This window comes from Aquabacterium sp. T101 (assembly GCF_057219775.1).
On record NZ_JBXVVZ010000002.1, the window covers coordinates 1 to 111,184 of the forward strand.

Here is a 111,184-nt window from a genome sequence, read left to right on the forward strand (position 1 = left end):
CGCAACAACATCTTCCGCCGCAACTCCGTCAACGCCGCCACCGGCCGCTGCGACGGCGGCAACCTCACCATCCACGGCCAGCACGAGGCCCTCACCATCGAGGGCAACCTCATCGAGCAGGCCAGTGCCGACAACACCTGCTTCGGCATCAGCATGACCGCCGGCTACTCCAGCGGCGAGTGGTTCCGCAACGCCATCATCCGCGACAACACCATCGTCAACCTGGGCAACTGCGCCGTCTGCGTCTCGGCCGCCCCGGGCGTGCTGATCGAGAACAACCGGGTCTACAACACCCAGTCGTCCTACCACCTCGGCGTGCAGGTCCCGGCCATCACCCCGGGCGCCGGCGATGCCCAGGACGGCGGCGCCATCATCCGCAACAACCTCGTGTGCCACACCGCACCCCTGGCCGGCAGCGCCGTGGTCCAGGCCCCCAGCGCCAGCGTCATCTCCGGCAACACCTACGTGACGGGGGCTGCGGCCACCACCGGCGCCTGCGCCCGCTGACGCGCGTGCTCCTGCCAGGCGCCCCGGGCGGGGCTCGCGGCCGGTCGATGGATCAGGCGGCGGTCGCCCGGGTGAGGACCCAGCCGACCGCTGCGCCGGCGAGCACCGCCGGGGGCAGCACCGCATCGTCGAGCACGCGGTAGATGCGGTGCTTGAAGCGGAACCAGATCGCTACGGGCCAATGGGCAAACTGGCTCAGGACCACGGCGGCCAGCGCGCCGTCGAGCTTGTAGAGCGAATAGCCCAGCGGCACGCCGATCACGATACACAGGGCGCGCGGCAGCACCGCCAGCGCCAGCAGCGAGGTCTGCCCCATCGCCAGGTAGATCTGCTCGACCACGACGAAGCGGATGCCGATCGAGCCGACGGCCAGCACCGCCAGGATGTGCCCCACGCCCTGGTAGCGCGTGTCGTAGAGCACCGAGACGATCACGTCGCTGGCCATGAAGACGAATCCCGCGAGCAGCCCGACGCACAGGTCGACCGAGAGCTGGAGCTTCTGGTAGGTGCGCGGCAGCTCGTCGGGCCGGTTGCGCACGACCTCGCTGAACACCGGGAACACGACACGCCCCAGCAGCGACGACATCGCCGTGGAGGCGATGCTGGCCAGGCCGAGCGCGATCGAGTACAGGCCCAGCGTCGTGCTGTCGACCAGGCCGCCGAGCAGCAGCTTGTCGCCGCTCATGGCCACGACGCCCAGGGCCGACGACACGACAACCCACTTGCCCTTGTTCAGCAGTTCGCGCAGGGCCTCCGAATCGAGGCGGAAGCGAGCCGGCGGGCCCTTGATGAGCACGTGGCTCAGCACACACTTGGCCGCCGCCGTGAGCAGGTTGCCCCCCACCAGCACCCAGACCGATCCGGTCAGGTAGGCGGCCACCGCCATCGCCAGGATGCCCAGCAGCCCGACGCCCACCTCGATGATCGAGACCAACGCGAAGTCCAGGTTGCGCTCGGCCAGCTTGATGTTGACCGAGGTCAGGCCGTAGAACACCGACACCAGCGCCGACACGACGATGAGCAACGGCAGCCGGGGGTCGTCGTACACCGTGCCGGGAATGAAGTAGCCCGCGCGCTGGGCCAGCACGAGCCCGATCGCGATCAGCACCGCCACGATCCAGAGCCCGAAGCCGCGAATCACTTGCAGGGTCCAGGCGGTCTGCAGGAAGTTGCGGTCGGCGCCGCGCTGGCTCTGAACAATGACCGTGCCGCTGCCGATGTCGGAGAACAGCATCAGCAGCATCAGCAGCGTCGTGATCACCGCCATCAGGCCGAAGGCCTCCGGCAGCAGGAAGCGCGTGAGCAGCAGGTTGCTGGCCAGGCGCAGCACCTGGTTGATGACCTGGCTGCCGACCACCCATGCGCCCGCCCGCAGTCCCCGCTGACGCAATGAGAGCATGGGGCTCAGCCAGTATGCGGAGCGGACGACGCGCGCAAGGCCGTCACGCCGGCCGGCGCAGCACGTAGAGCAGGTCGGCGTGCTTGGCCGACAGCGAGCCCAGCGTCAGCAGACCCGAGATGCGCGTGACGACGTCCATCAGCACACGGCGCAGCGGCCCCGGCGGGCCGTCGGTGCGGAACGCGTACTCGGCCTCGATCTTCAGGCCGTGGCGGCGGCAGAAGTCGGCCACGCCCTGGCGCGACACGACCGGGTCGTAGAGGGTGCGGTAGGGCCCGTGCCCGGGCTGGCCGGCGTCCTTCTTGCCGAGGATGTAGCGGTAGTAGAAGACGTGGAACCAGTGAGGCGTGATCTTGGTGACCCGGCCCTTGACCGTGTCGGGATCAGGGATCTCGATGATCACGATGCCGCCGGGCTTGAGCCAGCCGACCATGCGCTCGAGCACCTCCTCGGCGCCCGCGATGTGCTCGAGCACGAACGCGCTGTAGACCACGTCGAAGCGACGGTCGCCGAACGAGATCGTCCGCAGGTCGCCGTGGATCGCCTCGTGCAGGTCCTTCTGGACGTTCTTGCGCACCTCGAGCGCGTCCTTGTCCAGATCCACACCCGTAAGGTGGTAGCGCTTGCCGTCGAGCTTGAGCAACCAGCGGCGGCCGCAGCCGGCTTCGAGGATGTCGATCGCGGCGCCCTCGCCGCCCTGGCGGCGCACCATGTCGCTGAGGAACGGCACCTTGCCGGGTGAGTCCATGATCACGGGTTGCTGCATGCCGGTTTCCCTCGGAGATTCGCGTTGTGTGTTGCTGTTTGACTGCCTCGCGCATGCTACAGGCTGACCCGGTCGGCGCGCACCCTTGAACTCGAGGGACAGGCTCGAACAAAGCGCCCCCGACGTGCAATCTGACTGATCCGCGACCCCCTAGCTTCGGGGCGGCCTCGCAGCCGAGGCCCAGGACCGGGGCGGCGGGCGCATCGGGCGCGCAGCGGGCTGCACCTTCGGGCCGGCAGCCGGCTCGCCGCGCGCGACGAGCCGGCCGAAACCGACGGCCATGCCGACGAGGCAGTAGAAGAACAGGTAGACGTTGAAGATCGGGCTGACCGTGAAGATGATGAACAGCACCCCCACCAGGGTGGCGAGCAGCGACCGCCCGATGGCGTGACGCTCGTCGGCGCGGTCGCGGATGCGGGCCAGTGCCGCGCCCAACGCCCACAACCCTGCCACGGCGAAGCCCACGAACAGCGACAGCGACGTGAGCCCGCCCCTCAGGGCGATGATGAGGTAGGTGTTGACGATGTCGATGATTCCCGATCCATCGCGCAGCACTTCCAGAGCCGGCAGGGTGCCGAAGTCGAAGCGGCCGAAAAGGGGGTACTGCCAGATCACCTGCAGCGCGACCTCCAGCAGGTGCTCGCGCCCGGCCACCGTGCTGGCGTCCACGGTGCCGACCCAGGGCAGGAAGTCGATCACGTTGTCCGCCGCCCCGCTGACCGCCAGCACGAGGATGCCCAGCAGGGCCACGCCGGCCAGCTTGAGCAGGTTGGCCCCGGGCGTCGGGCCCAGCATCAGGAACACCACCACCATCAGGCCGGTGCCCAGCCAGGGGGCGCGCGCCAGCGCTGCCACGAGGCCCAGCGCCAGGATGCCTCCGAGGACGCAGCGCCATGCCAGGCTGCGGATGCGCCCCGCCAGGTAGAGGTACATGCCGATGGCGATGGCGCAGGTCAGGCCCGCGATGATCGACTGCCCGGCCGAGCCCTCGGCGCGCAGCAGGCCCGCGCGCCGCAGGTAGATGCCGCCCGAGTGAAGCGCCGCACCGAGCGCGTCGTCGACCGACCGGTAGAGCAGCCAGTTGCGCCCCGACTCGAACACCAGGATCGCGCAGAACACGAGGCCCCCAGCCACGAACGCCGCCATCGCGCCGCGGAAGGCGGCCGTCGACCGCAGCGACCGGCTGGCCACGTAATAGACGAGGAACACGTCGGTGAACTTGTAGATGACGCTGTCGCGCACCACGCTGGTCACGGTGCGCTCGGGCAGGGTCAGCACCACCTCCAGCGCGATCGCCCCGATCAGCAGCTTGTCGCACAGCAGCGACCCGAACGGATCGACGCCCGGCTGGCGCCGCAACGACAGCCACATCGGCAGCAGCATCACGATCGCCATCAGGCGCATCGGTGTCAGCGTGAACAGCTCGTTGATGATGCCCAGCCCGGGCAGCGACCGGCCCATCCACGGCAGGGCCAGCATCACCGCCATGAACAGCGCAAAGCGATTGGGTTCGGTGCGCTGGGTCCAGACCAGCATCGCCACCGCCACCAGGGTGAAGAGCCAGTAGTTGTGCGCCAGGAACGCGGCCAGCGTGAGGCCGTACCACAGGTTGCGCCAGCGCTTGAAGTCCTCGGCCGGACAGAGGTAGGTCGTGTACGGCACCCGGGCGATCGCCCAGACCATCGTGGCGATGCCCAGGATGACCACGAGGGCTCGAATGTGTTCGGGCAAGCGGCTTCCCCTGCGGTTCGGTGCGGCGGGCTCGGGCGGCCGGCGGCGCTACGCGGCGGGTGCGGGTGGACGCCGGAACAAGCGCAGCACGGCAGCGACGACGGCGTCCAGCGTGAACAGCATCACCAGGGCCACCAGGAACAACAGCATCCCTGCGGCGCCATGCAGGAAGCCCTGCCCGGCCTCGTCGCCGAACTTGTAGGTCACGAGCACCAGGCAGGCCACGCGCACGATGTTGGCCATGAAGGCGATCGGCAGGATCGACGCCAGCATGATCGCGTTGTGCAGCCAACCCGGCCGCCGCATCACGTACATGAACAGCGCGCCGATGGCAGCCAGGCCGAACATCGAGTTCAGGCCGGAGCAGGCGTCGGCCACCAGCAGCTGATAGGGCCCGATCGAGATGGTCACGCCGGACCGTGCGATCGGCAGGCCGGTCAGGTGCAGAGCGTCGACGACGATCACCGAGATCCAGTGCTTCAGCGGCCCGGTCACCGTGTTGACGATCGAGGCCGGCAGCGGAATCAGGAAGGCCATGTAGGCCACCGGGAACCAGACGGCACGCAGTGCGCCAGCGCCGTGCAGCAGCAGCAGCCCCCCGGTGACGACGAACAGCTGCGACGCGAACTCGAGGCTGCCGATCACGAACACGCGGGCGAGCAGGTACAGGGCCACGCCGATGCCGAACAGGGCCCATCCCGCCAGGGGCCGGGGCGACGGCACGGCACGGGCGAAGGCCTGCCTCGACTGCCATAGTGCCCAGATCACCACGGCCGCGACGATCGGCCCATGCGCCATCTCGTCGGTCTGCCACAGCCCCTGGGCCGCGTCCCAGTAGACGGGCAGGTACATCGCGGCGAACCCGGCCAGCGCCAGGACCCAGGGCAGCCGGCCGGCGCCGGCTGCCGCGGGGCCCTGCAACACCGCCGACACGTCAGGCCTCCGCGGTGGCGGCGGGCTTCTTGCGTGCCGGCACGTCCACCAGCACCGAGCCGACGACGTAGATGCCGGCCGTGTTCATCGCTTCCACCGCCTCATTGAACGCCGCCGTGCGCGTCATGTTCGTGCGGGCCACCATCAGCGAAGCCCCGGCCGCCTTGGCCAGCATCATCGCGTCGGTGCCCATGGAGATCGCCGGCGTGTCGACGATCACCACGTCGAACGTCGACATGCTCTGGTGCAGGATCCGCTGCAGCACGGGCCGGCTGAGCAGTTCGCCAGGGTTGGGCGGCGTCGGCCCGGCCGGCAGCACCGCCAGGCCCGGAATGCCACTGATGAAGGTGACCACCTGATCCTGCATGCGCCCGGCCAGCAGGTTCGACAGGCCCATCTGGTTCTCGATCTTGAACAGCTTGTGCTGGCGGGGGGTGCGCAGGTTGCCGTCGATCAGCAGCGTGCGCTCGCCGAGCTGGGCGAAGGTGACCGCCAGATTGGCCGCCATGTAGGAGCGGCCCTCGCCGGGCGCGGTGCCGACCAGCGCCAGACTGCTGTGCGTGCCACGCTCGTCGAACCAGCGCAGCTGAAGCTGGCTGCGCAGGGCGCGCAGGCCCTCGCCTTCCGGGCTGAAGGGACGGTAGGCCGCCACCACCTCGGGACTGATCGGCTGCTCGGGGCCGGACTGCAGGTAGGGATAGTTGAACTGAAGCGACAGCGCGTAGAGCACGTCGGACTCGTTGATGAGCCCGAGCTCGATGCCGGCTTCGCCGAAGCGCAGCGAAGACTGGCGCTGGAAATTGATGATGCGCTCGGCATCCTCCACGCGAAGACGGCCCGCGTCGATGAGGATCGCCCCGATCGACCGGTCCGCGTTGCGGACCTTGGTCGACACCATCGACGCTGCGGTCATTGGGGGCCCCTGTCGAGCGTGAGTTGGGGCGGCATCGCCTGCGGCCCCCGGCGGCCGAAGGCCAGCCGCGGCGTGAAGGCGGCCTTGCCGGAGCGCGTGGACATCACGCCCAGCACCGGGATGCCGTCGGCATTGGCCAGGTCGTCGGCGCTGCGGACACGGCGGTCCACGGTCTCGAGCATGAAGGCCACTGCCACTCCGAGCACCAGACCGGCGATCAGCGCTGCGGCCATGTTCTTGCCCATGTTCGGCTTCGAGAACGTGAGCGGCTCGGTGGCCGGGCTCAGCACGCGGGCGGCGGCCTGCTCGGCCTGGCTCTCGTTGGCCAGTTGGGCGCGTCGCTGGGCCACGGCGTCGAACGCGCGCTGCGCGGTGTCGACTTCGCGCAGCAGCACGCCGGCCTCATCGCGCTGGGCCCGCAGGTTCAGCACCGCACGCTTCTGCGCGTCCACCAGGTTGCGAAGCTCGGCGATTTTCTGGTTGGAGATGCGGCTGATCGTCGCGGTGGTGCCCGACACGCGGCGCATCTCGGCGGCGATCTGCTGCTTGAACTCCGCAATGCGGGTCTCGAGTTCGATGCGCACCGGGTGGTTGGACCCGTAAGTGGCGCTGACCTCGACCAGTCGCGTCTCGGCCCGCGCGAGTTCGGCGCGCAGGTTCTGGATCGCCGTGCTCTGCGACACGTCGACCGAGGTCTCGGTGCCGGCATTGCGCTGACGGCTGGTGGTGTCGGCAGACTCGGCAATGGCTGCGGCCAGGGCCGATTCCAGGGCGTTCAGGCGCGCCGTCTCCTGGTCGACCCGCTCGTTCGACACGACGATGCCACGGCGCTGCTGGAAGGCTGACAGTCGCCCCTGGGCCGCGTCGAGCTCCTCGCGCAGCGACTTCAGGCGCTCGTCGAAGAAGCCGGCGTTCTCGCGCGCCGGCGCCGCCCGCAACTCGACGGTCAGGTCGATGTAGGACCGGGCGAAGGTGTTGGCCGCCGCCGCGGCGAACTTCGGATCGTTGCCGGTGAACGTGACGCTCATGACGGCCCCCGTGCGGCCCGGCTCGACCACCAGGCCGCCTTCGAGGATCTTGCCGTAGTAGGTCTCGATGGGGATCCGTCCCTGGGTCGCGGTACGCCACTGCTCGACGGCCGCGGGCTCCTTGGCCAGGCCGAGGCGTTCGACCACCCGGGCCGACACCCGGTCGCTGCGCAGGATCTCGGCCTGCGTGGCGATGAACGCCGGCGTGGTCAGGTTGGGCATCAGTGTCGCCAGCAGCGGGTCGGAGCGCACGTCCAGCAGCAACACGGTCTCTGCCGTGTACTGCTTGGGCATGGCCCGGGTGACGGCGTAGGTCAGCCCCATGATGAGACCGAACACGATCAGGACGACCCACCAGCGCAACCGCAGGACCAGCAGGGCCTGGCGAAGATTCATGTTCATGGCTAGAACACCGACTCTCTGACGAACACCACGTCGTCCGGGCGAAGCGTATCGGACATGGCCGGCTCGACCTCGCGCACGACGCCGTTGGCGTCCTTGCGCGACACCCGCAGGCCGCGTGCCGTGCCGCGTGCCGTCAGGCCGCCGGCGCTGGCCAGGGCCTGCATCACCGTCATGTTGCGTTCGAGGCGCAGCGCGCCGGGGCGCTGCACTTCGCCGTACAGGTAGATCTGGGGCACGCGCTCGACCCAGATGACGTCGTTGTTCTGCAGCACCACGTCAGCACCACGGCGGCCGTTCGCGCTGAACACGGCCGGCAGGTCGACCTCGGCCCGGTAGGGCTGCCCGTTGCGGGTGCCCATCACCACCACGACATCGCTGCCGCCCGGCGCGATGCCGCCGGCCGTGGCCAGCATGTCGGTCAGGCGGACTTCGCCGGTTTCCAGGGGATAGCGCCCGGGGCGTCCGACCTGCCCGAGCACGGAGACCTGGTTGCCGCGCGCCTGCGTCAGGGTGATCGACACCTGCGGCTGGCGCACGAAGTTGCCATCGCGCAGGCCGCGCGCGATGCGCTGCTCGGCCTCGGTGACGGTCAGGCCGGCCAGGCTCACGCTGCCCAGCAGCGGATACGAGATCGCGCCCGCCTCGTTGATGCGCGTCTCGAGCGACAGGTCGGGCACCTGGAACACGGTGACCCGGATCGTGTCGCCGAGCGCGAGCCGGTACTGGGTGCTGGAGGCCGGCGTGTTGGGCGCGGCAGCGCCTGTCTGGGCCAGGGCGACCGGCCCGAAGACCGCGGCCAGAAGGCCGAACGCGGTCAGCACCGCACGGTGAAACAGTCGGGACAGGCCAATGCTCATTTGAATCCGAGTCCTTTGCGAATGGCGGCCGATTCGGCCTCGGTGGCGCCTGGCCTTGCACTCGCTGCCGCAGCGGCGGCAGCGGGCGCGGTCTCGCCCGGCTGACGCGGCTCCAGCGCCGCGGCCGCCGATGCCGCGGCGTCGGCCACGCTGGGTGCCGCGGCAGCCTCCGCCGGCGGCGCCGACCCTGCGTACTTGCCCACGTATTCGATCTTGGCCGCGTTGCGCAAAGCCTTCAAGTCCTGAGTCACCAGTTTGCGCTTGCGGTCGTTGAGCAGGAACTGCTCGATGGCCGGCGCGGCCCGGGCCTCGTCGATCGGCTGGGCCCGCGATGCCATCAGCTGCACGACGCTCGCGCCGCCGGGCACCGGCGTCACCAGGAGCTGGCCCTCCTTGAGCTGGGCCAGCTGCGGCAGGCGGTCCAGCGGCACCTGCTCGGCCGCCCGGACAGACTGGGCCGCCGAGAACTTCAGGTTGTCGGCGCGCAGGACCTGCGCCACGTCGACCGGCGCCTTGCCCGCCAGCAGCCGGTCGCGCAGCGCACCCACCTGCTCGGCGCTCGCCTGCACGTTGAACTCCTGGAACTGGTAGATGCGGCGTTCACGGAACAGCGCGGGGTTCTCGTCGTAGTACTTCTTCACCTCGGCCGCCGAGGGCCGGGAGACCGACTCGCCGATCTTCTCCACATAGGCGCGGGCGATGATCTCCCGCCGCATGGCCTCGATGGCCTGCACGACGCGCGGGTCCCGGTCCAGCCGCATCTCGGCGGCCTTCTGTACCGCCAGCTCCTGATCGATCAGCCCTTCGAGCACGCGGCGCGCAGCCTCTTCGGCCTGTCCGGGCGGCACGGCCCGGTCCTGCCGGGCCAGCACGGCGTTGATCTGGTGGACCGTGAGCTCTTCCTTGTTGACCTTGGCGGCGGCCTGGGTCGGCTGGGCGTCCTTCTTGTCACCGCAGCCGGCCAGCAGCGAAGCCCCCACCAGGGCAACAGCCAGCCATCGGGACGGTGACGCGGCAGAGGGCGAAATGACGCTGGCGAGCATGTTCAGGAGTCTCCTGCCCCGAGGGGCCAGACAAGATGCAGGGCGGCCCGTCGGCCTGTCAGGAAAAGGGGTCCGCGGCAGCCACGAGACCATCGAAGCAGTGTAGCGACTGGACCCCTGCGGCAACGCACCCCGGATGTGGGACTGCACCTGCCGTCAGGGGGTGGTTGCGTGACTTCCGCACGGCCGGTGTGTCACCGACCCCGGCGGCACGGACGGGTTCCGCCGGTCCCCCGCGCTCGGGGGGAGGCTCAGCAGCGCACGCCGACGTGCAGCGCCACCACGCCGGCGGCCAGGTCATGCACATCGACGTGGCCGAAACCGGCCGTCTTCATCATGGCCTTGAGCGTGGCCTGGTCGGGATGCATCCGGATCGACTCGGCCAGGTAGCGGTAGCTGGCGGCGTCGCCGGCGATCCACTGGCCCAGCCGCGGCAGCACGTTGAACGAGTACCAGTCGTAGGCCGGCGCCAGCGGCGCGGCCACCTTGGAGAACTCCAGCACCAGCAGCCGCCCGCCCGGCTTCAGCACGCGGGCCATCTCGGCCAGGGCCGCGGCCTTGTCGGTCATGTTGCGCAGGCCGAAGGCCACGCTGACGATGTCCATGCAGGCGTCGGGCAGCGGGAGCGCCTGGGCGTCGGCCAGCACCGACGGCACCAGCACGCCCTCGTCGAGCAGCCGGTCGCGGCCCTGGCGCAGCATCGCCTCGTTGATGTCGGTGTGCAGCACCAGGCCGCGCGGCCCGACACGCCGGGCGAACGCGCGCGTCAGGTCGCCGGTGCCGGCGGCGATGTCGAGCACCCGGTCGCCGTCGCGCACCTGCGACACGGTCACTGCATAGGCCTTCCAGGCGCGATGCAGGCCCATCGACATCAGGTCGTTCATCAGGTCGTACTTGCCGGCCACCGCGTCGAAGACGCCGCGCACCCGCTTCGCCTTCTCGGAAGGCTCGACCTGCTCGAACCCGAAGTGCGTCTTGCCCGCGTCGTCTGCCATGCCGGCGCCCGGTTCAGTGGTGGTGGCCGCAGGCGTGGCCGCCCGCCTCGGGCATCGGCGCGTCGCGCGACACGCCCGCCGCCGCCAGCCGGGCCTCGTAGTCGGCCCACAGGCGCTCCTGCTGGGAGCCGAGGAAGTGCAGGTACTCCCAGGAGAAGATGCCGCTGGAGTGGCCGTCGCTGAACGTCGGCTGCACGGCGTAGCGGCCCACCGGCTCGAGCGCGTCGATGCCGACCTCGCGCTTGCCGGTCTGCAGCACTTCCTGGCCCGGCCCGTGCCCCTGCACCTCGGCCGACGGCGAATACACCCGCATCAGCTCGAACGCGATGCGGTAGGTGGCGCCGTCGTCGAAGCTGATCTCGAGCTCGCGCGAAGCCTGGTGCACCGTCAGTGCGGTGGGGGTGGGGGTGGCGGCCATGGGACGAGTGTAGCGAGCCGCCAGTCGCGGAACTGGAGGGCCGGGTTCGTGAAGTCCTGTCGCAGTTGGGCCGCGACGAAGGGGGGGCATCCCCCCAGGACGCCCCGGGCCGAGAAGAATCGGCCGGCTGCCCATGAACCCCGAACTCGTGCTGAACGCTGCGTCGTGGAGCCTGCCCCTGGCGCTGATCGTCGGCGTGGGCATGCTCTGGCTGAGCGCGGCCGTGTCGGACGAAAGCGGGTCCCTGGGCTCGTCGCGCAGTGCCCAGGTCGGGGTGCTGGCCACGGGCATCGGCCTGGCCGCCCTGTGGTGGATCGGCTGGCAGGCGGTGGCCGGCCACGGGGGCACCGACGCCCCCAAGGTGCTGGCGGTGGCCATGTGCTTCGCCGCCCTGGCGCTGCACCTGTGCCGCCTGCCGGGACGGGCGCCCTGGCGCGACCGGCGCCACCTGCCGAGCCTGGCCGGGACGCTCCTGGCGGCACTCGCGCTGGCCTCGACGCTCCAGGCGCTGCCGGGCCAGGGGGTCAACCTGAGCACGGGCGGCGTGCTGCTGGCGGGCCTGGGGCTGACGCTGAGCCTGAAGGCGCTGTACCTGCCGCTGACGCGCACGACGCTGTCGCTGCTGCGGCGTGGCGGTGCCGCGCTGCTGGTGGCCGGCGGGGTGCTGGCCCTGGTGTGGCGCGACACGGTGCCGGGGACGCCGCCTGCGCTGGGCGGCTGGCCACCGATGCTGATGCTGGCCGCCTTCGGGAGTTATCTCGTGATGGCGCTGCGCCAGCTGCGGCGCCAGCGCCAGGAAATGCACGGCCTGGGCGGCACGCGCCAGACGGTGGACGCGCTGACCGGGCTGCCCAACCGGGCCGCCCTCGAGGCCCGGCTGACCAAGGAGCTGGCGGCCAGCACGGTGGACCGCCAGGGCTTCGCGGTGGTCACCGTCAACCTCGACGGCTTCAAGCCGGTGAACGTGAGCTTCGGCCACGCCATGGGCGACCAGTTGCTCAAGCAGGTAGCCGCCCGGCTGCGCCCGCTGGTGCCCGACAGCGGCCTGCTCGCACGCCAGAGCGCCGACGAGTTCGTGATCGTGCTGCCCGAGCAGCCAGCCCTGCTGGCGCTGGAGAAGCTCGCCCGCTCGGTGATCGACACGATCGGCCAGCCGTTCCGGTTCGGCACGCGCGAGATCGTGCTGACCTGCTCGGTCGGCGTGGCGCGGTACCCGCAGGACGGCGACGGCGAGCGCCTGGCCGCCCGCAGCGACCTGGCGATGCAGGCCGCCAAGCGCGGCGGCGGCGCCCGCTTCGCCTTCTACGACGCGGCAATGGAAGGCGACCTGGCCGAGGACATGGAGCTGCTGCGCGACTTCCGCCATGCGCTCGAGCACGACGAGCTGGTGCTGGTGTTCCAGCCCAAGATCGAGGCGGCCAGCGGCCAGATCACGGCCGCCGAGGCGCTGCTGCGCTGGCGCCACCCGGTGCGCGGCGAAGTGCCGCCGGCGGTGTTCGTGTCCCTGGCCGAGCGCTTCGGCCTGGTGGCGCGGCTGGGCGACTGGGTCATCGAGCATGCCTGCCGCCAGGCGCGCGTGTGGGCCGACCGCGGCCTGAACATGCGCGTGGCGATCAACCTGTCGGCGCAGCACATGCGGCAGCCCGACCTGGCCCGGCGCATCCGCGCCGTGCTGGAACGCTACCGCATCGACCCGGCGCGGCTGACCTGCGAGATCACTGAGACGCTGGCGATGGAGAACACCCAGGCCACGCAGGCCACGTTCGCCCAGCTCGGCGAGGTCGGCGTGCACATCTCGATCGACGACTTCGGCACCGGCTACTCGAGCCTGGCCTACCTGCGCAGCCTGCCGGCCAGCGAGGTGAAGATCGACCGCAGCTTCGTGATGGACCTCGAGCGCAGTGCCGACGCGCGCGCCGTGGTCGACGCCGTGGTCAAGCTGGCCCATGCGCTGGGCAAGCGCGTCGTGGCCGAAGGCGTGGAGACGCTGCGCCAGCGCCGCATCCTGACCGAGATGCGCTGCGACGAGCTGCAGGGCTACCTGTTCGCGCAGCCGATGACGGCCGCCGACCTGCTGGACTGGGCGCTGGAAGCCCGCAACCGCGACGAGGACGCGTTCCGGGCGTCGCTGTACGTGGGCTCCGACGCCGACGAGCGCCGGCCCGAGCGCCGGGCCGTCAAGCCCGCGCCGGCCGCGCTGCACTGACGCCCCGGCGGCGCCCCCTGTGGCACCGGCGCGAAACCGGCGTCAGGTTCCTGCGGCCTGGCCGATCACCTGAAGGCGGTCGCGCGGGGTCATGGCCGACAGCAGGTCGTTGACGAAGCGCTCCTGCTCCCGGTAGGCCGACTGGGCGTCGCCGTCGATCGACGACACGCGGAACAGCAGGCCGTGCGGCACCTTGCCCTCGAAACCCAGCCTCAGTTCGGTGAGCCGCTGCTCGAAGCGGCCGCTGACGACCTGGTCGCCGAAGGCGAACCAGTAGGTGACGGGTTCAAGCCGGCTGCCCAGCTGGGTGTCGAGCCGGCGCACCGGCACGCGGCCGAAGGTCGTCGCCAGCTCGCCGGCCTCGTTGCGGCGCAGGTTGAAGCCCTGCGCCGGGTAGCAGACCTCCGGCTTGTGCGCCTGAAGCCCGCCGCGCTGGTCGTCGCCATAGGCCAGCGACAGCATCACGCGGTAGCCGCTGTCGTTGACGTAGGTGCGTGTCAGCGTCTGGCTGTAGAGCCTGTCGAGCGCGGCCTGCAGCTGCGGGTTGACCACCTGCACCGCACGCGACGGCTCCTCGCGCCAGCCGGGAAACGCCTTCGGGATGGCGGCGTCGAGCAGGATCGCGGGTTCCGTGGCGACCGTGCGCGCCGTCGGACGGGCGACCACGGCGGCCACCGACGCCGTGCACATGAGCACCGCCATCGTGATCGCAAGCTTGAGTGTCATGCCCGTGCCGCCCCATCCCGCACAGGCGGGTCGCGCGGATTATCGGGGCGGCCGCCGCCGCGGGAGAGGCCCTGCGCGCCGACCGTGAACTGCCTCACGGCCGCGAGCCCCGTGCCTGCGGGGGTCAGACCAGCACGCGCTCGATGCCGCCGGCGTTGGCGCGCGCCACGTACTGCGGCAGCCAGTCCGGGCCGAGGATGTTGCGGGCCATCTCGACCACGATGTAGTCGGCCTCGAGCAGGCCGTTGGCAAGATCGTCGCCGTAGCGCTGCAGGCCCTGCAGGCAGCTCGGGCACGAAGTCAGGATCTTCACGTCGCCCTGGGGCGCCACCGCCCCCGACGCGCGCAGCGCGGCCTCGCCGCGGCGCAGTTCCTCTTCCTTGCGGAAGCGCACCTGGGTGCTGATGTCGGGCCGCGTCACGCCCAGCGTGCCGCTCTCGCCGCAGCAGCGCTCGCTCTTGACCACCTGCGGCCCCACCAGCGCCTTGACCGTCTTCATCGGGTCCTGCAGCTTCATCGGGCTGTGGCAGGGATCGTGGTACAGGTAGGCGCCCGCGCCACCGCCGAGCGTGATGCCCTTTTCCAGCAGGTACTCGTGGATGTCCACGATGCGGCAGCCGGGGAAGATGTCCTCGAAGCGGTAGCCCTGGAGCTGGTCGTAGCAGGTGCCGCAGGACACCACCACGGTGCGGATGTCGAGGTAGTTCAGCGTGTTGGCCACGCGGTGGAACAGCACCCGGTTGTCGGTGATCATCTGCTCGGCGCGGTCGAACTGGCCGCTGCCGCGCTGCGGGTAGCCGCAGCACAGGTAGCCCGGCGGCAGCACCGTCTGCACGCCGGCATGCCACAGCATGGCCTGCGTAGCCAGCCCGACCTGGCTGAACAGGCGCTCGGAGCCGCAGCCGGGGAAATAGAACACCGCCTCCGTCTCGGCCGTCGTGACGGCCGGGTCGCGGATGATCGGCACGTAGTCCGCGTCCTCGATGTCCAGCAGTGCGCGCGCCGTGCGCTTGGGCAGCCCGCCGGGCATCTTCTTGTTGATGAAGTGGATCACCTGCTCGCGCACCGGCGCGCGGCCGACGGTGGCCGGCGGCGCGGCGGTCTGGCGCCGTGCCGCCAGGGCCAGCATGCGGTTGGCAAAGCGCTGCACCTTGAAGCCGACGCCCACCATCGCCGAGCGCATCGCCTTGATCGTCTGCGGGTTCGTCGCGTTGAGGAACAGCATCGCCGCGGCATTGCCGGGGCGCCAGGTCTTGTGGCCCATCTTGCGCAGCAGGTTGCGCATGTTCATCGACACGTCGCCGAAGTCGATCTTCACCGGGCACGGCGACTCGCACTTGTGGCACACGGTGCAGTGGTCGGCGACGTCCTCGAACTCCTCCCAGTGGCGGATGCTGATGCCGCGCCGCGTCTGCTCCTCGTACAGGAAGGCCTCGATCAGCAGCGAGGTGGCGAGGATCTTGTTGCGCGGGCTGTACAGCAGGTTGGCGCGCGGCACGTGGGTCGCGCACACCGGCTTGCACTTGCCGCAACGCAGGCAGTCCTTGATCGAGTCGCTGATGGCGCCGATGTCGCTGCGCTGCATGATCAGCGACTCGTGCCCCATCAGCCCGAAGCTCGGCGTGTAGGCCGCCGACAGGTCGGACGCGAAGGTGGCCGCGTCGCCCGTAGCGCCGCGCAGCAGCTTGCCCTTGTTGAAGCGGCCCTCGGGATCGACGCGCCGCTTGTAGTCGGCGAAGCCGGACAGCTCGGCGTCGGACAGGAACTCCAGCTTGGTGATGCCGATGCCGTGCTCGCCGGAGATCACGCCGCCCAGGCTGCGCGCCAGCGCCATGATCCGGCCCACCGCGTCGTGGGCCCGCTGCAGCATCGCGTAGTTGTCGCTGTTGACCGGGATGTTGGTGTGCACGTTGCCGTCGCCGGCATGCATGTGCAGCGCCACCCAGACCCTGCCGCGCAGCACTTCCTGGTGGATGCGGCGGCATTCGCCCAGCAGCAGCTCGAAGGCGGCGCCGGCGAACACCTGCTGCAGCGGCTTGAGGATCTGCGTCTTCCAGGACGCGCGCAGGCGGTCGTCCTGCAGCAGCGCGAAGAAGGTGTCGCCGCCCTGCCCGGGCTGCGCCTGGTCCAGCCCGGCGAGCCAGCCGCTCCACAGCGCGCGCACGTCGGACAGCAGGGCCAGCGCCTGCTGCACGCGGTCTTCCAGCAGCTCGGCGCTGGGGATGTCGCCGGCATCGTCGCTGCGCCCGAGCGGCAGCGCGCCGCGGCGGAAGAAGTCCTCCAGCGCGTCCACCAGCTCGAGCTTGTTGCGCAGGCTCAGCTCGACGTTGATGCGCTCGATGCCGTTGGTGTACTCGCCCATGCGCTCGAGCGGGATCACCACGTCCTCGTTGATCTTGAAGGCGTTGGTGTGGCGCGCGATCGCGGCGGTGCGCTTGCGGTCGAGCCAGAACTTCTTGCGCGCGTCGGCGCTGACCGCGACGAAGCCCTCGCCGTGGCGGGTGTTGGCCAGGCGCACCACCTCGCTGGTGGCGCGCGCCACGGCCGCCTCGTCGTCGCCGACGATGTCGCCCACCAGCACCATCTTGGGCAGGCGGCCGCGCTTGCTCTTGGTGGCGTAGCCCACGGCCTTGAGATAGCGGTCGTCCAGGTGCTCCAGGCCGGCCAGGATCGCGCCGCCGGGCTGGCGCGCCTGCTCGAACATGTAGTCCTTGATGTCGACGATGGAGGGCACGGCGTCCTTGGCGTTGCCGAAGAACTCCAGGCACACCGTGCGCACGTGCGCCGGCATGCGGTGCACCACCCAGCGCGCGCTGGTGATGATGCCGTCGCAGCCTTCCTTCTGCACGCCGGGCAGGCCGGCGAGGAACTTGTCGGTGACGTCCTTGCCCAGGCCCTCCTTGCGGAAGGTGCTGCCGGGGATGTCCAGGCGCTCGGTGCGCTCCAGCCGCTTGCCCGAGGCGTCGAAGTAGCGCAGCTCGAACGACGCCGTCGGCGCGTCGTGGATCTTGCCCAGGTTGTGGCCCAGGCGCACCACCTCGAGCCACTTCGCGTCAGGCGTGACCATGCGCCAGGAGGCGAGGTTGTCCAGTGCCGTGCCCCACAGCACGGCCTTCTTGCCGCCGGCGTTCATCGCGATGTTGCCGCCGATGCAGCTGGCCTCGGCGCTGGTCGGGTCCACGGCGAACACGTGGCCGGCGCGCTCGGCCGCGTCGGCCACGCGCTGGGTCACCACGCCGGCCTCGCTGAACACGGTGGCCACCGGCCGGTCCACGCCGGGCAGCTGCACCATCTCCACCTCGCTCATCGCCTCGAGCTTCTCGGTGTTGATGACGGCGCTCTTCCAGGTCAGCGGCACGGCACCGCCGGTGTAGCCGGTGCCGCCGCCGCGCGGGATGATCGTCAGCCCGAGCTCGACGCAACCGGCCACCAGGCCGGCCATCTCGGCCTCGCTGTCGGGCGTGAGCACCACGAAGGGCATCTCGACGCGCCAGTCGGTGGCGTCGGTCACGTGCGACACGCGCGACAGGCCGTCGAACTTGATGTTGTCGCGCGCGGTGGCGCGACCGAGCACGCGGCGCGCGGCCTTGCGCAGGTCCCACACCTCGCGGAAATGGGCGGCGAACTGCTCGACCGCGGCCCGCGCAGCGACCAGCAGCTCGCCCACCAGCGCGTCGCGCTCGGCGGACTCGCCGTCCGCCGCGGTGCTGCGGCGCTTCTCGATCTCGCGCAGGCGGTGGTGCAGCGCGTCGATCAGCGCGGCGCGCCGGCGCGGGTTGTCGAGCAGGTCGTCCTCGAGGTAGGGATTGCGCTGCACTACCCAGATGTCGCCCAGCACCTCGTAGAGCATGCGCGCCGAGCGGCCCGTACGTCGCTCGCCGCGCAGCCTGTCCAGGATGTCCCAGGCCCGCGCGCCCAGCAGCCGGATGACGATCTCGCGGTCGGAGAACGACGTGTAGTTGTACGGGATCTCGCGCAGGCGCGGGGCCGTGGCCTCGGCCTCTGCGAGTGCTTCGCTCGCAGGCAAGATCAGCGGTGCATTCATGATCGGTGGCGCTTGCTGTCGTGCGGCATCGCGCACGGCAGAACAACAAAGGGTTTATCCTAACCGCAGGGCACCGGCCGCTAGGCGTTGACCCTACGCGGGTGCTATCCCGGATTGCCAGCGTGGCCGCATCGCGGCGCCAATGCGACTGTCACACAATGGCCGGATACTAACGGCCAGCTCCAACCTGAGTACAAGGGGACACGCACCATGAAGATCCAGACCACGCTCGCGGCCGCCGCTCTGGCCTGCGCCGCACTGCCCGCCGTTGCGCAGCAGCGCACCGAGATCCAGATGTGGATGGGCCTGACCGAACGCAACGGCGAGTTGCTGGCGCGCTTCGGCGACGACTTCAACAAGAGCCAGAACGACTACCGCGTCGTCGTCTCGTTCAAGGGTCAGTACCCGGAGCAGCGTGCCGCCGCGGTGGCTGCGTTCCGCGCCGGCAACCCGCCGCACATCATGCAGATGTTCGACGCCGGTTCGGGCGACATGGTCGCGGCCAAGAACGCCATCGTGCCGGTGTCCGAGGTGTTCAAGCGCGCCGGCATGCAGTTCAACCCGGCCGACTTCATCGCCCCGGCCCGCGGCTACTACGGCCTGAAGGACGGCAGCCTTCTGTCGATGCCGTTCAACGTGTCGACGACGGTGCTGTTCTACAACAAGGACGCCTTCAAGAAGGCCGGCCTCGACCCCGAGAAGCCGCCTCAGACCTGGCCGCAGCTGATCGAAGCGGCCAAGAAGATCCGCTCGACCAATTCCGCCGCCTGCGGCTACACCACCACCTGGCTGGCCTGGGTGCAGCTGGAGCAGATGGCGTCTCGCCACAACATCGCGTTCGGCACCAACGGCAATGGCCGCGGCGGCCTGGACGCGTCGCTGAACGTGGCGAACAACCCGGTGCTGGTCCGTCAGGTGCAGACCCTGGTCGACATGCAGAAGGACAAGAGCTTCGACTACGGCGGCCGCAGCAACGACGCCGCGGTGAAGTTCATCTCTGGCGAGTGCGCGATGCTGACCCAGAGCTCCGGCGGCCTGGGCGCGATCGCGCAGGGCGCGAAGTTCCAGTTCGGCGTGGCCCAGCTGCCGTACTGGCCCGACGTGAAGGGCGCGCCTTACGCCAGCACGATCGGCGGCGCTTCGCTCTGGGTGTTCAACAGCCCCAACCGCACTGACGCCGAGTTCCGTGCCGTCGCCGCGTTCCTGAACTACCTCCGCAGCGACAAGGTGATGACCGAGTGGGCCAAGACGACCGGCTTCCTGCCTGCGACGAACTCTTCGTTCAAGGCGATGAAGGACGAGGGCTTCTTCGCCAAGAACCCGGGCCGCGACGTGCCGATCCTGTCGCTGATCGAAGGCAACAAGGGCGAGAACACCAACGGCTACCGCTTCGGCCGCTGGACCGAGATCCGCGACGTCTACCACGAGGAAGTCGAGAAGGCGCTGCAGGGCAAGCAGTCCGCTGGCGATGCCATGCGCAACTTCGAGCGGCGCGGCAACGCGCTGCTGCGCGCGTTCGAGCGCAGCACGCTGTGACCCGTCCCGAGTGACGAGCACGCGGCGGCCCTGCGGCCGCCGCGTCGTTTTCGCGCCGCCATGGAACGCAAAGTCGTCTTCTCGCAGAAGGGCCTGCCCTACCTGCTGCTCGCGCCGCAGATCGCGATCACGCTGGTGTTCTTCTTCTGGCCGGGCGGGCAGGCGCTCTACATGTCGTTCCTGCAACAGGACCCGTTCGGCCAGTCCGTGCGCTTCGTAGGGTTCGACAACTACCGCCAGATCCTCGAGGACCCGGACTACCTGAGCGCCGTCTGGCGCACGTTCTACTTCTCGCTGGCGGTCACCTTGCTGGCAATGCTGCCGGCGCTCCTGCTGGCCGTGATGGCCGACCGGGTGATCAAGGGCTCCACCGCCTACACCACGGCGATGCTGGTGCCCTACGCGGTGGCCCCGGCGGTGGCCGGCGTGCTGTGGCTGTTCATGTTCAATCCCTCGATCGGCGTGCTGTCGTGGGCGCTGAAGCAGCTGGGTATCGCCTGGAACCCGGTGCTCGATGGCGGCCACGCGATGGCGCTCGTGATCCTGGCCTCCGCGTGGAAGCAGGTGGCCTACAACTTCCTCTTCTTCCTCGCCGGGCTGCAGGCGATCCCGAAGAGCCTGCTCGAGGCGGCGGCGATCGACGGCGCCCGGCCGATGCGCCGCTTCTGGACCATCGTCTTCCCGCTGCTGTCGCCCACCACCTTCTTCCTGCTCGTGGTGGGTCTGGTCTACGCCTTCTTCGACACCTTCGGCGTCATCAGCGCCGTCACCCAGGGCGGCCCGGCCAACGCCACCGAAACCCTGGTCTACAAGGTCTACAAGGACGGCATCCAGAACCTGGATCTCGGCGGCTCGGCCGCGCAGTCGGCGGTGCTGATGGCCATCGTGATCGCGCTGACCATGATCCAGTTCCGCTTCGTCGAGAAGCGCGTGCACTACAACTGAGCCGCGATGACCGCCAGCAACCCAGCCCGATCGCCGAGCGCCGCCACCGACTGGCTGCCCCACCTGGTGCTGTGGGTGGGCATCGCGATCACGGCCTTCCCGCTCTACATCGCCTTCGTCGCTTCCACGCTGTCGTCGCAGGACGTGCTGCAGTCGCCGATGCCGCTGATCCCCGGCACCGAGGCGCTGAACAACTACGCCCATGTCCTGATCCAGGGCGCCACCGGCACCCACCTGTCGCCGCCGGTGTGGCAGCTGATGTGGAACAGCTTCCTGATGGCGATCATCATCACCGCGGGCAAGATCGCGGTGTCGATCATCTCGGCCTACGCGGTCGTGTTCTTCCGCTTCCCCGGGCGCATGTTCTTCTTCTGGATGATCTTCATCACCCTGATGCTGCCGGTGGAAGTGCGCATCCTGCCGACCTACGAGGTGGTGAGCGACCTGGGCCTGATCAACACGATGACCGGGCTGACGCTGCCGCTGATCGCCAGTGCGACGGGCACCCTGCTCTTCCGCCAGTTCTTCCTGACGATTCCCGACGAGCTGGTGGAGGCCGCGCGCATCGACGGCGCCGGCCCCTTGCGATTCTTCAAGGACGTGGTGCTGCCGCTGTCGGCCACCAACATCGCGGCGCTCGCGGTGATCCTGTTCATCTACGGCTGGAACCAGTACCTCTGGCCGCTGCTGATCACCACAGAGAACCGTCTGGACACGATCGTCGTGGGCATCACGAAGATGATCTCGACCGACTCGGGCATCACCAACTGGAACCATGTCATGGCCACCACCCTGCTCGCGGTGCTGCCGCCTGCGCTGGTGGTGGTGCTGATGCGGCGCTGGTTCGTCAAGGGCCTGGTCGACAGCGAGAAATAGAAGGACAAGAACATGGGTGCGATATCGCTGCGCAACGTCGAGAAGACCTATGGAGCCGGCCCGAAGGCCAACAAGGTGATCCATGGCGTCACGGCCGAGATCAACGACGGCGAGTTCGTCGTCATCGTCGGCCCCTCGGGCTGCGGCAAGAGCACGCTGCTGCGCATGGTGGCGGGCCTGGAAGACATCAGCGGCGGCGAGATCGCCATCGGCGGGCGCGTCGTCAACCAGGTCGACGCGTCCGAGCGCGACATCGCGATGGTGTTCCAGAACTACGCGCTCTACCCGCACTTCGACGTCTTCAGCAACATGGCCTACGGCCTGCGCATCCGCAAGGTGCCCGAGGCCGAGGTGCGCGCTCGCGTCGAGAAGGCCGCCAAGACGCTCGAGCTCTCGCACCTGCTGGACCGCAAGCCGCGCCAGCTCTCCGGTGGCCAGCGCCAGCGCGTGGCGATGGGCCGCGCGATCGTGCGTCAGCCGGCGGTGTTCCTGTTCGACGAACCGCTGTCCAACCTCGATGCCAAGCTGCGCGCGCAGACGCGCCTGGAGATCCAGAAGCTGCACGGCGAGATGGGCGTCACGTCGCTGTTTGTGACCCACGACCAGGTCGAGGCGATGACGCTGGCCCAGCGCATGCTCGTGATGAACGCGGGCCGCATGGAGCAGATCGGCACACCGGAGGAGGTCTACTACCGCCCGGCCACCACCTTCGTCGCCGGCTTCATCGGCAGCCCGCCGATGAATCTGCTCGAAGGCGAGGCCGACGGCATGAGCTTTCGCGTCGGCGGGGCCACGCTGGCCCTGCCCGCGCCGGCGCCGCGCAACGGCAGGCTGCTGCTGGGCGTGCGACCGGAGCACGCCGAGCCGGCGGCCAGCGGCTGGGACCTGAAGGTCGAGGTGGTCGAGATGCTCGGCGCCGAGCGCCTCATCTACAGCAGGCTCGGCGATGCGGCCTTCGTCGTGCGACTGGACGCGACGCTGCCGGCGCCTGCCGCGGGCAGCGTGTTGAACGTCGTCACCGGCGCGGCGCACCTGCACTGGTTCGATCCGCAAACGCAGCAGCGCGTGGCCTGACGATGAAGTCCTCGCCCTGGCCCCTGTGGATCGCCCACCGCGGCGCGGGAAAGCTGGCGCCGGAGAACACGCTGGCGGCGTTCCGGCTCGGCGCGAACCACGGCTACACGATGTTCGAGTGCGACGTGAAGCTCGCGGCCGACGGCGTGCCCTTCCTGCTGCACGACGCGACGCTCGAGCGCACGACCAATGGCCGCGGCACCGCGGGCGACCTGCCCTGGTCCGCGCTGTCGCAACTGGACGCCGGCTCGTGGCACAGCCGGGCCTATGCGGGCGAGCCGATCCCGAGCTTCGACAACATCGCTGCCTACTGCCTCGCCAACGGCTTCGCGCTGGACATCGAGATCAAGCCGACGCCGGGCACCGAGCATGCCACCGGCCTGGCCGTGGCGCGGGCTGCGGCCCGGCTGTGGGGCGGCCGCGGCGTAGTGCCGCCGCTGCTCACGTCCTTCCAGGTCGCGGCGTTGCAAGGCGCTCGCGAGTCAGCCCCCGAACTGCCGCGGGGTCTGCTGATCGACACGCTGTTCGACGGCTGGTTCGAGGCCGCGCAGTCGCTCGGCGCGGTGGCGGTGGTCGCCAACTACCGGCTGTACGACGCCGCGATGATCGAGCGCCTGCACGCCGCAGGGCTGTGGGCCATGGCCTACACGGTCAACGACGAGGCTGCCGCGCGCAACCTGCTCGCCTGGGGCCTGGACGGCGTGTGCACCGACGCGGTGGATCGCTTCGCGCCGGCCTTGTGCAGCGCGGGCTGAGGCCGCCCGGAGCCTAGCGCGCGGCGCCGGCCTCGGGCAGGGCGCGCGGTCCCACGTCCGCCTCGGCACCCAGCTGCGACTCCGTTTCCTCCGGCGCCGGCAATACCCTCACCTCGCGCAGCATCGTCAGACGCCAGGCCAGCAGCGACAGCAGCAGCGCACCGCTGCCCGCGAAGACCAGCGACGCGCGCAGGCTGACGTGCTCGCCGAGCCAACCGCCGATGATCGCGCCCGGGCCGGCCGGCAGCAGGATCAGCCACCGCATCGTGCTCGTCATCCGGCCTAGCAGCGGCGCCGGCGTTACCGACTGCCGCAGCGACAGGAAGTTGATGAAGATCAGCACGGCGCCGACGCCGAACAGCAGCAGCATCAGCGCGAACATCGCGCGCCCGAGCGCATTGGCCGGCGCTGCGGCCAGCAGCAGCCAGCCCAGGCCGCAGATGCCCATGCCCAGCGTCAGACAGGGCCCGGGCCCGATGCGGGCCGACACGCGATGGCCCAGCGTGCTGGCCAGCACCGTGCCCGCCCCCAGGCCGACGAAGGACAGGCCGATCTGCGACTCCGACAGCCCCAGCGTGCGCGTGGCGAACAGGATCTGCACCACGATCGCCGCGTGGTGGCACAACTGCCACAGCCCCACCGAGATGGCCATGGTCACCAGCAGCCGCGTGCCGCGCACGAAGCGCAGCCCCGCCCTGAGGTCGCGCCAGAAGTGCGTGTCCCGCCGCGCCACGAGCGACTCCTGCACGCGCACGCCGCGCAGGATCCACACCGAGCCGATCAGCATCAGGGCGTCCAGCAGCAGGGCGATCGGCGCACCGGCGGCCTTGATCAGCGCCCCGGCGAACCCCGGGCCGGCCACCTCCGCCCCCGAACTGGCCAGCGCGTTGCGGGCATGCGCCTCCACCAGGCGCTCGCGCGGCACCACCTGCGTGAGCACGATCTGCGCCGCGGAGCCGGCCACCACATAGACACAGCCCATCACGAAGGCCACCACGTACATCCAGGGCATCGCCAGCCAGCCCATCCACCAGGCCAGAGGCACGCTGCAGACGATGAGCGCGAGGCTGGCCTCGCCGACGATGTAGACGGGCAGCTTGCGCACGCGGTCCAGCCACACCCCGGCGGGCAGCGACAGCAGCACGAAGGGGGCGATCTCCATCGCCACCAGCACGCCCATCTGCGTCGGCGTGGCCTGCAGCAGCACCGCTGCCGTCAGCGGCAGCGCCAGCATCGTCACCTGACCGCCGAGCGAGGAGATCAGGATCGAGATCCACAGCCGACGGTAGGCCGCGTCGCGCAGCAGGTCGTCGGCCGGCAGCGACAGCCGGCCGCGGAGCAGTCCGCGCCATCGGCTGGCTTGGGAGACGAGGGAAGCAAGACTCATGTTCGTGTCGAGACGGGCGGGCACTGCGGCGGGTCGGAAAGCCGGCCCAGAAACGACTCGGGCCTGCCGCCGATGGCTCGGCGCAGGCCCGGTGGGGCGACGAGCGAAGGGCTAGAGGGCGATGGGGGCCGGGCATTCCAGCCGGTCGGCGCGCCATTCGGCCGTGACCTGGCTGGTGTCGTCCGACAGTTGCAGCCCGACAGCAGCCAGCAGGCCGACGGCGACGGACGCGCCCACCACGAATGCGGTACGTCGGCGTGGGGAAGGAACGTCGTGGGTGGTCATGGCGTCGGCTCGGCGGAGGGGATGCGACGGCCAGATGCTAGCAGCGCCGGCCGCGCCTTGCCAATCGGGACGCGTCCGTCAGGACGCCGCAGGCCGCGTGCCGAGCCCCAGGCGGGCCAGCATCTCGGCACAGCGGTCCACGAACCAGGCCGGCTCCAGGCTGGCCAGCAGCGCCTGACGCGCATTGGCGGCGATGCGCTCGCGCTCGGCATCGTCAGCCAGGTAGGCCGCGCAGACGTCTTCCAGGTCGGCGTAGTCCCAGCGCACCGGCACGTAGGTCTGCCCGGGAACGAACAGGTCGGGCATGGTCCGGACATGGCCCATGTCGGGCTTGACCAGCAGGCAGCCGCACAGGATCGCCTCGAAGTCGCGCCAGCAGATCTCGCCGAAGCCGAACGGGCTGACGCAGATGCGGCTGCGAAGCATCTCCTCGTAGTACTTCTCCTGCGACACGCGGTCCCGCGGGGCGAGCACCGCGCGGCGCGGCGCCATCGCCTCCATCCGCTCGACGACCCCGTTGCGCAGCGCGTGCGTCCAGATCTCCGGCTTGACCCAGGCGCGGCACGACATGTCGATGTCGCGCGCCGGGTGCGGCATCGCGTCCACGGCGGCGGCCAGGGCGACGATCTTGTCGTCGAGCGCGATGTTCCAGCCCAGGTGCATCCTGGACAGCGCCTGCGCCGGCAGGCCGCCCGACGTCGGGATGATGTCCTGGGCAAACGAGACCCCATGCTCGCGGGCCACGTAGTCGGTCAGGTTGCTCTTGCCGATGTAGGGCCTTCCGTAGGCGGCCGGGTCCGCGAACACATGCTTCTTCACGTACAGGTCCACGGCAGCCATCACACCGTGCCACTGCACGTTCGGATCGTCGTCGCCATCGAAGTACACCAGTCGCGTGGCCCGGCCGGCAAGCGCCTCTTTCAGACGGGCGAGCACCGACTCGGCGTCGACCTGAGGCCGCTGGAAGTGCAGCTTGACGCCGACGATGTCGAATCCCGCCAGGAAGGACGGCGACGCGGCCAGCACCTCGTCGATGCGGCGAAGCTGCACCACGAGCCCGAGCCGCTGGCGCAGCAGCCGCGCGTGGCGCCGCAGCGGTGCGAACTGCTGTTCGCTGGTGTAGCCCTTGCCGTCGCTGGCCAGCAGCATGCGCACCGGCCGCGGCCCGCCGACCACCCCCGACAGCGAGGCCATCGTGGAGCGCAGCGGATACGACGCGGGGTGGAAGTTCCAGGCGCGCTGAACTCGTTCGAGCATGTGGGGGAGCAGGCGCCGGTGCAGGATCGAGGCCGATCGACGCGCGCTGCAGTCGGGAAGATGCGAGAAATTATAGGCACCTGCCCCCTGCCAGCGACCCATTGAACGCGGGGGATGACCCCTCGCAGCGCACCGCGCTGACTACACTGACCCAGGCAATTTCCAGGGGGCTCGATGAAGACGATGGACATCGGAATGGCGGGGGCGGGGCTGTCGTGCGCCGTGATCGCGCGCGACCTCGCCGAGCGCGGTCGACGCATCGACATCTTCGAAAAGCGTGCACATGTCGCAGGCAACTGCCACACCGAGCGCGATCCGGGCAGCGGCGTCATGCTGCACGCGTACGGGCCGCACATCTTCCATACCGACGACGACGAGGTGTGGGCCTACGTCAACCGGTTCATGGAGTTCAAGCCCTACGTCAATCGCGTCAAGGCCACGACGCAGGGCCGGGTGTACTCGCTGCCGATCAACCTGCACACCATCAACCAGTTCTTCGGCAGGACCCTGTCGCCCGCCGAGGCTCAGGCCTTCATCGAGCAGCAGGCCGACACATCGATCGTCAACCCGACGAGCTTCGAGGAGCAGGCGCTGCGCTTCGTCGGGCGCGACCTGTACGAGGCCTTCTTCAAGGGCTACACGCTCAAGCAGTGGGGCGTGCACCCGAGCCAGCTTCCGGCCAGCATCCTCAAGCGCCTGCCGGTTCGCTTCAACTACAACGACAACTACTTCGCGCACCGGCACCAGGGCATGCCGGCCGAGGGCTACACGGCGATGGTGGAGCACATCCTCGACCATCCGAACATCACGGTCCACCTCGGGCAGGGCCTGTCGCGCGACATGATCGGCCAGTTCGAGCACGTCTTCTACTCGGGTCCCGTGGACGGCTTCTATGCCTACGACCTGGGCCGCCTGCCCTACCGCACGCTCGACTTCGAGCGCTTCGAGGCCGAGGGCGACTTCCAGGGCTGCGCCGTCATGAACTACTGCGAGGAGCAGGTGCCGTTCACGCGGATCACGGAACACAAGCACTTCTCGCCCTGGGAAGAACACCACCGTACCGTGTGCTACCGCGAGTTCAGCCGCGCCTGCGGGCCGGACGACATCCCCTACTACCCGGTGCACCTGGTGCAGGGCGACTCGATGCTGGACCGCTACATGGAGCGCGCTCGCGCCGAGCCGGGCGTCACCTTCGTCGGCCGCCTGGGCACCTACCGCTACATGGACATGGACGTCACCATCCGCGCCGCGCTGGACACGGTGCGCGCCTGGAAGGGCACGCGCTAGCTGCGGTAGTCGGCGTTGATGCTGACGTAGTCGTGCGACAGGTCGCAGGTCCAGACGGTGGCGTGGGCCGGGCCGCGATGCAGGTCCACGCGCACGGTGATCTCGCTGCGCTTCATGACGCGCTGCCCGTCGGCCTCCTGGTAGTCCGGATGGCGGCCGCCGCGCACGACCACGTGCACGTCGTCGAGGAACAGGTCGATCAGGCCCTGGTCCAGGTCGTCGATGCCGGCATAGCCCACGGCCGCCAGGATGCGGCCCAGGTTCGGGTCGCTCGCGAAGAAGGCCGTCTTCACGAGCGGCGAGTGCGCGATGGCGTAGGCCGCGAGCCGGCACTCCTGCTTGGTGCGGCCGCCGTCCACACGCACGGTGATGAACTTCGTGGCGCCCTCGCCGTCGCGGACGATGGCCTGGGCCAGTTCGCGCGCGACGCCGAATACGGCCTCGCGCAGCGCCGCGCCCTCGGCCGATTCCAGCTGCGTGATCGGCGCGTGACCGGCCTGGCGCGTGGCCACCAGGACGAAGCTGTCGTTCGTGCTGGTGTCGCCGTCGATCGTGATGCGGTTGAAGCTCTGGTCGGCCGCCTCGCGCACCAGGGCCGGCAGCAGGCCCGGCTCGACGACCGCGTCGGTGGCAACGAAGCCGAGCATGGTGGCCATGTTCGGCCGGATCATGCCGGCACCCTTGGCGATGCCGGTCACGGTGACGGTGCGCCCGCCGATCGCCACCTGGCGCGATGCCGCCTTGGGCAGGGTGTCGGTGGTCATGATGCCCTGGGCCGCCTCGTGCCACGCGTCGGGGGCCAGGGCCGCCACGGCCGCGGGCAGACCCGCCGCGATGCGCTCCACCGGCAGCGTCTCCATGATCACGCCGGTGGAAAACGGCAGCACCTGGCGCGGGTCCAGCTGCAAGATCGACGCCAGGTCGTCGCAGGTGCGCCGCGCGCGGGCGAGCCCGTCGGCGCCGGTGCCCGCATTGGCATTGCCGGTGTTGACCACCAGCGCTCGGATGCTGCTGCCGGCCGCGAGATGCTCGCGGCAGACCTGCACCGGCGCGGCACAGAAGCGGTTCTGCGTGAACACACCGGCCACGGCCGAACCCTCGTCGAGCGCGACGACGACAAGGTCCTTGCGGTTGGCCTTGCGCACGCCGGCCATGGTCACGCCGATGCGCACCCCCGGCACGGGATGCAGGCTGCCGGGTGCGGGTGCGACGAGATTGACGGGCATGGGACGATCGGGGCTGCGTGGGGTTTTTCGATTGTAGGTTCGCCCCTGCGTGGCAGACTTGTGCGGCCATGCGCCTCATCCTCGCCATCACCCTCCTGGTTGCCTCCTTGACCGCCGACGCCCAGAGCCCCGCCGACCGCCCGACGCGGGTGTTCGTGTCCGGCCACAGCCTGACCGACCTGCCGATGCCGGCCTACCTGGAGCGCATCGCGGGCAGCCTCGGCACACCGCTGGACTGGAACCGCCAGTACATGGTCGGCTCGGCCATCAAGCACCGCGCGCGCGGCCGCGGCAACGAGACCGGCTGGGCCGGCTACTCGATGGGCGACAACAAGACGGGCCAGGGCCTGGACGTGGTGCGGGAGCTGCGCACCAACCCCTACGACATGCTGCTGATCACCGAGCAGCATGGCGTGATCGACTCGCTGCTGTCGCACGATGCGGTGCGTCACCTGCGCCACTACCACGACCGCTTCATCGACGGCAACGCGCGCGGCCGCACCTTCTTCTACGAGCCCTGGCTCGGCATCCCCGGTCGCAGCGAGCTTCGGCGCTGGATCGACTACGAGCGCACGTCGGCACCGCTGTGGCAATGCATCGTCACCCGCGTCAACCGCTCGCTCGAGGCCGAAGGCCGCAGCGACCGCATCGTGTCGCTGCCCGTGGGGCTGGCCCTGGCCGAACTGATGGAGTCCGCCGCGCGCGGGGCCGTCGAGGGCGTGTCGGGCACCACGCAGGACGATGCCATCAAGCGCATCTTCCACGACAACGTCCATCTGACGCCGCTGGGCGCCTACTACGTGTCGCTGGTCACCTATGCGGGCCTGTTCGAGCGCTCGCCGGTGGGCGCCTGGGCACCCGAGGGCGTGTCGGCCGTCCAGGCAGCGTCGCTGCAGCGGGTGGCCGGTGCCGCGATGGCGCGGCTGCGCGCCGAGCGCAAGCCGCTGTCGCCCGAGGCCTGCTCGGCCCTGCTGCGCGGCCCCTTCGTGGGCACCTACCTCGCCCACTTCCGCGACGACTACTGGACGCAGCAGCAGGGCAATGCGCTGCGCCTGACGTGGCGGCGCTGGAAGGGCGAGATCCGCACCCGCTGGACGCTGTGGCGCCAGGACCCGCTGGCCTGGGACCGGACGGACCGCGGCTACTGGTTCCCGGCGCCCTGAAGCCGGCGCCGTCGCGGCGCGCTAGGCCAGCGCGCCGTGGCAGTGCTTGTACTTCTTGCCGCTGCCGCAGGGGCAGGGGTCGTTGCGGCCCACGCGAGGCACCTCGGCCGCCACCGTGGCCGGGTCCGCCTCCTGCGTCACGCTGCCGTCCTCGTTGGGGTGGGTGTAGGTCACGTTGCTCAGATGGCCCGCCTTTTCCTCCAGCGCCTCGGCGGCCTGGGCCACCTGCTCCTGCGTCTGGATGCGCACGGTCATCAGCACGCGCGTGACCTCCATCTTCACCATCGTCAGCAGCTGAGAGAACAGCTCGAAGGCCTCGCGCTTGTACTCCTGCTTCGGGTTCTTCTGCGCGTAACCACGCAGGTGGATGCCCTGGCGCAGGTAGTCCAGCGCGGCCAGGTGCTCGCGCCAGTGGGTGTCGATCGACTGCAGCATCACCATCCGCGTGAAGGGGGTGAACTGCTCCTCGCCCACGACGGACAGCTTGTCCGCGAAGGTCTTGTCGGCGGCCGCCTGCACCTTCTCGACGATCTCCTCGTCGGTGATGGCCTCGCTCTTCTCGACCTCGGCCTTGAGCGGCAGGTCGAGCTGCCACTCGTCGCGCAGCACCTTCTCCAGGCCGTCGAGATCCCACTGCTCCTCCAGGCTCTCGGCGGGCACGTAGGTGCGGACCACGTCCTCCATCGTGGAGCGGCGCAGGTTGGTGGTGATCTCCGCCAGCGACGCCGCCTCGAGGATGTCGTTGCGCTGCTGGTAGATCACCTTGCGCTGGTCGTTGGCGACGTCGTCGTACTCGAGCAGCTGCTTGCGCATGTCGAAGTTGCGCGCCTCGACCTTGCGCTGCGCGCCCTCGATGCTGCGGGTGACGATGCCCGCCTCGATGGCCTCGCCCTCGGGCATCTTCAGGCGATCCATGATGGACCGCACGCGGTCGCCCGCGAAGATGCGCATCAGCGGGTCGTCCAGCGACAGGTAGAAGCGGCTCGCGCCCGGGTCGCCCTGGCGGCCCGAGCGGCCGCGCAGCTGGTTGTCGATGCGGCGGCTCTCGTGGCGCTCGGTGGCGATGATGCGCAGGCCGCCCTCGGCCTTGACCTTCTCGTGCAGGCCCTGCCATTCCGCGTGCAGCTGGGCGATGCGGCGCGCCTTCTCGTCGGCAGGGATCGACTCGTCGATCTCCAGGAAGTGCACCTGCTTCTCGACGTTGCCGCCGAGCACGATGTCGGTACCGCGGCCGGCCATGTTGGTGGCGATGGTGATCACGCCGGGGCGCCCGGCCTGGGCCACGATCTCGGCCTCCTTGGCGTGCTGCTTGGCATTGAGCACCTGGTGCGGCAGGTTCTCCTTCTGCAGCAGGCCCGAGATCAGCTCGGAGTTCTCGATCGACGTGGTACCCACCAGCACCGGCTGGCCCCGCTCGTGGCAGTTGCGGATGTCCTTGATGACGGCGTCGTACTTCTCCTTGGCCGTCTTGTAGACGAGGTCGAGCTCGTCCTTGCGGATGGTGGGCTTGTTGGGCGGGATCACCACGGTCTCGAGGCCGTAGATCTCCTGGAACTCGTAGGCCTCGGTGTCGGCCGTGCCGGTCATGCCCGACAGCTTGCCGTACATGCGGAAGTAGTTCTGGAACGTGATCGAGGCCAGCGTCTGGTTCTCGCTCTGGATCGCGACGCCTTCCTTGGCCTCGACGGCCTGGTGCAGGCCGTCGCTCCAGCGCCGGCCGGTCATCAGGCGGCCGGTGAACTCGTCGACGATGACGACCTCGCCGTTCTGCACCACGTAGTGCTGGTCGCGGTGGAACAGGTGCTGCGCGCGCAGCGCGGCATACACGTGGTGCATCAGCGTGATGTTGGCCGGGTCGTACAGGCTGGCGCCTTCGGCCAGCAGGCCCGCGGTGGCCAGGATGCGCTCGGCGTTCTCGTGGCCCTGCTCGGTCAGGAAGACCTGGCGGCCCTTCTCGTCGAGCGTGAAGTCGCCCGGGGTGATGACGCCCTCGCCGGTGCGCGGGTCGGCCTCGCCGATCTGCCGGCGCAGCTGCGGCACCACCGCGTTGATGCGCACGTACAGCTCGGTGTGGTCCTCGGCCTGGCCGCTGATGATCAGCGGCGTGCGGGCCTCGTCGATCAGGATCGAGTCGACCTCGTCGACGATCGCGTAGGTGAGCGTGCGCTGCGTGCGGTCGGCCAGGTCCTGCACCATGTTGTCGCGCAGGTAGTCGAAGCCGAACTCGTTGTTGGTGCCGTAGGTGACGTCGGCCGCATAGGCCGCCTGCTTCTCCTCGCGCGACATGCCGGGCACGTTGACGCCCACGGTGAGACCGAGGAAGTTGTAGATCTGCCCCATCCACTCGGCGTCGCGCCGGGCGAGGTAGTCGTTGACCGTCACCACGTGGACGCCCTTGGACGCCAGCGCGTTCAGGTACACCGGCAGCGTGGCCATCAGGGTCTTGCCCTCGCCGGTGCGCATCTCGGCGATCTTGCCCTGGTGCAGGGTCATGCCGCCGATGAGCTGCACGTCGAAGTGGCGCATGCGCAGCGTGCGCTTGCCGGCCTCGCGCACGGCCGCGAACGCCTCGGGCAGCAGGTCGTCCAGCGTGGAACCCTGGTCGAGGCGTTGCCGGAACTCGGCCGTCTTCGCGCGCAGGGCGTCGTCGTCGAGGGCCTCGAACTGCGGCTCGAGCGCATTGATCTTCGCTACCACGGCGCGGTACTGCTTGAGCAGGCGGTCGTTGCGGCTGCCGAAGAGCGAGGTCAGGAGTTTGGGCAACATGCGCGGGTCTGGTTGTGGCCGGGGCGGGGGCCCGGGCCGGTGCTGGAGTCGTCAGGCAGGGATCGCGCGCAGTTGGGGCGGTTCGGCCGCCTTGCAAGCGCTGGCCTGCATCGTGCGCACAAAGGCGCGGATTTTATCCGCCGGCGTCGCCGGGCGCGCTGGCGGCAGGGCGGTTGCGACGGGGCCGGGTTTCGGTGGCCTGGGCCGCCTGCGCGGCTGGTGGGCCGACCTTGCCGGCCAGGAACCGGGCCGGGTTCTGCGGAACCCCGTCGACCAGCACCTCGAAGTGCAGGTGCGGCCCGGTCGAGCGGCCTGTGTTGCCCACCTGCGCCACCACCTGGCCGCGCTTGACCAGGTCACCCTCCTTGACCAGCACCTTCGACGCATGGGCGTAGCGGGTCACGAGGCCGTTGCCGTGGTCGATATCGACGAGGTTGCCGTAGCCGGGATGGACCTCGACGTTGACCACCACGCCGCCCGCCGCGGCGGAAATCGGCGTGCCGATGTCGGCCGGGAAGTCCAGGCCCGTGTGCAGCGCGCCCCGGCCGGTGAAGGGGTCGGTGCGGAAACCGAAGCCCGAGCCGACCGGCCCGATCACCGGCGCCGTGCTGGGCACGAGCAGCTGGGCCAGCCGGCCTTCCAGCAGGCGCGACTCGACCAGCGTGAACAGGTCGATCGTCTGGTCGGTCCGCACGTCGAGCGTGGTCATGTCCACGTTCAGGGCCTCCATCGAGACCCGCTCGTTCATGTTGAGGCCGGGCACGAACGGCCCGCCCTGCCCGCCCCGGGCCGCGCCGGAGGCCGATGGCGCCGAGGGCCTCGGACCCAGCAACGGCTTGAACTCCTCCGGCTTGACGCCGGCCAGGCCGGACACCCGGTCGCTCATCGCCTCGAGCTTCAACAGCTTGGCCTGCATCTCGCCAACCCGCGTGGCCATGGCATCGAGGTTCTCGCGCAGGAAACGGTCGCGCTGGGCCGTTTCGTCGCGCACCAGCAGGCCGGCCGCCTGCGACACCACGGGCCAGCCTTCCCGAACCGCCTTGACCAGCACGAAGTGGTAGATGACGGCCGACAGCGCCATGAGCAACACCGCGCCCGCGACGAGCAGCGCGCCGACCTGCACCGGGCTGAGTTGCAGCACGCGGGTCTGCGCCAGGCTGCCGTGGGTGATCATGATCTGCATGGGCCTACACTCCTTCGCATGGGGACCCGCCAAGTCGCTTCGCCTGCGGTGCCGCTGCCTCAGCCGGTGGCCGGCGCGCTGGCGCGCAACGAAACCCTGGCCGGCATCGCTGCCCGCATGGCCGAGTCACAGAACCGGCTCGCCACCATCGCCGGCGGCTTGCCGCCCGGCCTGGCTCGAGAGCTCCGCAGCGGGCCGATCGACGACGAGGGCTGGACGTTGCTGGTCTCCAATGCGGCCGTCGCCGCGAAACTGCGCCACCTTCTGCCTCATCTGCAAGAGGCCCTGCGTTCGGCTGGCTGGCGCGACCTACCGATTCGCGTGCATGTGCGCGCTCGCTGACCTACCGCACATGGTGCCGGCTATCCGAATCGAACGGATGACCTACCGCTTACAAGGCGGTTGCTCTACCAGCTGAGCTAAGCCGGCGCTCGCCCGGGCAAGCACACCCGGCCGATTCTAGGGGGCCCCCGCCGGGGGTACGTTACTTGATGCGCTTGAGCGCCGGCTTCGGACCGCCGGCCGGCGGCGGCGACTCGGGCGGGTCGGCGGTGTTCGAGCCGGGCGCGTCCACCGCCGTCAGGCGCGGCGTGCCGCGGGCGCCACCTTCCACCGGGGGCAGCACCGTGGGGCCCGCCGTGGCCGGCGCGCTGGGCACCGGAAACGCCATGCCCTGGCCGTTCTCGCGCGCATAGATGGCCACGACATGGTCCACCGGCACCAGGATCTCGCGCGCCTGGCCGCCGAACCGGGCCTTGAACTCGATGAACTCGTTGCCCAGCTTCAGGCCCGAGGTGGCCTCGAAGCCGACATTGAGCACGATCTCGTTGTTCTTCACGTACTCCATCGGCACCTGAACCGACGCATCCACGTGCACCGCGATGTAGGGCGTGAAGCCGTTGTCGGTGCACCAGTCGTGCAGGGCGCGGATCAGGTAGGGCCGGGTCGACGTGCCCTGGCCTTCGCCGATGGGAGGGGTGGATGCCATCTGGGACCCGACGCCCTTGCGCCTACTTGCGCATCACCTTCTCGGACGGCGTCAGCGCCTCGATGTAGGCCGGGCGCGAGAAGATGCGTTCAGCGTACTTGAGCAGCGGCAGCGCGTTCTTCGACAGGTCGATGCCGTAGTAGTCCAGGCGCCACAGCAGCGGCGCGATCGCCACGTCGAGCATGCTGAAGTCGTCGCCCAGCATGTACTTGTTCTTCAGGAAGATCGGCGCCAGCTGCGTGAGCCGGTCGCGGATCTGGCCGCGCGCCTTCTCGAGCTGCTTGTCGTTGGCCTTGACGCCGCCACGCCCCTCGAGGATGTTGACGTTGGCGAACAGTTCCTTCTCGAAGTTGAAGAGGAACAGGCGCACGCGGGCGCGCGCCACCGGGTCGCCCGGCATCAGCTGCGGGTGCGGGAAGCGCTCGTCGATGTACTCGTTGATGATGTGCGACTCGTACAGGATGAGGTCCCGCTCCACGAGGATGGGCACCTCGTTGTACGGGTTCATCAGCGCGATGTCCTCGGGCTTGGCGAAGACGTCGACGTCGCGGATCTCGAAGTCCATGCCCTTCTCGAACAGCACGAAGCGGCAGCGATGCGAGTAGGGGTCGGTGGTTCCGGAGTAAAGCACCATCATGGTGTCGGGCTCCCTCGGCGCTCAGGCCTTCAGGTGGTCTCAAAACACGAGGCGCAGCGGATGCATCGCAGCCGCTGCGCCTGGAGGTCGAAGCGAACTACTTGATGTCTTTCCAGTAGGCGCGGTTCAGGAACCAGGCGATCACGGTGAACAGGCCCAGGAACAGCAGCACCCACACGCCGATCTGCACGCGGGTCTTCTGGCTGGGCTCGCCCATCCACTGCATGAACGCCACGAGGTCGGCCACATTGGAGTCGTACGCGCGGGCGTCGAGCGTGCCGGCCTTGGTCACTTCCCAGCGGCCGGTGAACACCTCCACCTCCTTGCCATGCTCGGTGCGCTTCTCGAACACGGGGCGACGCTCGCCCTGCAGTTCCCACAGCACATGCGGCATGCCCACGCTCGGGAAAGCGAGGTTGTTCCAGCCGGTGGGCTTGGTCTCGTCGCGGTAGTAGGTGCGCAGGTAGGTGTACAGGTAGTCGGCCCCCGAGCCCTGACCCGCGGCCGAGCGCGAACGCGCGATCACAGTCAGGTCGGGCGGCGTGGCGCCGAACCAGTCCTTGGCCTGGCGCGGGTCCATCGCCACCTTCATCGTCTCGCCCACCTTGTCGGTGGTGAACAGCAGGTTGCCCTTGATCTCCTCGGGCGTCAGGCCGATGTCCTGCATGCGGTTGAACCGCATGAAGGCCGCGCTGTGGCAGTTCAGGCAGTAGTTGACGAACAGCTTGGCGCCGTTCTGCAGGGCGGCACGGTCGCCGAGCTTCTCGGTCGGGAACTTGTCCCAGGCCAGGCCGCCGCCCGCGGCCTGCGCGCCACCGGCACACAACGCCAGGGCCACCGCGGCCGACTGGAGGATTCGCTTGATCATCAGGATGCTCATCGTGGTCTTCCCGTCGTCAATGCGCGTTGAACACCACGCGCTCGGGCACGGGCTTGAATTCGCCGAGACGGCTCCACCAGGGCATCAGCAGGAAGAAGCCGAAGTAGTACAGCGTGCCGATCTGGGCCAGCAGCGTCTTGCCGTCCGACGGTGGCTCGATGCCAAGCCAGCCCAGGATCAGGAAGAACACCACGAACACGCCATAGACGTACTTGTGCCAGCCCGGACGGTAGCGGATCGACTTCACCGGACTCTGGTCGAGCCAGGGCAGGAAGAACAGGATCACGACCGCGGCGCCCATGACGACCACGCCCCAGAACTTGGCGTCGAAGGTCTTGAGCAGGGCGATCGCCACCAGGGCGCCGACCGCCATCGCGATCTTGGCCTTGCCGGACATCGTGCCCTTGACGAAGGCCAGCACCGCGCCCAGCGCGAAGATGACGCACAGCACGTTGACCATGATGTCGGTGGTGGCGCGCAGCATCGAGTAGTACGGCGTGAAGTACCACACCGGGGCGATGTGCGCCGGGGTCTTCAGCGGGTCGGCGGGGATGAAGTTGTTGAACTCCAGGAAGTAGCCGCCCATCTCCGGCGCGAAGAACACGATCGCGCTGAAGATCATCAGGAACACCGACACGCCCAGGATGTCGTGCACCGTGTAGTACGGGTGGAACGGGATGCCGTCCAGCGGCTTGCCCGAGGCGTCCTTCTTGGCCTTGATCTCGACGCCGTCCGGGTTGTTCGAGCCCACGTCGTGCAGCGCCAGCAGGTGGGCCACCACCAGGCCGATCAGCACCAGCGGGATCGCGATCACGTGGAAGGCGAAGAAGCGGTTCAGCGTGGCGTCGCCGACGACGTAGTCGCCGCGGATCAGCAGCGCCAGGTCCGGGCCGACGAAGGGGATGGCGGCGAACAGGTTGATGATCACCTGGGCGCCCCAGTAGCTCATCTGGCCCCAGGGCAGCAGGTAGCCCATGAAGGCTTCGCCCATCAGGCACAGGAAGATCGCCACGCCGAAGATCCAGACCAGCTCGCGCGGCTTGCGGTAGCTGCCGTAGATGAGGCCGCGGTACATGTGCAGGTACACGACCACGAAGAACGCCGAGGCGCCGGTGGAGTGCATGTAGCGGATGATCCAGCCGCCAGGCACGTCGCGCATGATGTACTCGACCGAGGCGAAGGCCAGGTTCGCGTCGGGCTTGTAGTGCATCACCAGGAAGATGCCGGTGACGATCTGGATCGCCAGGACCAGGATCGCCAGCGAGCCGAAGAAGTACCAGAAGTTGAAGTTCTTCGGCGCGTAGTACTCCGACAGGTGCTTCTTGTACTCAGCGAAGGCGGTCGGGAACCGGTTCTCGAACCAGACCGTCGTCTTGGCGGCCAGCGAAGCGTCCGCCGGGGCTTCCTTGAATTCAGCCATCTCGTGCTTGCCTTGGTTTGTTGCGCGTCAGGCCTTCTTGTCCTCGCCGATCAGCAGCTTGCTGTCCGACAGGTACATGTGCGGCGGGATTTCGAGGTTGTCGGGCGCCGGCACGTTCTTGTAGACGCGACCGGCCAGGTCGAAGGTGGAACCGTGGCAGGGGCAGAAGAAGCCGCCCTGCCAGTCGTCGGGCAGGCTGGGCTGGGCGCCGGCCTGCAGCTTGGCGGTCGGCGAGCAGCCCAGGTGGGAGCAGATGCCCACGGCGACCAGCACTTCCGGCTTGCGGGAGCGGTACTGGTTGCGGGCGTACTCCGGGGTCAGCTCGTCGGGCTTGCGCTTGCTTTCCGGGTCGGCCACCTTGGCGTCGGTCTTCTTCAGCGATTCCACCTGCTCGGGCGTGCGCTTGAGGATCCACACCGGCTTGCCGCGCCATTCCACCGTGGCCATCTCGCCCGCCTTGAGCGTGCTGATGTCCACCTCGACGGCCGCACCGGCAGCCTTGGCGCGTTCGGAAGGGGCGAAGCTCGCCACGAAGGGCACCGCGGTGGCCACGCCACCCACGGCCGTGGCACCGCACGCGATACCGACCCAGGCTCGTCGGCTGGGGTCGATGGCATCCTGGCTCATTGATTTCCTCTTGTCGCGGCAAGCAGGGCTGGGCCTGCGGAACAGCCCGAGATTCTAGCGGACGCCACCATCCCTATCGGCCGGGCTTGACGGCGCGGCGGGCTGGGCAATACTGCGCCGGCCCGGCTCGCCCCGACGCCGGGCCCAAAACAACCCCAAAACACCCCAGGCAAGGAGTCACCCAGATGAGCTTCACGAGCGAGTTCAAAGAGTTCGCGATGAAAGGCAACGTCGTCGACCTCGCGGTCGGCGTGATCATCGGCGCGGCGTTCGGCAAGATCGTCGACTCGGTGGTCAAGGACCTGATCATGCCGGTGGTGGGCCGCATCTTCGGGGGGCTGGACTTCTCGAACTACTTCATCCAGCTCGGCACGACGCCCGCCGACTTCAAGGGCCCGATGACCTACGAGGCGCTGACCAAGGCCGGCGTGCCGCTGTTCGCCTACGGCAATTTCCTCACCGTGGCGATCAACTTCATCATCCTGGCGTTCATCATCTTCATGATGGTCAAGCAGATCAACCGCCTGAAGAAGGACGCGCCCCCGGCGCCGCCGGCCGCCCCTCCGGAAGACGTGGTGCTGCTGCGCGAGATCCGCGACGCGTTGAAGAAGTGACGGCGGGCGGGCCGGATTTGGCCCCATACTAAATGCCGCGCGCCGACCGGCGCGCGGCCTCGCCTGTCCCGGCGGCGCCGCGACGCGTCGGCAACCCCATGCCATGAGTTCCGTCGCCCCGTTCCAGCCGCAATCGCTCGTCAAGGCGGTCCAGCGCGTCAAGGTTGCCGCCCGAGACGCGGCTCAGCGCTGCGTCGACGCGCTCGGCGTGGCGGCACTGTCGAGCACCCGCGTCTCCGAGCGCGAGGACCTGCTGGCCGCGCAGTTCGAGCTCAGCCGCAAGCAGTCCGCGTTCTCGATGACCTTCAACGAGAAGCTCGACGAGAGCGTCAATAGCGACCTGCGCCGGCTCGAGGGCCATTCCAGGACCAACTCCCGCCTCGGGTCGAACTGGCAGAGCCTGTCGCTGGTGGACGACCGCGAGGTCGAGGTGCAGGTCAGCGCCGAGCGCCTTGCATTGACGCTGCAGCACGAATGCGAGTGGGAATTGCGCGAGCTCGACACGCTGATGATGGGCTTGCTGCACACCGCCCACCGGCCCGACGCCGAGGCGCGCAATCCGCTGCGGGCCGAGGCGATCGGCAAGGCGCTGGTGATGGCCTGCGACACCGTCACCGACCGCCCCGAGGTCCGGCGCCTGCTGGCCGAGCAGATCGCCCGCGCCCTGGCCGGCAGCATGGCCGCCGTCTACGCCGACATCGCCAACGACTTGAAGGCCGCCGGGGTGCGGCCGCCCGAGGTGCAGACCCGGACCACCCAGGGCCCCGGCAACGAGCTGGGGCAGTTCCAGCAGACCGGCTACGACACGCTGGGCCGCCCGGTCGGCCTGGACAGCGTCTCGGGAGGCGACAGCGGCGCCGGGCGCCTGGGCGGCAATGCCTCGTCCGCCGGCCGGCTCGGCCTGGGCGGCGCCGCCAGCGGCTCGGGCTACGGCCATGGCGCCACCATCGGCCAGGTCGACGCCGAGGTCATGACCCTGATCCGGCGCCTGGCCATGCTCGGCAACATCGCCGCCGACACGCAGTACGAGGCCGGCGCCGCCCAGGCGGGCGGCGTGCCCAGCGGCAGCGGCGGCGGCCTCGGCGGCGCCATCGGGCCGGGGGCGCTGTCCAACCTGGCGGGGCTGCCGAACCTGATCCTGGCCAACCGCGAGGAACTGCGCCGCACCGCCACGGGCGCCCTCGATCACATGGTGATCGACGTCGTCGGCAGCCTGTTCGACCAGATCCTCGCCGATCCGAAGATCCCGCCGCAGATGGCGCGCCACATCGCGCGGCTGCAGCTGCCGGTGCTGCGTGCCGCCCTCGGCGACCCGACCTTCTTCTCGTCGCGCCGCCACCCGGTGCGCAAGCTGGTCAACCGCATCGCTTCGCTGGCGGTGGCGTTCGAGGACTTCTCCGACGGACCCGGCCAGCATTTCCTCGACCTGGTGCGGCAGCTGGTCGACGAGATCGTCGGCGGCGACTTCGACCAGATGCTCGTCTACGAGCAGACGCTGGACAAGCTCGAGGCCTACGTCGCCGACCAGGCCAAGAAGGACGTCGAGTCGCAGAGCAAGGCCACCACCCTGCTGGACAGCCGCGAGACGGAGCTGCTGCTGCAGCAGCGGTTCACGCAGCAGCTGCAGGCCGCCCTGGCGCCGGTGACGCTGGACGACTTCCTGCGCCAGTTCCTGACCCAGGTCTGGAGCCAGGCCCTGATGAAGGCGGCCCATCAGCACGGCGCCGACAGCGACCTCGTCAGGCGCTTCCGCATCGCCGGCCGCGAGCTGGTGATGAGCGTGCAACCCAAGGGCGCGCCGCCCGACCGCAAGGCCTTCCTGCAGCGCCTGCCGCAGCTGATGAAGGACCTCAACGAGGGCATCGCGCTGATCGGCTGGCCCGAGGCCGCCAAGAAGGACTTCTTCGCCAAGCTGCTGCCCGCCCATGCCGCCGCCCTGAAGGCCGGCGAGTCGATGCGCACGCTGGACTACAACCTGCTGTCGCGCCAGCTCGACGCCATCATGGGCACCTCGCTGCCCCGGCCCGAGGACGCCGTGCGTGGCGCGAGCGCGATCCCGGTGCTCGAGGACGTCGTCTCCGAGCCCTTCACCGCCGAGGAGGCGCGGCGCATCGGCCTGGTCGAGGAAAGCGCGATCGACTGGGACGGACAGGTCGACATCGACCTGTCCGCCGAGGAGGCCGAGCCCGAGGTGTCGGACCTCGACATCAACATCGACGGCCTGCCGCACCCCGAGCCGGTGGAACCCACCAAGGGCGCCTCGCTGGCCGACCACGTGCAGATCGGCTTCTCGTACCGCATGCACTTCGAGGGCCAGTGGCACAAGGTGCGCCTGTCGCACATCAGCCCGGGGCGCACCTTCTTCGTGTTCACGCGCGGCAAGCTGCACCAGCACGCCATCTCGATGACGGCGCGCATGCTCTACCGCCTGTGCGAAACGGGCCGCCTGCGCGCCTTCGAGAACGCCTACCTGATCGAGCGCGCCACGGCGCGGGCGCGCAAGCAGCTCGCCGCGCTGCGCACCGGCGGCCTCAGCACCACCGCCGCCCCGCTCACGCGGTTCTGAGCGCGCGCCGGGCCCAGGCGATCGCCGCCTGCAGGCTCGACGGGTCGGCCACGCCGCGCCCGGCAATGTCGAACGCCGTGCCGTGGTCGGGGCTGGTGCGCACGAAGGGCAGGCCCAGCGTGACGTTCACGCCGTGCTCCACGCCGAGGTACTTCACGGGGATCAGCCCGTGGTCGTGCGTCATCGCCACCACCACGTCGAACTCGCCGCGCCGCGCGCGCATGAACACCGTGTCGGGGGCGAACGGCCCGTGAGCGTCGATGCCTTCGGCGCGTGCTGCGGCAATGGCCGGCGCGATGAGGCGCTGCTCCTCGTCGCCGAACAGGCCATCCTCGCCGGCATGCGGGTTGAGCCCGGCCACCGCGATGTGCCGCCCGGCGCCGCTGCGCTGCGTGATGCGCAGGGTGTCGAGCACGGCGTCGAAGGTGACGGCGTCGATGGCGCTGCGCAGCGACTGGTGGATGGTGACCAACACCACGCGCAGCTCGTCGTTGGCCAGCATCATGCGCACCGGCACGCCGCCGGCCACCGCCTGCAGCATCTCGGTATGGCCCGGGAAGTTCACGCCCGCGGCGGCCAGCGCCGCCTTGTGCACCGGCGCGGTCACGAGGCCGGACGCCCTGCCCTGCAGCACGGCATGCGCCGCCGCATCGATGCAGGCCGCCGCCGCCGCGCCGGCGCGGGCGTCGACCTGCCCCCAGGGCAGCATCGCCAGTGCGGCGTCGTCGAGCCCGGGCGGCTGCCACACCGGCAGACAGCGCGGCGGGCAGCGGGCGGCATCGGCCGGCGCCTCCAGGCGCGCCACCGGCCAGGGCTGCGGCAGCAGGGACATCGCCCGGCGCATCGTGTCCACATGCCCGGCCACCGCGCAGCCGGCCGCGGCGTCGTTGCAGAACGCCCGCGCCACGATCTCGGGCCCGATCCCCACGGGATCGCCCATCGTCAGCAGCAGCGGCAGGCCGGCTTGCACCATGGGTCGATTGTCGCCGCCGGTGCCGGCGGGATTCATGCCGGGTTGGCGACCTCGACGAAGCGGTGCTCGAGGCCGAACTGCTCGGCCACCGCGGCCGCCACGGCGGGCGCGCCGAAGCACTCGGTGGCATGGTGGCCGCAGGCCAGGAAGGCCACGCCCGTCTCGCGCGCGAGGTGCGCCTGCGGCTCGGAGATCTCGCCCGTGACGAAGGCGTCCACGCCCGCGGCGATGGCGGACTCGAAGTACGACTGCGCCCCGCCCGTGCACCAGCCCACGCGCACCAGCGGCCGCCCGTCGCCCGGCACCACCAGCGGGGCACGTCCGAGGGCGGACTGCACCCGCGCCGCCAGCGCGTCGAGCCCGGGCACGGACGCCGGGCCGGCGAAGCCCAGATCCTGCTCGCCGAAGCGCGCATCGGCCACCAGCCCGAGCCGGGTGCCGAGCTGGGCGTTGTTGCCCAGCTCGGGGTGCGCATCCAGCGGCAGGTGATAGGCGAACAGGTTGATGCCGTGGGCCATCAGCCGACGCACGCGCTCGGCCAGCCAGCCCACCAGCCGGCCGTCGTGTCCGCGCCAGAACAGGCCATGGTGGACCAGCAGCGCGTCGGCCTGCCAGTCGATGGCCGCGTCGATCAGCGCCAGGCTCGCGGTCACGCCGGACATCAGGCGCCGCACCTCGGGCCGGCCCTCGACCTGCAGGCCGTTCGGCCCATAATCCTTGAAGCGCTCCACCGCCAGCAGCGTGCCCAGGTGGTTCTCGATCTCTGTGCGCGTGGCCATCGTCCCGCCTTCGTCAGCCCCACATGCGCCGACTCTGGTTGATCTTCTCGCAGGCCGTCACCGTGGCACTGGCCCTGCTGTTCGTGGTGGCCACGCTCAAGCCGGAATGGCTCGACCGCGCGCCGGGCCAGATGTTGCCGCAGATCGTCTCGATCGCGGCCGTGCCCTCGGGTGGCACGGCGGCGGCGGCTGCGTCCGCCCCCGCCGGCAGCCTGGCCGGGGCCGCCCGGCGCGCCGCGCCCGCGGTGGTCAGCATCGCCGCCAGCAAGGCTGCCGCGCGCAACCCGCACGGCGACGACCCCTGGTTCCGCTTCTTCTTCGGCATGCGCGGCGTGCCGCAGGGCGCCGAGCCGCAGCGCGGCCTGGGCTCGGGCGTGATCGTCTCGCCCGAGGGCTACCTGATCACCAACCACCATGTCGTCGACGGCGCCGACGAGATCGAGGTCCAGCTCGCCGACGGCCGTCAGGCGCAGGCGCGCGTCGTGGGCACCGACCCCGAGTCCGACGTGGCCGTGCTGCGGATCGACCTGCCGCGCCTGCCCGCGATGGTGTTCGGCAACTCGGACGCGCTCCAGGTGGGCGACCAGGTCCTGGCCATCGGCAACCCGTTCGGCGTCGGGCAGACGGTCACCGCCGGCATCGTCAGCGCGCTCGGGCGCAACCAGCTCGGCATCAACACCTTCGAGAACTTCATCCAGACCGACGCCGCCATCAACCCCGGCAATTCCGGCGGTGCGCTGGTCGACGCGCAGGGCAACCTGGTGGGCATCAACACCGCCATCTTCTCGCGCTCGGGCGGCAGCCTGGGCATCGGCTTCGCCATCCCCGCCGCCACCGCGCGCAGCGTGATGGAGGGCCTGGTGAAGGACGGCCGCGTGGTGCGCGGCTGGATCGGCGTGGAGCCGCGCGATCTCACCCCCGACCTCGCCGAGTCGCTGCGACTGCCGGTGCGCAGCGGCGTGCTGATCACCGGCGTGCTGCAGGACGGCCCGGCCAGCCAGGGCGGCATCAGGCCCGGCGACGTCGTCACCCGCATCGGCGACAAGGCGGTGGCCAACACCGCGGAACTGCTCAACGTGGTGGCCTCGCTGCCGCCGGGCAGCGAGGCACCGATCGCGCTGCAGCGCGGCGAGCAGGCGCTCGACCTCAAGGTGCGCGTGGCGCAGCGTCCGCCGCGCCAGGCCGCCCGCCCGCAGGGCCGCTAGGCCGCCAGGCCGGGCGGCCCGCCCGGCACACTTCACACGCACTTCACACGGCCCTCGAAGAGGCTTCCTAGGCGTTTCACCGCCGCGCGCGAACCTGCCCGCATGCCACCACGCGGTGGCCCACAGCGCAGCAAGGAGAGCGTGCATGACCTTCCGGGAGTTCCATCTGTTGCGGCCGCACTCGCAGGTCGGCCGCGTCGTCCTGGCCATCGCCGGGTCGATCTTCGCGGCGCTGTTGCTGGTGGCCTGGGCACCGGCCTGGGCCGACGACTCGCAGGCTCCGGCCCCCGAGGGGCCCTACTTCCAGGTCGCCAGCGACGACCCCTCGCTGGACCGGCTGCCGCTCAAGCGCACCCGCGTCGACGCGCGCATCGTCGGCCCGATCGCCGACGTCACCGTGACCCAGGTCTACCGCAACGAGGGCCGACGCCCGATCGAGGCGCGCTACGTGTTCCCGGGCTCGACGCAGGCGGCGGTGCATGCGATGCAGGTGCGCCTGGGCGACCGCGTGCTGCAGGCCCAGATCCGCGAGAAGCAGCGGGCCCGGCTGGAGTTCGACGCGGCGCGGCGCGAGGGCAAGACCGCGGCGCTGCTGGACCAGCACCGCCCGAACGTGTTCCAGATGAGCGTGGCCAACATCCTGCCCGGCGACGAGGTGGTGGTCGAGCTGCGCTACACCGAGCTGCTGCTGCCCACCGAAGGGCGCTACCGATTCGTCTACCCCACCGTGGTCGGCCCGCGCTACCAGGCGCCGCGGGCCGAGGGCGAGCCGGCCGGCACGCGCCTGCCGGCCACCGCCCACCTGCGCCAGGGCGTGCCGTCCAACACCGCACTCGACCTCGCGGTGCGCTTCGCCTCGCCGCTGCCGGTGGCCGACCTGCGCAGCGACACGCACCGCATCGAGGTGCAGGCCGAAGGCAGCGGCCGGGCCGAGGTGGCACTGGCCGACGACGGCGCCGGGGCGGCCGACAACCGCGACTTCGTGCTCGACTTCCGCCTCGCGGGCGACGCCACCGCTGGCGGCCTGGCGCTGTTCCAGGGCGCCCCGGGCGGGGAGAACTACTTCCTGGCCCTGGTCGAGCCGCCGCGCGCCGTGGCGCCGGCGCAGATCAACCCGCGCGAGTACGTGTTCGTGGTGGACATCTCGGGCTCGATGCACGGCTTTCCGCTCGACACCGCGCGCCAGCTGCTGCGCCACCTGATCGGCAGCCTGCGCGCCAGCGACACGTTCAACGTGATGCTGTTCTCCGGCAGCAACCGGATGCTGTCGGACCGCCCGGTGCCGGCCACGCGCGCCAACGTCGAGCGCGCCATCGCCACCATCGACCAGATCCGCGCCGGCGGCAGCACCGAGATCGTGCCCGCGCTCGAGCGCATCGCGGCCCTGCCCAAGAACCCGGAGGTGGCGCGCACCGTGATCGTGGTGACCGACGGCTACGTCACGGTCGAGGACCGGGTGTTCCAGCTGGTGCGGCGCAACCTCGGCAACAGCAACGTGTTCGCCTTCGGCATCGGCAGCTCGGTCAACCGGCACCTGATCGAGGGCATCGCGCGCGCCGGCCAGGGCGAGCCCTTCATCGTGACCAACCCGCGCCTGGCCCAGGCCCAGGCCGAGCGCCTGCGCCGCATGATCGACGCCCCGGTGCTCACCAGCGTGAAGGCCCGCTTCGAGGGCCTGGACGTCTACGACGTCGAGCCGGCGCGGCTGGACGGCCTGCCCGACGTGCTCGGCGGGCGCCCGGTGGCCCTGGTCGGCAAGTGGCGCGGTGCGCCGCAGGGCCAGCTCGTGCTGCAGGGGCAGACCGCCGCCGGCGACTGGCAGCAGGTGGTGCCGGTGTCCGCGCCCGACGCCCAGGCGCAGGCACTGCGCCTGCTGTGGGCGCGCCAGCGCATCCAGCAGCTGTCCGACGAGGAAGCGCTCGTGGGCGGCGACGCCCGGCGCGACGCGATCACCACGCTCGGCCTGCAGCACGGCCTGCTCACGCAGTACACGAGCTTCATCGCGGTGGACCACGTGGTTCGCAACCCGGACGCCGCGCACACCACGGCGGTGAACCAGCCGCTGCCGCTGCCCCAGGGCGTGAGCGAGAACGCGGTCGGCGGCGTCGGTGCCGCGGTGCCCAGCACGCCGGAGCCGGCCGCATGGCTGGCCCTGCTGGTGGTGCTGGGCCTGGTGGCGGTGGGCGTGGCGCACGCGCGCCGCCACGGCTAGGAGGGACGCACCATGTCGATGGCCCAGACCACGTCCTGCGATCCGGTGCGGCTCGGTGCGCCGGCCTGGCTCGCGCTGCATGCCGCGGCCCTGTGGCCGCACGGCCTGTGGGCCGCGCGCCGGCTCGCCGACGGCTCCGACGACCCGCTCGGCGTGGCGGCCCTGGCCGCGCTCGGCCTGTGGCTGTGGCTGGCGCGCGGCAGCCTGCGCGTCCTGCCGCGCCTGCCCTGGCTCGGTGTCGCCGCCGCCCTGAGCGCGGCCGCCACCGCCGCGCTGTTCATCGCCCCGCCGCTGCCGGCGGCGGGCCTGGCCACGCTGGCGCTGGCCGCCCACCTCGCCGCCTGGCTGCCGGACCGTTCGCCCCGGCTCGCGCTGGCCGGGCTGATGCTGCTGACCCTGCCGCTGGTGGCGTCGCTGCAGTTCTACGTCGGCTACCCGCTGCGCGTCTTCACGGCACAGTTCAGCGCGTGGCTGCTGCAGGCCGTCGGCGTGGCGGCCGAACGCAGCGGCGCGTCGATGGTGGTGGCCGGCCAGCTCGTCATCGTCGACGCGCCGTGCTCGGGCGTGCAGATGGCGTGGCTGGGCTACTTCGCGGCCTGCGCGGTGGCGGCGTTCACGTCGCGCCGCGACGCCGTGCTGGCGCGCCGCCTGCCGCTGGTGGGCCTGGCCGTGCTGTGCGGCAACGTGCTGCGCAACACGCTGCTGGTGGCACTGGAAGCCCGGCCCGGGGGCCTGTCGCCGCTGGCGCACGAGGCCATCGGCCTGGGCATGGTGCTGATGGTCGTGGTGCTGGTGGTGCGCCTCGTGGCCCCGGCCCGGGCACGGGCGGGAGCGCGCGCATGAGCCGCCGCTCGATGCTTCACGGCGCGCGCTGGCGCGACCGCTGCGCCCAGCACTGGCCGCAGGCCCTGACCGCCCTGCTGCTGTGGTGCGCGATGCTGCCGCTGGCGCTGGGCCCCGGCGCCGGCAGCGCCGCCACGGGCGCGGCATCGTCGGCGCAGGCCGCCGACGAATGGCCGCTGCAGTGGCAGGGCCAGCCGCTGCGGCCGCTGGCGCTGTCGGAGGTGGAGCGCCGCTTCGCGGACCGCTTTCCCGGCCGCATCGCCCGCTTCGCCGTCGAGGGCACCGGCGAGCTGGTGCTGCGCGACGTGAGCCGGCCCACGCGCATGCTGCATCCGGCCACCGACTGCTGGCGCGGCATCGGCTGGCGCGTGCAGTCGGCACGGCTCGAACGCGACGACGACGGCGCGCTCTGGCGCTGCTTCGAGGCCCACCGCGACGGCCGACGCGTGCGCGTGTGCGAGCGCATCGTCGGCGCGGACGGCCAGTCGTTCACCGACGCGTCGGCCTGGTACTGGACCGCCGCCCTCGGGCGCAGCCAGGGCCCCTGGCGCGCCGTCACCCACGTCACCGCCCTGGAGGCCCCATGAGCCGATCCACCCCTGTCCTGCGCCGCTTCGCGCTGGGCCTGCTGGCCCTCGCGGGCCTGGCCCTGCTGCTGGCGGCCGCCCTGGCCGCAGTGGCCTGGCGCGCCACCGCCGCCCGCGACGGCCAGTGGTCCGTGCGTCTGCACGCCGAGCTGTGGGGCCACCGCATCGAGCACGACGCCAGCGTGGCCGTGCTGGCGCGGCTGGCCACGCATCCGCTGGCGCAGCCGCTGCTCGACGGCCGCCGCCTGCCCACGGCGCACGGACACTGGCGCGCCAGCGCGCGCCCGGACGGCGCGCTGGCACTCGACTGCGCGCCGTGCAGCCTGGTGCTGCCGGCGCTCGGCCCGGTGCCGCTGACGGTGGACCGTGCCGGGCTGGTGGTGCGGGCCGAGGGTGCCGACCGCTATCGCGGCACGCTGGAGATCGGCCCGGCGCCGCAGGCGCTGCGGCTGGACTGGCGCGGCCGCTTCGACAGCGCGGGCCGCGAGTTCCGGCTCGACGCCGCGCTGCCGCGCACGCCGCTGGCGCATGCGGTGCGGGCCCTGGGCCGCGACCTGCCCGAGCGCGACCGCGTCCGCGTCGGCGGGTCGGTCGCGATGACGCTGGACGCGCGCTGGCCGCAGGGCACCTGGCGCCTGAGGCCGCAGGTCGACGGCTTCGTCGTGGACGGCCTGGGCACCGAGCGGCTGCTCGACCTGCAGCGCCCGGTGGCCTGTCGCGTCGACGCCGACGCGGGCGTGCCCACGCTCGAGGGCTGGCTGCCGCGCGCGGTGATCGCGGCCGAGGACCAGCGCTTCATGGAGCATCCCGGCTACGACCTCGCGGCCATGGTCGACGCCCTGCAGCACAACCAGCGGCCGGGCACGGCCCTCGTGGGGGCGAGCACGCTGACCCAGCAGCTGGCCAAGATCACCTTCGCCGGCGACGAGAGGAGCGCGGCGCGCAAGCTGCGCGAGCTGCTGTATGCGGTGGAGATGGAGCGCACGCTCGGCAAGGCCCGCATCCTGCAGCTGTACCTGGCGCTGGCGCCCTGGGGCGACGGCGTGTGCGGCGCCGAGCGGGCCGTGCGGGTGCACCTCGGCCAGCGCGATGCGTCGGCGGTGGGGCCGGTGGCGGCGGCCTGGCTGGCCAGCCTGCTGCCCGCGCCCGACGCCTACCTGCACGCGGAGCAGGCCCGCGGCGAGGTGGACCATGCCCGCGTCGAGCGCGTGCTGCAGGCGATGCGGCCGATGCGGCCCGAGCGGCGCGAGAAGGCGCTGGCGCAGCTGCCCTACTGGACCCCGCCGGCGATCGACCGGCCGCGACCGCCCGCGCCCCCGCCGGCCCCCTAGGTGCGCTGCGCCGCGCGCCCGGCGTCTGCCCGACACTGCCGATCACACTCCTTACCGGGCCGCATCGAAGCGGTGGTGGCACGATCGGGTCCAATCGCCGCTTCGCACCGCCGCCTGCCTCCGGGCCCGGATGCGCACAACGAGAAGGTCCCGATCGTGAACTTCCAAGCCGCTGCCCGCCGCATCGCCCTGCGGTCGTCCGCCGTGCTGGCCGCCCTGCTGGCCGGCGCCTGTTCCACCACGCCCACGGCGCCGGCCGGGGCTCCGGCGTCCACCCCGGGCGTCTACACCGCGCCGGCCGGCACGCCGCCGGCCCCGGGCACGCCGGGCACGGCCGCACCGACGGCGCCGCCGGCGGTGCTGAGCCCGGTGGCCACCGAGCAGCGCTACTTCGAGGACTGGTTCCGCGGCACCCCGGTCGTGATCGCGGCCCAGCCCAACCACACGCTGGCCGTGGACGTGCCGCTGGCCAACTCGTTCGACGCCGGCAAGGCCGACATCAAGCCGGCCCTGGGCGCGGTGCTCGACCGCGTGGCCGAGAGCCTGCGCCGCCAGGCCGGGGCCCGTGTCACGGTGGGGGCGCCTGCCGATGCCGGCGCGCCGGCGAGCCTGGCCCGGGCACGCGCCGAACGCGTGCGCGAGCACCTCGTGTCGCGCCGCATCGCGGCGCCGCGCATCGCGCTCGGCGGCCCGGTGCGCGCGGGCGGCGCGGTGCAGTTGCGGCTGTCGATCCCCCCGCCGGCGTTCCCCGCGGCGGTGTCGCGCGCGTCGCCCTCGACCGTGGTGCCGGCCGAGCGCGTCGCGCCCGTGGCGTCGAACCGGCCCTAGCCCGCAGACGCTCGCGCCGGGCGGCGGCCCGTCAGGCCGCTTCCAGCGACGTGAACAGCGGGTCGTGCACGCCGCGCGGCCGGTAGGCCGAGACGCGGCGCGCGATGGCGGCGATGTGCTCCGGCGTGGTGCCGCAGCAGCCGCCGACGATGTTGACGAAGCCGCTGCGGGCGAACTCCTCGATCAGGCCGGCGGTCACCTCGGGCGTCTCGTCGAAGCCGGTCTCGCTCATCGGGTTGGGCAGGCCGGCGTTGGGATAGCACGACACGAAGGTGTCGCCCGCCACCTTGGCCAGCTCCTCGATGTAGGGCCGCATCAGCGCGGCGCCGAGGGCGCAGTTCAGGCCGATGGCCAGCGGTCGCGCGTGGCGCACCGAGTGCCAGAACGCCGGCACCGTCTGCCCCGACAGGATGCGGCCCGACGCGTCGGTCACGGTGCCCGACACGATGACCGGCAGCCGCTCGCCGGTGGCTTCCATCAGCTCGTCCAGCGCGAAGATCGCGGCCTTGGCGTTGAGCGTGTCGAAGATCGTCTCGACCAGGAACAGGTCGGCGCCGCCCTCCAGCAGGCCCGAGGCCTGCTCCAGGTAGGCCGCGCGCAGCTGCTCGAAGCTGACGTTGCGCGCGCCGGGGTCGTTGACGTCGGGGCTGATGCTGGCGGTGCGCGGCGTGGGGCCGAGCGCGCCGGCCACGAAGCGCGGCTTGTCCGGCGTGGACGCCGCCAGCGTCGAGGCCTTGGCGATGCGGGCCGCCTCGACGTTCATCTCGCGCGCCACGTGGGCGAGGCCGTAGTCCTCCTGCGCGATCGACGTGGCGCCGAAGGTGTTGGTCTCGATGATGTCGGCGCCGGCGGCGAGGTAGGCGTCGTGGATCTCGCGCAGCACGTCGGGCCGCGTGAACTGCAGCAGCTCGTTGTTGCCCTTCAGGTCCTTCCAGTGGTCGGCGAAGCGCTGGCCGCGGAAGTCGGCCTCGCCGAGCTTGTAGCGCTGGATCATGGTGCCCATGGCGCCGTCGATCATCACGATGCGGCGCGCCAGCAGCGCGGGCAGTTCGGCGGCACGGGTGTAGGGCACTGGGGGCTTCATGCGAACATTGTAGGTAGCCATGAAACACCTGACCCCCGTCGAGGCGCATGCCTTCGTGAAGTCCCGCCCCGACGCGCTGTTCGTCGACGTGCGCATGGAGATCGAGTACCTGTACGTCGGCCACCCCCCCGGCGTGGTCCATGTGCCCTGGTACGAGTACCCGCAGATGCAGGCCGACCCCCAGGCCTTCGTGGCCCAGGTGGCCCGCGAGGCCGGCGGCGACCGCAACCGGCCGGTGGTGCTGCTGTGCCGGTCGGGCAAGCGCACCATCGACGCCGGGCAGGCCCTGGAGGCCGCCGGCTTCACCGAGGTGATCAACGTGCTGCACGGCTTCGAGGGCGAGCTCGACGAGCACTTCCAGCGCGGGCGCCTGAACGGCTGGCGCCACGACGGCCTGCCCTGGGAACAGCTCTAGGCGCGGCCTACTGCAGGGTGCGCGGCGTGCGCGGCGGCATCACGCCGGCGGCGGACGCCGACTCGATCGGCGTCAGCGCGCCCGCCTCGCCGGACGCCCACAGCGCCAGCCGCTGCGGCGGCATCGGCCGCGCGAACAGGTAGCCCTGGAACTCGTCGCAGCCCAGGCCGGACAGGATCTCGCACTGGCGCTCGGTCTCGACGCCTTCGGCCACGACGCGCAGGCCGAGGGCGTGGGCCAGGCGGATCACCGCGTCCACCACCGCCATCGCGTCGCTGGACAGACCCAGGTCGCCGATGAAGCTGCGGTCGATCTTGAGCTGGCGCGCCGGCAGCGTGCGCAGGTAGGCCAGGCTGGAATGGCCGGTGCCGAAGTCGTCGATCGCCAGCGACACCCCCGCACGCGCCAGCTGGGCGAAGGCCCGCATCGTGGCCTGCGTGTCCTCCATCGCCACCGTCTCGGTGATCTCGAACGTGACCAGGGACGGGTCGACGCGGTACGCCTCGAACGACTGGCGCACGCGCTGCACCAGGTCGTCCTGGCGCAGCTGCTGCGCCGACAGGTTGATCGCCACGCGGATGCGCAGGCCCTGGTCGTCCCAGCGCCGGATCTGCCGGCAGGCCTCGTCGATGACCCACTGCCCGATGCCGCCGATGAGGCCGAAGCGCTCGGCCACCGCGATCAGCTCGGACGGCCCCACGGCGCCGCGGATCGGATGCTGCCAGCGCACCAACGCCTCCACCCCGGTCATCGTGCGCGTGCGCGCGTCGACCTTGGGCTGGTAGAACAGCTCGAGCTGGCCGCGCTCGACGGCCCCGCGCAGGTCGGTCTGCAGCTCGAGCTGGTCGCTCGCCTCCAGCCCCATGCGCGGCTCGAAGAAGGCGTAGGTGGAGCCGCCGGTGCGCTTGACGGCGAACATCGCCGCGTCGGCGTTGGCGATCAGGCGCGTAGTCGGCCCGTGCTCCGGGAACATCGCGATGCCGATCGAGCACGACAGCCGCACCTCGCTGGCCCCCGTCAGGGCATAGGGCGCCATCAGCGCATGCAGCGCCCGCTGCGCCGCGGCGGCCGCGGCCTCGGGCGACCCCGGCCGCGACAGCAGCAGCAGGAACTCGTCGCCGCCGGCGCGGGCGGCGAGGTCCGGCGCCTGCGTCACGCGCGCCAGGCGCTGGCCCACCTCGCGCAGCACCTCGTCGCCGGCGGCATGGCCGAAGGTCTCGTTGACCGCCTTGAAGCCGTCGAGGTCGATGAACAGCACCGCCATCGCGCCGGGCTCGCGGCCCACCCGCGCCCGTGTGCGGTCGAGCTGCTCCTCGAAGTGCAGGCGGTTCGGCAGGCCCGACAGCGCGTCGCTGTAGGCCAGTTCCTCCAGGCGGCGGTTGGCGGTCTGCAGCGATCCGGCCAGCGCACTGGCCCGGCGGCCGCCGCGCGAGTCCACCAGCGCCGACAGCACGGCCAGCACCACCACCACGCCCGCGAACACCATCACCACGCCGGCCAGCCGCGGGTCCACCGCGTCGGGGGGCGACAGCGGCAGGCCGGCCCCGCCCGATTCCAGCGGCGCGGCTCGCAGCGCCACGCCCTGGGCCAGCAGCAGGGTCACGGCGAAGACCATCATCCCGGCCACCCGCTGTGCCGGCTCGCCGCGCAGCCGGTGCAGGCGCGGGCCGTCCAGCAGCAGCAGCGCGCCGCCGAGCCCCGGCAGCAGGATCGCCAGCGCGCCCACCACGGGCGCGGCCTCGATGCGGTCCCAGCGCGGCGGCGGCACCAGCGACGCCCCGGCTGCGACGAACACCGCGGCCAGGGTCGGCACCAGGAACAGCAGCAGCGCCGCCACGGACACCCGCGGCCGCGGCATCCAGCGCGCCACGAACAGTGCCATCGCCACGCCGGCCACGCCCGCGCCCCAGGACAGCACGAAGGGCAGCATCTCGAACCAGGGGGCGGCGCCGGGCTGCACCTGGCGCCAGGCCAGCAGCTGCAGCAGCCACAGGCCGGTGCCGATGGCCACCGAGCCCCCGAAACCCCAGCCGACCGCGACGACCCAGTCGTCGGTGCGCGCCTTGCGCAGTGCGTGGGTCAGCAGCCCGGCCAGCGCCACCCCGAGCCCCAGCAGCGCGGCGGCCACCGGCACGGTGAGCGACTGCACGTCGGGAACGGGAGTGACCAGGGACATCGGTACGTCAGGGGCTGCAGGCGGCCCTCGACGGGCCCCGCATTGTGGTCGAACCCGCCCCCGGCCGCCCCGGGGCGGCTCCCCCGGTTCAGGGTGAGGCCGAGAAGCCGATGCCGCGCCGTTCGCGCACGCCCGGCTTGACGCGGTGCTCGCTCTCGAGCTGCGCCAGGAACTCGTCGGGCTCGAACGGCGCACCGAGGATGTCCACCTGGCGCTGCACGGCGGCGAAGTCGCCCGGGACGAGCTGGTCGAGCGCGCCCAGCCGCGAACGCTGCTCGGCCGAAAGCCGCGACGCGTCGCCGCCCAGGGCCTCGGCCGCGAACATTGCCTCGCGCTGCACCGCGGTCAACGGGCGGAAGCGCACCTTGAACGTGAAGCGCCGCAGCGCGGCCTCGTCGAGCTCGTCGAACAGGTTGGTGGTGCAGATGAAGAGGCCCGCGAAGCGCTCCATGCCCTGCAGCATCTCGTTGACCTCGGTCACCTCGTAGGTGCGCTCGGCACGCTGGCGGCTGCGCAGGAAGCTGTCGGCCTCGTCGAGCAGCAGCACGGCGCCCTCGGACTGCGCCTCCTCGAACATCCGGGCCATGTTCTGCTCGGTCTCGCCGACGAACTTGCTCACCAGGTCTGACGCCTGACGCACCAGCAGCGGCCGCTGCAGTGCCGCCGCGATGTGCTCGGCCAACGCCGTCTTGCCGGTGCCCGGTGGGCCGTGGAAGCACAGCGTGCCGTGGCCGCGGCGACGCAGCGCCTCGACGATGGCCGGCACCTCGAAGCGCGACTCCACGTTCAGCAGCGACAGGTCGTACTGCGTGACCGCCGGCCGCGCCCGGGCGTCCTTGCGCGCCTGGCCGAGCGCCTTGTCGGCATTGGCGAGCTGGCGCTCGATCAGCGATTCCACCGCCCCGGGCTCGGACGAGGCGAGCTGGGCGAAGCGCACCGCGGTGCGGATCTGCGCCGGCGTCAGGCCACGCCGCTCGGCCAGCCGCGCCGCGAACTCGGTGCCCACGCCGACGCCTTCGAGCGCGCGCGCCACCAGGGCTTCGCGCGCGCCGGGCGGCGGCGACTTCAGTTCGAGGTGGTACTGGAAGCGGCGCCGGAACGCCGGGTCGATCTGCTCGATGCGGTTGGTGACCCAGATCACCGGCACCGGGTTGGTCTCCAGGATCTGGTTCACCCAGGCCTTGCCGCTGACGCTGGCGGTGGGCGTGGCGTCGGTGGCGTCCAGCCGCGCCAGCAGTTGGGCCGCGTCGGCCGACACCGGCGGGAACACGTCCTCGACCTCGTCGAACAGCAGGGCCACGCCGGGGCTGTTCTTCAGGAACACCTGGCTGATCTGCAGCGAGCGGTAGCGGTCGCGGCCGGACAGCGAATTGCCGTCGCGGTCGGCGTACTCCACCTCGAACAGCTCCAGCCCGGCGGCCTGCGCGCACACGCGCGCCAGCTCGGTCTTGCCGGTGCCCGGCGGACCGTACAGCAGCACGTTGACGCCGGCCGCGCGCCGCTGCACGGCCTGCGCCAGCAGCGTGGTCAGCACGGCCACGTCGTCGGCGACATAGGCGAAGTCGCCGGCCGTCAGCGCGCTCTTGGCCGAGGGCCGGGTGAACACCGCCATCAGGTCGGCCGGCGCCTTGTACTCGCGCATCAGCACCGGCGGCAGCTGCTCGCTGACCTTCATCAGGTCGGCCAGATCGGTGATGTTGTGCTCGGAGATCAGGTTCTCGACCATGCCGGTGCGTTCCAGGCGCGACCCGGCGCGAAGCGCCTCGGCCACCTCCTGCTCGTTGACGCCGGCCACCGAGGCGATCGCCGCATAGGCCTCCTGCGCACTGGCGACCTTGAACTCCACCAGCAGGCCGCGCAGCTCGCGCTGGTAGCGCGCCAGCGTGCCGTACAGCAGCAGCGCACGCTCTGCGGCATTGAGCTGCAGCAGGCCGGCCAGCGCGTCGATGTTCTTCTGCACCAGCGTCGATTCGCGCTTGAGCGAGCGCTCGAGCCAGTCCGACGTGGCCCCGAGCACCGCGAGCAGGTCCTTCGGCGCGTCCTTCACGTACTCGTCGATGTAGAAGAACAGCGTGCCCTCCTCGTAGGGCCCGCGCCAGGCGCCGTGGCGCGCCATGAAGGCGTCGTCGGACAAGGCCTCGTGGCCGGCCCACTGCGGATTGCCCTTGCAGCGCCGGCCGAGGAACTCGCGCAGCCGGTGCAGCACCGTCGGCGGCCACGCCAGGTGCCGACCGGTCAGCGTGAGCAGGTTCGACCAGTCGCGCCGGAAGTTGAAGCGCCCGGCGTTCTTCAGTGTCAGCGCCAGCACGAACTGCGAGCACATGCGGTCGAGCACCGGGGCCTCGCGCAGCGAGGGCGACAGCACGACGGCGGCGGTGGAGCGGCTCTTCACGGGCACGGGCTCCCGGGTGGACGTGCGCGCCATCTTGGCGCGGCTGCCGCGGGCCGGCAAGGCCCGCGACGCGACGAAATGTCAGTGCAGCACCAGGGGCTGCTGGGCCATCGCGCCGAAACGGCCGATGTAGGCGTCGAGTTCCTCTTCGGTCGGGCCCTGTTCGACGAGCGCGTCGACGCCGGCCTTGAACTGCGCCGCCAGGTCGCCCTCGAGGAAGATCTCCTTGCGCGCGAACTTGTCGACGATCTCGTAGCCGCCGCGCACCGGCGCACCGGCGTCGGCGTCGGTCTCGAATTGAACGACGGTGAAGTTGTCCGAGTTGTAAAGCATGAGCATGGCTGCAAGCGCCTCCTCGTCGCCACTTGGGACCACCAACGCGGAGTTCAAGGTCCGGTTGACCCGGCGTCGAGCCTCAGTTCGAGCGGCGGTCCGCCTTCGGGCTGCGTCAGCACGGCACGCAGGGGCAGGTGCGACCGCGACGGATCGAGCCAGATCTCCACCTGCGTGTCGCGCGGGCGGCGGGCCTCGCGCAGCAGCTTCAGCGCCGGGCGGCCTTCCACCGCGTCGCCGCCTTCGACCGCGAAGGTCCAGACCTCGGCCCCGCCACGCGCACCGACCACCATCAGCACCACGCGGCTGCCCCGCACGAAACGTTCCGGCGCCGCCTCGATCACGGCGCCCAGCTGCACCAACCAGCCCAGGCGGTCCTGCACGCCGGGCAGCAGCGGCAGCACGTGCGTCGGCCCGGAAAAGGTGATCTTGCCCGCGTCGCGCTGGAAGTTGGCCGCCTGCTGGTCGCGCCCGCGACGTCGGATGGCGAACCGCTCCGGCGCCAGGCCGTGCGCGTCCACCATGCCCTGGCTGGCCCAGTCCAGCACGGTCAGGCCGGCGATGCGGCCTTCCAGCCGCACCTCGTAGCGCCCGTCGGTCCCGGGCGCCCAGGTGAGGTCGGCTTCGCCGACGGCCAGGCCGCGCTGCAGCTGATAGCGCCAGCGACCGGCAGCCGGCAGCCGCGTGGCGTACACCGGCAGGTCGACCGCGCCGGCCCCGTCAACGGCGGCCCGTCGCACGGCCGGCGGCGCGGTCTCGGTCGGCTCGGACGCCGCCGGGGCGGGCGGCAAGTCGGCGGCCACCACGGGCACGGCCTCCTGCGGGCTGGACGCCGGTGGCGTCGGCGGCGCCGGTGGCGAAGCGGCTCGCGCCGGGCGCGGCGTGGCGGGCGGCGCGGCCCCAGGGGGCCGGGCCGCCTCGGCGGGGGCCGGGGGCGCCGCCGCCGCCACGCTGCGCACGTTGAGCCGCGGCGGTATGGCGGGCGTGTCGTCCGGGTCGATCCAGGCCGGCGCCAGCGCCACGAACAGCAGCGCGTGCGCGGCCACCACGCCCAGCGTGGCCAGGGCGAGCCAGCGGCCACGCCGGCGGCGGGGCGGATCGGACGACAATCGGGGCACCATGAAACTCGCCACCCTCAAGGACGGGTCGCGCGACGGCCAGCTGGTCGTCGTCTCGCGCGACCTCACGACGGCGCATTTTGCGACCGGCATCGCCCACCGCCTGCAGCAGGTGCTCGACGACTGGAACTTCCTGTCGCCGCAGCTGCAGGACCTGTACGTCACCCTCAACCAGGGCAAGGCGCGCCACGCCTTCGAGTTCGTGCCGCAGATGTGCATGGCGCCGCTGCCGCGCGCCTACCAGTGGGCCGACGGCTCGGCCTACATCAACCACGTGGAGCTGGTGCGCAAGGCCCGCAAGTCCGAGGTGCCCGAGAGCTTCTACACCGACCCGCTGATGTACCAGGGCGGCAGCGACGACTTCCTCGGCCCCTGCGACGACGCGCCCTTCGCCAGCACCGACTGGGGCATCGACTTCGAGGCCGAGATCGCCGTGATCACCGCCGACGTGGCCAACGGCGCCACGCCCGAGCGCGCGCTCGACGGCGTGCGCCTGATGATGCTGGCCAACGACTGGAGCCTGCGCAACCTGATCCCGGCCGAGCTGGCCAAGGGCTTCGGCTTCTTCCAGAGCAAGCCGGCCACCGCCTTCAGCCCGGTGGCGGTGACGCCTGACGAGCTGGGAGATGCCTGGCAGGGCGGACGCGTGCACCTGCCGGTCACGTCCACCTGGAACGGCAAGCGCGTGGGCCATTGCGACGCCGGCCCGGAGATGACCTTCCACTTCGGCCAGCTCATCGCCCACATCGCCAGGACGCGCAATGTGCGCGCCGGCTCGGTGGTCGGCTCGGGCACGGTGAGCAACAAGGACTGGACCCACGGCTACTCGTGCATCGCCGAGAAGCGATGCATCGAGACCATCGAGGGCGGCGAGCCGAAGACGCCGTTCATGCAGTACGGCGACACCATCCGCATCGAGGTGAAGGGCCGCGACGGCCAGTCGGTCTTCGGCGCGATCGAGCAGAAGGTGGTGCCGGCGGCCGCAGGCTGAGCCTGCGACGCGCCCGGACGGCCGGCTTGGCGCGCCGGCGCCGGTGTCAGCGCTTGCGCGCGGCCGGCTTCTTCGGTGCCGGCTCCGCCGCACCGCCCTGGGACATCGCCTCGGACAGCCCCACCAGCACGCCGCTGGCCATCGCGGCGTAGCTCTCGGCCAGCACGGTGGCCGCGCGCACGCCGGCATTGCGGGTGGACTTGATCGCCGCGCCCATCTGCTCGGCGAACTCCTCGGCGGTCCTGGCGGCCGACAGGCCGGCCATCGAGCCGCCCGCCTGGAGCTTCTCCATCGCCTGCTGCCAGGGCGCGGCCATCGGCCCGGCCGCCGAGGCGGCCTTCTTCACGGCGCCGATCAGCAGGTCGTCGAACTTGTCGAGGTCGTCGATGGCCTTCTTGAGATGCTTCTCGCGCAGGTCCACGCCGCGGTCGGCGAACTGCCGCAGCGCGGTCTGGTTGGCCTGCACCGCCTTGAGCAGCGCAGCGTCCATGCCCGCCACCGCCTTGTCGAGCATGCCCTCGACGGCCTCGCCGCCGAGCGGGTTCTTCGCCGCGCCGGCGCTCACCGCCTTGGCCACCGAGTCGAGCGACGAGCGGATGTTGGCCAGCGTGAGCTCGCGGCCGCGCAGCGCGGCCAGCGTGGCGTCGGTGACGGCCTTCTGCAGGCGGGCGCTCTGCGTGGCGCTCGCGTTCTCGAACATCGAGATCAGGGCATCGGGGTCGAAGGCGCGCTGGGGCATGGCCGGAGTCTCCTCGTGGTGGTGCCCCGATGCTCGCACCGCCGCGGCGGCGCCGCAAGCGCGGCGCTTGCGGTCGATCAGTCGATCAGCGGGTCGGCGATCAGTCGAACAGGTCGGGCTGGGTGCGCACCAGCTGGTCGTAGATCGTCTGGAAGTGCAGCCAGCCGATGTAGTCGCTGCCGACATGCTCGCGGCTGAAGCGGCTGCGCTGCTCGGGCACGAGCACCGGCGCATGGCCGCTGGCGTCGACCAGCAGCTGCTGGTGGCAGCAGCGCTCGAGCGCGATGAACCAGAACGCCGCCGACTCGATGCCGTGCTGGCTGCAGGTGAACAGGCCGTGGTTCTGGTGGATGACCGCCTTGACGCCCTTGAAGTGGTCGGCCACCGACAGGCCGGCGCGCTCCTCCACCGCCACCTGGCCGGCCTCGCTGCGGATCACGGCGTGGTCCTCGAAGAACGCCGCCGCGTCCTGCGTGATCGGCGCCAGCGGCCGCCCGAGCGCGGCATAGGCCGTGCCGTACAGCGTGTGGGCATGGCACATCGCCATGATCTCCGGATGCGCCTCGTGCACCGCCGCGTGCAGCACGAATCCGGCGCGGTTGACCGCGTATTCGCCCTCGACCACCTTGCCGGCATGGTCCACCAGGATCAGGTTGCTGACCTTGACGTTGGAGAAGTGGACGCACATCGGGTTGGTCCAGTACAGCTCCGGGTGCTCCGGGTCGCGCACGGTCAGGTGGCCGGCGAAGCCGTAGTCGAAGCCCTGCAGCGCGAAGGCCCGGCAGGACGCGGCCAGGCGCTCCTTGCGGTGGCGCCGCTCCTCGGCGGGCGTGGCGAAGCTGGGCAGTTCGGGGAACTTCAGCCCCTCCTGCGTGGGCTGGTAGACCGACTCGCGCTTGCGCGCCGGGGCGGCTGCGGGCGTCGTGGCGGGGCGGGCAAGGGTGTCCTGCATGGCGCGGGCCTTCGGCGGGAAGTCGAAAACCGCGAATCTAGGCTTGGCGGGCGCGCCCGCCAAGCCCGCCTGCGCGATAGCTGCTATCGCCCGCGGCAATGGATCGCCGCGGCGCGGGCCCAGGTCGGCGCCGGGCTCAGGGCACGGTCCATGGCGGCGTGGCGAACACCGACCCGAGGTAGTCGACGAAGGCGCGCACCCGCGGCACCGGCTCGCGCTCGGGCAGGAACACCGCGTGGATCGCCGTGTCGTCGCGGGCCTGGAAAGGCACCAGCAGCGGCACCAGGGCGCCGCGCCGGATGGCCGGCAGCGCCAGGTGCTCGGCCAGCCGCATGATGCCCAGGCCGGCGATGCACATCTGGTAGAGGACGGTGCCGTCGTTGCTGCGCAGGCGCCCCTGCACCGGCAGCTCCAGCGGACGGCCGTCGACCACGAAGGGCCAGCGGTTCAGGTGGTCGAGCGGGCCGTCCCAGAGCAGGCACTCGCGGCCGGCCAGGTCCTGCGGCGTGGCCGGCTCGCCGTGCGCGGCCACGTAGGCCGGCGACGCCACCACCACCCGCTGCAGGCGGCACAACGTGCGGCTCCTCAGCGACGACGGCGCCAGGCGGCCCATGCGCACCGCGACGTCGAAGTGGTCTTCCAGCAGGTTGGCCGTGGCGTCGGACAGCGACAGCCGCAACGCGATGCGCGGATGCGCTGCCAGGAACGCCGGCAGCCGCGGCAGCACCTGGTCGGTGCCGAAGGCGCGCGGCGCGGTCACACGCAGTTCGCCCGACGGCTCGCCCGAGCGCAGCGCGGCCTCGGCCGAGTCCACCTCGTCGATCAGGCGGCGGCACGACGCGAGGAAGGTCTCGCCCTCGGGTGTGAGGCGCTGGGTGCGGGTGGACCGGTGCAGCAGCTTGACGCCGAGCCGGCGCTCCAGCGCGGTGACGGTCTCGCTGACGAAGGGCTGGCTGGTGCCCAGCAGGTGCGCCGCGGCGGTGAAGCCGCCGGTCTGCGCCACGGCGCAGAACACGCGCATCTCCAGCAGGCGGTTGTCTTTCATGGGCAGCCGGGCAGGCGCGGTAGGCCGTGTTGGGATCGAACCAACGACCAAAGGATTATGAGTCCTCTGCTCTGACCGACTGAGCTAACGGCCCGCGAGGCCATTCTAGGCAGCGCAGGCACGCGGCCCCGGGAAGATCCTGTTCAGCGCTGGCCGCTGAGGGCGTTGCTGACCAGCTTGGAGGTGATGTCCACGATCTGGATCATGCGGTCGTAGGGCATGCGCGTGGGACCGATGACGCCCAGCGTGCCGACCACCTGGCCGTCCACCTCGTAGGGGGCGCTGACGATGGACAGCTCCTCGTAGGGCACCACGCCGGACTCGCCGCCGATGTAGATGCGCACGCCCTCGGCGCGACTGGACACGTCCAGCAGGCGCATCAGCTCGGTCTTCTGCTCGAACAGGTCGAACAGCTTGCGCAGCGAACCGAGGTCCTGACCGAAGTCCTGCACCGCCAGCAGGTTGCGCTCGCCGCTGACCACGACCGGATCGCTCTCGGCCATCGCCTCGGTACCGGCCTGCACCGCGGCCTGCATCAGCGACGCGATCTCGGTGCGCAGCGATTCCACCTCCTGCTGCAGCCGCTCGCGCACGGCGTCGATGGTCAGGCCGGCGTAGTGCGAGTTGACGAAGTTGGCCGCCTCCACCAGCTCGGACTGGGTGTAGTCGCGCGCGGTGACGATGACGCGGTTCTGCACGTCGCCGTCCGGCGCCACCAGGATCAGCAGCACGCGGCGCTCGGACAGGCGCAGGAACTCGATGTGGTGGAACACGCTGGCCTTGCGCGGCGCGGTGACCACGCCGACGAAGCTCGACAGGCTGGACAGCATCTGCGCCGCATGGGCGATCACGCGGCCGGGCTGGCCGGCCTGCAGCTGCTCGCGCGCGCCGGCACCGAACTGGGCCTGCAGCGATTCCAGCGGCCGCGCGGTGAGCATGGTGTCGACGAAGACGCGGTAGCCCTTGGCGGTGGGGATGCGGCCGGCGCTGGTGTGCGGGCTGACGATCAGGCCCATCTCCTCCAGGTCGGCCATCACGTTGCGGATGGTCGCCGGCGACAGCTCCAGCCCCGAGGCACGCGACAGCGTGCGCGAGCCCACGGGGGTGCCCTCGGCGATGTACAGCTCCACCAGGGTTTTCAGCAGGGACTTGGCGCGATCGTCCATGGAGTTGAATTTACCGCGCCTCGGGCGCCGGCGCCGGCCCTATCATCCGCCGCATGGGCAAAGAGCGTCCGCACCAGCGCTTCCGTCACGCCGCGGTCGTCGGCAAGCCGCAGGCCCAGGGCATGCGCGAGCTGCTCGACGAGGTGGCGCAGTTCCTGTCCGCCGAGGGCCTGGACGTGTCGCTCGAGCGCGCCACGGCGCAGGCCACCGGCCTGGCCGGCTTCGACGCCCTCGACGCTGCCGATCTCGGCCGCCACTGCGACGTGGCCGTGGTGGTGGGCGGCGACGGCACCATGCTCGGCATTGCGCGCGAACTGGCGCGCTTCGACATCCCGCTTGTGGGCATCAACCAGGGGCGCCTGGGCTTCATCACCGACATCCCGGTGGACCGCTTCCGCGACGCCCTGGGGCCGATGATGCGCGGCGAGTACGAGGAGGAGCACCGCGCCATGCTCGACGCCGGTGTCTGGCGCGACGGCGAGTGCTTCTTCACCGGCCTGTCGCTCAACGACGTGGTGGTCAGCCGCGGCGCCACCGCCGGCATGGTCGAGCTGCGGGTGGACATCGGCGACGAGTTCGTCGCCAACATGCGCGCCGACGGCCTGATCGTGGCGTCGCCCACCGGGTCCACCGCCTACGCGCTGTCGGCCGGCGGGCCGATCCTGCACCCGCGCATCGGCGGCTGGGTGCTGGTGCCGATCGCGTCGCACACGCTGTCCAACCGCCCCATCGTGCTGCCCGACGGCGAGGAGATCCGCCTGACCGTGGTGGCCGGCCGCGACGCGTCGGCCAACTTCGACATGCAGGGCCTGGCCAGTCTGCTGCACGGCGACCAGGTGCGCATGAAGCGCTCGGCGCACCGGGTGCGCTTCCTGCACCCCAAGGGCTGGAGCTACTACGCCACGCTGCGACGCAAGCTGCGTTGGTACGAAGGGGTGGTGTAAGTGCTCCGGCGCCTGTCGCTGCGCGACTTCGTCATCGTGTCGCAGCTCGAGGTCGAGTTCGGCCCCGGCTTCTCGGTGCTCACCGGCGAGACGGGTGCGGGCAAGTCGATCCTCGTCGACGCGCTGCAGCTCGCCCTGGGCAGCCGCGGCGACGCGCTGGTGGTGCGCGAGGGCGCGGCGCGCACCGAGATCGCGGCCGAGTTCGACCCGGTGCCCGGCCTCGCGGGCTGGCTCGACGAGGCCGGCTTCGATGCGAGCGCGGACTCGCTGCTGCTGCGCCGCACGATCGACGCCCAGGGCAAGAGCCGCGCCTGGATCAACGGCAGCCCGGCCACCGTGACCCAGCTGCGCGAGGCGGCGGACGCCCTGGTGGACATCCACGGTCAGCACGCCTGGCAGAGCCTGACCCGGCCCGCGGCGGTGCGCGCGCTGCTCGACGCCGAGGCGGGCGTCGACGCGGCGCCGCTGGCCGCGCTGTGGTCGCGCTGGAAAGACGCTTCGGCGGCGCTGGAGCGGGCACGCCATGCCGGTGCCGAGATCGCCCGCGAGCGCGAGCGCCTGGCCTGGCAGGTCGGCGAGGTGGAGCGCCTGGCCCCCGGCGACGGCGAATGGGACGAGATCAATGCCGAGCACCAGCGCCTGGCCCATGCGCAGACGCTGATCGACGCCGCGCGCGGCGCGCTCGACGCGGTGGAGGACGCCGACACCAATGCCGCGGCGCTGACCCTGCGCGCCGCCGAGGCGCTGGCCGACGCGGCCCGCATCGACCCGCGCCTGGCTCCGGTGGCCGAGGTGCTGCAGGGCGCGCATGCGCAGCTGGCCGACGCGGCGCACTCGCTGTCGGGCTACCTGCAGCACACCGACCTCGACCCCGAGCGGCTGGCCGAGCTGGACGCGCGGCTGTCGGCCTGGATCGGCCTGGCGCGGCGCTTCCGGCGCCCGCCCGAGGAACTGCCCGCGCTGCTGGCGCAGTGGCGCGCCGAGCTGGCCGCGCTGGACGCGTCGGCCGACACCGACGGCCTGGAGCGCGCCGTGGCGCAGGCGCAGGCCGCCTGGCGCGCCGAGGCCGAGCGCGCGAGCCGCGCCCGCCGCCAGGCCGCGCCGGTGCTGTCCGACGCGGTCACGCAGGCGATGCAGCAGCTCGGCATGGCGGGCGGGCGCTTCGAGGTGGCGCTGCTGCCGCAGGACGAGCCACAGTCCTTCGGCCTGGAATCGGTGGAGCTGCGCGTCGCCGGCCATGCCGGCAGCACGCCGCGCCCGCTGGCCAAGGTGGCCTCCGGCGGCGAGCTGTCGCGGCTGGCGCTGGCCATCGCGGTGACCACCGCACGCCACACCGGCGGCGCCGCCACGCTGATCTTCGACGAGATCGACGCCGGCATCGGCGGCGCGGTGGCCGACACCGTGGGGCGTCTGATGAAGCAGCTCGGGCGCGAGCGCCAGGTGCTCGCGGTCACCCACCTGGCCCAGGTGGCGGCCTGCGGCGACCTGCACTTCGTGGTCAGCAAGCACGCCCAGGGCGCGCGCACCCAGTCCGACGTGCGCCCGGTGGCGGGCGAGGAGCGCGTGGCCGAGGTCGCGCGCATGCTCGGCGGCGAGCGCCTGGCCACCAGCGTGGCGCATGCGCAGGAGCTGCTGGGCTCGGCCGCTGCCGCCGCGCCGTCGCGCAGCGCCAAGACCCGGCGGCCCGCGCGATGACGGAACCGGTGACGCAGGACCTGGTGCTCGTCACGGGCATCTCGGGCTCGGGCAAGTCCGTCGCGCTGCATGCGCTGGAGGACGCGGGCTACTTCTGCGTCGACAACCTGCCGCCCGAACTGCTGCGCGACTTCATCGACGTGGAACGCGAGCGCGGCGCGCGCAAGGTGGCCATCGGTGTGGACGTGCGCAGCGCGGGCTCGCTGCCGCACCTGCTGCCGCTGATCGGCGAGCTGCGCAACGAGGGCGTGGCGGTGCACCCCTACTTCCTCGACGCCAGCACCGACGCCCTGGTGCGCCGCTATTCCGAGACGCGCCGGCCGCACCCGCTGTCGTCGGACAGCGAGGGTTCGTCGCCGCGCGCCCTGGTCGACGCGATCGAGCTGGAGCGGCAGCTGCTCGCCGGCCTGCGCGAGCTGTCCACCGTGATCGACACCAGCCAGCTGCGGCCGGCCCAGCTGGCGCGCTGGCTGCGCGCGGCCGTGGGCACCCGGGGCACCTCGCTGACGCTGGTGTTCGAGTCGTTCGCCTTCAAGCATGGCGTGCCGCTGGACGCCGACTTTGTGTTCGACCTGCGCGTGCTGCCCAACCCGCACTACATCCGCGAGCTGCGGCCGCTGACCGGCCGCGATGCCCCGGTGGCGGAATACCTCCAGCAGCAGCCCGAGGTGGGCGAGATGCTGTCGCAGGTGGAAGCGTTCATCGGCCGCTGGCTCGACGCCTTCGACGACGGCCAGCGCGCCTACCTCACGGTGGCGCTGGGCTGCACCGGGGGTCAGCACCGATCCGTGTACGCCGCCGAGCAGCTGGCGCAGCGCTTCGCGGCGCGCGCCGCCACGCTGGTGCGCCACCGCGAGCAGGACGCCCTGACGTGACGGGCGCGCTGCGCGCGCTGGCGCTGTTCCCGCTGAAGAGCGTGCTGTTTCCGGGCGCCGTGCTGCAGCTCAAGGTGTTCGAGACGCGCTACCTCGACCTCGTCAGCCGCTGCATGCGCGAGCGCGAGCCCTTCGGCGTGGTGTGCATCGCCGCCGGGGCCGAGGTCGGCCGTGACGCGGTGAGCTTCGAGATGCAGGGCGTGCTGGCGCACATCGACGAGGTGGACGCCGAGGGCGCCAACCTGCTGCGCGTGCGCTGCCATGGCACCGACCGCTTCGAGATCGCCGGCACGCCGCAGCGCCAGCCCGACGGCCTGTGGACGGCCGACGTGCAGCTGCTGCCGGCCGACGACCGCGTGGCCCCAGAGCCCGAGTGCTTCGCCACCGTGCAGGCGCTGCAGCAGCTGATCGCGTCGCTGCGCGAGCAGCAGGGACGCGTGCCGTTCGCCGAGCCCTTCGCGCTGGACGACGCGGGCTGGGTGGCCAACCGCTGGTGCGAGGTGCTGCCGATACCGCTGGCGGCGCGGCACAAGCTGATGCTGCTGCCCGATCCGCAGGCGCGGCTGAAGCTGGTGCACGAGTACCTCAAGGGCAAGGGCTTGGTCAGTTGACCCCCCGTTGCCGCTTCGCGGCTCCCCCGGAACCCGACAGGGTTCCCTTCAGGAACCAGGGGGGCGGCGCCTGCGGGCCGGCAGAGCCGGTCCCGCGGCGCCTGCTGAGGGGCGGCCGGCTTCGCGGCCGTGTGGGTTGCGGCGGTTCGGGATCTACGCCGCGCTGATCAGCTTGCGGATGGGTGCGGGCAGGCCCATCTCAAGCGCCTTTGCCAGGTCGAACCATTGACCCTCGGGCAGCTCGGCTTCGATGCGCTGGCGGGTGGCGGAGGACAGGCGGGCGGGCAGCACGTGGCGCATGGGCTGCAGGTGCCAGTCGAAGTGGGTCAGCGCGTGGTCGACCGGCGGCAGGGTCTCGGTGCGGCCGGGCCAGGCGGCCAGCACGGGCTGCAACGCGTCGGGCGTGTCGAAGAGCGGCAGCGTCCACAGGCCGGCCCATACGCCCTGGGCGGGGCGGCGCGACAGCCACAGCGTGGTGCCCTGCACCAGCCACAGCAGGGCATTGGCGCGCTGGCTGCGCCGCGTGCGCCGCGTCTTGAGCGGGTAGCGCTGGGGACGGCCCTCGATGCGGGCCACGCAGGTGTCGGCCAGCGGGCAGGCGTCGCAGCGCGGGTTGCGCGCGCTGCACAGCGTGGCCCCGAGGTCCATCAGGCCCTGCGTGTACGGCTCGATGCCCTCGGCCGGCAGGAGGGCCTCGGCCTGGGCCCACAGCGCACGCTCGTGGGCGGCCACGGCGAGGTCGTCGCCGAAGCCGAGCACGCGGGTCAGCACGCGCTTGACGTTGCCGTCCAGGATGGCGGCCCGCTCGCCGAAGGCGAAAGCAGCGATCGCCGCGGCGGTGGAGCGGCCGATGCCCGGCAGCTCGGCCAACGCCTGGGCGCTGGCCGGGAAGCGTCCCGCGTGATCGGCCACCACGGCGCGGGCGCAGCGATGCAGATTGCGCGCCCGGCTGTAGTAGCCCAGGCCGCTCCACAGTGCGAGCACGTCGTCCTCCGACGCCGCGGCCAGGCAGGCCACGTCCGGGAAGCGGGCCAGGAAGCGCGGGTAGTACGCCAGCACGGTGCTCACCTGCGTCTGCTGCAGCATCACCTCCGACAGCCAGATCCGGTACGGGTCGCGCGTGCCCTGCCAGGGCAGGTCGTGGCGTCCGTGGCGGCGCTGCCAGTCGATCACCCGCGGCGCGATGGCCGCGCTCGCCGGGTCGGTGGCGGCCATCAGCCGACCGCGCTGCGGCCGGCCGGCGGGGCGGCGATGGTGTCGGCGCCGTCGCCCGCGGCGGCCGAGGCCTGGCGCAGTTCGGCCAGCTGCTCGCGCACGCGGGCGGCGAGCTGCTGCAGGCGCTGGTCCTGCGCCTCCAGGTCGGCGATGCGGGCGTCCAGCTCGCCGGCCGCGCCCTGGATGCGCTCCAGCCCTTCGCGGCGCCGCTTGAAGCCGCGACGCCGCTCGCGCAGCTGCGAGTCGATCTGGTTGGACGCCGACTTGTGCCACAGCTCGATGTCGCCGCTAGCGTTCTCGAACGCCATGCGCAGCTTGGACAGCAGCATGCGGCGGAACTGCTCCATGAAGCGCGGCTCGGCCAGGCGCAGCGCATGCGACAGGCCCAGGTACTGCACGTAGCTGCGCTCGATCAGGTCGAGCTCGCGGTCGGTGCGCTCCAGCGAGGGCAGGCGCGACAGACTGAGCGCGAAGCCGTAGTCGGTGTTGAGCTGGCGGAAGCTGGCCTGCAGCATCTCGTTGATCTCGGCGCCGCGCTCGCGCGCCTTGGTCACGCGCACGCGCAGGCGGTTGCACAGCGCGAGGAAGGCCTTGCGCGCGCCCAGGTTGAACATCGTGGCGGCGGCCTCGTCCTGCATCTGGGCCACCTCGTCGCGCAGCACGTCGCTGGCCAGGCCCTGCAGCTGGTCGCGCAGCATGCGCGTGTGCACGGCGCGCAGCGCCATCAGGCGCTCGGTGCAGCGCTCGAAGTCGCGCGCCTCGGCGTCCACGCGCTCGAGCATCAGCGTCACCTTGCCGCTGCTCTTGCCGCGCAGGCCGCGCAGCTCGAGCATCTGCTCGGCGATCTGGCGCCGCTGGTCCGACAGGCGGCGGCTGGCCTGCTGTTCCACCGCCTGGGCGGTGTCGGTCACCAGGGCCTGGATCACCTCGCGCCGGCGCGGCAGCAGCTGCGACGCCAGCGCGTCCTCAAGCTGGGGCAGGCCGCTGGCGGCGAGCTGGGCCGGATGGCCGTCGATGCGGCCGGCCAGGCCGCGACGCGCCGACAGCGGGAACACGCGCGCCGGCTCCACGTCCAGCGTCGCGGCCGTGCTCTCGACCTGGCTGCGCACCTGGGCCTGGATCGCCTCGGCCGTGAGCAGCGGGTCCTCCAGCGTGTCCACCTTGTTCAGCACCACGAAGCGCACCATCGACTGGCCGCCGAGGTGGTCGCGCCAGACGGCGAGGTCCGACTTGGTGACGCCGGTGTCCGCGCCGAGGATGAAGACCACCGCGTGGGCCGCGGGCAGCAGCGACAGGGTCAGCTCGGGCTCGGCACCGATGGCGTTCAGGCCCGGCGTGTCCAGCACCACGAGGCCGCGCCGCAGCAGCGGATGCGGGTAGTTGATCGCGGCGTGGCGCCAGGCCGGCACCTCCACCAGGCCGTCGGCGATCAGCGGCGGGTTGTCGTCGGGCTGGTCGTCGCGCCAGAAGCCCAGCGCCCGGGCCACGTCCACGCTGACCGCCTTGGTGCGCATCACCTCGGTCAGCGCGTCGGCGAGCTTGTCGGGCGAACCGGGGTCGAGGCGGATGCGCGTCCAGGCGTCGGGGCGGGCGCGCAGCTCGTTCAGGGACTGCGCCTCCAGCCGGGTGTCGATCGGCAGCAGCGCCAGCACCGGCGGCGTCGCGGCGTCGTGGCCGAGCTCCACCGGGCACATCGTGGTGCGGCCGGGCGTGGCCGGCAGGATGCGCCGGCCGGTGTCGGCGAAGAAGATGGCGTTGATCAGCTCGGACTTGCCGCGCGAGAACTCGGCCACGAAGGCCACGCACAGGCGGTCGGTGTCCAGCCGCTCGCGCAGCGCGACGATCTGGCGTTCGCTGGCCTCGTCGGCCACGTCGTGCTCCTGCATGAAGCGAAGCAGGTCGCCGGCCTGGCGTTCGAGCGCACGCCGCCACGCCGCCAGCGCGTCGAGCTGGCCGGCCAGCGAGGGGGAGTGATCCTGTTCGTCCATGGCGGCGGGGTCGCGGGGCATCCTAGCGCAAGGCCGATGGCCGGTTGCGCCCCGAAACATCTGCTGACAGGGGCTTCCTGCCGGACGTGCAGCTTGTCGCACGCCGGCCCCCGCCAGGCCGCCCCTTCAGCGCTTCTGGCAGCCGGTGCACAGAAAGGTCGAGCGCTGGCCCTGCACGATGCGGCGTACCGTGCCGCCGCAGCGCGAGCAGGGCTGGCCGGCACGGCCGTAGACCGCGGCCTGGGCCTGGTAGGCGCCGTCCATGCCATGGGCGTCCCGGAAGTCGCGCAGCGTCGAGCCGCCCAGCGCCAGCGCCCGCGCCAGGGTCGTCCTCACGCTGGCCAGCAGCCGCGCGGCGCGCGGCCGGCTGATGCGGTCGCAGCGCGTGCGGGGGTCGATGCCGGCGTCGAACAGCGCCTCGCAGGCATAGATGTTGCCCGCGCCCACCACCAGCTCCCCCGACAGCAGCGCCGCCTTCACCGCCGTGCGGCGCCGGTGCAGGGCGGCGTGGAAGGCCTCGGGCGTCAGCGCCGGATCGAAGGGTTCCGGCCCAAGCCGGGCCAGCAGGGTCGACGCCGGCGGCTGGTCCAGCGCCGGCGACCAGACGGCGGCGCCGAAGCGGCGCGGGTCGGTCAGGCGCAGCACGCCAAGGCTCGTGACCAGGTCGAAGTGGTCGTGGCGCCCGGCCGGCCCGGGCGCGTCGCCGAAGGCCAGCGACCCCGACATGCCCAGGTGCAGCAGCAGCCCGCCCTCCGGGCGCCCCTGGCGCGACAGCGGCAGCCACAGGTACTTGCCGCGGCGCGTCGGCGTGCCCACGCGGCAGCCGGCAAAGGCCTGCGGATCGCGCCCGAGCGGCCAGCGCAGCGGCAGGCCCAGGCGCAGCGACCGCACCTCGGCGCCGGCGATGCGGTCCGCGAAGCTGCGCAGCGTGACTTCGACCTCGGGCAACTCGGGCATGCGCCGCATGATAGAAGCGGCACTTGTTGCAACGCAGCGGACCAGCCCGCTGCCTAGAATGGATCGACCATGAACCGCCGCCTCTCCTCGCTGGCCCTGGCCCTTGCGCTGTCGTTCCAGGCCGCGCCGGCGCAGGCGCAGTCGGTGCCCGCGTCGTCCGCCCTCGACGCCCCGCTGTTCTACCAGCTGCTGCTGGCCGAACTGGACCTGCGTGAGGGCGACGCCGCGTCCGCGTTCGCCAAGTTCATCGACGCCGCCCGGCGCACCCGCGACGAGGGCCTGTTCCGCCGCTCGGTGGAAGTGGCCCTGCAGGCGCGCGCGGGCGACCAGGCGCTGGCCGCGTCGCGGGCCTGGCGCATCGCGCTGCCGGAGTCGCTGGACGCGGTCCGGTTCGAGCTGCAGATTCTGGCCGCGCTCAACCGCGGCGCCGAGATGGCCGAGCCGGTGAAGGCCCTGCTGGCGCGCACGCCCGCGGCCGAGCGCGCCGGCGTCATCGCCTCGCTGCCGCGCCTGTGGCAGCGCGCGGCCGACAAGCGCCAGATCGCCCAGCAGCTCGACGAAGCGCTCAAGCCCTACCTCGACGCCGAGCCCACGCGCACCGCGGCGCGGGTGGCCAGCGGCCGCGCTTGGTGGCAGGCCGGCGACACCGCCCGCGCCCTGCAGCGCGCCGAGCAGGCCCGCGCGGACGACCGCGACGCCCCGGGGCCGGTGCTGCTGGCGCTGGACCTGGCGCCGTCCACGCCTGCCGCCGAGCGCCTGATCACCGACTACCTCGCCCAGCCCAAGGCGGACGTGGCGGTGCGGCTGGCCTACGTGCGGATGCTCAGCAACGCGCAGCGCTACGTCGACGCCGAAGGCCAGCTGCGCGCCGTGACACGGGACCGGCCCGACCTGCCCGGCCCCTGGCTGACACTGGGCGCGCTGCAGCTCGAGCTGCGGCAGCCGCGCGATGCGGAAGCGTCGCTGCAGCGGTTCCTGCAGGTGCAGGCCGACCCGGCGGCCCGGCCGCAGACCGCCTCCGATGCCGACGACGACGACGATGGCGCCGCCTCGGCCGGCGATGGCGGCCGCACCCAGGCCTGGCTGATGCTGGCCCAGGCCGCCGACCTGCGCGGCGATGCCACGGCCGCCGCGCGCTGGCTGGACAAGGTGGAAGACCCGCAGCGCGCGCTGGAGGTGCAGACCCGCCGCGCCACGCTGCTGGCGCGCCAGGGCAAGGTGCGCGAGGCCCGCGCGATGGTGCAGCAGGTGCCCGAACGGCGCCCCGAGGACGGGCGCGCCAAGCTCGTGGCGGAAAGCCAGGTGCTGCGCGAGGTGAAGCGCTGGCCCGACGCTCATGCGGTGCTGGTGCAGGCCAACGCGCGCTTCCCCGACGACACCGACCTGCTCTACGAGCAGGCCATGATGGCCGAGAAGATGTCGCGCCTGGACGAGATGGAACGCCTGCTGCGCCGCGTGATCGAGCTCAAGCCCGACCATCACCATGCGTACAACGCGCTGGGCTATTCGCTGGCCGAGCGCAACCTGCGCCTGCCCGAGGCACGCACGCTGATCGCCAAGGCGCTCGAACTGGCGCCCAACGACCCCTTCATCACCGACAGCCTGGGCTGGGTCGAATACCGCCTGGGCAACGTGGCGGCCGCGCTGGAGCACCTGCGTCGCGCCTACGCGTCGCGGCCCGACACCGAGATCGCCGCCCACCTGGGCGAGGTGCTGTGGGTGAGCGGCCAGCGCGACGAGGCGCGGCGCATCTGGCGCGAGGGCCGCGCGCGCGACGCCGACAACGAGGTGATGCGCGAGACCCTGGCCCGGCTGCAGGTCCGGCTTTGAGCGGGACGGGTCGCCGGCAGCTGCTGGGGGCGGCGCTGGGCCGTGCGGCGGCCGCCGCGCTGCCCGCCCTCTTGCTGCTGGCCTGCGCCACGCCGCCGACGGGCGATGCGGGCGCAGCGCTCGTCGGCCGGCTGGCGATCACCGTGCAGGCCACCGACGCGACACCCTCGCGCAGCTTTGCTGCCGACTTCGACCTGCGCGGCAGCGCTCGCGAAGGCCAGCTGCGCCTGACCGGCCCGCTCGGCGCCACGCTCGCCGAGGTGCGCTGGCAGCCCGGCCGGACCGACCTCGTGGACGCGCAGGGATCGCGCCGCTTCGTGTCGCTCGAGGCGATGGCGGCCGACCTGTTCGGCGAGCCGGTGCCGCTGGCGGCGCTGCCCGACTGGCTGCGCGGCCGGCCCTGGCCCGACGCCCCGAGCCGCGGACTCGACGCCGCGGGCTTCGAGCAGATGGAATGGCGCGTCGGCCTGGCCCGGTTCGCCGACGGCATCGTCGAGGCGCGGCGGGACCGGGCCCCCGCCATCGTGCTGCGCGCCCGACTGGAGCGACCGTCGTGAGCCTGGCAGCCCTGTACGACGTGCCGGCGCCGGCCAAGATCAACCTGTTCCTGCACGTGGTGGGCCGGCGCGCCGATGGCTACCACCTGCTGCAGTCGGTGTTCGTGCTGGTCGACTGGTGCGACCTGCTGCACTTCGAGCGTCGCAGCGACGGCCGCCTCGCCCGCCGCGATCTCGGCCCGGCGCTGCCCGCGGACGACCTCGCCCTGCGCGCCGCGCGCCTGCTGCAGGCCGAAAGCGGCACCTCGCTGGGCGTCGACATCGCGCTGGACAAGCGCGTGCCCTGGGGCGCCGGCCTGGGCGGCGGCAGCTCGGACGCCGCCAGCACCCTGCTGGCGCTGAACCGCCTGTGGGGCCTGGGCTGGCCGCGCGAGCGCCTGCTGGCGCTGGCGGCCCGCCTCGGCGCGGACGTGCCGTTCTTCGTCGGCGGCCGCAACGCCTTCGTCGAGGGCATCGGCGAGCGGCTGACCCCGCTGGCAGTGCCCCGGCAGTGGTTCGCGGTGGTCAAGCCGCCCGCCGCGCTGCCCACCGCGGAGATCTTCACCCACCCCGGGCTGCGCCGCGACACGCCCGCTGCTATACTCTCGGGCTTTCTTGAGGACGCTGCAAAGCCAGGGTTCTGGAGCCGGGAACAGCAGGCCTGGGGTCGGAACGACCTTCAGGTTCCGGCCGAGGACCGATGCCCCGACGTGGCCCAGGCCGCCCGGTGGCTGGACCGTCACTTCGGCGACAGCCGGATGACCGGCTCGGGCAGTGCGGTGTTCGCAAGGAACGGCATGGACGACCAACCCTTGGCGACATGGCCGGCGGACGGGGGGCCCGACCCCCTGCCACCGGGCTGGGTGGGGCGGATGTGCCGCAGTCTGGACGAGCATCCCCTGCGGGGCTGGGCCGACTGAGCAGCGAGTTTGAAGGTCGGGAGCGCGAGCTCCGGTCCTGTGTAGGGGAGTCGCCAAGTTGGTTAAGGCATCGGATTTTGATTCCGACATGCGAGGGTTCGAGTCCTTCCTCCCCTGCCAAAACTTCCAAGACCACCGCCCAGCTCCGCCCCGAGACCCCCGCCGTGCTGTTCAACACCCTGCTCTTCACCGGCAACGCCAACCGCACGCTGGCGCAGGAGATCGCGACCAGCCTGGGCGTCGACCTCGGCCGGGCATCGGTGGGCCGCTTCTCCGACGGCGAGGTCACGGTCGAGATCCAGCAGAACGTCCGGGCCCGTGACGTGTTCGTCGTGCAGTCGACCTGCGCGCCGACCAACGAGAACCTGATGGAACTGCTGATCATGGTCGATGCGCTCAAGCGCGCCAGCGCGCGCCGCATCACCGCCGTGATCCCCTACTTCGGCTACGCGCGGCAGGACCGCCGGCCGCGCAGCACGCGCGTGCCGATCAGCGCCAAGGTGGTGGCCAACTTGCTGGAGACCGTCGGCGTCGAGCGCGTGCTCACGATGGACCTGCACGCCGACCAGATCCAGGGCTTCTTCGACATCCCCGTCGACAACATCTACGCCAGCCCGGTGCTGCTGTCCGACCTGAAGGGCAAGAGCTACAAGGATCTGGTGGTCGTGTCGCCGGACGTCGGTGGCGTGGTGCGCGCGCGCGCGCTGGCCAAGCAGCTCGGCTGCGACCTGGCCATCATCGACAAGCGCCGCCCCACCGCCAACGTGTCCGAAGTGATGCACGTCATCGGCGAGATCGAGGGCCGCAACTGCGTGATCATGGACGACATGATCGACACCGCCGGCACGCTGGTGAAGGCCGCCGAGGTGCTCAAGGAACGCGGCGCGCGCAGCGTCTACGCCTACTGCACGCACGCGGTGTTCTCCGGCCCGGCCATCGAGCGCATCGCGGCGTCGGCCCTGGACGAGGTGGTGATCACCAACACGATCCCGCTGTCCGACAAGGCCAAGGCGTGCCAGAAGATCCGCCAGCTGTCGGTGGCCTTCCTGTTCGCCGAGACCATCCGCCGCATCACGGACGGCGAGTCGGTGACCTCGCTGTTCGCGGAGCAGAACAACAACTTCTAGAGACGAAGCGCTGGCGCCGTCGGCGGCAGCGCACCCAGCCGCAGGCCCGAAGGCCTGCATACCCAAGGAAGCCTGGTCGCGGGCTTCCACACTACCCACCGGAGTGAAACCATGAAGTTCGTAGCCTACGAACGCAGCCTGCAGGGGACCGGAGCGAGCCGCCGCCTGCGCAAGACCGACAAGGTGCCTGGCATCGTGTACGGCGGCGGCGACCCCAAGATGATCGAGCTCGATCACAACGCGCTGTACTTCGCGCTCAAGAAGGAAGCGTTCCACGCCTCCGTCCTCGAGATGGACATCGGCGGCAAGGTGCAGAAGGTCATCCTGCGCGACTTCCAGATGCACCCCTGGAAGCAGAACGTGCTGCACGTGGACTTCCAGCGCATCGACGACACGACGCGCCTGCACAAGAAGATCCCGCTGCACTTCGCCAACGAGGAAAGCTCGCCGGCGGTCAAGACCGACAAGTGCCTGATCAGCCACGTGACGACCGAACTCGAGGTCGAGTGCCTTGCCTCGCAGCTGCCGGAGTTCCTGCCTATCGACCTGTCGGGCCTGGTGAAGAACCAGAGCCTCAAGGCCAGCGACCTGAAGCTGCCCGAGGGCATCAAGTGGGTCCGCCACGGCAAGATCGACCCGGTCATCGTCGCGGTGACGGTGCCCAAGGAAGAGGCCGAGGAGCCCGCGGCCGCCGCACCGGTGGTGGCTGCCGCCGCCCCGGCCAAGAAGAAGAAGGACGAGAAGCAGAACAAGAAGTGAGCCCTGGGGCTCGCTGTCCGGAAGGCCCCGCTCGCGGGGCCTTTTTCATGGGCTGCGCGCCCTATGATCGACCGCGATGACGAACAAGATCCGCCTGCTCGTGGGCCTGGGCAACCCGGGGCCCGAATATGTCGATACGCGCCACAACGCGGGGTTCTGGTGGATCGATGCGGTGGCTTCGAGGCTGCGTGCGTCGCTGCAGCCCGAGCGTTCCTACCATGGGCTCGTGGCCCGGGTGAACCGGCCCGCCGCCCAGGGCGGCGACCCGCTCTGGCTGCTCGAACCCATGACCTTCATGAACCTGTCCGGCAAGTCCGTCTCGGCCCTGGCGCGCTTCTTCAAGATCGCGCCGGCGGAGATCCTCGTCGCGCACGACGAGCTCGACCTGCAACCCGGCCAGGTCAAGCTCAAGCTCGGCGGCAGCGCCGCCGGCCACAACGGCCTGAAGGACATCCACGCCCAGCTCGGTACGCCGGACTACTGGCGCCTGCGCCTGGGCATCGGCCATCCGGGGGTCAAGGCCGAGGTGGTGAACTACGTGCTGCGCAAGCCGCTGGCCGAGCACCGCAAGGCCATCGACGAGGCGATGGACCGCTCCCTCGGCGCCCTCGACCTGCTGCTGGCCGGCGACATGGAACGCGCCATGATGCAGGTGCACGCCAGCAAGCCGCCGCGCCCGAAACCGCCGCGCCCGCCGCAGCCGCCCGGCAGCGGCGGCCCCGAAGGCCCTTCTGCGTGAACGTCCGGCCGGCCGGGCTCGCGGCGCTGGTGCTGGCCTGTGCGGCCGCGCCGGCCTGGAGCCAGAAACCGGTCTACCGTTGCGAGCAGGGCGGCCGCGTGACCTACATGGACTCGCCCTGCAAGGCCGGCGTCGCGGTCGACGCCGCCGACCCGCGCACCGCGGCCGAGCGACGCACGGCCCAGGACATCGTCAAGCGGGAGCAGCGTCTGGGCGAACGGCTGGCCCGCGAACGCAAGGCGGCCGAATCCGAAGCGGCCCGCCGCGGCCCGGCGCACATCCGCCATGCCGCTGCCGAGCAGGCCGCTTCCGCCGCTGCGTCAGGCGACAGCCAGCGCAAGGCGGACCGCAAGCCCGCGAAACCGATCAAGAAGACCGCGCCGCCCGCCAAGGGCGCACCGCTTCAGCCCTGATCCGGTGCGGCCGTGGCCGCTGCCTGCTGCAGCCGGCGGTACTTGGCCCAGAGCGATTCCTTCGACTCCACGTGGCGCGGGTTCACCGGAATGCACGCCACCGGGCACACCTGCACGCACTGCGGCTCGTCGAAGTGGCCGACGCACTCGGTGCAGCGGCCGGGGTCGATCACGTAGTACTCGGCGCCCATCGAGATCGCGTCGTTGGGGCACTCGGGCTCGCAGACGTCGCAGTTGATGCAGTCGTCGGTGATCATCAGGGCCATGGCGGGGCCCTCAGTCCTTCGGGGCCTGGGCCACGCGCTCGCGCAGCCGGTCGAGCACCAGCGGTGCCACGAACTTGGACACGTCGCCGCCCAGCGAGGCGATCTCGCGCACGAAGGTGCCGCTGACGAACTGGTACTGGTCGCTCGGCGTGAGGAACAGGGTCTCCACCTCGGGCATCAGCTGGCGGTTCATGCCGGCCATCTGGAACTCGTACTCGAAGTCGCTCACGGCGCGCAGGCCGCGCACGACCACCTTGCCGCCGTTGGCCACGACGAAGTCCCGCAGCAGGCCGCGGAACGCCATCACCTCGACGTTGCCGTAGGGCGCGGCCAGTTCCTTGGCGATCTGCAGGCGCTCGGCGATGGTGAACATCGTGCGCTTGTGATGGCCCGCGGCCACGGCCACGATCAGGCGCTCGAACAGGCGGCTGGCGCGGGCCATCAGATCCTGATGCCCGAGCGTCATCGGGTCGAAGGTGCCGGGGTAGACGGCGGTGAGGCGGGTGGCGGAGGTCACGGCCCGGAGTTTAGGCGTCGCGGCGCCACAGGTGGGCGTGCACCGCGCCGGCCCTGAGCTGGCGATGGGCGTGCAGCCCGGCCGGTGGCTCCCAGGCCTGCCCGGCCTCCAGGTAGAGCCAGCCGCCGGGCGCCAGCAGCGGCAGCGCCGCGGCCAGTGCCGGGGCGTGCAGGCCGGCGTCGAAGGGGGGGTCCAGCAGCACGAGATCGAAGCGCCCCGGCAGGCCGGCGGCGGCGGCCATCCAGCCCGGCGCGTCGGCCCGGTGGACCTCGACCGCCCGGGCGTCGAGCCGGGTCCGGGCGGCCTCGAGCCCGCGCACCAGCTCGGCGTCGCGCTCCAGGAGCACCACCGGCGCGGCACCGCGCGAGGCTGCCTCAAAGCCGAGCGCCCCGCTGCCGGCGAACGCGTCGAGCACGCGCCAGCCGGTCAGGTCCTGGCCGAGCCAGTTGAACAGGGTCTCGCGCACGCGGTCCGGCGTGGGCCGCAGGCCGGGGCGGTCGGGCACCGCCAGCTTCGATCGCTTCCAGTGTCCGCCGACGATGCGGACCTCGTGCTTCATCCGGTGCGCACCGGGATGCCGCGCGCGGCCATCAGCGCCTTGGCCTCGGCCACGGTGTGCTGACCGTAATGGAAGATGCTGGCCGCCAGCACGGCGTCGGCGCCCCCGACGGTGATGCCGTCGGCCAGGTGCTCGAGCGTGCCCACGCCACCGGAGGCGATCACCGGCACGTCCACCGCGTCGGCCACGGCGCGCGTGAGTTCGAGGTCGAAGCCGGCTCGGGTGCCGTCGCGGTCCATGCTGGTGAGCAGGATCTCGCCGGCGCCCTGCGCGGCCATCCGGCGCGCCCAGTCCACGGCGTCCAGGCCGGTGTCCTTGCGCCCGCCGTGGGTGTAGACGTGCCAGCCGCCGCCGGGCTGGCGCTTGGCGTCGATGGCCACCACGATGCATTGCGCGCCGTAGCGGTCGCTGGCCGCGCGGATCACGTCGGGGTCGGCGACCGCAGCGGAGTTGAAGCTCACCTTGTCGGCCCCGGCGTTGAGCAGGCGGCGCACGTCGGCCACCGTGCGCACGCCACCGCCGACGGTGAGCGGGATGAACACCTGCGAGGCCACGGCCTCGATGATCGGCAGGATCAGGTCGCGCGCGTCGCTGGTGGCGGTGATGTCGAGGAAGGTCAGCTCGTCGGCGCCCTGCTCGTTGTAGCGCGCGGCGATCTCCACGGGGTCGCCGGCGTCGCGCAGCTCGACGAAGTTGACGCCCTTGACGACCCGACCGCCGGTGACGTCCAGGCAGGGGATGATGCGCTTGGCGAGCACTAGACGCCCGACGATTCGCCGTTCAGCGCGTCGGCACGCTGCTGCGCGGCGGCGAAGTCGAGCGCGCCGGTATAGATGGCGCGACCGCAGATCACGCCGCCCACGCCCTCGGACTCGACGGCGCACAGCTTCTCGATGTCGGGCATGCCGGCCAGCCCGCCGGAGGCGATGACCGGGATCGACAGCGCCTGCGCCAGCCTGACGGTGGCGTCGACGTTGATGCCGGTGAGCATGCCGTCGCGGCCGATGTCGGTGTAGATCACGGCCTCGACGCCGTAGTCCTCGAACTTGCGGGCGAGGTCGGCCACCTCGTGGCCGGTGAGCTTGCTCCAGCCGTCGGTGGCCACCTTGCCGTCCTTGGCGTCCAGGCCCACGATGATGTGGCCGCCGAAGGCGCTGCAGGCGTCCTTCATGAAGCCGGGGTTCTTGACCGCCGCGGTGCCGATGACGACGTAGCTGATGCCGTCGTCGAGATAGCGCTCGATGGTGTCGAGGTCGCGGATGCCGCCGCCGAGCTGCACCGGGATGCTGTCGCCCACCTCGCGCAGGATCGCCTTGACCGCGCCCTCGTTGACCGGCTTGCCGGCGAAGGCACCGTTGAGGTCCACCAGGTGCAGGCGCCGCGCGCCGGCGTCGAGCCAGCGCCGCGCCATCGCGGCGGGGTTCTCGGAGAAGGTGGTGACGGCCTTCATGTCGCCCTGCTCGAGGCGCACGCAGTGTCCGTCCTTCAGGTCGATGGCCGGGATCAGCAGCATGGTTCGGATGGCACCGAGTGCGTGGGTTGCATGAGCGCTAGGGCTTCCAGTGAAGGAAGTTGCGGTACAGCTTCAGGCCGTCGGCGGCGCTCTTCTCGGGGTGGAACTGGGTGGCAAAAATGTTATCGCGCGCCACCGCCGATGTGAAGCGATGCCCGTAGTCGGTGATGCCCGTGCTGTGGCGCGGCTCCGACGGCTCGGCATAGTAGCTGTGCACGAAGTAGAACCACGCCCCGTCGGGCACCCCCTGCCAGACCGGATGGGGCTGCGCCTGCTGCACGCGGTTCCAGCCCATCTGCGGCACCTTGTAGCGGCTGCCGTCGCCCTGCTGGCGCCCCTCGAGCCGGAAGCGCCGCACGCGGCCGGGGATCACGCCCAGGCCCGGCGTGTCCTGCTCCTCGCTGTGGTCGAGCAGCATCTGCATGCCCACGCACACACCCATCACCGGTTTGGTGCGCAGCGCCTCCAGCACCGCCTCCTGCAGGCCGGACTCGCGCAGCTCGCGCATGCAGTCGCGCATGGCGCCCTGCCCTGGCAGCACCACGCGCTCGGCCAGCAGCACCTCCTCGGGGTTGCCGGTAACGATCACGCGGACGTCGTCCGAGGCCAGGGCCGCATGGGCCACCGCCTGCGACACCGAGCGCAGGTTGCCCATGCCGTAGTCGACGACGGCGACGGTGCGGCTCACGTCAGAGCGTTCCCTTGGTGGACGGCACGACGCCGGCGCTGCGCGGGTCGGGTGCGAGCGCCATGCGCAGCGCGCGCGCGAAGGCCTTGAACACCGTCTCGCACTGGTGGTGCGCGTTGTCGCCGAACAGGTTGTCGATGTGCAGCGTCACCCCGGCGTGGTTGGAGAAGCCCTGGAAGAACTCGTAGGCGAGCTGGGTGTCGAAGCCGCCGACCATGCCGGCCTTGAACGGCACGCGCATGTGCAGGCCGGGCCGGCCTGAGAAGTCCACCACCACGCGCGACAGCGCCTCGTCCAGCGGCACGTAGGCATGGCCGTAGCGGGTGATGCCGGCCTTGTCGCCCACGGCCCGGGCCACCGCCTGGCCGAGGGTGATGCCCACGTCCTCCACCGTGTGGTGGCCGTCGATGTGCAGGTCGCCCTGCGCCTGCACCTCCAGGTCGATCAAGCCGTGGCGGGCGATCTGGTCGAGCATGTGGTCGAAGAAGCCGATCCCGGTGGCCAGCGTGGCGGCGCCGGTGCCGTCGAGGTCGACCCGCACGCGGATCTGCGTTTCCTTGGTGTTGCGCTGGACTTCGGCGATGCGGGTCATCACAGGCTCGCTTTCAGGGCGTCGATCATCAGGGTGTTCTCGTCGGGGGTGCCCACGGTCAGGCGCAGGCAGTTGGCCAGCAGCGGGTGCAGCCCGGCGATGTGCTTGACCAGTACGCGGCGCGCCTTCATGCCCTCGAAGGCACGGCGCGAGTCCGGCACGCGCACCAGCAGCATGTTGGCCTCGCTCGGGAACACCGTCACGCCGGGCAGCGCCGCCAGTTCGCGCGCGAGCCGGGCGCGCTGTTCGCGCAGCACGGCCGCCTGCTCGCCGAACACCTCGGCGTGCTCCAGCGCGAACAGCGCCGCCTCGCAGTTGAGCGCGCTCACGTTGTAGGGCGGGCTCACCTTGTCCACCTGCTCGATCAGCGCGGCATGGCCGGCCAGGTAGCCCAGGCGCACGCCGGCCAGCCCGAACTTGCTCAGCGTGCGCATCACCAGCACGTGCGGATGCGCCGCCATGCGCTGCATCCAGGTGCGCGACGCGAACGGCTGGTAGGCCTCGTCGAACACCACCAGGCCGTCCTGGGCGCCCACGGCCGCGACGATGCGATCGATCGCGCCGTCGTCGAACAGGTTGCCGGTGGGGTTGTTCGGGTAGGCGATGTAGGTCAGCGCCGGGCGCGACGCCTCGATCGCGGCCAGCATGGCCGGCTCGTCGAGCCCGAAGGCCGGCGTCAGCGGCACGCCCACGAAGCGCAGCCCGCGCAGCCGCGCCGACATCTCGTACATCACGAAGCCCGGTAGCGGCGCCAGCACCGTGGCGCCGGGCACGTTGCAGGCCACCGACAGCAGGTCGATCAGCTCGTCCGAGCCATTGCCGACGATGACCTTGCAGCCCGAGGGCACCTCGAAGTGCTGCGCCAGCGCGGCCGCCAGGTCGGCCTTGCCGAGCGGGTAGCGGTTCAGCGCCACGCGCGCGAGGCGCTCGCCCAGCTCGCGCTGCAGCGCCGGCGGCAGCGCGAAGGGGTTCTCCATCGCGTCGAGCTTGACCATGCCGGCGCTGGGCTGGATGGCGTAGCCGGCGCTGGAGGTGACGTCCTGGCGGATGGTGCGGGCGATGCGGGTGTCGAGCGGTGTCATGGGTCAGGGCTTGAGCGGCAGGACCATTTCCAGCTCGCCGTCGTTGTCCTTGCCGGTATAGCGGAAGCCGAGCTTTTCGTAGAAGGCGCCCACCGGGTTGTCCGGCACGTGCGACAGGCCGACGCTGGCCACGCCGAGCCGGCGCGCCTCCTCGATGGTCCACCGGATGGCGGCCTTGCCGTGACCGCGGCCCTGATGGCGCACGTCGACCATCAGGCGCCAGACGTAGAGCTGGTCGGCGGTGTCCTCGGGGTCGCGGCGGGCGTCCCACAGCAGCAGGAAGCCCACCGGCTCCGTGCCCGCATACAGGCCGAAAGGGCGGCCCGGCGGCTTGTAGGCGGCCTGGGCCAGCGACACGGCGTTGGGCGCGACGAAACGCTCCTGCTCGGGCGCCAGCTTGAGCTTGATCAGCGGCAGCACGTCGTCGCTGGCGACCGGCCGCACCTGGAAGTCGGCCGCGGGCGTGGCCGCCACGGCCCCGCCCCCGGCCCCGACGCGCAGCTCGGCCGCCCGCGCGTGCGCGTGCAGGCCCTCGCCATAGGCCAGCTCGGAGGCGATCGGCCCCAGCGTGTCGGCGCCCCGTGCGCTGACCTCGATCAGGCTGGTGCGCTTGACGAAGTCGTACACGCCCAGCGGCGACGAGAAGCGCGCCGTGCCGGACGTGGGCAGCACGTGGTTCGGCCCGGCGCAGTAGTCGCCCAGGCTCTCGCTGGTGAAGCGGCCGAGGAAGATCGCGCCGGCGTGGCGCAGCAGCGGCTCCCAGCGGTGCGGGTCGGCGCTGGAGACTTCCAGGTGCTCGGGCGCGATGCGGTTGCTGATCTCGCAGGCCTGCTCCATCGAGCGCGTGCGGATCAGCGCGCCGCGGCCGGCCAGCGACGCGCGCACGATGTCCTGTCGCGGCAGCGTGGGCAGCAGGCGCTCGATCGACGCCGCCACGGCGTCGAGGTAGGCCGCGTCCGGGCACAGCAGGATGCTCTGCGCCAGCTCGTCGTGCTCGGCCTGGCTGAACAGGTCCATCGCCACCCAGTCCGGGTCGGTGCTGCCGTCGGCCAGCACCAGGATCTCGCTCGGCCCGGCGATCATGTCGATGCCGACCTGCCCGAACACGTGCTTCTTGGCGCTGGCGACGTAGGCGTTGCCCGGGCCGGTGATCTTGTCCACGCGCGGCACCGTGGCCGTGCCGTAGGCCAGCGCCGCCACGGCCTGCGCGCCGCCGATGGCGAAGGCGCGGTCCACCCCGGCCACGTGCGCGGCCGCCAGCACCAGCGGGTTGCGCTCGCCGCCGGGCGTGGGCACCACCATCACCACCTCGCCGACGCCGGCCACGCGGGCCGGGATCACGTTCATCAGCACCGACGACGGATAGGCCGCCTTGCCGCCGGGCACGTAGACGCCGACGCGGTCCAGCGGGGTGACCTTCTGCCCCAGCAGCGTGCCGTCGGCGTCGCGGTAGGCCCAGCTGCGGCAGGCCGCGTCGAGCTGGCGCACGTGGTAGTCGCGCACCCGCTCCGCGGCAGCCTCCAGCGCGCGCCGCTGCGTCTCGGGCAGCGACTCGAAGGCCGCGCGCAGGGCGTCGGCGCCGAGCTCGAGCGCGCCCACGCCGGGCACGTCCAGCCGGTCGAAGCGGCGCGTCGCGTCGAGCACGGCGGCGTCGCCGCGTTCGCGCACGTCGGCCACGATCTGCACCACGCGCTGCTCGATCTGCGCGTCGGTGTCGGCCGACCAGTGCAGCACGCGCGCGAACTGCGCCTCGAAGTCGGCGTCCGCCGTGTCGAGGCGGCGCACGAGGCTCATGCCGCCGCCCCTGCCTGCACGGCGGCCTCCAGGGCCTCGATCAGCGGCCGCATCGCGTCGCGCTTGAGCTTGAGCGCGGCCTGGTTGACCACCAGGCGCGAGGACACGTCGGCGATCCGCTCCACCTCGACCAGGCCGTTGGCCTTGAGCGTGCCGCCCGAGGACACGAGGTCGACGATGGCGTCGGCCAGGCCCGTCAGCGGCGCCAGCTCCATCGAGCCATAGAGCTTGATCAGGTCCACGTGCACGCCCTTGTCGGCGAAGTGCTGGCGCGCGGTGGCGGTGTACTTGGTGGCCACGCGGATGCGCGAGCCCTGGCGCACCGCGCTGGCGTAGTCGAAGTCGGCGCGCACCGCCACGCTCATGCGGCAGCGCGCGATGCGCAGGTCCAGCGGCCGGTACAGGCCGTCGCCCGGGGTCTCGAGCAGCACGTCCGAGCCCGCCACGCCGAGGTCGGCGCCGCCGTACTGCACGTAGGTCGGCACGTCGCTCGCGCGCACCAGCACCACCCGCACGTCGGCGCGGTTGGTGGCCAGGATCAGCTTGCGCGAGGTCTCCGGGTCGTCGAGCACGCGGATGCCGGCGCGCTCCAGCAGCGGCAGGGTCTCGTCGAAGATGCGGCCCTTGGACAGGGCCAGCGTCAGTCCGGCACTCACGACACCCTCTCGATGTCGGCGCCCACCGCGCGCAGCTTGGCTTCCATCCGGTCGTAGCCGCGGTCGAGGTGGTAGATGCGGTCGACCAGCGTCTCGCCCTCGGCCACCAGGCCGGCGATCACCAGGCTGGCCGACGCGCGCAGATCGGTGGCCATGATGGTGGCGCCGGACAGCCGCGGCACGCCGTGCACCACGGCCGTGTGGCCGTCGACCTCGATGCGGGCGCCCAGGCGCACCAGCTCGTTGACGTGCATGTAGCGGTTCTCGAAGATCGTCTCGGTGATGCGGGCGCTGCCGTCGGCCACGCAGTTCACCGCCATCAGCTGAGCCTGCATGTCGGTCGGGAACGCGGGGTACTCGCTGGTGCGAAAGCCCACCGCCTTCGGCCGGGCGTCCATGCGGATGCGCATCCAGTCGGCGCCGGCCTCGATCTGCGCGCCGGCCTCGCGCAGCTTGTCGATCACCGCGTCGAGGTGTTCGGCGCGCGTGCCGGTCAGGCGCACGTCGCCGCCGGCGGCGGCCACCGCGCACAGGAAGGTGCCGGTCTCGATGCGGTCGGGGATGATGCGGTGCGGCCGAACCGGCGCGTGCAGCGCCGCCACGCCCTGGATGCGCAGGCGCCCGGTGCCCAGGCCCTCGATGCGCGCGCCCATGGCGATCAGCAGCTCGGCCAGGTCGGTCACCTCGGGTTCCTGCGCCGCGTTCTCCAGCACCGTCTCGCCGTCGGCCAGCGCCGCGGCCATCAGCAGGTTCTCGGTGCCGGTCACGGTGACCATGTCGGTGGTGATGCGGGCGCCGCGCAGCCGGTCGGCGCGCGCGACGATGTAGCCGTGCTCGACGGTGATCTCCGCGCCCATGGCCTGCAGGCCCTTGATGTGCTGGTCCACCGGGCGCGAGCCGATGGCGCAGCCGCCGGGCAGCGAGACGCGGGCCTGCCCCAGGCGCGCCAGCAGCGGCCCGAGCACCAGGATCGACGCGCGCATGGTCTTGACCAGTTCGTAGGGCGCCTCGGCCTGCGCGATGCGGCCGGCGTCGAGGGTCATGCGGCCGGGCTCGGACTCCGGCCGCTCGATCGCCACGCCCATGTGGCGCAGCAGCTTGGCCATCGTCGCCACGTCCTGCAGGCGCGGCACGTTGTCCAGCACCACCGGCTCGGCGGTCAGCAGCGCGGCGCAAAGCTCCGGCAAGGCGGCGTTCTTGGCGCCGGCAATCGCCACGTCGCCCTGGAGGCGGCGGCCGCCGCGGATGAGGAGCTTGTCCATGAGGTGTCTCGGTCTGGCGTCGTGTTGGAGCGACGCTGTCCACCGCGAGGGACCTGGCGGGCGCGCGGGCTGTCAGGCGTGCGCCACCGGGCCACCCGCAGCGCGCGCCGCGGGGCGGTTCAGTGGTGGTGGTGGGCGCCCGCGGGGGCCGCCGGGGTCGCCGCCGGACCTGCCCCTTGCTGGGCATTCCATTCGGCGGGGGTGAGCGTCTTCATCGACAGCGCGTGGATCTGCTCGCGCATTCTATCGCCCAGCGCCGCGTAGACGCGCTGGTGGCGCTGCACGCGCGAGCGGCCTTCGAAGTCGGCCGCCACGATGGTGGCGAAGAAGTGCCGGCCGTCGCCCTCGACCTCGAGATGCGCGCACTGCAACCCGGCGGCAATGAAATTTCGCACGTCTGCGGCGGTGGGATCGGCCATGGTGCCCCCATTCTAGGTGTCGCGGGCTACAGTCCCGCGCTGTCAGGCCTTACCGGGAGCCGCCATGAGCCTCACCCAGATCGTGACCCTCGTCGTCCTGGCCGTGATCGGCCTGTGGATCCTGTCGGCCTACAACCGGCTGGTCCGCCACCGCAACGAGATCGGCAACGCGTTCGCCCAGATCGACGTGCAGCTCAAGCGCCGCTACGACCTGATCCCGAACCTGGTCGAGGTGGCGCGCAAGTACGTGCAGCACGAGCGCGACACGCTCGAGGCCGTGATCGCCGCGCGCAACGGCGCCAAGAGCGCCAGCGAGTCCGCCGCGCTGAAGCCGGCCGACGCCGCGCGCATCGGCGCGCTCGCCGGCGCCGAGAACGCCCTGGCCGGCCTGATGACCAAGCTGGCGGTCGTGGTCGAGGCCTACCCCGAGCTCAAGGCCGACGCCTCGCTGCGCGACCTGTCCGAAGAACTGAACCACACCGAGAACCGCATCGCGTTCGCGCGCCAGGCGTTCAACGACTCGGTGCTCGACTACAACAACGCGGCGCAGCAGGTGCCCACGGTGCTGATCGCCGACCTGTTTGGCTTCAAGACCGCCGCCATGCTGCAGGCCACGTCCAGCGAGGTCGAGCGTCAGGTGCCCAAGGTCGCCTTCTGACGGGCGTCGCCCAGACGCCGCCTGCCCGCGCCATGCGCTTCCGGCGCCACCAGGAGGCTGCCCAGCAGTCCACGCGCCAGCTGCTGCTGCTGTTCGTGCTCGTCGTCGTCGGGCTGGTGGTGGCGGTCAACCTGGTGCTGGCCGGCATCTACTTCCTGACCGTGCCATTCGCGCGCGGCCTGCCGCGGCTGTTCGTCGAGACCAACACGGCCCTGGTGCTGCTGTTCGTGCTGGGCGGCTGCTGGATCGAGTCGATGCGCCTGGGCAAGGGCGGGCCGCACGTGGCCGAGCTGGCCGGCGCGCGGCCGGTCAATGCCAGCGGCGGCGACGAGGCGGCCCGGCGCGAGCGGCGCTTCGTCAACGTGGTGCAGGAGATGGCGCTGGCCAGCGGTCAGCGCCCGCCGCCGCAGGCCTGGGTGCTGCCGCGCGACGATGCGATCAACGCCCTGGCCGCCGGCTGGGGCGCCGACGACGCGGTCGTCGTGGTGACCCGCGGCGCCCTGGAACGCCTGACCCGGGCCGAGTTGCAGGGCGTGGTGGCGCACGAGTTCAGCCACATCGTGCATGGCGACACGCGCCTGAACATGCGCCTCGTGGGCATGGTGTGGGGCCTGCAGATGATCTGGGGCCTGGGCGTGTCGATGTGGAGCGCCGACGAGCACGGGCGGCGCCACGCCGGCGCCCTGTTCGGGCTCGGGCTGATGGCGGTGGGCTCGCTCGGCTGGCTGGCAGGCCGGCTGCTGCAGGCCGCCGTGAGCCGACAGCGCGAGTTCCTGGCCGATGCGTCGGCGGTGAAGTACTCGCGCCACGTCGACGGCCTCGGCGGCGCCCTTCGCAAGATCGCCGACCAGCAGGCGCGCCGCGTGCGCGGCCTGGCCAGCGCCCACGCCGCCAGCCTGGCGCACCTGCTGCTGTCCGGCGACGCCCGCTCGCGCGGCAGCTGGCGCACCTGGCTGGCCACCCACCCCTCGCTGTCCGACCGGCTGACGCGGCTGTACGGCCACCCGCTGACGGACGACGAGCTGATCCTGACCGCCGACCCGGTGCCGATGGACCTGCCCGAGCCCGAGGCGGCCCCGGCGCTGGCGGTGTCGCGCATGGCCGATGGCGGCGAGCCGCCGCGGCCCTGGGCCGCGGGCGCGGCCGAGCCGGACGCCCATGCGCACGACCCGCTGCAGCGCACGGCGTTGCAGGAGGCGCCGGCGCGCGAACAGGAGGCGATCGACCGCATCGGTCGCTGGCACGGCCCGGGCGAATGGCAGGCGGCGATGCTGGCGCTGGGCGTGGCCGGCGACGCGTCGCCCGACGCGGCCGGGCGCTGGCGCGCCTGGCAGGCGGCCACGGCCGACCTGGGCGTCGCCGCCGCCGTGCGCGCCGAGGTGGACGCGCTCGGCCCGGTGGCGCGACGGCAGGTGTTCGAGGACCTGGCCGCTCGGGCGGCCGCCGCGGCACCGCCCGCGCGGCGCCAGCTCTGGCAAGGGTGGGTGGCGCGCTGGCGTGCGATGGAAGGGCCGGCCCGGCAACAGCCGGCGCGGGTCTGGCGCGCGCTGGTGCTGCGTCATGCCCTCGGCCCGCGCCACGACCGCCCCGCCCGTGCCACGCTGGCCGCCCTGTCGGCGTCGGTCCATGCGGCCACCGAGGCCCTGGCGCCTTGCCTGGGCGCGTCCGACGACGGGCAGCGGGCCTGGCGCGCCCGCGTGCTGCAGGGGCTGCAGGCTTTCGACCTGCCGCCGCCGCGCGGCCCGGCCGCGGGGCTGGCGCCGAGTGTCAGTTCGCGCCGGCCGCTGCTGCCGGCCCTGAGAGTGCGGCGGCTGTCGCCCATGCAGCGGCCGCTGCTGCTGCGCACCTGGGTCGAGGCCGCGGACGGCCTGGGGATGCTCGAGCGGGTCGAGACGGTGGACGCCCTGCAGTTGGCCTGCCAGGCCCTGCAGGTGCCCGTGCCACCGGCCCTGCAGCGCTAGCCGCGCCGGCCGGACGACTCAGCCAAGGTCGGTCTGGCGCTCGATGACGCGCGACACCAGGCCGTAGTCGATCGCCTCGGCCGCGCTCATCCAGTGGTCGCGGTCGATGTCGGTCATCACGCGCTCCAGCTTCTGGCCGGTTTCCTGGGCGATGACGCGCGCGATGCGTTCGCGCATCTTGATGATCTCCTGGGCCTGGATCGCGATGTCCGACGCCCGGCCACCCGCGCCGCCGGACGGCTGGTGGATCATGAACCGCGTGTTGGGCAGGCAGACCCGGCGCGCCTTGGGCGCCGCCAGGAAGATGTGCGTGCCGGCGCTGGCCACCCAGCCGCTGCCGATGGTGGTGACCGGCGCGCGCACGAAGCGGATCATGTCGTGGATGGCGTCGCCGGACTCCACGTGCCCGCCGGGCGACGAGATCAGCATCTGGATCGGCGCGTCGGACTCCTGCGACAGCGCGATGAGGCGCTCGCAGGTCAGGCGCGCCATGCGGTCGTCGATCTCGCCGAACACCATCACGAAGCGCGACTTGAAGGCCAGCTGCTCGGCCAGGCTGCCGTCGCGGTCGGGCTTGGCATCGGTCTTGTCGCCGGAGGAACGGGCGGGGCGGGTCATGGACAGTCTCCTGGAAGCAGCGGGGATCAGCTGCGGATTTTGTAGCCGACGGCCAGCAGGCGCAGCGCCACCGCCGACACCAGCACGAAGCTCGTGCCCACCACCGCCAGCGACAGCCACGGCGACACGTCGCTCGCGCCGAAGAAGCCGCGGCGGAAGCCGTCGATCATGTAGAAGAACGGGTTCAGGTGCGACAGCGCCTGCCAGAACGCCGGCAGCGAGTGCACCGAATAGAACACGCCGGACAGGAAGGTCATCGGCATGATGATGAAGTTCTGGAAAGCCGCCATCTGGTCGAACTTCTCCGCCCACAGGCCGGCGATCAGCCCCAGGGCGCCGAGCATGCCCGCGCCCAGCGTCGCGAACACGACGATCCACCACGGCTGGGCGAACTGCGGCGGGGCGAACCACACCGTGACCAGGAACACGCCGGCGCCCACCGTGAGCCCGCGCACCACGCTGGCCCCGACGTAGGCCGCGAACCAGGCCCAGTGCGACAGCGGCGTGAGCAGCAGGAACACCAGGTTGCCGGTGATCTTGCTCTGGATCAGCGAGCTGGAACTGTTGGCGAACGAGTTCTGCAGCACGCTCATCATCACCAGGCCCGGCACCAGGAAGCTGGTGTAGCCCACGCCGTCGAACACCTGGACATGGTCCTCCAGCACATGGCCGAAGATCAGCAGGTACAGCACGGCGGTGAGCACCGGCGCGGCCACGGTCTGGAAGCTCACCTTCCAGAACCGCAGCACCTCCTTCAGGAACAGCGTGCGCGCGCCCTCGAGCCTCATGCGCCTCCCCCGGCCGGTGCGCCCTGCATGATCTCGAGGAACACGTCCTCCAGGTCGGCGCGGCCGATCTCCAGGTCCTCCACCCGCACGCCGGCCTCGCGCAGGCGCGCCAGCACCGACTCGACCTGCGCCGCGTCGGCGGCACGCACCTGGGCGATGCGGCCGGTGACGCGGGCAACGCCCGCCAGCCCGGGCGGCAGCGCGTCATCGGTCTTGAAGCGCAGCATCTGGTGCGAGGTGCCGGCCAGCAGGTTGGCGGTGCGGTCCAGCGCCACCACGCGGCCCTGCTTGAGCATGGCGATGCGGCCGCACAGGGCTTCCGCCTCCTCCAGGTAGTGCGTGGTCAGCAGCACCGTGTGCCCCTGCCTGTTCAGCGTCGCCACGAACTGCCACAGCGTCTGCCGCAGCTCGACGTCCACCCCGGCCGTGGGCTCGTCCAGCACGATCACCGGCGGCTTGTGCACCAGGGCCTGGGCCACCAGCACGCGCCGCTTCATGCCGCCGGACAGCGCGCGCATGTTGGCGTCGGCCTTGTCGGCCAGCCCCAGGCCGGCCAGCAGTTCGTCGATCCAGGCGTCGTTGCGGCGCAGGCCGAAGTAGCCCGACTGGATGCGCAGGCACTCGCGCACCGAGAAGAAGGGGTCGAAGACCAGTTCCTGCGGCACCACGCCGAGCGCCTTGCGGGCGGCGGCGTAGTCGGCCACCACGTCGTGGCCCATCACGGTCACCCGGCCGGCGCTGGCCCGGGTCAGGCCGGCCAGCACCGAGATCAGCGTGGTCTTGCCGGCGCCGTTGGGCCCGAGCAGGCCGAAGAACTCGCCCTCGTCGATGGCGAAGGACACGCCGTCGAGCGCGCGCACCGTACCGCGCGCGCCTGCATAGGTCTTGGCGACCTGATCGAACTCGACGGCGGGCATGGCGGCGCATTCTAGGTTGGTGCAAGAATGACGTTCATGCCCGCTGCCGAGCCCAAGAAGAAGCCCCGCCGCACTGCCGAGCGCATCCTGGACGTGACGCTCGAGCTGTTCAACCGCTTCGGCGAGCCCAACGTCAGCACCACCCTGATCTCGGCCGAGCTGAAGATCAGCCCGGGCAACCTGTACTACCACTACCCGGCCAAGGACGAGCTGATCAACGGCCTGTTCGGCCGCTACGAGAAGGCGCTGGCGGAGATCCTGCTGGCCGCCGACAACGTGCGCAACGTGGAGGACGCATGGCTGTTCTTCCACATGCTGTTCGAGACGCTGTGGCAGTACCGCTTCCTGTACCGCGACCTGAACGACCTGCTGTCGAAGAACCGGCACCTGGAGACCCAGTTCCAGCACATCCTGCGCGCCAAGGGCCGCGCGGTGCAGTCGGTGCTGGGCGGCCTGGCCCGTGGCGCGGCGGTGAAGATCGACGCCCGCGAAGCCGAGCCGGTGGCCACCGCCATGGTGGTGGTGCTGACCTACTGGCTCAGCTACGAATACGTGCGCGACCCGCGCCGCGCCCTGGAGCCCGAGACCGCGAGCCCGGCGCTGGCGCGCGGCGCCTACCATGTGCTCAGCCTGCTGATGCCCTACATCGAGCCGGCCGCACGCGACCACCTGCACTCGCTGGTGGCGCCCTACCGCCACTAGTCGACACCCCCACAACGATCAGGAGACACCCGACATGGCCAAGTGGACCGCCTTCCCCTACGAGCTCGTCGACCTCGACGCCGCGGCGGTGAAGAAGCAGTGGGCACGGCTGCACGCCGGCGACGCCGAGCCGCTGCCCAAGGACGCCAAGGTGCTCGACGCCTGGGTGCTGTTCCACCGCGGCGAGTTCCAGAAGGCCCACGACGCGGGCCTGAAGGCCGGCGGCGCGGGCATCACCGTGGCCAACAAGGCGCAGTCGATCTACGCCAACTACATCGAGAAGAGCGAGAAGACGCGGCTGGCGATGTTCCAGGAGATCTCCGAGCGCGCCGAGGCGCAGCAGGCGGACGACCCGAAGAACCCCAACGCCTGGTACTGGCAGGCCTATGCGCTGGGCCGCTACGGCCAGGGTATCAGCGTGGCCAAGGCACTGGCCCAGGGCCTGGGCGCCAAGGTCAAGGGCGCGCTGGAAACGACGATCAAGCTCGCGCCCAAGCATGCCGACGCGCACATCGCGCTGGGCACCTTCCACGCCGAGGTGATCGACAAGGTGGGCTCGCTGCTGGGCAAGACCCAGGGCGCCGACAAGGCCACCGGGCTCAAGCTGTTCCAGCAGGCGCTCAAGCTCAACCCGACCAGCGCGATCGCGATGGTGGAGTACGCCAACGGCCTGGTCATGCTGGAAGGCGACAAGCGCATGAAGGAAGCCGAGAAGCTCTATGCGGACGCCGCGGCCTGCACCCCGGCCGACGCGATGGAAACGCTTGACGTCGAGATGGCTCGCGCCGAACTCGAGGACTGACCGGGTCGCGCCGCTGGCGCGTCCCGCAAACTGGTACGGCATGAATTACGACGACAGCGACTGGACCCAGGAAGCCGCGGCGGCCACGGCCGACACCTCGCGGCCCCGTCGCGACTTGACGCTGGCCGGCACGCTGGCGCTGGGCATCGTGATCGGCGTGGCCGGCACGCTGCTGGTCGTGCTGGCCCTGGGGCGCGGCCCGAAGGCCACGCCGGCGTCGGCCCCGGCGCTGGCGGCCGCACCGGCGGGTGCCGACACCCCGGCGGCGCCCGCCGTCCCGGTGGCGCCCGCCGGCACGTCGCCCACCGCGCTGGTGGAGCGGGCGCCGCCCGCGGCCGGCTCGGCTGCGTCCGCCGCCTCGACGCCTTCGGCCCACGACGCCAACGACGACGCCGACCCGCCCCCCGTGGCGGCGCCGCCCTCGCGGCCGGTCAGCGCCGAGGAACAGAAGCGGCGCGAGCGCGCCTGGGCGAAGTTCTACCGCCGCCCGGCCAGCTGCGAAGGCAACCCGACGACCGACCAGCTGATCGAGTGCGCCAACCACTTCATCCGCAGCAAGCGAGAGTTCGACGAGCGCTGGAAGGCCGGCACGCTGTAGGTGGCCCGGTCAGTTCGCCGGCCAGGGGCACATCAGCGCCAGCCAGGTGAGCTTGTCGAACTCCGGGGCGAAGCCGCCGACGATGGCCTCCGGGTCCGGGCACATGCGGGCGTCGGTGATCAGTCCGAACTGCACGCCACCGCCGTAGGACAGGATCGACACGCCCATGCCGATGTCGCCCGACTGCGGCACCCAGAACATGACTTGGTCGACCGTGCGGCCGCAGAACCGGATCGGCTCGCGCGGGCCGGGCACGTTGGTCATCACCGCGGTGGCCTTCTTGGCGAACAGGCCGGTGATCGCCGCCTGCACCGGCTTGACCATCATCCCGGACAGGGCCAGCACGGCAAAGGCCAGCAGCGGCTGGTAGCTCGTCTTGAGCTGGTTCATGCGCTGGTGCACCGCGTAGAGCCGTTCGCCGGGGTGGTCGATGCCGATGGGCAGCACCAGTGGCGCCAGGCCGAAGCGGTTGCCCAGCTTGTAGGCCTCCTCCAGCGGGCGCAGGTTCACCGGCACCATGGCGCGGATCTCCTGGCCGGTGGGGTCGTCGCCCTTGCCTCGCAGGTAGGCGCCCACCGCGCCGGCCACGCAGGCCAGCAGCACGTCGTTGATCGACACGCCGAAGGCGCGGCCGACGGCGCGCACCTCGTCCAGCGGCATCGGCTCGCTCCAGGCCACCCGCTTGCCGGGCGTGGCCTGACCCTTCAGGCGCGTCGGCGAGTCGTCCGGCATCATCGCCAGCGCCGCCACGTCGCTGGCCACCTGCATGCCCACGCGCGCCATCTCCAGGCTGCCGCCGCCGGGCTGCGCCAGCGCTTCCAGGCCCTTGCCCATGCCCTGCCCGGTCAGGCCGATGGCCTTGATGGTCAGGTCGGTGAAGGGCTTGATCAGCGTGTCGGCGATCCAGTCGTGCTCGTCGGCGGCCGGCGCCTCGCGGACGCGGCGCGCCGGCGGGGGCTTGCCGCCGTCGGCGATGGACAGCATCACCGAGATCAGCGCGATGCCGTCGCCGATGCAGTGGTGCACCCGGCTGATCAGCGCGCTGCGGCCGTCGCCCAGGTCCTCGATCAGGTGGAACTGCCACAACGGCCGCGACGGGTCGAGCGGCTGCGTGGCCAGGTCGGCCACGCGGCGCTTCAGCGCGTCCAGAGCCGCCTCGCCGGGGCGTGCCTCGAGCGTGTCGGCGCACACATGATGGGCGAGGTCGAAGCCAGGGTCCTCGACCCAGGCCGCGCCCATCGGGTCCTCGACCACCTTCTGCCGGAAGCGCGGGTAGGCCAGCAGCGACCCGCCGACCCGCTCGCGCAGCTCGGCCAGCGCCAGCCGCGGCGACAGCAGCCAGACGCCGACGATCATCATCAGGTTGGCGTCGGTGTCCATTCGCAGCCAGGCGTGGTCCACGCGCGACATGCGTTCGCTGTGAGCTGGCGGGGCCGTCATCGGGAGACTCCTTGTCCGGGCGGTCGAAGTTGCCCGCTAAGATCGTCCGCGTCCATGCCATCAAACCCCAAGAGGAGGCCGCCATGGCCAGTCTGAAAGCATCGTTCGAGAAGGCCGTCGCCGACAGCAAGAACCTGCCCGAGAAGCCCGACAACGCCACGCTGCTGCAGATCTACGCGCTGTACAAGCAGGCCACGGTCGGCGACGTCGACGGCAAGCGCCCCGGCTTCACCGACATGGTGGGGCGCGCCAAGTGGGACGCCTGGAACAGCCTGAAGGGCAAGGACGCCGACTCCGCGATGCAGGAGTACGTGGACCTGATCGAAGGGTTGAAGTAGGTCCCCCCCCGTTGCGCCTTCGGCGCTCCCCCCCAGGGGGGCGGCGCCGGCGGGCCGGCGGAGCCGGGCCCGCGGCCCCTGCTTGAAGTGGCGCGGCCGTTGGCGCGCCCCGCACGCTGCGCAAGGGTTACTTCGCGGGTTTCTTCGCGGGCTTGGCGTTCTTGGCGAGCAGGGCGTCGAGGTTCTTCTGGATCTCGGCCTCGATGGTCTTGCTGAAGGCGCCGAGCAGGAAGCCGAGCTTGGCGTCGAGGTCGAAGTGGTCGGCCGCGACGACGAGGCGGCCGCTGACGCCGGTGCGGGTGAATTCCACCGTGTCGCTGAACTCGCCTTCGACGACGGTGCATTCCATGTCGAACTTCTTCTCCACCTCCTCGGCCCACTGCCAGGCGATCTTGCGGGCCTTGGCCAGGCCCAGGGAGTGGTCGCGGTGGATCTTGATGTCGGGCATGCGCGCTCCGGCGGCAGGTCAGGAGGGGGCCAGTGTGGCGTGGCGCTGCGCCCGCGGCAATGCGGCCAAACGCTCAACGGCGGCGTAGAAGCGGGCGAAGTCGCGGCCCTCGCGCTCGAACAGGCGCTCGAAGCCCGGCACCAGGTCGTTGTAGGCGCCCATCACGCCGAAGCTGGCGTTGTTGGCACGCTCGAACCAGCCGTCGTAGCCGGCAAAGCCCTGCAACGGGCCCGGCTCGGCCTTGGCCCGCGTGTAGTCGGCCCGCAGCGCCGCCATCAGGGCCGCCTTGCCGCGGCGTTTCTCGTCGTCCGTGGCACTGCCGGCGAACAGCGCCTGCAGCTGACCGCGGTAGCGCCCGGTGAGCGTCCGGAACGCCTCGCGCCGGGCATCCAGCTCCGCATACTGGCGCCGCGCCGCGTCGCCGCCGTGGGCGTCGAGCCAGCGCCGCACGCCGATGCGCTCGACCGCCGTGGCGAAGGACTCGTTGAACACCGTGTCGTCCTTGGCGAACACCACCTGGTGCGCCAGCTCGTGGAACACCAGCCGCGCCAGCTCGCCCTCGGGCCAGCCGATGAAGGTGTTGAGCAGCGGATCGCCCCCCAGCCAGTCGAGCTTGCCCAGCGTGGAATACGCCGGCACGCCGTAGACGCTGACTTCCAGGCCGCGGGCGCGCAACTCGCCGGCCAGCGCGTCGGCTTCGGCACGGTCGTAGTAGCCGCGGTAGCCGACGCAGCCCACCACCGGGAAGCACCAGGTCTCCAGCTTCAGCGACAGCTCGGGCGCGGCCACCACGTTCCACACCGCGGCGGTGCGGCCGAGGTCGCTGTAGCGGCGGTAGCTGCGGTTGTCGGGCAGGCCCAGGTCGGTGACGGCGAAGTCGCGGATGCGCGCGGCCAGCGCCAGCCGTTCGGCCAGCGCGGGCGACGACTGCGGGTCGGCCCGCACCTCGGCCAGCGGGCGCGACCGCGCCAGCAGGTCGAGGTGGCCGCCGACGGACTGCGCGTAGTAGCCGATCGACGAGCATCCCGCGCCAAGGCACGCGGCCGCCAGCAGCGCCGCCACGCCCCCGATGCCGATGCCCGCCACGAGCAGCCCGCGCCTCATCCGACCGCTGCGACGCGCTCGACCTGCACCAGGCAGTCGTAGAAGGTCGGCGCGCGCCCGATGTCGGTCAGCGCCTGGCTGGTGACCTCGTTGACGTTGGTGCCGGCCAGGCCGTACTTGCGCCACCAGATGCCCAGGCCGTTGACCACGCCCGGGCGCGCCCGCGGGCCGACGTCGGCCTTGCAGCGGTACTCGCCGCGGTCGTTGAACACCCGCACCACGTCGCCCGTGGCGATGCCGCGCGGCGCGGCGTCGTCCGGGTGGATCTCCAGCAGCGGCTCGCCCTCCACGCTGCGCAGGCTGCGCACGTTGACGAAGGTGGAATTGAGGAAGTGCCGCGCCGGCGGCGAGATCATCTGCAGCGGGTAGCGCGCCGCCAGCGCCGGGGCGGTCTGGGCGCACTCGTGGTTGGGCACGTGCTCGGGCACGCCCAGGCCGCACACGTCGACCCGCGCGCGCCCGTCGGACGTGGGGAAGCCGCCGTCGGCGAACGGCGCCTCGGGCAGCGGCAGCGCGGCCCAGCCCCGCTCGCGCAGCGCCTCGAACGTGGTGCCCATCGCGTCCCAGTCGAAGGCCTGCCGCGCCAGCGCCTCGTCGTCGTCGGCGAAGCACGGGTCCGAATAGCCCATGCGCGCGGCCAGCTCGCGGAAGAACTGCGTGTTGGGCCGCGCCTGCCCCAGCGGGGCGATCGCCGGCTCGTTGAACATCACGTCGGTGTGGCCGTAGGTGCCGTGCACGTCCAGGTGCTCGAGCTGGGTCGTGGCCGGCAGCACGTAGTCGGCATGGTCCGCGGTGTCGGTGAGGAAGTGCTCCAGCACCACGGTGAACAGGTCTTCGCGCGCGAAGCCGGCGGCCACCTTGCGCGACTCGGGGGCCACCGCGACCGGGTTGCTGTTGTAGACGATCACGGCCTCGATGCGCGGCCCGAACGCAGGCGAGGCCTCGCGCAGCAGGTCGTCGCCGATGGTGCTCATGTTGATCGTGCGCGGCCGCCGGCCGGCCAGCAGATCGGGCCGCTCCAGCGCCGGGTTGCGAAAGCGCGCGAACCAGCCCGAGCTGGACAGCAGCAGGCCGCCGGCACGATGGCGCCATGCGCCCGTCAGGCACGGCAGCAGGGCCACCAGCCGCGCCGCGTTGCCGCCGCCGTGCACCCGCTGCATGCCGTAGTTGAGCCGGATCGCCGCCGGCTGCGTGGTGCCGAGATCGCGCGCCAGGCCGCGCACCTCGTCCACGCCGATGCCGCACACCGCGGCGGCCCGCTCGGGCGTCCACTCGGCCACGCGCCGCTGCAGCCGGTCGAAGCCGGCAAGATGGCGGTCGACATAGTCGCGGTCGATCCAGCCGCGCTCGATCAGCTCGTGCATCACGCCCAGCGCCAGCGCGCCGTCGGTGCCGGGGCGCAGCGCAATGTGCTGGTGGCACTTCTCGGCGGTCTCGGTGCGGCGCGGGTCGATCGCCACCAGCTTGGCGCCGCGGCGCTTGGCCTCCTGGGCCAGCGTCCAGAAGTGCAGGTTGCTGGCGATGGAGTTGCTGCCCCAGATGACGATCAGCCGGCTCTCCGCGAAGAAGCGCACGTGCATGCCGACCTTGGCGCCGTAGGTCGCCGCCACGCCCTGCCCGCCGGCCATCGCGCAGATGGTGCGGTCCAGCAGCGACGCGCCGAGCTTGTGGAAGAAGCGCTGCGCCATCGCCTCGCCCTGCACCAGGCCCATCGTGCCGGCGTAGCTGTAGGGCAGGATCGCCTGCGGGTCGCGCGCCGCGATGACCTTCAGCCGCGCCGCGATGTCGGCCATCGCCTCGTCCCAGGTCACGCGCTCGAAGCGGCCCGAGCCCTTGGGACCGACGCGCCGCAGCGGATGCAGCACGCGCTCGTCGTGATAGCTGCGCTCGGCATAGCGGCTGACCTTGGTGCACAGCGCGCCCTGCGTGGACGCGTGGTCGGGGTCGCCCTGGATGCGCACGACGCGGCCGCCGTCGACCGTGATGCGCATGGCGCAGGTGTCGGGGCAGTCGTGCGGGCAGGCGCCGTGCACCGTGCGTACCGACGTCGAGGCAGAGGCCAGGTCGCTCATGGATGAACTATTGCACAGCGCCCGATGTTTCGTCGGCCGCGGGGCCGTGCGGCCGAGACCCGCAGGGACTACCGTGCCCGCCCGGACAGCGACAACGAGGAGAACGCCGATGACAGGCAACGCATTCACCGGCTCGCGCCGGCAGGCCCTGGCCCGTCTGGCCGGCGCGGCCGCCGCCGCCCTGGGCACCCCGGCCCTGGCACAGGGCAGCGCCGGCCGCCCCATCGTGCTGGGCCAGTCCGCCGCCTTCAGCGGCCCGGCGGCGCAGCTCGGCGAGCAGTTCAAGCGCGGCGCGCTGCTGTACTTCGACCGTCTCAATGCCCGCGGCGGCATCGCGGGCCGGCCCGTGGAACTCAGGAGCCTGGACGACGGCTACGAGCCCGACCGCTGCAAGGCCAACACCGAGCAATTCGTCAAGGACGGCGTGTTCGCGCTCTTCGGCTACATCGGCACGCCCACCAGCCTGGCCGCCCTGCCGGTGGCCACCGCGGCGCGCACGCCCTTCGTCGCGCCCTTCACCGGCGCCCAGGCCCTGCGCGAACCGTTCAACCGCTACGCGTTCCATGTGCGGGCGTCGTACTTCGACGAGACCGCCGAGATCGTCAAGCAGGTGACCTCGGTGGGCATCAAGCGCATCGCCGTTTTCCACCAGAACGACTCCTACGGCAAGGCAGGCCTGGACGGCGTGCTGCGCGCCCTGAAGCCGCTGGGCCTGGAGCCCGCCGGGCTGGGCACGGTGGAACGCAACACGGTGGACGTCGACGAGGCCGTGAAGGCCATCCTGGCGCGCAAGCCCGACTCGATCGTGCAGGTCAGCGCCTACAAGTCCTGCGCCGCGTTCATCCGCGCCGCGCGCAAGGCCGGCTTCGGCGGCACGTTCTACAACGTCAGCTTCGTCGGCACCAAGGCGCTGGCCGACGAACTGGCGGCCGACGCGCGCGGCGTGGTGGTCAGCCAGGTGATGCCCTACCCCTACTCGCCGGTGACCCAGCTGTCGGGCGAGTACCTCGCGGCCGGGCAGGCCTCGGGCAAGGACTTCGAGCCCAACTACAGCAGCATCGAAGGCTACGTGGCCGCCAAGACGATCAGCGAGGCGCTGCGCCGGGCGGGCGCCGGTGCCACGCCCGAGACGCTCATCGGGGCCCTGGAGTCGATGCGCGAGCACAACCTGGGCGGCTTCTACGTCGACTTCAGCGCCACCAAGCACGCCGGGTCGCGCTACGTGGACCTGACCATCCTGTCGGGCGACGGCAAGGTCCGCCGCTAGCGGTGCACCGCAAGCGCCTGCCGCGCCTGGGGCTTCATCCGGCGCCGCCCGTCGCCGCAGCCCCTGCGGCGTAAACTGCCTCGCAGCTTGTGCGGAGGCGCCATGAAAGTCATCGAATCGATCCTGGCCGATGCCGGCGCGATCGCCACGCTGCGGCGCGACATCCATGCCCACCCGGAGCTGTGCTTCCAGGAGCAGCGCACCAGCGACCTGATCGCCAACGCGCTGACCGAATGGGGCATCCCCGTGCATCGCGGCCTGGGCACCACCGGGGTGGTGGGCATCGTGCGCAATGGCACGTCGGGCCGCGCCGTGGGCCTGCGGGCCGACATCGACGCGCTGCCGATGACCGAGCACAACCGCTTCGCCCACGCCAGCACCATCCCCGGCCGCATGCACGCCTGCGGCCACGACGGCCACACCGCGATGCTGCTGGCTGCGGCCAAGCACCTGGCGAAGCACCGCCACTTCGACGGCACGGTGTACCTGGTGTTCCAGCCGGCCGAGGAAGGCGGCGGCGGCGCACGCGAAATGATCAAGGACGGGCTGTTCGAGCGCTTCCCGATGGAGGCGATGTTCGGCGCGCACAACTGGCCCGGCATGAAGGTCGGCCAGTTCGCGGTCAAGCCCGGGCCCTGCTTCGCGTCGAGCAACGAGTTCAAGATCACCATCCGCGGCAAGGGCGCCCACGGCGCGATGCCGCACCTCGGCCTCGACCCCGTGCCAGTGGCCTGCCAGATGGTGCAGGCGTTCCAGACCATCGTCACGCGCAACAAGCGGCCGATCGACGCCGCGGTGATCTCGGTGACGATGATCCACGCTGGCGAGGTGACCAACGTCGTGCCCGACAGCTGCGTGCTCGAGGGCACGGTGCGCACCTTCACGCTCGAGGTGCTGGACCTGATCGAGCGCCGCATGCGCGAGGTGGTGGACGGCACCGCCGCGGCCTTCGGCGCGCAGTGCGAGTTCGAGTTCCACCGCAACTACCCGCCGACGATCAATCACGAGGCCGAGACGGCGTTCTTCCGCGAGGTGGCCACCGGGGTGGCCGGTGCCGGCAACGTGCTCGACTTCGAGCCCACGATGGGCGCCGAGGACTTCAGCTACTTCCTGCTGGAAAAGCCCGGCTGCTACTTCCTGATCGGCAACGGCGACGGCAGCCACCGGGCCGGCGGCCACGGCATGGGCCCGTGCATGCTGCACAACCCCAGCTACGACTTCAACGACGACCTGATCCCGCTGGGCGCCACGCTCTGGGTACGCCTGGCCGAGGCCTGGCTGGCAAGGCCGCGCGCCTGACCGTCCGGCGCGGCAGTCGGCCGGTCAGGGCCGCAGGCGCGACAGCAGCGCTGCGGTGGACGGGTCGAGCCCGTGGGTGTCGCCGGTGGCAAAGCGCGGCAGCAGCCGGTTGGCCAGCGCCTTGCCCAGTTCCACGCCCCACTGGTCGAAGCTGTTGATGCCCCACAGCGCACCGCTGGTGAACACGCGGTGTTCGTACAGCGCCACCAGCGCACCGAGCGATCGAGGCGTCAGCTCGTCCAGCACGAGCGTGGTGCTGGGCCGGTTGCCCGGGAAGCTGCGGTGGCGCGCCAGCCGGTCGCGGTCATAGCCGGGCGCCGCCGTCGGCGCGCTCTCCGCCAGGGCCTCGTCCGCGCTCTTGCCCAGCATCAGGGCCTGGCTCTGCGCCAGGCAGTTGGCCAGCAGCTTGGTGTGCGAGTCCGACAGGCCGTGGCGTTGCGTGCGCACGGCGATGAACTCCACCGGCACGACGTCGGTGCCCTGGTGCAGCATCTGGAAGTAGGCGTGCTGGCCGTTGGTGCCCGGCTCGCCCCAGACCACCGGGCTGGTGGCGTAGGGCAGCGGCTCGCCATGCATGTCCACCCGCTTGCCGTTGCTTTCCATCTCGAGCTGCTGCAGGTAGGCGGGCAGCCGCGCCAGGCCCTGGTGGTACGGCGCCACCGAGCGGCTCGTGAAGTGATGGAAGTTGCGGTACCACACGTCCACCAGCGCCAGCAGTACCGGCAGGTTGCGCGCCAGCGGCGTCTCGGCGAAATGACGGTCCATCGCATGGGCGCCGTCGAGCAGGGCCCGGAAGCCCGCGCTGCCGATGGCCAGCGCGATGGGCAGGCCGATCGCGCTCCACAGCGAGTAGCGGCCCCCGACCCAGTCCCAGAAGCCGAAGGTGGTGTGGATGCCGAACTCGGCCGCCGCGCGCACGTTGGTCGTGGTGGCGGCGAAATGGCGCGTGATGTCCGCCTCGGTCAGGCCCGGCTGCGCCAGGAACCACTGCCGCGCCGCCAGCGCATTGGTCATCGTCTCCTGCGTCGTGAACGTCTTGGACGCCACGATGAACAGGGTCTCGCGGGCGTCGAGCCGGCGCAGCACGCGCGCCAGGTCGTGCGCGTCGACGTTGCTGACGAAGTGCATGTGCAGGCCCGCCGGCACCCAGGGCTCGAGCGCGGTCACCGCCATCTGGGGCCCGAGGTCGCTGCCGCCGATGCCGATGTTGACCACGTGCCGGATGCCGCTGGTGGCGCTGTCGCGCTGCACGTCGGCATAGGCCAGCATTGCGTCCAGCACGCCGTGCACGTCGTCGGGGAACTGCGCCAGCGGCGCCGGCGCGCCGCGCGGCGCCCGCAGCGCGCTGTGCAGCACGGCGCGGCCTTCGGTGGCATTGATCGGCGCGCCGCCAAGCATGGCGTCGCGCTGCGGCTCGACGCCGCAATCGTGCGCCAGCTCGAGCAGGAAGCGCAGGCCGGCTTCGTCGATCAGGTTCTTGGACAGGTCGGCGAACACCTCGGGGGCCTCGAAGCCCAGGCGCTGCGCGCGCGCGGGGTCGCGCGCAAAGGCCTCGCGCAGGTCGAAGTCGCGGCCATGGGCCTGGTAGTGACCCGCCAGCGCGGCCCAGGCCTGCGTGCGGTCGCAGCGCATGCTCATGCCGCGCCCTCGATCAGGGCGTCCAGCCGCGCCGAGTCGGCGGCGAAGGCGCGGATGCCCTCGGCCAGCTTGTCGCTGGCCATCGCGTCGTCGTTGAGCGCGTAGCGGAAGGCCGCCTCGGAATAGGTGACGGCGTGCACTTCGCGGGCCTTGGCCGCGGCCGCGTCGAGCACGCGCGCCACCGGGGCGTCGCCCGCCTGCAGCTGCGCCAGCAGCTCGGGGCTGATCGTCAGCAGGTCGCAGCCGGCCAGCGCCAGGATCTGCCCCACGTTGCGGAAGCTCGCGCCCATCACCTCGGTGGTGATGCCGAAGTGCTTGTAGTAGGTGTGGATCTGGGTCACCGACTGCACGCCGGGGTCGTTGACGCCGGCGCGTGCCGCCTCGTCCCACGACGCGCCGGCCGCCTTCTTGTGCCAGTCGTAGATGCGGCCGACGAAGGGCGAGATCAGGGCGACGCCGGCCTCGGCGCAGGCCACGGCCTGGCAGAAGGCGAACAGCAGCGTCAGGTTGCAGTGGATGCCCTCGTGCTCCAGCGCGCGCGCGGCCTGGATGCCCTCCCACGTGGCGGCGATCTTGATCAGCACGCGGTCACGCCCGATGCCGGCGCGCTGGTACAGGTCGATCAGGCGCCGGGCCCGGGCGATGGTGGCCGCGGTGTCGAACGACAGCCTCGCGTCCACCTCGGTGCTGACGCGACCCGGCACCACCTTGAGGATCTCCAGGCCGAAGCGCACCAGCACCTCGTCGACCGTGCGGTCGAGCGGCCGGCCCGCCCGCGCGGCCACGACCTCGGCCAGCAGCGGCGCGTACTCCGGCTGCTGCACCGCCTTGAGGATCAGCGACGGGTTGGTGGTGGCATCGCGCGGCGCGAACTGCGCCAGCTGGCGGAAGTTGCCGGTGTCGGCGACGACGGTGGTGTATTGGCGGAGCTGGTCGAGCTGGTTCATCGGTGCGGGCCTCGGGGCGCCCGGCAGCGTTGACCGGGCCAAGAAACTCATGCATCATCGTAGCAGTAACAAAATTACATGGCCACGGCCAGCGGCCCTCCACGATGTCCTTCGACCTCGTTCTCTTCGGTGGCACCGGCGACCTCACCTGGCGCAAGCTGATGCCGGCCCTTTTCCAGGCGTGGCGCCACGGCAAGCTGCCCGAGGGCGGCCGCATCCTGGCGGTGGCGCGCGACGAGCGCAGCGACGACGAGTACCGCAGTTTCATCCGCGAGCGCTTCGTCGAGGTGGAAAGCGCCAAGCGCCCGACCGACGAGGAGTTCGGCCGCTTCGCCGCCCTGCTGCACTACCGCCGGATGGACCTGGCCCAGCCCGAGCACTACGCCGGCCTGCGCCAGTGGATCGAGGCGCGCGGCGCCGACACGGTGGTGTTCTTCCTGGCCACCAGCCCGCACCTGTTCACCCAGGTCTGCGCGCAGCTCGGTGCGGCGGGCCTGAACGGCCCGAACGTGCGCGTCGTGCTCGAGAAGCCGCTCGGCCACGACCTGGCCAGCGCGCGCGAGATCAACCGCGTGGTGCGGGCGTCGTTCAGCGAGGCGCAGGCGATGCGCATCGACCACTACCTGGGCAAGCCGGCGGTGCAGAACCTGGCCGCGCTGCGCTTCGGCAACGCCCTGTTCGAGCCGCTGTGGCGGCGCGAGAGCATCGCCAACATCCAGATCACCATCGCCGAGGGCCTGGGCGTGGGCACGCGCGGCGACTTCTACGACCGCACTGGCGCGCTGCGCGACATGGTGCAGAACCATGCGCTGCAGCTGCTGACGATCATCGCGATGGAACCGCCGGCCACCGGCGACGCCGACGCGGTGCGCGACGAGAAGCTCAAGGTGCTGAAGTCGCTCAAGCCGTTCACCATCGAGAGCGTGATGCGCGACGTGGTGCGCGGCCAGTACCGCGCCGGCACGGTGGGCGGCCAGGCCGCGGTGGGTTACCTCGACGAGGCCAAGGTGCCCGCCGACAGCGCCACCGAGACCTTCGTGGCGCTGCGCACGGAGGTGCAGAACTGGCGCTGGGCCGGCGTGCCGTTCTACCTTCGTACCGGCAAGCGGCTGGCCGCGCGCGACGCGCAGATCGTCGTCAACTTCCGGCCGGTGCCGCACGCCATCTTCGCCGGCAGCGCGCGCGCCAACAAGCTGGTGATCAAGCTGCAGCCCGAGGACGGGCTGGAGCTGCACCTGCTGGCGGCCAAGGGCAGCGGCAACAACGAGGTGCTGGCGCCGGTGAAGCTCGACCTGGACTTCGACAAGGCCTTCGCCGCCGCCCGCGTGGGCGCCTACGAGCGCCTGCTGCTCGACGCGGTGGCCGGCCGGCTGAACCTGTTCGTGCGCAGCGACGAGCAGGAGGAGGCCTGGCGCTGGGTGGAACCGATCCTGGCCGCGTGGCGCGCCGACACCGCCGGGCCTCGGCCATATGCCGCGGGCTCGTGGGGACCGCCGGCCGCCAGTGCGCTGATCGCGCGGGACGGGTTTGCGTGGGACGAGGAGACTTGACCCCCCCCGTTGCGGCCACGGCGCTCCCCCGGGACCTGGCAAGGTCCCTCCGGGACCAGGGGGCGACGCCTGCGGACCGGCGTAGCCGGCTCCGCGGCGTCCGCTGGTTCGGGCTTGGCTTCGCCTTCGCCCCTGGACGAGTGGTGGTGCGCTGCTGATGTCGATGCTCGAACGCATCCATGCGGCGCTGCCGGCGCTGCCGCCGGCGGAGCAGCGGGTGGCCAAGCTGGTGCTGGCCGATCCGCGGGCGTTCGCTTCGCTGCCGGTCAGCGAGCTGGCGGACCGGTCGCATGTCAGCAAGCCCACCGTGGTGCGGTTCTGCCGCAGCGTGGGCTACGACGGGCTGGCGGACTTCAAGCTCAAGCTGGCGGGCACGGTCAACGAGGGGGTGCCCTTCGTGCACCGGGCGGTGGACGAGGACGACAAGCCCGGCGACATCATCGTCAAGGTGATCGACAACGCCGTGAGCGCGCTGCTGGCGTATCGCAACGACGCCGCGTCGCATGCGTTCGAGCGGGCCATCGAGGCGCTCACCGCGGCCTGCCGCAGCGGCCGCCGCATCGACTTCTACGGCGTGGGCAATTCCGGCATCGTCGCGATGGACGCGCAGCACAAGTTCTTCCGCCTCGGTGTCACGTCCTCCGCGGTGTCCGACGGCCACGTGCAGGTGATGAGCGCCACGATGCTTCAGCCGGGCGACTGCGCGGTGGTGATCTCCAACTCCGGGCGCAGCCGCGACCTGCTCGACGCCGCCGAGATCGCGCGCCGCAAGGGCGCCACCACGATCCTGATCACCGCCAGCGGCTCGCCGCTGGCGCGTGCGGCCACCGGTGCGCAGCAGATCCTGCTGGCCGCCGACCATCCGGAAGACTACGACCGCTACAGCCCGATGGTGTCGCGGCTGCTGCACCTGATCGTGATCGACATCCTGACCACCGGGGTGGCCCTGCGCCTGGGCGGCGAGTTGCGCCCGATGCTGGCGGAGATCAAGCGCAACCTGCGCTCGAAGCGCTACGCCCGGTCGGAGTGAGGCGCGGGCGCCGGCCCTGAAGCCGCCGGCCCGAACGCCAGCAGGTCGGCCACGCCGTACAGACCGGCCAGTTCCACCATCGCGGGCGGCGCGCCCGTGACCGACAACGAGCGGCCCGCGGCCTGCGCCTGACGGCGCAGTTCGAGCAGCGTGGCGATGGCCGAGGTGTCGAACGCGCCCAGCGAGGACGCGTCGATGACGAACTCGCCGCGGCCCTCGCCGACGGCCGGCTCCAGCGCGAGCAGGGCGGCGCGCGCGTCCTTGATGGTCAGCGTGGCGGGCAGCGACGGCATGCGGCGACCTGGAAGATCAGCTCTTGGCCGCGGCCTTGTTGCGCTCGGCCAGGTGGCGGATCAGACCGTCGATGCCGTCCTTGCCGACCACCGGGGCGAAGTCGGACTTGAAGCTGGTATCGGCCAGCCACACGCCCAGCACGTTGACGTCGTAGATCTTCCAGCCGGCGTCGGTCTTCTCGAGGCGGTAGTCGAGCTGGATCGGGTCGCCCTTGCCCTTGACCCGGGTGCGCACGACGACCTCGGTGTCGCCGGCCGCACTGCGCATCGGCTGCAGTTCGACCACCTGGTCCTTCACCTGGGTCAGCGCGCCCGAGTAGGCGCGCACCAGAAGGGTCTTGAACTCGTCCTGCAGGCGCTTCTGCTGGTCGGGCGTGGCGCTGGCCCAGGGGCGGCCCACGGCGATGCGGGTCATGCGCGTGAAGTTCACGTGCGGCATCACCTTGGCGTCCACCAGCGAGATGATCCGGTTCAGGTCGCCGGCCTGGATGGCCTTGTCCGCCTTGACGGTGTCGATCACCTCGGTGGACACCTGCTTGATCAGGGCGTCGGGAGCGGGAGCCTGGGCCTGCGCCGCGGCACTGACCGCGACGACGACGCCGGCAATGAACTGCTTCAACATCATGGGGTTCCTTTCTGGGCACCTCGGGCGGGACTCGCCGCCCGTATCCGTCAACGCCGTGGCGCGACGGGGGTTTACTTGGGAGCCGGCTCCGGCTCCTGCGGTTCCTCGGGCGGGTCGCCGTCGTAGACCTGGTTGCGCCGCTGCACCATGTAGGCGTCGCGCACGAACGTGTACTTGTCCAGGGCGATGCTGCCGAGCACGTTGGTGGCCCCGAGCAGGCCGGCACGGGTGTCGATCAGCCGCAGACCGGTCAGCGCGTAGGCCGTGCGCTCGTGGTCGACCACGCGGGACGGCGACCAGGCGATGTCCAGCGGCCGGCCCAGCGTGTCGCGAAGCGTCGACGGGCCCAGCAGCGGCCACACGACGTAGGGGCCCGCCGGCATGCCCCAGCGGCCGAGGGTCTGGCCGAAGTCCTCGCTCTGGCGTTCCATGCCCAGGTCGCTGGCCACGTCGAACAGGCCGCCGATGCCGAACAGGCTGTTCGTCATCACGCGCATCGTCATCGTGGCCGCGGCCTCTCCCTTGCCCTGCAGGGCCTGGTTGACGGCCGACCAGGCGTCGGCGAAGTTGCCGAACACGTTGGACACGCCGCTGCGCGCCATCTCGGGCACGGCGGCCACGTAGCCGCGCGCCAGCGGCGCCAGCAGCACGCGGTCGACGGCCTCGTTGAAGCCGAACATCGCCCGGTTGTAGGGCTCGAAGGGGTCCTTCGGGTTTCGCGGCGAGTCCGCGACGCCCTGCGCCAATGCGACGCCCGACACCACCAGCAGCCCGGCCAGGCCGGCCGCGCGAACGAACTTGCGGGCAGTCATTTCTTGCCCTCGCCGCCGGCTTCGGTGGCGCGGCCGGAAATCATCTGGCCGATCAGGTTCTCCAGCACCACGGCCGACTGGGTCTGGCGGATCACGTCGCCGGCGACCAGTTCCTTGTCGTCGGAGCCGGGTTCCAGGCCCACGTACTGGTCGCCGAGCAGGCCGGACGTGAGGATCTTGGCCGACGTGTCCTTGGGGAACTTCACGAAGTTGTCGATTTCCATCCGCACCACGCCCTGGAAGGTCTTGGCGTCGAGCGAGATGCTCTTGACCCGGCCCACGGTGACCCCCGCGCTGCGCACCGGCGCGCGCGGCTTCAGGCCGCCGATGTTGTCGAAGCGTGCCGTGACGGTGTAGCCCTTGTGCTCGCCGAAGCTGGCCAGGTTGGCCGCCTTGAGGGCCAGGAACACCATCGCGCCCATGCCCATCAGCACGAACAGCCCGACCAGGGTCTCGATGCTGCGTCTGCTCATCGCGTCAACTCCCACTCATGGCGTCGAGAACATCAACGCCGTCAATACGAAGTCCATGCCCAGCACGCCGAGCGAGGACACCACCACCGTGCGCGTGGTGGCATAGGCCACGCCCTCGGGCGTGGGTTCGGTCTCGTAGCCCTGGTAGAGCGCCACCGCGGTGCATACCACGCCGAAGGCGAAGCTCTTGACCACGCCGTTGCCGACGTCGCGCCACACGTCCACCTTGGCCTGCATCAGGCCCCAGAAGTTGCCCGGGTCCAGGCCGATCAGCACCACGCCGACGACCCAGGCGCCGACGATGCCGACCGCCGAGAACAGCACCGCCAGCAGGGGCATCGAGATGATGCCGCCCAGGAAGCGCGGCGCCAGCACGCGCGCGCGTGGGTCGACGGCCATCATCTCCATCGCCGCGAGCTGCTCGCCGGCCTTCATCAGGCCGATCTCCGCGGTGAGCGAGGTGCCGGCCCGACCGGCGAACAGCAGCGCGGTGACTACCGGCCCCAGCTCGCGTACCAGCGACAGGTTGACGATCAGGCCGAGCGACTCGGTGGCGCCGTAGGTGACCAGCGCGTAGTACATCTGCAGCGCGAGCACGAAGCCCACCGCCAGGCCCGAGGCCAGGATGATCACCAGCGAGCGGTTGCCCACGGCGTGGATCTGGTGCACCACGAGCCCGAAGCGGGCGAACGCCATCGGCACGTGGGCGAGCAGGTCGGCAAAGAAGATGGCGGCGCGGCCGAAGCCGTGCAGCACCCGCGTCGTGCGCGCCCCGATCTGGGCCAGCAGGTTCATGCGCCCACCCCGAAGTCCTCGGCCAGGCTCGGCGCGGGGTAGTGGAACTTCACCGGGCCGTCGGGCTCGCCGCGCACGAACTGGCGCGTCTCCGGGTCGGTCGACGCCATCAGCTCGGCCGGCGTGCCCTGGGCCACGATGCGGCCGCCGGTGGCCAGCAGGATCACGTGGTCGCTGATGGCCATGCATTCGGGCACGTCGTGCGACACCACCAGCGAGGTGGCGCCGGTGGCGTCGTTGAGCTTGCGGATCAGGTTGGCCGCCACGCCCATGGAGATCAGGTCCAGGCCCGCGAACGGCTCGTCGTACATGATGAGTTCGGGGTCCAGCGCGATGGCGCGGGCCAGCGCGATGCGCCGCGCCATGCCGCCCGACACCTCGGAAATGCGCAGGCCGGCCGCGCCGCGCAGCCCGACGGCATGCAGCTTCATCAGCACGATGTCGCGGATCATCGACGCGCTCAGATCGGTGTGCTCGCGCAGCGGGAAGGCGACGTTGTCGAACACGGTCAGGTCGGTGAACAGCGCGCCGAACTGGAACAGCATGCCCATGCGGCGCCGCTGGCGCAGCATGGCGGCACGGTGGCGCGGGTTGACGGGCTCGCCGTCGAAGGTCACCCGCCCCGAATTGGCCGCGGCCATGCCGCCGATCAGGCGCAGCAGCGTGGTCTTGCCGCAGCCCGACCCGCCAAGGATCGCCGTGACCTTGCCGCGCTGGAAGGTCAGGCTGATATCGGACAGGATCGTGCGGCTCGCGTCATATCCGAACGAGACGTGATCGATCTCGATGAGAGCGGTCGATGGGTTCAAGCGGCGTGGCAGGCCCGGAGGCCCGGAGCGCGTGCTGTTCTTCTGCGGGGCATTCTCGCACGGGCACTTTTCACATGCGGGATTCCCCGCATAGGCCTTTCGTTACCAATCCCTACGCCCGGCCGGGCGGCCGGATCAGCGCTCGGCGGGGCGCCGCAGGGTGTTCTCGAACGTCACCTCGACCCGGATGCGGGACTTCACGACGCCCCGCTCGTCGGCCTCGCCGGGGCGGAACCGCGCCCGGGTGAAGGCGCGCCGGGCTGCGTCCTCCAGGGCCGGCGGCAGGCCGGCGCTGTCCATCCGCACCCGCACCACGCGGCCGGTTTCGTCGATGAAAAGGGACAGTTCTGCTGTGTATCGGCCCGCATCGCCCGCGAACACCGGGTAATCGATCAACACGGGGTCGATCGCCGCAGGTGCCACCGACAGCTGCCCGCGGGTGAAGTAGAGGTCGTCCTCGCTGGCGATGCCGGGCAGCGCCAGCCCGAGCAGCGACTCGGCCGGCGGCAGGACGGCGGCCGGCGCCGGGGCCGCATGCACAGGCGGCTCGGACACCGCCGGCGCCGGGGCCGCCACCGCGGGCGCGGCGACGAAGGCGTCCGGATCGGTCGCCGCAGTCATGGGCTGCGG

The 111,184-nt window shown here is 71.4% G+C and carries 106 protein-coding genes, 3 tRNA genes and 1 pseudogene (1 of these 110 cut by a window edge); 42 read left to right on the forward strand and 68 right to left on the reverse strand.

The window, feature by feature from the left end:
• On the forward strand, window positions 1-507 hold a 507-nt coding region (locus AC2EAQ_RS07095; RefSeq protein ID WP_484641232.1), incomplete at its 5' end, for a right-handed parallel beta-helix repeat-containing protein.
• 52 nt (window positions 508-559) lie between these two features.
• Here the strand turns inward: AC2EAQ_RS07095 and AC2EAQ_RS07100 are convergent.
• The 10 genes from AC2EAQ_RS07100 to AC2EAQ_RS07145 form a co-directional block, all read right to left on the reverse strand.
• Entirely contained in the window at window positions 560-1,906 is a 1,347-nt protein-coding gene (locus AC2EAQ_RS07100) for an oligosaccharide flippase family protein (protein WP_484641234.1), read from the reverse strand.
• A 43-nt stretch (window positions 1,907-1,949) separates the two neighbouring features.
• Window positions 1,950-2,672 (reverse strand): class I SAM-dependent methyltransferase, encoded by a 723-nt coding sequence (locus tag AC2EAQ_RS07105; protein ID WP_484641238.1) that lies wholly within the window; start codon window positions 2,670-2,672, stop codon window positions 1,950-1,952.
• Between the two features lie 150 nt (window positions 2,673-2,822).
• A complete protein-coding gene (locus tag AC2EAQ_RS07110; protein WP_484641241.1) occupies window positions 2,823-4,403 on the reverse strand; it encodes an O-antigen ligase family protein in 1,581 nt (526 codons plus the stop codon).
• A gap of 48 nt (window positions 4,404-4,451) precedes the next feature.
• The gene (gene xrtB / locus AC2EAQ_RS07115) at window positions 4,452-5,336 is read right to left on the reverse strand and encodes an exosortase B (RefSeq protein WP_484641243.1); all 885 of its coding nucleotides are present in this window, start codon (window positions 5,334-5,336) and stop codon (window positions 4,452-4,454) included.
• Window position 5,337: 1 nt separating this feature from the next.
• Window positions 5,338-6,249 (reverse strand): chain length determinant protein tyrosine kinase EpsG, encoded by a 912-nt coding sequence (gene epsG / locus AC2EAQ_RS07120; protein WP_484641249.1) that lies wholly within the window; start codon window positions 6,247-6,249, stop codon window positions 5,338-5,340.
• Window positions 6,246-7,679, reverse strand: a complete 1,434-nt coding sequence (gene epsF / locus AC2EAQ_RS07125; RefSeq protein ID WP_484641253.1) for a chain length determinant protein EpsF — start codon at window positions 7,677-7,679, stop codon at window positions 6,246-6,248. Before epsF ends, epsG begins: the two co-directional genes overlap by 4 nt.
• Window positions 7,680-7,681: 2 nt before the next feature.
• Entirely contained in the window at window positions 7,682-8,539 is an 858-nt protein-coding gene (gene epsE / locus AC2EAQ_RS07130) for a polysaccharide export protein EpsE (protein WP_484641257.1), read from the reverse strand.
• Window positions 8,536-9,582, reverse strand: coding sequence for an EpsD family peptidyl-prolyl cis-trans isomerase (locus tag AC2EAQ_RS07135; protein ID WP_484641259.1), 1,047 nt, complete (start codon window positions 9,580-9,582; stop codon window positions 8,536-8,538). The genes epsE and AC2EAQ_RS07135 overlap by 4 nt, the downstream gene beginning before the upstream one ends.
• A 251-nt stretch (window positions 9,583-9,833) precedes the next feature.
• Complete coding sequence (gene ubiE / locus AC2EAQ_RS07140) at window positions 9,834-10,577, reverse strand: bifunctional demethylmenaquinone methyltransferase/2-methoxy-6-polyprenyl-1,4-benzoquinol methylase UbiE (RefSeq protein WP_484641261.1); 744 nt, start codon at window positions 10,575-10,577, stop codon at window positions 9,834-9,836.
• A 13-nt stretch (window positions 10,578-10,590) separates the two neighbouring features.
• Window positions 10,591-10,995 (reverse strand): gamma-butyrobetaine hydroxylase family protein, encoded by a 405-nt coding sequence (locus AC2EAQ_RS07145; RefSeq protein ID WP_484641264.1) that lies wholly within the window; start codon window positions 10,993-10,995, stop codon window positions 10,591-10,593.
• A 133-nt stretch (window positions 10,996-11,128) separates the two neighbouring features.
• Here AC2EAQ_RS07145 and AC2EAQ_RS07150 point away from each other — a divergent pair, with 133 nt between their 5' ends.
• Window positions 11,129-13,201, forward strand: coding sequence for a putative bifunctional diguanylate cyclase/phosphodiesterase (locus tag AC2EAQ_RS07150; protein WP_484641267.1), 2,073 nt, complete (start codon window positions 11,129-11,131; stop codon window positions 13,199-13,201).
• A 42-nt stretch (window positions 13,202-13,243) separates the two neighbouring features.
• Here the strand turns inward: AC2EAQ_RS07150 and epsI are convergent, their stop codons facing one another.
• Together epsI and AC2EAQ_RS07160 are read right to left on the reverse strand one after the other, a co-directional pair.
• Entirely contained in the window at window positions 13,244-13,927 is a 684-nt protein-coding gene (gene epsI, locus AC2EAQ_RS07155) for an exosortase-associated protein EpsI, B-type (protein WP_484641269.1), read from the reverse strand.
• Window positions 13,928-14,051: 124 nt separating this feature from the next.
• The gene (locus AC2EAQ_RS07160; protein WP_484641271.1) at window positions 14,052-17,972 is read right to left on the reverse strand and encodes a DUF3683 domain-containing protein; all 3,921 of its coding nucleotides are present in this window, start codon (window positions 17,970-17,972) and stop codon (window positions 14,052-14,054) included.
• A 210-nt stretch (window positions 17,973-18,182) separates the two neighbouring features.
• Between AC2EAQ_RS07160 and ugpB the strand changes: the two genes are divergently transcribed.
• From ugpB to ugpQ, 5 genes are read left to right on the forward strand one after another with little or no spacing between them, the layout of a single operon-like run.
• Window positions 18,183-19,508, forward strand: a complete 1,326-nt coding sequence (gene ugpB / locus AC2EAQ_RS07165) for a sn-glycerol-3-phosphate ABC transporter substrate-binding protein UgpB (RefSeq protein ID WP_484641273.1) — start codon at window positions 18,183-18,185, stop codon at window positions 19,506-19,508.
• Window positions 19,509-19,568: 60 nt separating this feature from the next.
• Window positions 19,569-20,453 (forward strand): sn-glycerol-3-phosphate ABC transporter permease UgpA, encoded by an 885-nt coding sequence (gene ugpA / locus AC2EAQ_RS07170; protein WP_484641275.1) that lies wholly within the window; start codon window positions 19,569-19,571, stop codon window positions 20,451-20,453.
• Window positions 20,454-20,459: 6 nt separating this feature from the next.
• On the forward strand, window positions 20,460-21,329 hold the full coding sequence (gene ugpE / locus AC2EAQ_RS07175; protein ID WP_484641278.1) for a sn-glycerol-3-phosphate ABC transporter permease UgpE: 870 nt from the start codon (window positions 20,460-20,462) through the stop codon (window positions 21,327-21,329).
• 12 nt (window positions 21,330-21,341) lie between these two features.
• Window positions 21,342-22,403, forward strand: coding sequence for a sn-glycerol-3-phosphate ABC transporter ATP-binding protein UgpC (gene ugpC, locus AC2EAQ_RS07180; RefSeq protein WP_484641282.1), 1,062 nt, complete (start codon window positions 21,342-21,344; stop codon window positions 22,401-22,403).
• A gap of 2 nt (window positions 22,404-22,405) precedes the next feature.
• The gene (gene ugpQ / locus AC2EAQ_RS07185; RefSeq protein ID WP_484641286.1) at window positions 22,406-23,158 is read left to right on the forward strand and encodes a glycerophosphodiester phosphodiesterase; all 753 of its coding nucleotides are present in this window, start codon (window positions 22,406-22,408) and stop codon (window positions 23,156-23,158) included.
• Between the two features lie 13 nt (window positions 23,159-23,171).
• Here ugpQ and AC2EAQ_RS07190 read toward each other — a convergent pair whose 3' ends face one another.
• The 3 genes from AC2EAQ_RS07190 to AC2EAQ_RS07200 all read right to left on the reverse strand — a co-directional run bounded on the left by AC2EAQ_RS07190 (window position 23,172) and on the right by AC2EAQ_RS07200 (window position 26,087).
• Complete coding sequence (locus AC2EAQ_RS07190; RefSeq protein ID WP_484641289.1) at window positions 23,172-24,545, reverse strand: MFS transporter; 1,374 nt, start codon at window positions 24,543-24,545, stop codon at window positions 23,172-23,174.
• 111 nt (window positions 24,546-24,656) lie between these two features.
• On the reverse strand, window positions 24,657-24,830 hold the full coding sequence (locus AC2EAQ_RS07195) for a hypothetical protein (protein ID WP_484641291.1): 174 nt from the start codon (window positions 24,828-24,830) through the stop codon (window positions 24,657-24,659).
• 78 nt (window positions 24,831-24,908) lie between these two features.
• Window positions 24,909-26,087 carry a glycosyltransferase gene (locus AC2EAQ_RS07200; RefSeq protein WP_484641293.1) on the reverse strand — a complete coding sequence of 393 codons (1,179 nt, stop codon included), beginning with the start codon at window positions 26,085-26,087 and terminating at the stop codon, window positions 24,909-24,911.
• Between the two features lie 174 nt (window positions 26,088-26,261).
• Between AC2EAQ_RS07200 and glf the strand changes: the two genes are divergently transcribed.
• Window positions 26,262-27,374, forward strand: coding sequence for a UDP-galactopyranose mutase (glf, locus tag AC2EAQ_RS07205; RefSeq protein ID WP_484641295.1), 1,113 nt, complete (start codon window positions 26,262-26,264; stop codon window positions 27,372-27,374).
• Here the strand turns inward: glf and argJ are convergent.
• Window positions 27,371-28,600 carry a bifunctional glutamate N-acetyltransferase/amino-acid acetyltransferase ArgJ gene (gene argJ / locus AC2EAQ_RS07210; RefSeq protein ID WP_484641297.1) on the reverse strand — a complete coding sequence of 410 codons (1,230 nt, stop codon included), beginning with the start codon at window positions 28,598-28,600 and terminating at the stop codon, window positions 27,371-27,373. The genes glf and argJ overlap by 4 nt on opposite strands.
• 107 nt (window positions 28,601-28,707) lie before the next feature.
• On the opposite strand from argJ, the gene AC2EAQ_RS07215 reads away from it, so the two are divergent.
• Entirely contained in the window at window positions 28,708-29,763 is a 1,056-nt protein-coding gene (locus AC2EAQ_RS07215; protein ID WP_484641299.1) for a hypothetical protein, read from the forward strand.
• A 21-nt stretch (window positions 29,764-29,784) separates the two neighbouring features.
• Here the strand turns inward: AC2EAQ_RS07215 and secA are convergent, their stop codons facing one another.
• Both secA and AC2EAQ_RS07225 read right to left on the reverse strand, forming a co-directional pair.
• Window positions 29,785-32,529, reverse strand: a complete 2,745-nt coding sequence (gene secA / locus AC2EAQ_RS07220; RefSeq protein ID WP_484641301.1) for a preprotein translocase subunit SecA — start codon at window positions 32,527-32,529, stop codon at window positions 29,785-29,787.
• A gap of 133 nt (window positions 32,530-32,662) precedes the next feature.
• Window positions 32,663-33,712, reverse strand: a complete 1,050-nt coding sequence (locus tag AC2EAQ_RS07225; protein ID WP_484641305.1) for a M23 family metallopeptidase — start codon at window positions 33,710-33,712, stop codon at window positions 32,663-32,665.
• Window positions 33,713-33,730: 18 nt separating this feature from the next.
• On the opposite strand from AC2EAQ_RS07225, the gene AC2EAQ_RS07230 reads away from it, so the two are divergent.
• Entirely contained in the window at window positions 33,731-34,054 is a 324-nt protein-coding gene (locus tag AC2EAQ_RS07230) for a hypothetical protein (RefSeq protein ID WP_484641309.1), read from the forward strand.
• Between the two features lie 11 nt (window positions 34,055-34,065).
• Here AC2EAQ_RS07230 and AC2EAQ_RS07235 read toward each other — a convergent pair.
• From AC2EAQ_RS07235 to petA, 6 genes are all read right to left on the reverse strand, one after another.
• Window positions 34,066-34,141: transfer RNA gene (locus AC2EAQ_RS07235), tRNA-Thr, on the reverse strand.
• 55 nt (window positions 34,142-34,196) lie between these two features.
• Entirely contained in the window at window positions 34,197-34,700 is a 504-nt protein-coding gene (locus tag AC2EAQ_RS07240; RefSeq protein WP_484641311.1) for a ClpXP protease specificity-enhancing factor, read from the reverse strand.
• Between the two features lie 22 nt (window positions 34,701-34,722).
• A complete protein-coding gene (locus AC2EAQ_RS07245; protein WP_484641314.1) occupies window positions 34,723-35,337 on the reverse strand; it encodes a glutathione S-transferase N-terminal domain-containing protein in 615 nt (204 codons plus the stop codon).
• A gap of 97 nt (window positions 35,338-35,434) precedes the next feature.
• Window positions 35,435-36,217 carry a cytochrome c1 gene (locus AC2EAQ_RS07250; RefSeq protein WP_484641317.1) on the reverse strand — a complete coding sequence of 261 codons (783 nt, stop codon included), beginning with the start codon at window positions 36,215-36,217 and terminating at the stop codon, window positions 35,435-35,437.
• A gap of 16 nt (window positions 36,218-36,233) precedes the next feature.
• Window positions 36,234-37,637 (reverse strand): cytochrome b, encoded by a 1,404-nt coding sequence (locus tag AC2EAQ_RS07255; RefSeq protein WP_484641320.1) that lies wholly within the window; start codon window positions 37,635-37,637, stop codon window positions 36,234-36,236.
• Between the two features lie 27 nt (window positions 37,638-37,664).
• Window positions 37,665-38,264: a ubiquinol-cytochrome c reductase iron-sulfur subunit gene (petA, locus tag AC2EAQ_RS07260; protein ID WP_484641323.1), complete on the reverse strand. Its 600-nt coding sequence runs from the start codon at window positions 38,262-38,264 to the stop codon at window positions 37,665-37,667.
• 185 nt (window positions 38,265-38,449) lie between these two features.
• On the opposite strand from petA, the gene mscL reads away from it, so the two are divergent.
• Window positions 38,450-38,878, forward strand: coding sequence for a large conductance mechanosensitive channel protein MscL (gene mscL / locus AC2EAQ_RS07265; protein WP_484641327.1), 429 nt, complete (start codon window positions 38,450-38,452; stop codon window positions 38,876-38,878).
• Window positions 38,879-38,981: 103 nt separating this feature from the next.
• A complete protein-coding gene (locus AC2EAQ_RS07270; protein WP_484641330.1) occupies window positions 38,982-41,444 on the forward strand; it encodes a DUF1631 family protein in 2,463 nt (820 codons plus the stop codon).
• Here the strand turns inward: AC2EAQ_RS07270 and pdxA are convergent.
• On the reverse strand, window positions 41,431-42,417 hold the full coding sequence (gene pdxA, locus AC2EAQ_RS07275) for a 4-hydroxythreonine-4-phosphate dehydrogenase PdxA (RefSeq protein WP_484641333.1): 987 nt from the start codon (window positions 42,415-42,417) through the stop codon (window positions 41,431-41,433). The genes AC2EAQ_RS07270 and pdxA overlap by 14 nt on opposite strands.
• Window positions 42,418-42,449: 32 nt before the next feature.
• On the reverse strand, window positions 42,450-43,196 hold the full coding sequence (locus AC2EAQ_RS07280) for a Nif3-like dinuclear metal center hexameric protein (protein ID WP_484641335.1): 747 nt from the start codon (window positions 43,194-43,196) through the stop codon (window positions 42,450-42,452).
• A 23-nt stretch (window positions 43,197-43,219) separates the two neighbouring features.
• On the opposite strand from AC2EAQ_RS07280, the gene AC2EAQ_RS07285 reads away from it, so the two are divergent.
• The 6 genes from AC2EAQ_RS07285 to AC2EAQ_RS07310 all read left to right on the forward strand — a co-directional run bounded on the left by AC2EAQ_RS07285 (window position 43,220) and on the right by AC2EAQ_RS07310 (window position 50,202).
• Window positions 43,220-44,401 (forward strand): S1C family serine protease, encoded by a 1,182-nt coding sequence (locus AC2EAQ_RS07285; RefSeq protein ID WP_484641340.1) that lies wholly within the window; start codon window positions 43,220-43,222, stop codon window positions 44,399-44,401.
• 145 nt (window positions 44,402-44,546) lie between these two features.
• Window positions 44,547-46,613, forward strand: a complete 2,067-nt coding sequence (locus AC2EAQ_RS07290) for a VIT and vWA domain-containing protein (protein ID WP_484641343.1) — start codon at window positions 44,547-44,549, stop codon at window positions 46,611-46,613.
• A 12-nt stretch (window positions 46,614-46,625) separates the two neighbouring features.
• Window positions 46,626-47,456, forward strand: a complete 831-nt coding sequence (gene xrtQa, locus AC2EAQ_RS07295; protein WP_484641345.1) for an exosortase Q — start codon at window positions 46,626-46,628, stop codon at window positions 47,454-47,456.
• Window positions 47,453-48,043 (forward strand): exosortase Q subunit 2, encoded by a 591-nt coding sequence (xrtQb, locus tag AC2EAQ_RS07300; protein ID WP_484641348.1) that lies wholly within the window; start codon window positions 47,453-47,455, stop codon window positions 48,041-48,043. Before xrtQa ends, xrtQb begins: the two co-directional genes overlap by 4 nt.
• On the forward strand, window positions 48,040-49,374 hold the full coding sequence (locus tag AC2EAQ_RS07305; RefSeq protein WP_484641351.1) for a transglycosylase domain-containing protein: 1,335 nt from the start codon (window positions 48,040-48,042) through the stop codon (window positions 49,372-49,374). The genes xrtQb and AC2EAQ_RS07305 overlap by 4 nt, the downstream gene beginning before the upstream one ends.
• A gap of 156 nt (window positions 49,375-49,530) precedes the next feature.
• Window positions 49,531-50,202, forward strand: coding sequence for an OmpA family protein (locus AC2EAQ_RS07310; RefSeq protein WP_484641354.1), 672 nt, complete (start codon window positions 49,531-49,533; stop codon window positions 50,200-50,202).
• Between the two features lie 31 nt (window positions 50,203-50,233).
• Here AC2EAQ_RS07310 and AC2EAQ_RS07315 read toward each other — a convergent pair whose 3' ends face one another.
• On the reverse strand, window positions 50,234-51,286 hold the full coding sequence (locus tag AC2EAQ_RS07315; protein ID WP_484641358.1) for a homocysteine S-methyltransferase family protein: 1,053 nt from the start codon (window positions 51,284-51,286) through the stop codon (window positions 50,234-50,236).
• Between the two features lie 19 nt (window positions 51,287-51,305).
• On the opposite strand from AC2EAQ_RS07315, the gene AC2EAQ_RS07320 reads away from it, so the two are divergent.
• Complete coding sequence (locus AC2EAQ_RS07320) at window positions 51,306-51,701, forward strand: rhodanese-like domain-containing protein (protein ID WP_484641361.1); 396 nt, start codon at window positions 51,306-51,308, stop codon at window positions 51,699-51,701.
• Window positions 51,702-51,708: 7 nt separating this feature from the next.
• On the opposite strand, the gene AC2EAQ_RS07325 is transcribed toward AC2EAQ_RS07320, so the two are convergent.
• The 4 genes from AC2EAQ_RS07325 to AC2EAQ_RS07340 form a co-directional block, all read right to left on the reverse strand.
• Window positions 51,709-53,877: a putative bifunctional diguanylate cyclase/phosphodiesterase gene (locus AC2EAQ_RS07325; RefSeq protein ID WP_484641364.1), complete on the reverse strand. Its 2,169-nt coding sequence runs from the start codon at window positions 53,875-53,877 to the stop codon at window positions 51,709-51,711.
• Between the two features lie 88 nt (window positions 53,878-53,965).
• Window positions 53,966-56,269, reverse strand: a complete 2,304-nt coding sequence (locus AC2EAQ_RS07330) for an ATP-binding protein (protein ID WP_484641368.1) — start codon at window positions 56,267-56,269, stop codon at window positions 53,966-53,968.
• Between the two features lie 81 nt (window positions 56,270-56,350).
• Window positions 56,351-56,608, reverse strand: coding sequence for a BTH_I0359 family protein (locus tag AC2EAQ_RS07335; protein WP_484641372.1), 258 nt, complete (start codon window positions 56,606-56,608; stop codon window positions 56,351-56,353).
• 47 nt (window positions 56,609-56,655) lie between these two features.
• Window positions 56,656-57,711 carry a DUF3108 domain-containing protein gene (locus AC2EAQ_RS07340; RefSeq protein ID WP_484641376.1) on the reverse strand — a complete coding sequence of 352 codons (1,056 nt, stop codon included), beginning with the start codon at window positions 57,709-57,711 and terminating at the stop codon, window positions 56,656-56,658.
• Between the two features lie 10 nt (window positions 57,712-57,721).
• On the opposite strand from AC2EAQ_RS07340, the gene AC2EAQ_RS07345 reads away from it, so the two are divergent.
• A complete protein-coding gene (locus AC2EAQ_RS07345) occupies window positions 57,722-58,711 on the forward strand; it encodes a fumarylacetoacetate hydrolase family protein (RefSeq protein WP_484641380.1) in 990 nt (329 codons plus the stop codon).
• Window positions 58,712-58,757: 46 nt separating this feature from the next.
• On the opposite strand, the gene AC2EAQ_RS07350 is transcribed toward AC2EAQ_RS07345, so the two are convergent.
• From AC2EAQ_RS07350 to hrcA, 5 genes are all read right to left on the reverse strand, one after another.
• Window positions 58,758-59,450 carry a DUF6781 family protein gene (locus AC2EAQ_RS07350; RefSeq protein WP_484641383.1) on the reverse strand — a complete coding sequence of 231 codons (693 nt, stop codon included), beginning with the start codon at window positions 59,448-59,450 and terminating at the stop codon, window positions 58,758-58,760.
• Window positions 59,451-59,550: 100 nt separating this feature from the next.
• Complete coding sequence (locus AC2EAQ_RS07355) at window positions 59,551-60,402, reverse strand: class II aldolase/adducin family protein (protein WP_484641385.1); 852 nt, start codon at window positions 60,400-60,402, stop codon at window positions 59,551-59,553.
• Window positions 60,403-60,538: 136 nt separating this feature from the next.
• Complete coding sequence (locus AC2EAQ_RS07360; RefSeq protein ID WP_484641388.1) at window positions 60,539-61,447, reverse strand: LysR family transcriptional regulator; 909 nt, start codon at window positions 61,445-61,447, stop codon at window positions 60,539-60,541.
• Window positions 61,448-61,467: 20 nt separating this feature from the next.
• Window positions 61,468-61,541: transfer RNA gene (locus AC2EAQ_RS07365), tRNA-Ile, on the reverse strand.
• 49 nt (window positions 61,542-61,590) lie between these two features.
• Window positions 61,591-62,613 (reverse strand): heat-inducible transcriptional repressor HrcA, encoded by a 1,023-nt coding sequence (gene hrcA, locus AC2EAQ_RS07370; RefSeq protein ID WP_484641390.1) that lies wholly within the window; start codon window positions 62,611-62,613, stop codon window positions 61,591-61,593.
• A 53-nt stretch (window positions 62,614-62,666) separates the two neighbouring features.
• On the opposite strand from hrcA, the gene AC2EAQ_RS07375 reads away from it, so the two are divergent.
• From AC2EAQ_RS07375 to AC2EAQ_RS07390, 4 genes are read left to right on the forward strand one after another with little or no spacing between them, the layout of a single operon-like run.
• On the forward strand, window positions 62,667-63,557 hold the full coding sequence (locus AC2EAQ_RS07375; RefSeq protein WP_484641392.1) for an NAD kinase: 891 nt from the start codon (window positions 62,667-62,669) through the stop codon (window positions 63,555-63,557).
• A complete protein-coding gene (gene recN / locus AC2EAQ_RS07380; protein ID WP_484641395.1) occupies window positions 63,558-65,252 on the forward strand; it encodes a DNA repair protein RecN in 1,695 nt (564 codons plus the stop codon). It abuts the gene before it with no gap.
• Between the two features lie 8 nt (window positions 65,253-65,260).
• Window positions 65,261-66,127: an RNase adapter RapZ gene (gene rapZ, locus AC2EAQ_RS07385; RefSeq protein WP_484642750.1), complete on the forward strand. Its 867-nt coding sequence runs from the start codon at window positions 65,261-65,263 to the stop codon at window positions 66,125-66,127.
• On the forward strand, window positions 66,124-66,738 hold the full coding sequence (locus AC2EAQ_RS07390; RefSeq protein ID WP_484641397.1) for an LON peptidase substrate-binding domain-containing protein: 615 nt from the start codon (window positions 66,124-66,126) through the stop codon (window positions 66,736-66,738). The genes rapZ and AC2EAQ_RS07390 overlap by 4 nt, the downstream gene beginning before the upstream one ends.
• Before the next feature lie 153 nt (window positions 66,739-66,891).
• Here AC2EAQ_RS07390 and mutY read toward each other — a convergent pair whose 3' ends face one another.
• From mutY to mutM, 3 genes are all read right to left on the reverse strand, one after another.
• A complete protein-coding gene (gene mutY / locus AC2EAQ_RS07395) occupies window positions 66,892-67,953 on the reverse strand; it encodes an A/G-specific adenine glycosylase (RefSeq protein WP_484641400.1) in 1,062 nt (353 codons plus the stop codon).
• The gene (locus AC2EAQ_RS07400) at window positions 67,953-69,941 is read right to left on the reverse strand and encodes a dynamin family protein (protein ID WP_484641402.1); all 1,989 of its coding nucleotides are present in this window, start codon (window positions 69,939-69,941) and stop codon (window positions 67,953-67,955) included. The genes mutY and AC2EAQ_RS07400 overlap by 1 nt, the downstream gene beginning before the upstream one ends.
• 126 nt (window positions 69,942-70,067) lie before the next feature.
• Window positions 70,068-70,898, reverse strand: coding sequence for a bifunctional DNA-formamidopyrimidine glycosylase/DNA-(apurinic or apyrimidinic site) lyase (gene mutM / locus AC2EAQ_RS07405; RefSeq protein ID WP_484641404.1), 831 nt, complete (start codon window positions 70,896-70,898; stop codon window positions 70,068-70,070).
• Window positions 70,899-70,967: 69 nt separating this feature from the next.
• On the opposite strand from mutM, the gene AC2EAQ_RS07410 reads away from it, so the two are divergent.
• From AC2EAQ_RS07410 to AC2EAQ_RS07445, 8 genes are all read left to right on the forward strand, one after another.
• Window positions 70,968-72,728 carry a tetratricopeptide repeat protein gene (locus AC2EAQ_RS07410; RefSeq protein ID WP_484641408.1) on the forward strand — a complete coding sequence of 587 codons (1,761 nt, stop codon included), beginning with the start codon at window positions 70,968-70,970 and terminating at the stop codon, window positions 72,726-72,728.
• Entirely contained in the window at window positions 72,725-73,285 is a 561-nt protein-coding gene (locus AC2EAQ_RS07415; RefSeq protein ID WP_484641412.1) for an outer membrane lipoprotein LolB, read from the forward strand. The genes AC2EAQ_RS07410 and AC2EAQ_RS07415 overlap by 4 nt, the downstream gene beginning before the upstream one ends.
• Before the next feature lie 2 nt (window positions 73,286-73,287).
• A complete protein-coding gene (ispE, locus tag AC2EAQ_RS07420; protein ID WP_484642753.1) occupies window positions 73,288-74,184 on the forward strand; it encodes a 4-(cytidine 5'-diphospho)-2-C-methyl-D-erythritol kinase in 897 nt (298 codons plus the stop codon).
• 43 nt (window positions 74,185-74,227) lie between these two features.
• Window positions 74,228-74,304 (forward strand) — tRNA-Gln (locus AC2EAQ_RS07425).
• Between the two features lie 44 nt (window positions 74,305-74,348).
• Entirely contained in the window at window positions 74,349-75,311 is a 963-nt protein-coding gene (locus AC2EAQ_RS07430) for a ribose-phosphate pyrophosphokinase (protein ID WP_484641416.1), read from the forward strand.
• A 111-nt stretch (window positions 75,312-75,422) separates the two neighbouring features.
• On the forward strand, window positions 75,423-76,070 hold the full coding sequence (locus tag AC2EAQ_RS07435; protein ID WP_484641420.1) for a 50S ribosomal protein L25/general stress protein Ctc: 648 nt from the start codon (window positions 75,423-75,425) through the stop codon (window positions 76,068-76,070).
• 76 nt (window positions 76,071-76,146) lie between these two features.
• Window positions 76,147-76,809, forward strand: a complete 663-nt coding sequence (gene pth / locus AC2EAQ_RS07440; RefSeq protein ID WP_484641424.1) for an aminoacyl-tRNA hydrolase — start codon at window positions 76,147-76,149, stop codon at window positions 76,807-76,809.
• Window positions 76,806-77,222, forward strand: a complete 417-nt coding sequence (locus AC2EAQ_RS07445; protein ID WP_484641427.1) for a DUF4124 domain-containing protein — start codon at window positions 76,806-76,808, stop codon at window positions 77,220-77,222. The genes pth and AC2EAQ_RS07445 overlap by 4 nt, the downstream gene beginning before the upstream one ends.
• Here the strand turns inward: AC2EAQ_RS07445 and AC2EAQ_RS07450 are convergent.
• The 13 genes and pseudogenes from AC2EAQ_RS07450 to AC2EAQ_RS07510 form a co-directional block, all read right to left on the reverse strand.
• Window positions 77,213-77,488: a YfhL family 4Fe-4S dicluster ferredoxin gene (locus AC2EAQ_RS07450; RefSeq protein ID WP_484641429.1), complete on the reverse strand. Its 276-nt coding sequence runs from the start codon at window positions 77,486-77,488 to the stop codon at window positions 77,213-77,215. The genes AC2EAQ_RS07445 and AC2EAQ_RS07450 overlap by 10 nt on opposite strands.
• A gap of 10 nt (window positions 77,489-77,498) precedes the next feature.
• The gene (gene coaD, locus AC2EAQ_RS07455; protein WP_484641432.1) at window positions 77,499-78,005 is read right to left on the reverse strand and encodes a pantetheine-phosphate adenylyltransferase; all 507 of its coding nucleotides are present in this window, start codon (window positions 78,003-78,005) and stop codon (window positions 77,499-77,501) included.
• A gap of 10 nt (window positions 78,006-78,015) precedes the next feature.
• Window positions 78,016-78,564, reverse strand: a complete 549-nt coding sequence (rsmD, locus tag AC2EAQ_RS07460; protein ID WP_484641434.1) for a 16S rRNA (guanine(966)-N(2))-methyltransferase RsmD — start codon at window positions 78,562-78,564, stop codon at window positions 78,016-78,018.
• Window positions 78,561-79,322: an imidazole glycerol phosphate synthase subunit HisF gene (gene hisF, locus AC2EAQ_RS07465; protein ID WP_484641436.1), complete on the reverse strand. Its 762-nt coding sequence runs from the start codon at window positions 79,320-79,322 to the stop codon at window positions 78,561-78,563. Before hisF ends, rsmD begins: the two co-directional genes overlap by 4 nt.
• On the reverse strand, window positions 79,322-80,077 hold the full coding sequence (gene hisA / locus AC2EAQ_RS07470; protein WP_484641438.1) for a 1-(5-phosphoribosyl)-5-[(5-phosphoribosylamino)methylideneamino]imidazole-4-carboxamide isomerase: 756 nt from the start codon (window positions 80,075-80,077) through the stop codon (window positions 79,322-79,324). Before hisA ends, hisF begins: the two co-directional genes overlap by 1 nt.
• A 37-nt stretch (window positions 80,078-80,114) precedes the next feature.
• Complete coding sequence (gene hisH / locus AC2EAQ_RS07475) at window positions 80,115-80,765, reverse strand: imidazole glycerol phosphate synthase subunit HisH (RefSeq protein WP_484641440.1); 651 nt, start codon at window positions 80,763-80,765, stop codon at window positions 80,115-80,117.
• 1 nt (window position 80,766) lies between these two features.
• A complete protein-coding gene (gene hisB, locus AC2EAQ_RS07480; protein WP_484641442.1) occupies window positions 80,767-81,357 on the reverse strand; it encodes an imidazoleglycerol-phosphate dehydratase HisB in 591 nt (196 codons plus the stop codon).
• Window positions 81,357-82,439 (reverse strand): histidinol-phosphate transaminase, encoded by a 1,083-nt coding sequence (hisC, locus tag AC2EAQ_RS07485; protein ID WP_484641444.1) that lies wholly within the window; start codon window positions 82,437-82,439, stop codon window positions 81,357-81,359. Before hisC ends, hisB begins: the two co-directional genes overlap by 1 nt.
• Before the next feature lie 3 nt (window positions 82,440-82,442).
• Window positions 82,443-82,913 (reverse strand): GNAT family N-acetyltransferase, encoded by a 471-nt coding sequence (locus AC2EAQ_RS07490; RefSeq protein ID WP_484642757.1) that lies wholly within the window; start codon window positions 82,911-82,913, stop codon window positions 82,443-82,445.
• A gap of 18 nt (window positions 82,914-82,931) precedes the next feature.
• Window positions 82,932-84,233, reverse strand: a pseudogene (hisD, locus tag AC2EAQ_RS07495) (histidinol dehydrogenase); the annotation flags it as partial.
• On the reverse strand, window positions 84,230-84,889 hold the full coding sequence (gene hisG / locus AC2EAQ_RS07500) for an ATP phosphoribosyltransferase (RefSeq protein WP_484641448.1): 660 nt from the start codon (window positions 84,887-84,889) through the stop codon (window positions 84,230-84,232). The gene hisG and the pseudogene hisD, both read right to left, overlap by 4 nt.
• Window positions 84,886-86,151, reverse strand: coding sequence for a UDP-N-acetylglucosamine 1-carboxyvinyltransferase (gene murA / locus AC2EAQ_RS07505; RefSeq protein WP_484641450.1), 1,266 nt, complete (start codon window positions 86,149-86,151; stop codon window positions 84,886-84,888). Before murA ends, hisG begins: the two co-directional genes overlap by 4 nt.
• Window positions 86,152-86,270: 119 nt before the next feature.
• Window positions 86,271-86,570, reverse strand: a complete 300-nt coding sequence (locus AC2EAQ_RS07510) for a BolA family protein (RefSeq protein WP_484641453.1) — start codon at window positions 86,568-86,570, stop codon at window positions 86,271-86,273.
• 64 nt (window positions 86,571-86,634) lie between these two features.
• On the opposite strand from AC2EAQ_RS07510, the gene AC2EAQ_RS07515 reads away from it, so the two are divergent.
• Both AC2EAQ_RS07515 and AC2EAQ_RS07520 read left to right on the forward strand, forming a co-directional pair.
• On the forward strand, window positions 86,635-87,228 hold the full coding sequence (locus AC2EAQ_RS07515; RefSeq protein WP_484641458.1) for a LemA family protein: 594 nt from the start codon (window positions 86,635-86,637) through the stop codon (window positions 87,226-87,228).
• A 32-nt stretch (window positions 87,229-87,260) separates the two neighbouring features.
• Entirely contained in the window at window positions 87,261-89,189 is a 1,929-nt protein-coding gene (locus AC2EAQ_RS07520; RefSeq protein WP_484641460.1) for a M48 family metalloprotease, read from the forward strand.
• An 18-nt stretch (window positions 89,190-89,207) separates the two neighbouring features.
• Here the strand turns inward: AC2EAQ_RS07520 and AC2EAQ_RS07525 are convergent, their stop codons facing one another.
• The 3 genes from AC2EAQ_RS07525 to AC2EAQ_RS07535 are packed head-to-tail and all read right to left on the reverse strand — an operon-like array spanning window position 89,208 to window position 91,512.
• On the reverse strand, window positions 89,208-89,807 hold the full coding sequence (locus AC2EAQ_RS07525; protein ID WP_484641464.1) for an ATP-dependent Clp protease proteolytic subunit: 600 nt from the start codon (window positions 89,805-89,807) through the stop codon (window positions 89,208-89,210).
• 26 nt (window positions 89,808-89,833) lie between these two features.
• On the reverse strand, window positions 89,834-90,595 hold the full coding sequence (locus AC2EAQ_RS07530; RefSeq protein ID WP_484641468.1) for an ABC transporter permease: 762 nt from the start codon (window positions 90,593-90,595) through the stop codon (window positions 89,834-89,836).
• Window positions 90,592-91,512, reverse strand: coding sequence for an ABC transporter ATP-binding protein (locus AC2EAQ_RS07535; protein ID WP_484641472.1), 921 nt, complete (start codon window positions 91,510-91,512; stop codon window positions 90,592-90,594). Before AC2EAQ_RS07535 ends, AC2EAQ_RS07530 begins: the two co-directional genes overlap by 4 nt.
• Window positions 91,513-91,548: 36 nt before the next feature.
• On the opposite strand from AC2EAQ_RS07535, the gene AC2EAQ_RS07540 reads away from it, so the two are divergent.
• Genes AC2EAQ_RS07540 through AC2EAQ_RS07550 form a run of 3 tightly spaced genes read left to right on the forward strand, consistent with a single transcriptional unit; the run spans window position 91,549 to window position 93,614 of the window.
• A complete protein-coding gene (locus AC2EAQ_RS07540; RefSeq protein WP_484641476.1) occupies window positions 91,549-92,214 on the forward strand; it encodes a TetR/AcrR family transcriptional regulator in 666 nt (221 codons plus the stop codon).
• A gap of 34 nt (window positions 92,215-92,248) precedes the next feature.
• A complete protein-coding gene (locus tag AC2EAQ_RS07545; protein ID WP_484641479.1) occupies window positions 92,249-93,016 on the forward strand; it encodes a tetratricopeptide repeat protein in 768 nt (255 codons plus the stop codon).
• A gap of 40 nt (window positions 93,017-93,056) precedes the next feature.
• Window positions 93,057-93,614 (forward strand): hypothetical protein, encoded by a 558-nt coding sequence (locus AC2EAQ_RS07550; protein ID WP_484641484.1) that lies wholly within the window; start codon window positions 93,057-93,059, stop codon window positions 93,612-93,614.
• Window positions 93,615-93,623: 9 nt separating this feature from the next.
• Here AC2EAQ_RS07550 and AC2EAQ_RS07555 read toward each other — a convergent pair whose 3' ends face one another.
• Window positions 93,624-95,054, reverse strand: coding sequence for a wax ester/triacylglycerol synthase family O-acyltransferase (locus AC2EAQ_RS07555; RefSeq protein WP_484641490.1), 1,431 nt, complete (start codon window positions 95,052-95,054; stop codon window positions 93,624-93,626).
• Between the two features lie 83 nt (window positions 95,055-95,137).
• On the opposite strand from AC2EAQ_RS07555, the gene AC2EAQ_RS07560 reads away from it, so the two are divergent.
• On the forward strand, window positions 95,138-95,392 hold the full coding sequence (locus AC2EAQ_RS07560) for an acyl-CoA-binding protein (protein WP_484641494.1): 255 nt from the start codon (window positions 95,138-95,140) through the stop codon (window positions 95,390-95,392).
• Between the two features lie 127 nt (window positions 95,393-95,519).
• On the opposite strand, the gene AC2EAQ_RS07565 is transcribed toward AC2EAQ_RS07560, so the two are convergent.
• The 3 genes from AC2EAQ_RS07565 to AC2EAQ_RS07575 are packed head-to-tail and all read right to left on the reverse strand — an operon-like array spanning window position 95,520 to window position 99,016.
• Window positions 95,520-95,840 (reverse strand): polyhydroxyalkanoic acid system family protein, encoded by a 321-nt coding sequence (locus AC2EAQ_RS07565; protein ID WP_484641499.1) that lies wholly within the window; start codon window positions 95,838-95,840, stop codon window positions 95,520-95,522.
• Between the two features lie 18 nt (window positions 95,841-95,858).
• Complete coding sequence (locus tag AC2EAQ_RS07570) at window positions 95,859-96,944, reverse strand: aminopeptidase (RefSeq protein WP_484641503.1); 1,086 nt, start codon at window positions 96,942-96,944, stop codon at window positions 95,859-95,861.
• Window positions 96,941-99,016, reverse strand: coding sequence for a molybdopterin-containing oxidoreductase family protein (locus AC2EAQ_RS07575; protein ID WP_484641506.1), 2,076 nt, complete (start codon window positions 99,014-99,016; stop codon window positions 96,941-96,943). Before AC2EAQ_RS07575 ends, AC2EAQ_RS07570 begins: the two co-directional genes overlap by 4 nt.
• Window positions 99,017-99,125: 109 nt before the next feature.
• On the opposite strand from AC2EAQ_RS07575, the gene AC2EAQ_RS07580 reads away from it, so the two are divergent.
• Both AC2EAQ_RS07580 and AC2EAQ_RS07585 read left to right on the forward strand, forming a co-directional pair.
• Window positions 99,126-100,283 (forward strand): ABC transporter substrate-binding protein, encoded by a 1,158-nt coding sequence (locus AC2EAQ_RS07580; protein ID WP_484641509.1) that lies wholly within the window; start codon window positions 99,126-99,128, stop codon window positions 100,281-100,283.
• Between the two features lie 102 nt (window positions 100,284-100,385).
• Window positions 100,386-101,582 (forward strand): M20 aminoacylase family protein, encoded by a 1,197-nt coding sequence (locus AC2EAQ_RS07585; RefSeq protein WP_484641514.1) that lies wholly within the window; start codon window positions 100,386-100,388, stop codon window positions 101,580-101,582.
• Window positions 101,583-101,606: 24 nt separating this feature from the next.
• Here AC2EAQ_RS07585 and pgi read toward each other — a convergent pair whose 3' ends face one another.
• On the reverse strand, window positions 101,607-103,220 hold the full coding sequence (gene pgi, locus AC2EAQ_RS07590) for a glucose-6-phosphate isomerase (RefSeq protein WP_484641517.1): 1,614 nt from the start codon (window positions 103,218-103,220) through the stop codon (window positions 101,607-101,609).
• Complete coding sequence (tal, locus tag AC2EAQ_RS07595) at window positions 103,217-104,167, reverse strand: transaldolase (protein WP_484641521.1); 951 nt, start codon at window positions 104,165-104,167, stop codon at window positions 103,217-103,219. The genes pgi and tal overlap by 4 nt, the downstream gene beginning before the upstream one ends.
• A 104-nt stretch (window positions 104,168-104,271) precedes the next feature.
• On the opposite strand from tal, the gene zwf reads away from it, so the two are divergent.
• Window positions 104,272-105,717 carry a glucose-6-phosphate dehydrogenase gene (gene zwf, locus AC2EAQ_RS07600; RefSeq protein ID WP_484641523.1) on the forward strand — a complete coding sequence of 482 codons (1,446 nt, stop codon included), beginning with the start codon at window positions 104,272-104,274 and terminating at the stop codon, window positions 105,715-105,717.
• 163 nt (window positions 105,718-105,880) lie between these two features.
• Window positions 105,881-106,747 carry a MurR/RpiR family transcriptional regulator gene (locus AC2EAQ_RS07605; protein ID WP_484642759.1) on the forward strand — a complete coding sequence of 289 codons (867 nt, stop codon included), beginning with the start codon at window positions 105,881-105,883 and terminating at the stop codon, window positions 106,745-106,747.
• On the opposite strand, the gene AC2EAQ_RS07610 is transcribed toward AC2EAQ_RS07605, so the two are convergent.
• The 7 genes from AC2EAQ_RS07610 to AC2EAQ_RS07640 form a co-directional block, all read right to left on the reverse strand.
• Window positions 106,729-107,040, reverse strand: a complete 312-nt coding sequence (locus tag AC2EAQ_RS07610) for an STAS domain-containing protein (RefSeq protein ID WP_484641529.1) — start codon at window positions 107,038-107,040, stop codon at window positions 106,729-106,731. The two genes, AC2EAQ_RS07605 and AC2EAQ_RS07610, sit on opposite strands and share 19 nt — an antisense overlap.
• Window positions 107,041-107,056: 16 nt before the next feature.
• Window positions 107,057-107,662 carry an MlaC/ttg2D family ABC transporter substrate-binding protein gene (locus tag AC2EAQ_RS07615; protein ID WP_484642762.1) on the reverse strand — a complete coding sequence of 202 codons (606 nt, stop codon included), beginning with the start codon at window positions 107,660-107,662 and terminating at the stop codon, window positions 107,057-107,059.
• 74 nt (window positions 107,663-107,736) lie between these two features.
• A complete protein-coding gene (locus AC2EAQ_RS07620) occupies window positions 107,737-108,477 on the reverse strand; it encodes an MlaA family lipoprotein (protein WP_484641531.1) in 741 nt (246 codons plus the stop codon).
• Complete coding sequence (mlaD, locus tag AC2EAQ_RS07625; protein WP_484641534.1) at window positions 108,474-108,950, reverse strand: outer membrane lipid asymmetry maintenance protein MlaD; 477 nt, start codon at window positions 108,948-108,950, stop codon at window positions 108,474-108,476. The genes AC2EAQ_RS07620 and mlaD overlap by 4 nt, the downstream gene beginning before the upstream one ends.
• A 15-nt stretch (window positions 108,951-108,965) precedes the next feature.
• Complete coding sequence (gene mlaE / locus AC2EAQ_RS07630) at window positions 108,966-109,745, reverse strand: lipid asymmetry maintenance ABC transporter permease subunit MlaE (RefSeq protein WP_484641539.1); 780 nt, start codon at window positions 109,743-109,745, stop codon at window positions 108,966-108,968.
• The gene (locus AC2EAQ_RS07635; RefSeq protein WP_484641542.1) at window positions 109,742-110,554 is read right to left on the reverse strand and encodes an ABC transporter ATP-binding protein; all 813 of its coding nucleotides are present in this window, start codon (window positions 110,552-110,554) and stop codon (window positions 109,742-109,744) included. Before AC2EAQ_RS07635 ends, mlaE begins: the two co-directional genes overlap by 4 nt.
• Window positions 110,555-110,689: 135 nt before the next feature.
• Window positions 110,690-111,184: the 3' portion of a hypothetical protein gene (locus AC2EAQ_RS07640; RefSeq protein ID WP_484641544.1), read on the reverse strand. Its footprint extends 210 nt past the window's final position; the window shows 495 of its 705 coding nt (coding positions 211-705); its start codon lies beyond the right edge, outside the window; its stop codon occupies window positions 110,690-110,692.

Coding starts and splice junctions, on each gene's coding strand:
- xrtQa (WP_484641345.1), top strand. CDS start 46,626: ATGTCGATGGCCCAGACCACGTCCTGCGATCCGGTGCGGCTCGGTGCG.
- AC2EAQ_RS07565 (WP_484641499.1), bottom strand. CDS start 95,840: ATGCCCGACATCAAGATCCACCGCGACCACTCCCTGGGCCTGGCCAAG.
- AC2EAQ_RS07560 (WP_484641494.1), top strand. CDS start 95,138: ATGGCCAGTCTGAAAGCATCGTTCGAGAAGGCCGTCGCCGACAGCAAG.
- secA (WP_484641301.1), bottom strand. CDS start 32,529: ATGTTGCCCAAACTCCTGACCTCGCTCTTCGGCAGCCGCAACGACCGC.
- AC2EAQ_RS07620 (WP_484641531.1), bottom strand. CDS start 108,477: ATGACTGCCCGCAAGTTCGTTCGCGCGGCCGGCCTGGCCGGGCTGCTG.
- AC2EAQ_RS07435 (WP_484641420.1), top strand. CDS start 75,423: ATGAAGTTCGTAGCCTACGAACGCAGCCTGCAGGGGACCGGAGCGAGC.
- AC2EAQ_RS07280 (WP_484641335.1), bottom strand. CDS start 43,196: ATGGCCACGCGCACAGAGATCGAGAACCACCTGGGCACGCTGCTGGCG.
- ugpQ (WP_484641286.1), top strand. CDS start 22,406: ATGAAGTCCTCGCCCTGGCCCCTGTGGATCGCCCACCGCGGCGCGGGA.
- AC2EAQ_RS07305 (WP_484641351.1), top strand. CDS start 48,040: ATGAGCCGATCCACCCCTGTCCTGCGCCGCTTCGCGCTGGGCCTGCTG.
- mlaD (WP_484641534.1), bottom strand. CDS start 108,950: ATGAGCAGACGCAGCATCGAGACCCTGGTCGGGCTGTTCGTGCTGATG.
- AC2EAQ_RS07360 (WP_484641388.1), bottom strand. CDS start 61,447: ATGAAAGACAACCGCCTGCTGGAGATGCGCGTGTTCTGCGCCGTGGCG.
- AC2EAQ_RS07245 (WP_484641314.1), bottom strand. CDS start 35,337: ATGATGGTGCTTTACTCCGGAACCACCGACCCCTACTCGCATCGCTGC.
- AC2EAQ_RS07575 (WP_484641506.1), bottom strand. CDS start 99,016: ATGAGCGACCTGGCCTCTGCCTCGACGTCGGTACGCACGGTGCACGGC.
- AC2EAQ_RS07540 (WP_484641476.1), top strand. CDS start 91,549: ATGCCCGCTGCCGAGCCCAAGAAGAAGCCCCGCCGCACTGCCGAGCGC.
- epsI (WP_484641269.1), bottom strand. CDS start 13,927: ATGACACTCAAGCTTGCGATCACGATGGCGGTGCTCATGTGCACGGCG.
- AC2EAQ_RS07580 (WP_484641509.1), top strand. CDS start 99,126: ATGACAGGCAACGCATTCACCGGCTCGCGCCGGCAGGCCCTGGCCCGT.
- mlaE (WP_484641539.1), bottom strand. CDS start 109,745: ATGAACCTGCTGGCCCAGATCGGGGCGCGCACGACGCGGGTGCTGCAC.
- epsG (WP_484641249.1), bottom strand. CDS start 6,249: ATGACCGCAGCGTCGATGGTGTCGACCAAGGTCCGCAACGCGGACCGG.
- AC2EAQ_RS07530 (WP_484641468.1), bottom strand. CDS start 90,595: ATGAGGCTCGAGGGCGCGCGCACGCTGTTCCTGAAGGAGGTGCTGCGG.
- ugpC (WP_484641282.1), top strand. CDS start 21,342: ATGGGTGCGATATCGCTGCGCAACGTCGAGAAGACCTATGGAGCCGGC.
- AC2EAQ_RS07135 (WP_484641259.1), bottom strand. CDS start 9,582: ATGCTCGCCAGCGTCATTTCGCCCTCTGCCGCGTCACCGTCCCGATGG.
- AC2EAQ_RS07325 (WP_484641364.1), bottom strand. CDS start 53,877: ATGTCCCTGGTCACTCCCGTTCCCGACGTGCAGTCGCTCACCGTGCCG.
- AC2EAQ_RS07190 (WP_484641289.1), bottom strand. CDS start 24,545: ATGAGTCTTGCTTCCCTCGTCTCCCAAGCCAGCCGATGGCGCGGACTG.
- AC2EAQ_RS07290 (WP_484641343.1), top strand. CDS start 44,547: ATGACCTTCCGGGAGTTCCATCTGTTGCGGCCGCACTCGCAGGTCGGC.
- AC2EAQ_RS07400 (WP_484641402.1), bottom strand. CDS start 69,941: ATGGACGAACAGGATCACTCCCCCTCGCTGGCCGGCCAGCTCGACGCG.
- ubiE (WP_484641261.1), bottom strand. CDS start 10,577: ATGGCAGACGACGCGGGCAAGACGCACTTCGGGTTCGAGCAGGTCGAG.
- AC2EAQ_RS07605 (WP_484642759.1), top strand. CDS start 105,881: ATGCTCGAACGCATCCATGCGGCGCTGCCGGCGCTGCCGCCGGCGGAG.
- AC2EAQ_RS07160 (WP_484641271.1), bottom strand. CDS start 17,972: ATGAATGCACCGCTGATCTTGCCTGCGAGCGAAGCACTCGCAGAGGCC.
- AC2EAQ_RS07375 (WP_484641392.1), top strand. CDS start 62,667: ATGGGCAAAGAGCGTCCGCACCAGCGCTTCCGTCACGCCGCGGTCGTC.
- epsF (WP_484641253.1), bottom strand. CDS start 7,679: ATGAACATGAATCTTCGCCAGGCCCTGCTGGTCCTGCGGTTGCGCTGG.
- zwf (WP_484641523.1), top strand. CDS start 104,272: ATGTCCTTCGACCTCGTTCTCTTCGGTGGCACCGGCGACCTCACCTGG.
- AC2EAQ_RS07345 (WP_484641380.1), top strand. CDS start 57,722: ATGAAACTCGCCACCCTCAAGGACGGGTCGCGCGACGGCCAGCTGGTC.
- AC2EAQ_RS07100 (WP_484641234.1), bottom strand. CDS start 1,906: ATGCTCTCATTGCGTCAGCGGGGACTGCGGGCGGGCGCATGGGTGGTC.
- AC2EAQ_RS07285 (WP_484641340.1), top strand. CDS start 43,220: ATGCGCCGACTCTGGTTGATCTTCTCGCAGGCCGTCACCGTGGCACTG.
- AC2EAQ_RS07450 (WP_484641429.1), bottom strand. CDS start 77,488: ATGGCCCTGATGATCACCGACGACTGCATCAACTGCGACGTCTGCGAG.
- AC2EAQ_RS07335 (WP_484641372.1), bottom strand. CDS start 56,608: ATGCTCATGCTTTACAACTCGGACAACTTCACCGTCGTTCAATTCGAG.
- AC2EAQ_RS07270 (WP_484641330.1), top strand. CDS start 38,982: ATGAGTTCCGTCGCCCCGTTCCAGCCGCAATCGCTCGTCAAGGCGGTC.
- AC2EAQ_RS07555 (WP_484641490.1), bottom strand. CDS start 95,054: ATGACGGCCCCGCCAGCTCACAGCGAACGCATGTCGCGCGTGGACCAC.
- ugpB (WP_484641273.1), top strand. CDS start 18,183: ATGAAGATCCAGACCACGCTCGCGGCCGCCGCTCTGGCCTGCGCCGCA.
- mscL (WP_484641327.1), top strand. CDS start 38,450: ATGAGCTTCACGAGCGAGTTCAAAGAGTTCGCGATGAAAGGCAACGTC.
- AC2EAQ_RS07535 (WP_484641472.1), bottom strand. CDS start 91,512: ATGCCCGCCGTCGAGTTCGATCAGGTCGCCAAGACCTATGCAGGCGCG.
- AC2EAQ_RS07195 (WP_484641291.1), bottom strand. CDS start 24,830: ATGACCACCCACGACGTTCCTTCCCCACGCCGACGTACCGCATTCGTG.
- mutM (WP_484641404.1), bottom strand. CDS start 70,898: ATGCCCGAGTTGCCCGAGGTCGAAGTCACGCTGCGCAGCTTCGCGGAC.
- AC2EAQ_RS07585 (WP_484641514.1), top strand. CDS start 100,386: ATGAAAGTCATCGAATCGATCCTGGCCGATGCCGGCGCGATCGCCACG.
- AC2EAQ_RS07515 (WP_484641458.1), top strand. CDS start 86,635: ATGAGCCTCACCCAGATCGTGACCCTCGTCGTCCTGGCCGTGATCGGC.
- xrtQb (WP_484641348.1), top strand. CDS start 47,453: ATGAGCCGCCGCTCGATGCTTCACGGCGCGCGCTGGCGCGACCGCTGC.
- glf (WP_484641295.1), top strand. CDS start 26,262: ATGAAGACGATGGACATCGGAATGGCGGGGGCGGGGCTGTCGTGCGCC.
- hisA (WP_484641438.1), bottom strand. CDS start 80,077: ATGCTGCTGATCCCGGCCATCGACCTGAAGGACGGACACTGCGTGCGC.
- AC2EAQ_RS07225 (WP_484641305.1), bottom strand. CDS start 33,712: ATGCAGATCATGATCACCCACGGCAGCCTGGCGCAGACCCGCGTGCTG.
- rsmD (WP_484641434.1), bottom strand. CDS start 78,564: ATGAAGCACGAGGTCCGCATCGTCGGCGGACACTGGAAGCGATCGAAG.
- hrcA (WP_484641390.1), bottom strand. CDS start 62,613: ATGGACGATCGCGCCAAGTCCCTGCTGAAAACCCTGGTGGAGCTGTAC.
- AC2EAQ_RS07525 (WP_484641464.1), bottom strand. CDS start 89,807: ATGACCCGCCCCGCCCGTTCCTCCGGCGACAAGACCGATGCCAAGCCC.
- AC2EAQ_RS07610 (WP_484641529.1), bottom strand. CDS start 107,040: ATGCCGTCGCTGCCCGCCACGCTGACCATCAAGGACGCGCGCGCCGCC.
- AC2EAQ_RS07355 (WP_484641385.1), bottom strand. CDS start 60,402: ATGCAGGACACCCTTGCCCGCCCCGCCACGACGCCCGCAGCCGCCCCG.
- argJ (WP_484641297.1), bottom strand. CDS start 28,600: ATGCCCGTCAATCTCGTCGCACCCGCACCCGGCAGCCTGCATCCCGTG.
- AC2EAQ_RS07320 (WP_484641361.1), top strand. CDS start 51,306: ATGAAACACCTGACCCCCGTCGAGGCGCATGCCTTCGTGAAGTCCCGC.
- ugpE (WP_484641278.1), top strand. CDS start 20,460: ATGACCGCCAGCAACCCAGCCCGATCGCCGAGCGCCGCCACCGACTGG.
- pgi (WP_484641517.1), bottom strand. CDS start 103,220: ATGAGCATGCGCTGCGACCGCACGCAGGCCTGGGCCGCGCTGGCGGGT.
- pth (WP_484641424.1), top strand. CDS start 76,147: ATGACGAACAAGATCCGCCTGCTCGTGGGCCTGGGCAACCCGGGGCCC.
- AC2EAQ_RS07570 (WP_484641503.1), bottom strand. CDS start 96,944: ATGAGGCGCGGGCTGCTCGTGGCGGGCATCGGCATCGGGGGCGTGGCG.
- AC2EAQ_RS07250 (WP_484641317.1), bottom strand. CDS start 36,217: ATGAGCATCCTGATGATCAAGCGAATCCTCCAGTCGGCCGCGGTGGCC.
- AC2EAQ_RS07545 (WP_484641479.1), top strand. CDS start 92,249: ATGGCCAAGTGGACCGCCTTCCCCTACGAGCTCGTCGACCTCGACGCC.
- AC2EAQ_RS07255 (WP_484641320.1), bottom strand. CDS start 37,637: ATGGCTGAATTCAAGGAAGCCCCGGCGGACGCTTCGCTGGCCGCCAAG.
- epsE (WP_484641257.1), bottom strand. CDS start 8,539: ATGAGCATTGGCCTGTCCCGACTGTTTCACCGTGCGGTGCTGACCGCG.
- AC2EAQ_RS07615 (WP_484642762.1), bottom strand. CDS start 107,662: ATGTTGAAGCAGTTCATTGCCGGCGTCGTCGTCGCGGTCAGTGCCGCG.
- AC2EAQ_RS07520 (WP_484641460.1), top strand. CDS start 87,261: ATGCGCTTCCGGCGCCACCAGGAGGCTGCCCAGCAGTCCACGCGCCAG.
- petA (WP_484641323.1), bottom strand. CDS start 38,264: ATGAGCCAGGATGCCATCGACCCCAGCCGACGAGCCTGGGTCGGTATC.
- AC2EAQ_RS07230 (WP_484641309.1), top strand. CDS start 33,731: ATGGGGACCCGCCAAGTCGCTTCGCCTGCGGTGCCGCTGCCTCAGCCG.
- AC2EAQ_RS07510 (WP_484641453.1), bottom strand. CDS start 86,570: ATGGCCGATCCCACCGCCGCAGACGTGCGAAATTTCATTGCCGCCGGG.
- tal (WP_484641521.1), bottom strand. CDS start 104,167: ATGAACCAGCTCGACCAGCTCCGCCAATACACCACCGTCGTCGCCGAC.
- hisB (WP_484641442.1), bottom strand. CDS start 81,357: ATGACCCGCATCGCCGAAGTCCAGCGCAACACCAAGGAAACGCAGATC.
- AC2EAQ_RS07550 (WP_484641484.1), top strand. CDS start 93,057: ATGAATTACGACGACAGCGACTGGACCCAGGAAGCCGCGGCGGCCACG.
- AC2EAQ_RS07150 (WP_484641267.1), top strand. CDS start 11,129: ATGAACCCCGAACTCGTGCTGAACGCTGCGTCGTGGAGCCTGCCCCTG.
- AC2EAQ_RS07145 (WP_484641264.1), bottom strand. CDS start 10,995: ATGGCCGCCACCCCCACCCCCACCGCACTGACGGTGCACCAGGCTTCG.
- AC2EAQ_RS07240 (WP_484641311.1), bottom strand. CDS start 34,700: ATGGCATCCACCCCTCCCATCGGCGAAGGCCAGGGCACGTCGACCCGG.
- AC2EAQ_RS07105 (WP_484641238.1), bottom strand. CDS start 2,672: ATGCAGCAACCCGTGATCATGGACTCACCCGGCAAGGTGCCGTTCCTC.
- ugpA (WP_484641275.1), top strand. CDS start 19,569: ATGGAACGCAAAGTCGTCTTCTCGCAGAAGGGCCTGCCCTACCTGCTG.
- mutY (WP_484641400.1), bottom strand. CDS start 67,953: ATGGCCGCCACCGACCCGGCGAGCGCGGCCATCGCGCCGCGGGTGATC.
- murA (WP_484641450.1), bottom strand. CDS start 86,151: ATGGACAAGCTCCTCATCCGCGGCGGCCGCCGCCTCCAGGGCGACGTG.
- AC2EAQ_RS07315 (WP_484641358.1), bottom strand. CDS start 51,286: ATGAAGCCCCCAGTGCCCTACACCCGTGCCGCCGAACTGCCCGCGCTG.
- pdxA (WP_484641333.1), bottom strand. CDS start 42,417: ATGGTGCAAGCCGGCCTGCCGCTGCTGCTGACGATGGGCGATCCCGTG.
- hisC (WP_484641444.1), bottom strand. CDS start 82,439: ATGACACCGCTCGACACCCGCATCGCCCGCACCATCCGCCAGGACGTC.
- AC2EAQ_RS07200 (WP_484641293.1), bottom strand. CDS start 26,087: ATGCTCGAACGAGTTCAGCGCGCCTGGAACTTCCACCCCGCGTCGTAT.
- AC2EAQ_RS07350 (WP_484641383.1), bottom strand. CDS start 59,450: ATGCCCCAGCGCGCCTTCGACCCCGATGCCCTGATCTCGATGTTCGAG.
- AC2EAQ_RS07410 (WP_484641408.1), top strand. CDS start 70,968: ATGAACCGCCGCCTCTCCTCGCTGGCCCTGGCCCTTGCGCTGTCGTTC.